Here is a 115,343-nt window from a genome sequence, read left to right as displayed (position 1 = left end):
GCGGAGTGCCGGGTTCATCAATGATCGGCGCACTCAACGCCAGTTGGTTATCGCCAGTAGCGGGAAAACCTTTAACGATTGCTGTAGTTGGTTTAATGGATGAATATGTTACATCTTCGTAGCATTAAATAAGCTTTAGCGTGATTTTACCGGGAAAATATAAGGCTGTGCGGGTGAACAGGTTTGCGATGCTGGCTTACCAATGCGGTAACTGTAAATACAAAGGAGGTTCACTGTGGGTTCAATTAGCATCCGAATTGATGATGATCTTAAGAGACGATCCTTTGCTGCGCTCAAAAAAATGGGTGTGACGCCCTCTGACGCGCTGCGCCTTATGCTTGCATATATTGCAGATAATGAACGTCTTCCCTTTAAGCAGACATCACTCAGTGACGAAGATGCGGCGTTAGTAGACATAGTGAAAGAACGCCTGCGAAATCCTGAACCTGTCAGGATCACGCTGGACAAGCTTTAATGCCCTGGCAGCTTGAGTGTGATCAGAGGGCACTGAAAGAGTGGCGCAAGCTGGGCCCGACAGTACGTGAACAGCTTAAAAAGAAGCTGGCTGAGTGTCTTGAGTCACCCAGAATTGAGGCGAACAAACTCAGCAGGATGCCTGACTGCTATAAGATCAAGCTAAAGTCATCCGGTTATCGACTTGCATACCAGGTTATTGATGACCGGGTGGTCGTTTTTGTGGTGGCTGTCGGGAAAAGAGAGCGCTCAGAAATCTGTTCTGCCGCTTCCAGGCGTCTCTCTTAAACAGGCGACTTCACCGCTAACAAACAAAGCGGCGCTATTCCTGTTTACCTGTCACTCTGCTGGTTCCAGTGCTGTTCGCAGCGCTCCCGAGCTTCGGCAGGCAGGTCGCGTAAATCTGGCAGCGTGTCGCCGGAACCGTAGCCCATTGATTCCCTCGCTTCCTGCTGTTCATCCTGCGCGGCGAACGTGATTTTCTCATCCAGCTGCTGCCAGCTATCGCCCTGCTGCCGGTAGATCACAGCAAAAGTGGGCGTCTGTGCATCATCGCCGTAAATTTCATATTTCTGTTTCTGCTCGTCAGAACCCAGCTCAAGCGTGTCGATTAAGGTCGCATTACTCATAGCACTCTCCTTTTTCGTCAGGTCTGTAAGCGTAGTTCATCACCCACGGCCCTGCCGACACTATCCCCTTTCGAAAAATTAAAATCAGTCTTACCAATAATTTAATTCTGTGCATTTGCATAAACGAAGCGGACGACTATGCTTGCAGATGTGACTAGCTAGTCCTTTTTATCTAATGGAACATTGATATGAGGTCTTCCTATGACACAACAGAAATACAGAGGTGGTGCCGGCAATTTTGCCAACGATCCAGAACGGGCGAGTGAAGCTGGCAGTGCAGGAGGCAAGGCCAGTGGGGGCAATTTCAAAAACGATCCTGAAAAAGCCAGGGAAGCCGGTCGGAAAGGAGGCAAAATTAGTCGCCGTCCTTCTAAGTAATTCTGAATAAAGCGCTTTAGGACGTATTACGCCATGGAATGGCATCTATCCCAATAAGGTTCATCATGCCCCCTCTTTTAGCCTTAATGCCTCTCTGACCAGGGTAAAAGCGGGTGAATGTTGCTTGCGGCTGGGATAGTAGAGGTAATAGCCGGGAAACGGCTCGCACCAGCGCTCCAGCACGCGGATCAAGGTGCCCTGCTCCAGCCCTTCTGCGACTTCCTGCTCAGGCAGGAAAGCGATCCCCAGCCCTGCGAGAGCCGCTTCTGCAATGTGTGCCGAAGTGTTGAACGTCAGTTGTCCATCTACCCGCACATTTAACGGTCCCTCTTCACCGTCAAACTCCCAGACGTACAACCCACCCGCTGTCGCCTGCCGCATGTTAATGCAGTTGTGATGCAGCAAATCCTGCGGAACCTGCGGCGCAGCATGACGACGAAAGTAGTCGGGCGTGGCCACCGCAGCCATCCGTAATTGCGGGCTTATCGGCATCGCCACCATGTCTTTATCAATGGTGTCTCCCATCCTGACCCCTGCATCAAATCGATCGGCCACGATATTGCGTAAGCCATGATTAGCATCGAACTCAAGCCGGATATCAGGATAAGCCGCCAGCAATGGCGTCAGCTTTGGCATCAGGAGTGAGCTCAGAATATGCGGCCCGCAGGTGATCCGTACCGTGCCGGCTGGCTTGTCCCGCATCGCGGTCAGCATATCCAGTTCCGCCTCAATTTCATCGAACCGGTTGCCAATCGCCTGGATTAACCGTTCACCCGCTGCGGTCGGTGAGACGTTACGGGTCGTGCGGGTAAGCAGCCGAATCTCCATCCGGTTTTCCAGCGCGGTAATGGTCTGACTTAACGCGGGTTGCGTCACGCCCAGCAGCGCTGCCGCGCGGGTAAAGCTGCCCTCACGCGCCACGGTAATAAAAGCCTGCAGGTCATTCATGTTGCGCTTCATACTGCACTTCCGCCGATAGATTTATAAGTTCTGGTTATAACCCCATTAAGGATTCATTAGCTAGTCAATATAAAGCGAAACAGTAAAATTTCCTGAGTTCATCGGCACCGCAAACAATGAAACAGGAAACAACATGACTTCCACGGAAACAACTGACTGTTCCCCCCGGCATAAAGAAGCGCACTGGGGTGGTGTCTGGGCAATGACGCTGTGTGTATTCGCGCTTATCGCCTCTGAATTCATGCCGGTCAGCCTGTTATCGCCGTTATCACAAGATCTGGCGGTCAGCGAAGGTCTGGTCGGACAGGGCATCGCTATCTCCGGTGCACTGGCAGTGATCACCAGCCTCTCAATAACCCGCATCGCAGGGAACCTCGACCGCAAAATTCTGTTGCTGGCGCTCACGCTGGTAATGGCACTATCCGGATTGATGGTGGCGATGGCACCCAACTATCTGACTTACATGACTGGCCGGGCATTGATTGGCGTGGTGATTGGCGGTTTCTGGTCGATGTCAGCGGCGGTCGCTATCCGGCTGGTACCCACCGGGCAGGTGCCGCGCGCGCTGGCCATTTTCAACAGCGGCAATGCGCTGGCGACGGTTATCGCTGCACCGCTGGGCAGCTATCTCGGTTCTGTCATCGGCTGGCGCGGGGCTTTTTTCAGCCTGGTGCCGGTAGCCTTGATCGCACTGCTCTGGCAGGCGTTAACGCTGCCATCGATGCCAGTCGATTCGGCCCGGCAGCGCAGCGGAAAAATCCTGCAGCTGCTGCGTTCGCCGCTGGTTACGGTGGGTCTGACCGCCTGCGGCCTGCTCTTTATGGGCCAGTTCACCCTGTTTACCTATCTCCGCCCGTTTCTGGAAACCGTGACGCAGGTTGACGTTTCTGCGCTGTCGCTGGTGCTGCTGACTATTGGCGTCGCCGGCTTTATCGGCACGCTGATTATCGGCGCTGTTTTGCAGCGCGGCTTCTATCTGACCCTGATGATCATCCCGTTGATTATGGCGCTGGTTGCGGTGCTGCTCATGGTGTTCGGTCATCACCTGTGGCTGGTGGCGCCACTGCTTGGCATCTGGGGACTGGTGGCAACAGCGGCACCAACCGGATGGTGGGCCTGGATCGCCAGAACCTTTCCGGATAATGCCGAGACCGGTGGCGGATTAATGGTGGCCATCGTACAGCTGTCGATTGCTTTGGGGTCGACGCTGGGTGGCCTGGCCTTTGACCATGCAGGCTGGCAGACCACCTTTGCCATCAGCGCCACATTACTGGTCACTGCCGCCGGACTGGCGATGATCACCGCCCGTAAGGAAAGCGCTGCCTGATAGCAGATGCGTTGTTTAACCGGGCAACCCGTTGCCCTCATGTCGTCAACCCCGATAAGGATCTTCTTATGAGAGCATTAACCCTGATGTTTGGACTGTTGCTCAGTTCATTTGCGGCCAGCGCTGCCGATATGTCACGCGGCGCCGATAACTTTTATCAAAGCGAGAAAGTCACCCGCGAGAAAGTCACCTTTAAAAACCAGTATCAGATGGGCGTGACCGGCACGCTGTACAGACCAAAAGAGGCCGGTAAAACGGCGCGCCTTCCGGCGATTGTGGTAGGTCATCCGATGGGCGCAGTCAAAGAGCAGAGCGCCAGGCTCTATGCGCAGAAAATGGCTGAGCAGGGATTTGTTACCCTGGCAATTGATCTTTCATTCTGGGGCGAAAGTGAAGGCCAGCCGCGCAACGCGGTCTCTCCGGATATCTATGCCGAAGACTTCAGCGCCGCCGTGGATTACCTGGGTACTCGCGAATTTGTCGATCGCGCCAGGATTGGTGTGCTGGGCATCTGTGGCAGTGGCAGTTTTGTCATCAGCGCAGCGAAGATTGATCCCCGCATGAAAGCCATTGCTACCGTCAGCATGTATGACATGGGGTCAGCCAACCGTAATGCGCTGAATAAAAGCCAGACACTGGCGCAGCGCAAGCAAATCATTGAAGCGGCGGCACAGCAACGCTATGTAGAGTTCACCGGGGGTAAAACTGAGTACACCAGTGGTACACCACATAAAATCGATGCTGATTCGCCTCCGATAGCCAAAGAGTTCTATGATTTTTACCGAACGCCTCGCGGTGAGTTCACCCCGAAAAACAGTTCAGCTGCGCTGACCACGCACCCGACGCTCACCAGCAACGTGAAGTTCATGAACTTCTATCCGTTTAATGACATTGAGACCATCTCACCGCGCCCGATGCTCTTCATCACGGGTGATAAAGCGCATTCACGCGAGTTCAGCGAAGATGCGTTCCAGCGTGCGGCACAGCCAAAAGAGCTCTATATCGTGCCTGATGCAGGCCATGTGGACCTTTATGATCGCACTGACCTGATCCCGTTTGCGAAGCTGACCGCCTTCTTTAAACAGCATTTGTAATCTTCCGCTAATTATTGATCCCAGCCCGTCTGCAGCCGCCTGCAGACGGGCTTTCTGCGTTATTGGCCTTTGCGATGGCGGGTCAGGTAGTGCTTCACCAGCACAAAGAACAGCGGAACAAAGAACAGCGCCAGTACCGTGCCTGCCAGCGTACCGCCGATGATACCGGTGCCGATGGCGATGCGGCTGTTAGCACCGGCACCCGTCGCCACCGCCAGCGGGATCACCCCGGCGATAAAGGCCAGCGACGTCATCATTATCGGCCGCAGACGGGTTCGTGCTGCCTGCAACGCAGCCGCACTCAGCGAACTTCCCCGATGAACCGCATCCTCCGCAAATTCGATGATCAGTATCGCGTTTTTGGAGGTAAGTCCGACCGTGGTCAGCAACGCCACCTGGAAGTAGATATCATTGCTTAATCCGCGCAGTGCCACCGCAAGCACGGTACCCAGCACGCCGAGCGGCACCGCTAACAGCACGGAGAAAGGCACCGACCAGCTCTCATACAGCGCAGCAAGACAGAGGAAAACCACCAGAATCGAGATCGCATACAGCGTGGTTGACTGCCCGCCCGCCTGCTTCTCCTGCAGCGAAAGACCGCTCCATGCCCCTGTGGTCCCTGCCGGGAGTTCATTGGCCAGTCGCTCAATGGTGTTCATAGCATCGCCGGAGCTGAACCCTTCGGCGTTCTGACCCTGAATTTCGTAGGAGGCAGAGCCGTTATAGCGATTAAGGCTTTCGGGTCCCATGGTCCATCGGGTCGAGGCAAACGCCGAGAATGGCGTCATGGTGCCTTCACTGTTACGGATGTACCATTTATCCAGATCCGAAGGTGATGAACGATACTGACCGTCGCCCTGAACATAAACCCGCTTTACCCGACCCCGGTCGATGAAGTCATTGATATAGGCACCGCCCCAGGCGCTGGTCAGCGTATCGGTCACGTCATCCAGCTGCAGTCCCAGTGCCACCGCTTTGCTGGTATCAATATCGACCTGCAACTGCGGCGTTTGCGGCAGGATATTGGCCCGCACGCCAAGCAGTTCCGGGCTTTGCGCTGCGCTTTGTAGCAGCTGATCGCGCAAGTTGCCCAGTTGCTCACGCGTGGTGCCACCGCTGGCCAGCAGCTCATAGGTAAAGCCGTTGTTCTGTCCCAGACCCGGCACCGACGGCGGCGTCAGCGCAAAGATCTGCGCATCCCGAATCGATGCCAGCGCATAGGTGGCGCGCCCGGCAATCGCTTCGGCAGAGTTCTCACTACCCGGTCGCTGATCCCAGTTCTTAAGCTTGATAAACGCCATACCGGCATTCTGCGCAGCACCGCTGAAGTTAAAACCGTTGATGGTGAAGACCACATCAATATTCTGTTTCTCTTCGGTCAGGAACCAGTCAACTATCTGCTGATTGACTGCCTCTGTACGGCTGGCCGTAGCACCCGCTGGCAATGTCGCCTGAAGCATGATGCTGCCCTGATCTTCAGTCGGCAGGAAGCTACCCGGCAAGCGGGTAAACATCACAAACAGTACCACGCCCATTGCCGCATAAAGCGACACCATGATCAGCGGACGGCGCAGAGTGCTCACCACTTTGTGACGATACTGGCGCTCGGTGGCGGCATAAAAGCGGTTAAAACCGCCAAAGAAGCCTTTACGATGGGGTGAGGTCGGCCGTAGCAACATGCCACACAGTGCAGGCGTCAGGGTCAGTGCCACCACCACGGAGAAGGTCATGGCGGCGATGATGGTGATGGAGAACTGCCGGTAAATCACACCGGTCGACCCGGCGAAAAAGGCCATGGGCAGAAATACCGCGGAGAGCACCAGCGCGATAGCCACCAGCGCGCCGGAGATCTCTTTCATCGACTTTTCCGTTGCCTCACGCGCCGGCAGACCTTCGTCATGCATAATGCGTTCGACGTTTTCGACGACCACGATAGCATCATCCACCAGCAGCCCGATGGCCAGCACCATAGCAAACAGCGTCAGGGTATTGATGGTGTAGCCGCACAGCGCCAGTACGCCAAAGGTGCCAAGCAGTACCACCGGCACCGCCAGCGCCGGGATCAGCGTCGCACGGATATTCTGCAGGAACAGATACATCACCACCACTACCAGCGCGATCGCTTCGATCAGGGTGATCACCACATCCTCAACGGAGATTTTGATGAAGTCAGTGCTGTCGAGCGCATAGGCCACCTCATAACCTTCCGGCATTGAGTGGCGATACTCTTCAACTTTGTTTTTCACCAGCGTCGCGGTGGCCAGCGCATTTGCGCCCGGCGCCAGCATCACACCGACACCCGCCGCAGGATGCCCGTTGAGTCGGGTGGTCATGTCATAAGATTCGCCGCCCAGCTCCACCCGCGCCACATCACCCACGCGCACGATGGCACCGCTTTTGTCGCTTTTGACGATGATGTTTCGGAACTGCTCTGGCGTCTGCAGTCGCGACTGCGCTCTGACCGTGGCGGTGAGCTGCTGATTATCAGGCGATGGCAGGCCGCCGATTTTACCGGCTGAAACCTGAATGTTCTGCGAGCGTATTGCCGCCGACACATCGGAGGGCTGCAACGCAAAGGAGTTGAGTTTGAAGGGATCGAGCCAGATGCGCATCGCGTACTGACCGCCGAACACCTGGATGTCACCTACCCCTTCGGTCCTGGCCAGCGGCTCCTGCATATTACTGACCAGCCAGTCACCGATATCCGTGCTGTTACTTTTGCCCGTGGTGTCATACAACCCCATCACCAGCAGGAAGTTTGACTGCGATTTGGTCACGGTAACACCAAGCTGCTGCACTTCGCTGGGCAGACGGGAGAGCGCCTGCTGCACCTTGTTCTGCACCTGCACCTGAGCCGTGTCCGGATCGGTGCCCTGACTGAAGGTGACGGTAACCGACACATTCCCCTGTGAACTGCTGCTGGAGGTAAAATAGAGCAGATTATCCAGCCCGGTAAGCTGCTGCTCGATCACCTGCGTGACGCTGTTCTCCAGCGTCTCCGCAGAAGCACCGGTGTACGTTGCGCTGATATTCACCGAAGGCGGTGCAACATCGGGATATTGTTCAACCGGCAACAGGGTAATAGAGAGCGCGCCAAGCAGCATGATTAAAATGGCAACAACCCATGCGAAAACGGGACGATAAATAAAAAAACGAGAAAACATCAGCGGGATCTCTTCCTTTTGGGCGGGTGCAAAACCTGCATTCCTGCGGGCTAACAAACAGCGTTGATTATAGGGTGTAACCTCAGGCTGAACATCCTGACGTGTTCTTTTCTTAAAGCTGAGGGATCGTACCGTGACGCTGCATTTTCGATTTATCGCGGATTTAACTGTGCTGACATCCGATGTGGGCATCAAAGAGAAAGCCGATCCATAACGAATCTGATGATGCATTAAGCAAAATGGTGAGCCCTGACTATCCTCAAATAAAGGATATTGATCAGGAGAAAACCATGAAATTTTTCTACTTCGTTTCGCTTATCGCTTCTGCCCTCTATTTACTGGCCTTCCTGCCTAAACTCCGCACCCGTCGTGAACCCATAGCCTACTGGGGTTGCTGGACTTATCTGGGTGCCAACGCCATTTTCTGGGCCGTTTATGGTGTCATGCATTACATTTAATGTCATTTTTTAAGCAAAGCGGTAAACAGGGATGTTTAGGGCACTATCCTGCTGATTAATCGGGTGAGCGCGAGCGGGATCGTAGAGATTTATTATTTTTCAGATTTGATCACAGCGACAGGATTTTGTGCCTTCTTACAGGCCCGGCAGTTATACAGAACTGCGAGACGTGCTGGAAAAATCATATAAGGCGGCTACGCTGATTTTAAGCTAACCCTCTGGATTTTAAAGCCTCCCGTCCCGCGGAAAACGATGATTTCTTCTTCTGTTCCGTTATGGGATATATTGGCATCACTATCGTGAAATTTTCTCTGCATAACAGGTTATCCCGGCAATGGCTTTGATCCCTAAAAACTATACGCGGCTGGAAAGCGGCTACCGTGAGAAAGCACTTAAAATCTATCCGTGGGTGTGTGGACGCTGCTCACGCGAGTTTGTCTATTCAAACCTGCGTGAACTGACGGTTCACCATATCGATCACGACCACACCAACAACCCGGAAGATGGCAGTAACTGGGAGTTGTTGTGTCTCTATTGTCATGACCACGAGCACTCAAAGTACACCGAGGCTGACCAGTATGGCACCCGTGTAGTGGCTGGCGAGGACGCACAAAAAGATGTCGGTGAGGCTACCTACAATCCCTTTGCTGACCTGAAGTCGATGCTGAATAAGAAGAAGTAATGGCTGAACTGTCAGGCTGGCCGACCGGCCTGACAGTCTCGCTTCCCGAAGAGGCTCACAACGTCTGGCCGCGGCCAGAACGCAGTGTAGTCCGTCGTGCCAGATGCCACCCTGGCCAGACTCAGCGCGATATGAATCTTTTACCAGCCGGTTATTTCAGATTTTGATATCAGTCATGGCCGGGTGAACCGTACGTTAATCCCCCCTTCACCGACACTCTTTTTGAGGCTATCTGTCGACAGCACCTTTCCTATTGGCGTGTAGCTATAGGAGGTCTGGAATGTCTCGTAAAAAAGAACCAGCGTCTTATTGCCATACAGCATCACATCGCCCTGCTGGATCGTGCCGGGTTTGTGCGGATCGTTATTAAGAGCAGCAGGCAGGTCTGCAAACTTCTCATTGCCGTTCAGCTCCGCCATCGTCATGGTCAGCGGGAGTTGCTGTACAAATGCTTTCGCGGTGGCGTTATCCGCCAGCGCAATCTCATACGACTGATGGTTGATCGTCATAATAATCTTCATGGGATGCAGCTCTCCTGCCCGAACCGGGCCACTGGCTTTAGCGGGTATCAGACTATAGGTGGAAAGTAAAACCAGCAAAAGTAAGGCTCTTTTCATAAGGTTGCTCTCCGGATTATGGCGCATCTGTTCAGACATGGAGTGCGTTACTGCGATCGCCGTCCAGCCCTGAATAAACTGGCTCACGTACCTGCCGTTACCTGATGGTAAAGATTTATCCTTCACCCTTCACCTGCATCATCTCCCTGTCGGCGGAACTCACGCACCGCTTATTCTGCAACAGCCTGGATGCGCTGCGCTTCATCTGAGGTGCTGAACTGATTTGCGGCTTACGTTTCGGACTGTCGAAACATTTTGAGAAATATTTTCCCTGAATAACAGCCGGTTTCCACGTTGTTGCAACTATTTCTGTACCAGGCTTAATAAATAACAACAGAGACAATGTGGAGCATTATGAAAGAGCAAAATCGCACAAATGGCATCGCTCCTTATGGGGGCGCTGCCGGAGGCTGGGGCGCATTGAAGGCGGTTGCTGATGCTATCCGCGGCCAGATGTCTGTGAAACAGGATGTGATCGCCCTGTTTAAAGTCAACCAGCCGCAGGGCTTTGACTGTCCGGGCTGCGCCTGGCCCGACCCGCAACATGCCTCATCATTTGAGTTCTGCGAAAACGGCGCAAAAGCCGTCTCGTGGGAAGCGACCAGCAAACGCACCACACCGGAATTTTTTGCCGCTCATACCGTGACTGAGCTGTGGGAGCGCAGCGCACTGCATCTGGAGGGCGAAGGCCGCCTGACCCATCCGATGAAGTACGATGCCGCTACGGATACCTATCAGCCCATCGAATGGGAGACGGCGTTCCGGGAGATTGGAGAGCATCTGCGCAGTTACGACGATCCGGACAGCGTCGAGTTTTATACCTCGGGACGCGCCTCCAATGAAGCGGCGTTTCTGTGGCAACTTTTCGCCCGCGAATATGGCACCAATAACTTCCCTGACTGCTCAAACATGTGCCATGAACCGACCAGTGTCGGGCTTCCGGAGTCAATTGGCGTCGGCAAAGGTACGGTAGAGCTGGAAGATTTTGATCACTGCGACCTGGTCCTTTGTATCGGCCACAACCCAGGTACCAACCATCCGCGCATGCTGGGCACGCTACGGGAAGTGTCGAAACGCGGTGCCACTATTGTGGCGATCAACCCGCTGCGTGAACGTGGCCTGGAGCGTTTTACTTCGCCGCAGAGCCCGATTGAGATGCTGTCAATGAGCTCCACTGAGCTGGCGTCGACCTACTACAAGGTCAGGGTGGGCGGTGACGCAGCCATGCTGAAAGGGGTAATGAAGATCCTGCTCACTATGCACGAGGAGGCGCTCAGCAAAGGCGAACCCGGCGTCATTGATGAAGCATTCATTACTGAGCACACTGAAGGCTTTGACGCCCTGAAAGCCGACATGGAGAGCACGGACTGGGAGCATATTCTGAAAGTCTCGGGCATGGCCCGTGAGGAGATCCAGCATATCGCCCGGCTCTACGCCAGCGCTGAACGTACCATCATCTGTTATGGCATGGGCATTACCCAGCACCAGTACGGCACTCAGAACGTGCAGCAAATCGCTAACCTGCTGCTGATGCGCGGCAATATCGGCAAGCCGGGTGCAGGTATCTGTCCGTTACGCGGTCACTCCAATGTGCAGGGCGATCGCACAGTGGGCATTACTGAGATTCCACCGCAGTCGCTGCTTGATAGTCTGGAGAAGGTGTTTGGTTTCCGCCCGCCGCAGAAGCATGGTCACGGCGCCATTGAGGCAATAAAGGCGATGCGCGACGGCAAAGCCAAAGCGTTGCTGTGTCTGGGCGGCAACCTGGCGGAAGCGATTTCCGATCCACAAGTCACGTTCCCGGCGATGCGCAATCTTGATCTGGTGGTGCATATGGCGACCAAACTGAACCGCTCGCACCTGTTACTGGGTAAACATAATTATCTGCTGCCGGTGCTGGGCCGAACAGAGACCGATGTTCAGGCAACCGGCGCGCAGAGCGTCACCGTGGAAGATTCAATGTCGATGGTGCATGCCTCACGCGGTTCGCTGGATCCCGCCTCACCCCATCTTAAGTCTGAACCGGCGCTGGTCGCCTCACTGGCGAAGGCAACGCTGCCGGACAGCGTGGTTGACTGGTCGGCCATGGCAGCCGATTACAGCCGCATCCGCGATGCCATTGAAGCGGTGTTCCCGGCGTTTGAAAACTTCAATGAGAGGATTAAGCATCCGGGCGGATTCCGGCTCTATAATGCCGCCTCAGAGCGCGTCTGGCTCACACCATCTGGCCGTGCTCAGTTTAAAGTGATGCAGGGCATCAATGAAGATCCCCGCTCGCTGAAGTGCCATGATCTGGTGCTCACTACCCTGCGCAGTCACGATCAGTACAACACCACGCTTTACGGGCTGAATGACCGCTATCGTGGCGTGACAGGCCGCCGCGATGTGCTGTTTATCAATGCAGAAGAGGCGGAGAAGCGACAGTTACGGGTCGGTGACCGTGTCGATCTGATGGCGCTGGACCCGGATGGCAATCCCACCTCGCGCCAGATGAAAAACCTGACCATCGTGATTATTGATATGGCCCCAGGTTCGGTCGGCGCTTACTATCCCGAAGCCAATGTGATGGTTCCGCTTGACAGCCACGATACCAAAAGCGGCATTCCCGCCTATAAAAGTATTCCGATATCCATGAAACGTGTAACTGACGAGACCCAGACGACCTCAGGCATTTTACGCTAGTCAGCGTCTCAATACGTGAATGTTGCCAGCGTGGCCGGTGCTCCGGTCACGCTGTTTTCATTGTTGCGCCCTGAAGTTTTATCGCTCCTCTCTGCCTGCTTTACCGCCTGTAAAGCACCCGACGTGAAGCAAGCCTGACGGTAACATCATATACACTACAGTCCTGAAAACGGCTCTATAAACGATCGACTCTTTTTTGCCTGCGCAGATGTTCAGCGCCCTACCGGAAAAATGCCATGTTTCACCTGATTTTCAGCTTACCCAGCTGGTATGTTATTGCGCGCGTCATTATTCCCTTGTCCCTGCCACTGGCTATAAAGATCCTGCTCTCCGCTCTGGTGCTGCTGGCTTCACAATATCTGCTGGTGAGCCGTTTTACCTCGGGCGGGATCTTCTCTGCTGAAATGCCCCGCATTATCATCATTCTGTTTAACTGGGCGTACAGCACCGTGCTGCTGCTGGCGTTGCTTCAGATGCTGATGGATGCGGTCATGCTGATTGCCCTGCTGTTGCGTCATCCGCTGGAGCTGGTTCCCGGTGTTCGCTATCTGGCCGTTGTGCTGGCGATGGGGCTGGCTGCCTTTGGCGTTCAGCAGGCGATACGCGTGCCGCCAGTCAAAGAGGTGACCCTTGCGCTGCACAACCTGCCCGCTGAGTTCGATGGCTATCAGCTGCTGCAGCTGACCGACCTGCATATCACCCGGTTGTTTAATGCGGCCTGGACCGCCGCAATGGTTGAACGGGCAATGTCTCTCAAAGCCGATCTGATTGTGGTCACGGGCGATGTGATCGATGGCAGTCTGGCGCATCGACGACAGGACGTTGCGCCGCTGCGCGGGCTGGCAGCGCCTGACGGCGTATGGGCTATCACCGGCAATCATGAATATTTCTTCCATCAGGCAATCTGGACGGCGCATCTGGCCTCACTGGGTCTGCAACCTCTGCTCAACAGCCATACCGTTATCCAGCGCGGAACTGCAAAGCTGGTGATTGCTGGCCTGCCGGACGCCTCCGCACCCGGCAGAAACGCGGTCGGCCCGGATCTGGCCCGCGCGCTGGAACAGGCACCTGAAAACGCGCCGGTAATCCTGCTGGATCACCAGCCACGCAATGCACGCCAGAACGCAGCGCAGGGCGTGGATGTGCAGCTCTCAGGACATACGCATGGCGGACTGATTATCGGGCTGGACAGGCTATTTGCTAAACCCAACGCCGGATTTGTTTCCGGGCTTTATCAGGTCGGCGGAATGCAGCTCTATGTGAATAACGGCACTGCACTCTGGCCAGGCATGGCGGTGAGGCTGGGTCGTCCCTCAGAACTCACCCGGATTACCCTTCGCCGCCAGCCGTAGTTGCGTGAAGAAATAGCCTCAGGAAAGTGCGGTTTTCGCAGGTGTGCATAAGATTGAGTGAGACAAAGGAGATCACCATGACGATGTTATGTACCGCCTGCGGAACGGCTTATCCCGCTCATTCCACTCATCAGCAATGTAAAATCTGTGATGATGAACGCCAGTACGTTCCGGCCGCTGGTCAGCGCTGGATCGCGTTTGATGAACTGCGCGCCAGCCACGCCAATAAGTGGACGGCCCATAGCGATGCGCTGTTAAGTCTTAAAACCGTGCCTGAGTTTGCCATCAACCAGCGCGCTTTTCTGCTGCGCACGCCGCACGGCAACGTGCTGTGGGACTGCATTGCCAACCTTGATGATGCCACCTATACGCTGATCGCGGCGCTGGGCGGCATTGATGCTATCGCGATTTCACATCCGCACTACTACACCACCATGCAGGAGTGGGCTGAAGCGTTTAATGCGCCCATTCATCTGCACGCCCGCGATCGTCAATGGATTGTGCGGAAGAGTCCGCATATCCAGTTATGGCAGGGCGAGTCGCTGACGCTGATGCCCTCTGTGACGCTGTTACGGCTGGGCGGCCATTTTCCCGGCGGCAGCGTGCTGCACTGGAACGAAGACGAAGGGGTGATTCTGGCGGGTGATATTATCCAGGTTACGCCGGGTGCGCATGGCGTGTCGTTTATGTGGAGCTACCCGAATATGCTGCCGCTGTCAGCCGCTACGGTAGGCGACATACTGCATCGGCTCTCCGGCGTGACATTCGGGCAACTGTATGGCGCGTTTGAAGGGCAGGATATCCATCAGCAGGCAAAAGAGAAGGTGATGCGGTCGGGAGAGAAGTATCTGGCCTGTCTGCAGGATCATCAGGCGTAGCGCGGAATAAACGCTGAGAAGAGAACAGCCGCCCACAGGCGGCTGTTTAGCACCATTATGCGGTCTGGAACACCGCAACCATCGTACGTAACTGCCCTGCGCGCGCGGCGAGTTCATCAGCTGAGGAGGCCGACTCTTCTACCAGCACGGCGTTCTGCTGCGTCACCTGATCCATCTGGTTCACCGCAATATTGACCTGCGAGATGCCACTGCTCTGCTCTTCGGATGAAGAAGTGATGTCGCGCATCAGCTGAGAGGTCTGTTCAATGGCGCTGACGCTCTGTTTCACCTTATCGCCTGCGTTCTGCGCCATGGCGATCCCTTCCTGCGCGTGGCCGACCGACTGCTCAATCAGACCCTTGATCTCTTTAGCTGCACTGGCTGAACGTTGTGCCAGTGCCCGCACTTCCGATGCAACAACCGCAAAACCTTTACCCTGCTCACCGGCGCGTGCCGCTTCCACGGCCGCATTCAGTGCCAGAATGTTGGTCTGGAAGGCGATACTGTCAATCACCGAGGTAATCTCTTCAATTTTACCTGAGCTGCCACGAATTTTGTGCATGGTCTCCATCACCGAATCCATTGCTGCACCACTGGAGAGAGCAGCCTGTGTGGCAGATTCTGCACGGGCAGAGGCAAAGCGCGTGTTATCCGCGTTCTGCTGAATGATTGCCGCCAGCTGCTCCATACTGGCAGCCGTTTCAGCCAGTGAAGCCGCCTGTTGCTCAGTGCGTGACGACAGATCGCCATTGCCACGGGCAATCTCTTCTGAGGAGTTGGCGATGGTGGCCGCGTTACCTTTGATATCCGACACCAGCTGAGCAAGACGCTGCTGCATCCGCATCAGTGCATTCAGAAGCTCAGCCATCTCATTGCTGCCGGAAACGGTCAGCTGTGCCGTCAGATCACCTGCCGCGACACGGCTGGCAACTTCGACCGCTTCTTTAACCGGCCGGGTCACTGAACGGGTGATCATGACGGCCAGCAGAATGGCCAGCAGCGCGACGGCAAACAGACCTGCCAGTAACAGGTATTGCGCATAGCGGCGTTCCTGGATCTGCGTCTGCATCATTCCTTCCAGACGATGGCTGGTTTGTTCACCCAGCTCGCCGTAACGGTTAATCGCCTGGGTAAAGACCCGCACATAGTCAACCGGTGTCACGCTGGCATGACCGCTGACAAAGACACTATCAGCCAGATTCAGCGCACTCAGCGCCTGCTGGTTCGCATCCTGTGCCAGATTGCCAAAGGTGGTTTTAAGATCTGGCTCAATGGAAAATACTTTATCCATGTTGCCGCTAAACTGTCTCAGCGCCGTTTTGCCATAATCAAGCTGAAATTCCATGCGGCTGCGATCGGCATCCGACACATTCCCACCTGCGATCAGCGACGTGCCGCTAGCACGAATCTGTCCCAGCGTTTCAGTTAGCTGAGGCAGGCGACTAAAGATACTGACAATCAGCTGGTAGGTGTTCAGATCGGCATCCAGCGATAGCTGATAGAAATCAAGTACATCTTGGTTCGTATCGAGCAGCGCCTGAATCAGCTGAGCATGCCGCGTCAGGCTGGTTGCCAGGGTCAGTTTGCCCGCGTTAATATCATTCTGCAGCTGGCTCCACTCCTGATTAACCCGCTCCAGCCGTTTCAGCGGCTGCGCCTGCTCATTATTCTGACGTAATTCGTCAGCAATCGTCTGAGATAAGCGATTAACCTCACTGACCAACGCCATACGTGGCGCGTTATCTGGTTTGTTCAGCGAGATAGCGATCGCACTTTCCGCACGGTGCCGCTGCAGCAGGTTCAGCAACTTGAGCACCTTTCTTTCGACCGGTATACCGGTCAGTTCCACATTCTTTGTATCAATAAGCTGGTTGCCCGTCTGAATAAACAGAAAGGTGGGTAAAATAAACAGCACCAGCGCAAAGGATCCGAGTAACAGGAATTTCGCTGGCAAATTAATCCGGTCGAGTATTTTTTTCATTCTTTTCCGCTCTGATGTGTGAGACGTGCAGGTGTGTAGCGCACGAAATAGCTTTCGTAATATTATTTTTACCGTTTCTTTGACATAGCCAGAGATGACTCATGCAGCACAATGTCGCTATGAAGAAAGGAGTTTCGTATAAAAATCAGAAGTACATATAACACGGAAGGGAGTATAGATTGCGCTGCGTTATTTTACAGTGAATAAAATGACAATATTTACTTCAATATACACCTAAGTCAAACCTAAAAAATAAGCCTATAAATCATATCATTGAAATAAAAAAATCTGACAGAACACATTAATCAGCAAGCCTGACTTCAGCGTTATTGTTTTGAAAATAAAGAAATTCAAGTTACGTCACGAATAGCCGATAACTGACATCCTGCCTGTATCTGACTCATTACCACCAGACTGCCAAAACAAATATCCACGCCCGGCCAATTTCAATTTAAACCTTATAACCCTAAAGAGTTACCTGCGCTTTTATAATGAAATCGATTTCATATTATATTTATTTCAGGAAAAGCCGTTTTATTTATTCTGATTAATGATGAAAAAAAGCCCCCACATTGTGGAGGCCCTTAAGTTACTGCTCAACCATTAAAAACTTTCCCAGTTCGCCTTAGTCAGGTCGATGGTCTGGTGCTCAGGCTGCTTTGTGTGTAATACCGGACGCCGTACTGCAGCGGTCTGCTGCGACTGCACTGCACTGTGATTGCTTTCCAGCTTAAAGGTCGCCACCAGTCCCGACAGCGTTTCTGCCTGCTCCTGCAGCGACTTAGAGGCGGATGAGGCCTCTTCCACCAGCGAGGCGTTCTGTTGCGTCACTTCATCCATCTGACCGATAGCCTGATGAACCTGTTCAATGCCTTTGCTCTGCTCAGAGGTAGCCGCCGCAATCTCATTGACCAGATCGGCCACCTGCTGAATCGCCTGACGGACATTTTCACTATTAGATCCAACGCCGCTGGCCTGCTCTAAACCGTGCTCGACCTGTGAAACCGATGTTGAGATAAGATCCTTAATTTCACGGGCGGCAGAAGAGGAGCGCTGCGCCAGATTGCGCACTTCAGAGGCAACAACGGCGAAGCCGCGACCATGCTCGCCCGCACGCGCTGCCTCGACTGCCGCATTCAGCGCCAGAATATTGGTCTGAAACGCGATGCCTTCAATCAGCCCGGTAATTTCAGAGATTTTGGCAGAGCTGGCACGGATTTCATCCATGGTGCTGAGCATCTGCTTCACCGCCGTCCCATTCTGGATTGACATGTGATTCGCGTTATTTGCCAGGCTGCTGGCCTGATGCGCACCTTCTGAGTTCTGTCGCACCGTTTCGCTCAGTGTCGCCATGCTGGCTGAGGTTTGCTCCAGTGAAGCCGCCTGTTCTTCCGTGCGTGCAGAGAGATCTTCGTTGCCTGCGGCAATCTGCGTTGATCCGGTACTGACCGATTGCGCGGCATGATTGACAGAGAGCAGCGTGCCGGAGACGCGCGCCAGCAGCTGATTAAATGCCATCGCCGTTTTGCCGATCTCATCCTTACTGCGGACCTCCGCGGTATGAGTCAGGTCGAGGGTATGACTCACCTGCGTCATGGTATTGACCATGCCTGAGAGGCTCTTTTTAATGCCGAGAATCACCTTAGCGGAGAAACCGGCCAGTATCAGAATAAGCAGCAGCGATCCACCAGACATCGCCCACAGGGTCTGGCTATAAACGCGCTTGTTCTCCGCCCTGAGCTGTTCGCCAATATCGATATTCAGCTGAATCTGACGGGTGAAATCCGCTTCCATCTTACGGGATGCGGCACCAATACCGCCCTCACTCTGCAATAACGGCAGCGTGACCGCATCATTATGGGCGCGTGACGCAGCAAGAAATGCCGGCAATGCGCTGCGGACCGCATCCAGATTTTTATAGGCCTGTTCCGTCATCGCTTTGTCTTCATCGTTCGAGACATCGTTTGTCATGTAGTAATCATTGAGCGACTTAATTTGCGAAAGCAGATTCTCAATGCGCTCTTCCGCAGCAGGGAATTTTGCCGCATCGCTGGTGCTGTGGTGGCGATAAAGCGCAATACCTAACTGATTGGTGACACTGATCGATTTATTGAGATCGCGAATGCTGGGTATCGCGTTCATCTGTACATATTCAAAGCGGGATTGAAAGCCCGAAATCACTGATAAAGAGATAATCACCAGTGCAATCAGTGACATTGCAAGCAGTGAGAAAATCAATACCAGACGTTGTGTAATAGTCATACTTGCCCCCGGCAAAAAAGAATAATCTGGACATAATTCAAAGTTGGATCGTTCTTATCGGCTTTTGTCTGCAGGGCTTTAATTAAGCATGGCGAATATATTTTTATTTCTCCTTGCGAATGGCACAGAGTGAACTACACAGGAAACTATTCTGGCATTAGTTCATTTTTATTTTGACACGCCCTTTTACATCTCATCATCTGCGATAAATTTACCAGATGGGCTGTCAGAAGTTTTCCACTGCCGGATGGTCACAATGAAGCGGCAGCAGACATTCATTGGGATCTGATCATTAGCTCGCTAATTCAACAGTTCTGATGATGATAATTGTAAAGAGAAGGCAATAAATTTTGTGAGATGCCGTGACAGAAGCAGCAACGGCAAGGGTTGTAAAGCTGAAGAGCTGAAGGGTGAAAAAACAGCATGACAGTCTGTCATCAGATTTTCTGATAAGAGGGTGACTGGCTACCTGTCGGATAACAGGCGTCCATATCAGATTTTAGCCTTTTGTGTCAGGGCCAGATTAAATCAGTGAAATCGCTGGCAGAATGCTGAATCTGGTCTATGCTCACTGGCCCGACCAGGCTTTTGTCTGTTGGGTAGCAATAACGCTTAAAATAAAAAAAGGTAGTCGTCATGGATTTAGCCACATTTGAAACCAGAACCGGTCTTTGGCCACACATGCAGTTTACGGATGTTGAATATGAAGTGTGCAGCGCAGGTGTAGAGATCTATGCCATTGATGTCAGTCGTCAGACCAAGAGCAAGCTCTTTATCTGTCGTGTCACCAACGAGCAGCAGGCAGCGTCGCTAACGGCACAGTTCAAAGAGTGGTTGCCGAAGTTAAAGCTTAAAAAACGCAAAGTTGCATTGAATCTGGCGCGCATGGCGTGCGAGAAGAGCTACCCCGCGAATCCTAAATTCCAGGATCGTTCTGACATGCGTCGGAACACATCCAGGCTCTGATGCCTGCTTCAGCCTGAACCTGTTACAGCGGGCAGGCTGAAACGCTTTATTATCCTGTCTGCGCTGCGGCACGTTTTAATCACGCGCCGCAGGCACCTGGAACAGCCGACATTCCCCGGGCTCAATTGAGATATCACTGAAAGTCGTGATATGCATCTCTATCCACGTATTCGCGGCCCGAAGCGTGTGAGGTGAGTTGCGTTGTTCCAGTTCAGCCACAAAATCCCGGGTACTCACTGTGCACTGACCGGTATCATCCCGCCTCATCGCCTCTCTGAATGCTGACCAGACCTCATCATCCTGTGACATCTCAACCCCACACCTGCTTTCAACCGACAAAATACTGTATGCATGAACAGTACAATTATTCTTGTAAACGGTCAAGTCTGCTCTGTGTACCACTCTCAGATCGCTAAGCAATGGCTTAATTGTGGCCATTTATAGCAGAAGCAGCAGCCGAAACAGGACTTTAATCCTAATCTTAGAAATCGTTTTCATATCGGATTAAGGTGTTGATTTTTAGAGTCATTAAACATTATTAGCGTTTTAATTATTTGATATCTAACTAAAAAAAGAGTTAACCGTAGCGGCATAAACATGGTTTTTGCCCTATCTTTGAATGGCTCTGTGATGAAATCCACTTCTTTTACAGAGCGATCTGACTCCTACCCTTGCCCCCTTTACAGGGGGCACTTTTTTCAGATAACGCAGATACCCACATCTGATTGTCTCTGCAGACCGGCAACGTTCATGCGTTGCGGACTACTGTGCTGATGACGTTAAAGGCGTGTCTGGAAAAGTGGTTGATTTGTAAGCTGATAATTCATTGGCGGTACGGACATCAGCAGAAGCCTGAAACAGCGGATTGAATCTGAAAACAATTTTCCGGATTAGCAAATAAACGGATTTTTACCCGCTTAAAAACCTCGCCAGAATGACATGGTAAAGAGAGTAAAAAGTGCGTAATAATCTGGCAATATCAGATTGACCAGCGCCTCACCAGGGATGCTGTAACGTTATAATAATGCGCTATATCTGCTATTCGCTCCCGCTTTTGCGGGGGCTTTTCTTTTCCAGTCATTTCTATGCCCGGTTATTGCCGCACCGCCATCTGATGTCCTGATTGTCGAATCCTGTCGTACTACCTGAATCTACGATTAAATTAATGCTGCAAATATAACGGCATAATGGTCGCAGTTGTGCCCTTAACCGGCAATATTTCTGTGATATGTTTAATCAGTAACTTTTGCCACGTGAGTCTGATTATGCTCTCCACCCTTATTTACCGTAGCCAGCTTGCGGGTTCTGTCTCGCCAGAGAGATTGAAAGCGCTGGTGGAGCGCGCCAGTATCAAAAATGCCGAGGCTGAAGTCACCGGGATACTGCTCTATGACGGTCAACACTTTTTTCAGGTGCTGGAGGGTAGCGTCGACAACGTTCACACAGTTTTCCAGCGTATCAGTCAGGATGAGCGGCATTTTAACCTGATTGAGCTGATGCGGGATTACGCCCCTGCGCGTCGCTTCGGTCATGCCGGTATGGCCTTGTTTGATTTACGTGATTATCAGAAACACACCGTAGTGGATGCCCTGCTTAAGCGGGTCACCCTGAGTGATGAACGGATCAGAGATGACCGGGTGGTAAAGTTCCTGCGTTCTTTCGTCGAGGGGCGGGATAAAGAGACGTTTATCAAAATTGATCCTGCCAGTCAGTGGACGCTGACAACGCCAATCACCTCCGAAACTCAGCCAGCCTGGCAACCGGCACCGGGTCAGCGTTGTGAATTTGCTTTACAGCCTATCGTGGATACAGCGAATCGCCGGATTGTCTCCTGTGAAGCCTTAATACGTGGTCAGCACGGCGCATCACCCGCTGATTACTTTTCACAGTTGCCAGAAAGCGAGCGCTATCAGGGCGATCTGCACTCTAAAACCTACGCTTTCCAGCTGGCCAGGCATCTGGGGTTGCGCGAGCAGACACTCTCCGTCAACCTGCTGCCCATGTCGCTGGTGGTAATCGATAATGCTGTTGAACATCTTATCCAGCAGATCAGGCAGCAGGGATTGCGACCAGAGCAGGTGGTGGTTGAAGTGACCGAAGATGAGATCATCTCGCGCTTCGACGCATTCCAGTTTGCTGTCCAGCAGCTGAAAGCGGCCGGGATCAGCCTGGCGCTCGACGATTTTGGCGCCGGTTTCGCTGGCCTGTCGCTGTTAGCCGATTTCCAGCCCGACAAAGTTAAAATCGATCGCAAGCTAATCACCGATATCCACCGCAGTGGCCCGCGTCAGGCGATAGTGATGGCCATCATTAAATGCTGTCAGGCGCTGGAAATTACGGTCATTGCGGAAGGGGTTGAAAAAATTGAAGAGTGGCTCTGGCTGGAAGGTGCCGGGGTACGCTATTACCAAGGCTTTCTGTTTGCCCGTCCAGCCCTCAATGCCCTGCCTGCAGTAAGCTGGCCAGCACGACGCCCGGAATCGCCCTCGCCGTGATCATTCCCTTTCCTGCCCTTTTGCCCATAATTTGATGCGGCTCACACCGCTTCGCTGCAAAAGGCAAAAGCTGTGCCATGCTTGATTCATCTGACAGCCTTCAGGCAACACAGATATTCATCAGGTCACTGGACAACAACCGGAAATGGGAGAGTCATCATGAACGAAGATCGCATTGGCGGTAACTGGAAGCAGTTCAAAGGTAAAGTTAAGGAAAAATGGGGTGATCTTACGGATGATGATATGACCGTTGTAGAAGGGAAGCGCGATCAGCTGGTCGGTAAAATTCAGGAACGCTACGGCTACGAGAAAGATCGTGCCGAAAAAGAAGTGAAAGAGTGGGAAGATTCCAACAAGTACCACTGGTAACGCGTTCTTAATCGCCGGGCGTCCCTGCGTCCGGCACCTGCCCTGTAGCCCTGTTTAATCCCTCTCACCCACTGCCATCTCTGCACCCGATACACCGGCAGATTATGGAAATGATTGTTTCTTTATTTATTCCTGACGCGCATACTGCGTCATCTTCCCTGTTCATGGGATCTCAATGCCTTCCGGATATCAATTATGCCCCAGCACTCTACTGACACCGTATGTGGTCTCGTCGGTGTTCTTCCTGAAACTCTGCGCCGCTGGCGCCGTGCCGGGCTGTTAACGCCGCCTGGTCCTGCTGGCTACTCAGATAATCAGCTTACGCGTGCGCTCTGTGTGCGTGAAATGACCTCAGGGGGTCATACGCTCTTTGATATCCATACTGCGCTGAACTGGTCCAGCGTTACGCTGCCTGGCGGCTGGGCCTGTCGGGAAGAGGATATGTTGCATCTGCTGGCGCACAATACGGACGCAGATGTTGATCGCGAACTACAGATGATGAATACCGACTATTGTGGTGATGATTATGTTAATCGCTACCTGCGACCGCTCAACCTCTGGCTGCGCACTGACCTCAGCGAAGGTGCGGCGTGGCGACAGCAGCGTTTTCATTCAGCGGTAGTCAGTCAGTGGGAGCGCCTGGCGCTGGCCTCACAACGACGCAGCACCGTACCGCTGTTTCTTGAAGCAGTCAGCGTCACAGATGAAACCGAGATCTGGATGGAAGCGATACGGCTTAACGGACAGGGCTTTCGGGTTGAAGTTGCAGCAGATGCGTCAGGTATTCCCGCCGTGGCGCAACGCCGCTTTGAACATCATCTGATGTGGTGTGGTGATGGTATCAGCGCATCGATGAAGGCTGCATTTCACTCCAGTCTTGAGGCGGGTGAACCGATCATGCTGACCGGAACGAATACCGGCTTACCGTCGCAAATCAGCCTGATGGCTGCCAGCGCCTGAACTCTTTTGACTTTCTTACCTGCCAGCAATTAAAAAGGCGGAAACAGCCTGTGCCGTTTCCGCCCTGTTCATATTACTGATGTTCAAGGGTACGCTGACCGCCGATCGCAATCGGGATACGGCGCGGTTTCTCGCTCTCCGGTATTTCCTGGATCAGATCAATGCTAAGCAGACCTTCCGCCAGGCTGGCTCCGGTGACCTTCATGTGCTCTGGAATGGAAAAGCTCAGCTGGAAATCGTGTCGGGAAATACCGCGGTGGATCCAGCTGGTGTTCTCTTCCCGGCCCTCGCCAGACGCTTCCTGGGACGATTTCTCTCTGTGACCGGCCACTGAAAGCCGTCCGCCTCGTAACTCGATCTCCAGTTCATGCTCTTTCCAGCCAGGTACGCTGACGGTCAACGCATAGCGATTATCCTCTACCCGCTGCAGATCGTAAGCGGGAACCGACGTTACCGGGCTGTCGCCAGTAAGCTGACTGAACAATTTATCGATGCGGTTAAAGCGGTCTGAAAAGACAGAATCAGCCAGCGAAGGGAACACTGAAAATTGTTGTACTGACATGGTGATAATCTCCTGAACAGGTTCATCCAAAAGTTCATCTGATCGGGTTCATATTTCCGATCATCTCCATAAATAGGGATCAGTTGTCAGCTTTCAAGTCGGTAAATATAATTTTTTTACCGTTATCAGACAGCCGGTTACCACAGCAATAAATTTCAGGATATTAACGCAACCGTTACTTTTTGCTCTGAGGTGCAAGAGCAAAATGGGGATGACAGCCAGCCAGTAATAACAGCAACTCATATTCTCCCTGACTTAATAATGTCGGGTTACCTGCGGCTTCTTTGGTTTGCCAGACGCGCAGGCTAAGGTCAAAACGCTCAGCAGCGCTCTGCTGTGAGAGCCCGGCGGCAAGACGAAGTTCACGTACATTACTCTGGACGACCACAGGCGGCCTGGGGGGACGATTCACCAAACAAAGACTCCTTAAACATGATTAAACCGCAAAGGCACAGCGCTTTGCCATCAATAAAAGCGAAGCGACCTGAGAGCGGCCAGAACGAAAAGACCAGAGAATAATTGACTATTTTAAATAAATGTCAAATTTCAGAGTTAAAAATCATGCATGATTTTTTTATAAGCGAAGCGGTATATTTTGTCCTGACAGAGACTTTTCTATTTCCATAGAGTGCTTTATTCCTCCAGCCAGGAATTATCCTGTTATTTGCCTTAAGGGCCATTCAGGGATTAATCCGCTACCTCAATCTCCCTTTCTTCATCAGGATAGATGTATCGCCTGAGGGTCATGTTCAGGCAGCATCATTGAAAAAGAGGAGGATAATAAATGAAAAATCCTATCCAGCGTCGCTCGCCCGACGATCTGTCGCAGGTGGAAATTCGTGAACAGTGGCAAATCACCTACTGGACCCAGGAACTGAGGACGACACAGGAAAGGCTGACACGCGCGATCCGCGAGCGAGGGCCGCGGACCGAACAGGTACGTGACTGGCTGGAGCAAAACCCGCCGCCACGTCGTCCGACACAATTCACACACGGCATGAAAGGTTAAACTGATTACTGTCTGAAGCGACGCGTTACTGGCGGTCTTGCGGTAGATTGACCTATAGCAGTCAGGAGTACACTGACAGGTCATATCTGCCGGTCTTCATCTTTTCGGGCTTTTACCTTGAGTTTTAATAGGTTACCTCCCTTATCAACCAGCGGATAGCGATCCGTCTCTGGCTGCAGACCTGTTTCACTGTAAAACTGACTTAGAAATAACATTAACCACCCTGAATGCTTATTCATCTCCTGACGGAAAATAAACATTAACAACCGTAAAAACCCTCTCCTGGCTATATAAAATGAACAAATGTAAATAATCAGGCGCATCTTCGATTAAATTTTCGAATCGTAACAACCCCTTTAATGCGTTAAAGAAAATATTAAGAGACACCCGCTGCATAGTCCCTTATCATCCGGGTGAAAATAAAAATCACGCCATATTTCCTGCCGCCCGAATCACATTTCGCTCCGGACAGTTTTCTTTTTTCGCTCCGTAATCAGCCGGTGCGGGGGTTCTACACACATGTTAAACAATTTAAACGGCGACAATGAGCGCCGCAGCCGCGCCTTACAGGCGTTGCGCGACCCTGATGAAAGCCGCGATGAAGTTCTCCGGAAATTTGTCCGGTTAGTCAGTCAGGCCCTGGGTATCCCGGGCAGCTTTATATCGGTGCTGGATGACGAGTTCCAGACCGTTCGGGCATCACACAATTTTGATCTGCAACGCTCAAAGCGTGCGGATTCACTTTGTCGCCACGTGGTTGATAGCGACAGTGCGGTAATCGTCCCTGATACTTATTACGATGCGCGTTTTGTCACGCATCCCCTGATCACTGGCGCACCCTTTATCCGCTTTTATGTCGGTGTGCCACTGAAAACACGAGATGGCATTATTCTGGGCACACTATGTGTGACCGACACCGAGCCACATGCGTTTCCCAGTGACCAGGTGACGACATTAACGCTGCTCTCTACGCTGGTAATGTCCTTTCTTGAAGCCTGGCACTCGGCGGGTTTTACCGATCCGGTGACCGGACTGCCTAACCGTCAGCGCCTGATACGTGATTTGCAATATCTTGCCGTTGCCGGCGATACCACGCCACGCCGTCTGGTCCTGATTGATTGCATTGATATGTCGCGTGCTTATGAACTGGCCCGCACCATGGGAATGAGCCCGGTTGAGAGCCTGCTGAAAGATATGGCCACTCTGCTGCCGCTGCGTCTGCGCCCGGCGGTTGGGGAGATGATCTATACGGTGGCCACCGGCCGCTTTGCTATCCTGACCCGTGCGGATAGCCGACTCAGTGCAGCCTGGGTAGCCGGTCGTCTGGAAGGCATCAGTGCGGATATGGATGAAGGTCTGTCGGTCGCGCTGACTCCCCATACCGGTGAGGCTGACTTTGTCGCTGGCAGCATGCCAGCGTCTGAAATATTAGGCCGTGCGGTCAGTGCGCTGCATGAAGCGGTCGGCCGTGGGCTGCCCTCTCAGCGCTTTGACGCTGAGGCCGAAACGCAGCGTTCAGAAGATTTCCTGCTGATGACCGATCTTAAAACGGCGTTACGCGAGAACACCGGGCTATATATGGTCTATCAGCCGAAAATTTGCCTGCAAACTGGTAAACCCGTGGGTCTGGAAGCGCTTATCCGTTGGCAACATCCCAGCCGGGGCGAACTTTCTCCTGCTGCCTTTATCCCGTTGGCTGAGCAGACCGATCTGCTCTCTGTACTGACTGCCTGGATTATTGATCGGGCGGTTGAGCGCCTCAGCCGGCTGAGGAATAACTGCATCCAGCTGCCGCTAACGATAAACGTCAGCGTACGTGACTTTGCGCGCGAGGGGTTCGCTTCAGCGCTGGAAAGTAAGATGGTCAAATCTAAGCTCCCGACCTCTCTGCTGGGAATCGAATGTCTGGAAACCGAACGTATCCTTGAAAGCCCGACCGCCCTGCGCGGGCTGGAGATGCTCAGGGCACGAGGATTCACTATTTCACTCGATGATTTCGGTTCCGGCTACAGCAATATCAGTTATCTGCGTCGCATGCCGCTTGATGTGATTAAGCTGGATCGTTCCCTGATCAGTGAGCTTTCCTCTGACACGGCTTCACGCATCATTGCACGCAGCATCATCGCCATGCTTAAAGAGCTGGACTATACCGTGGTGGCAGAAGGGGTTGAGTGTCCGGATACAGTAACATCCCTGACCGAATATGGCTGCGATCAGGCTCAGGGCTATTTCTATTCGAAACCGTTGAACGAAGAAGCATTGGATCACTGGCTGCACTGGAAGCTGCGTGGCGAGTGTCATTAAAAATGGAGCAGGCGCAATCTGATATCAGATTGCGTTTTCAGCGAGCAGATCAAGCTCTGATATCCCCCTATGATTATTATTCAAAATATTTGATAAATATCAGCAAAAGTTAGCTGTATCAGTCTGGCGAGATCGCGCCTATCATTCATTACATCGAGGCAAAACGCCTCTCCCTGACTGAAATACGCTAAGGAATTGACCATGAAATCCATCAAAACTTTCGTTGCTGTTGCTGTATTCTCTCTGATTTCATTCGGTAGTTTTGCCCAGACTATTACCGCTACCGCTTCTACCCTGGATGCTGCTGAAGCGAAGGTCGCGGCACAGGCCAAAGATGCAGGTGCATCCTATAAAATTACCGGCGCACGCGTTGATAATCGTGCTTATGTCTCCGCTGAACTGATCAAATAACATTTACCCCTTCAATACGATGAGGCTGCCATTACGGCGGCCTTTTTTTATTATGCAGAAAGCATAAGTTCGTCTGCTCAGGTTCAGCATCTCTGATCCCATTACGATTGTTGAAACCGTGCTCCGTAATTTGCCGCTTCGCTTACTGCCACCTGCCGTGGTGCAGTCTGTGCGACAGTGAATAAGTAGAGATGAAACATTTTTTGAACAATGCTAGCGTGTGCGCAACAATCTTATAAAACGGAGCTGCACATGCTGACTACCATAATATACCGCAGCCATATTTCAGATGACTTTCCCATCAGAACTCTGCCCGCGATGGTCGACAACGCCAGCAAAATAAATTCGGCTCACGACGTGACCGGCATCTTATTATTTAACGGCACCCATTTTTTTCAATTACTTGAGGGTCCGGAAGCAGGCATTCAGGCAGTCTATCAGAGAATTTGTGCAGATCGACGGCACCACAATGTGGTGGAGCTGATGCGCGACTATGCGCCTTACCGCCGATTTGGTAATGCGGGCATGGCTCTCTTTGACCTGCATGAACACGATCGCTCGTCGCTCCTGCAGGCAGTGCTGGATAAAGGGACGTCCAAATATCGCCTCACCTATGATGATCGGGCACTGCAATTCCTGCGCACGTTTGTAGAGTCTCGCGAGAAAGAGAACTACTACGAGGTCCTCCCGCCGGGTTACTGGGAGTTTATTTCTGAGCACAATGATGTGCCGGATTCCCGTCCGGAGACAGAAGGCGTCAGCTTTCGCCCGGTGGTGGATCCCCTCGCTCGTCAGGTTACAGCGATTGAAGCGACCACCCTGCGGCCTGCTCCCGCCGATGAAACCTCAGGCGATCAGCTTTATGTTAACGATCTGGAAACCGTGAAAAAGACGTTTGCCCACGCTGGCCTGGTCTGCCCGGACGGTATGACACTGTACGTCAGCCTGCTGCCTATGACGCTGGTGGTGATACCCGATGCCGTCGATCATATTGTGACCGCTATTCAGCAGGCGGGACTGGTTCCTGAGCAGGTTGTAGTTGGCGTAAGTGAAACCGCAGTGATCTCGCAGCTGGAAGCGTTCTCTGATGCCGTACGCGCGCTAAAAGCAGTCGGAATCAGTCTGTCGATCGACAATTTTGGTGACGGCTCCGCGGGATTGTCCTTGCTGACTCACATTCAGCCCGACCGCATTCGTATTGATGCCGGTATCACCCGCGACGTTCATCGCAGTGGGCCAAAGCAGGCGGTGGTTCAGGCGATTATTAAATGCTGTTCAGCACTCGAAATTACCGTCATCGCGGCAGGGATCGTACAGGCAGAAGAGTGGATGTGGCTGGAGGCTGCAGGCGTGATCAACTTCCAGGGCACGCTGTTCGCAGCCGCGGGGCGCTATGAAGCACAATCCGTTGCCTGGCCGGAATACCGTGAGGCGATGTAACACTCTCTGTCCCGATGGTGATAAAGCGGTACGTCATTGCGAGGCCGCTTTCTTCACCGATGCCCTGCGCGGCAGTATCAGAGCCGCAGCGGTCCCATTAAACATCTCCCCTCCCCCGCGCCCCCATCGGACCCGTTCTTGCGACAGCAATAACAGCAGCACCTTACTGCAGGTTCCGGTCATACCTTAACCTCTGCACTCATTCTGGCTTAGCTCTATTGGGTAACCACTGTAGCGAGTAAAGTTACCTGTTTAACTCTTCCACTGAGCAAATCAGTGGCTGCGGATCCATTTTTAGGATCAAACTTCATCACCTATCCACTGTAGCGAGTAAAGTAACGATATTCAGGATTCGGAAACCACTGTAGCGAGTAAGCAGAGCAAGTAAATCGTCATCCGTCCTTCTGAATTGCAGCGCGAAGGCGCATTACCCTTTGTTTCAGGTACGCCAGGTACGGTTTCATTCAGTCATAACCACTATAGCGAGTAAAAAACCGATCTCTCTCTCAACAATGGATTTTGACCCTTGATTGCAAAATCTGCCCTGCATACGGCTGGCAGAAACACTTTGAGAAGAAAATTGAGCTCTGTGGCTGCAAAAACCTGAAGCACGCCACACTGTTTAACGGCTGTGGCGAGTAACCATCTATAGGTGTGGGCATTTGGCAATTTAACAGAAAGTCTTTTACTGACAATATATAGGTTGATAGTGAGTGCTTACTATATTTAAGATAATCACTATATCGGGCATAGGCCAGTGACAATAACAACCACTATAGCGAGTAAGCTCCCCATTTCTGCTCCCAATTAACAACCACTGTAGCGAGAATATCTCATTCCTCAGCGTCAATATCTGATCATTAACTGACCGCTTTAGCGATAAAACAACCTGATAACCACTGTAGCGTGTAGTTTACTCACCCTTATTGCACGAAGGGGAGCAGAAAAAGCGCAGTAACGGAGGAGATAACCACTATAGCGAGTAGAGTAATAACACCAATTTCACTGCACAGCCTGCGTGAATACTTCATGTCTGGCATGCATTATGTGCCGTGATCAGGTGGGTAACCACTATAGCGAGTAAAGATGGGATCATTCTGGCTGTTACGCTCTTTGAGACCGCTCTTCCGGGAGAGAATAACCACTATAGAGAGTAAACACAGCACCGGGCTCAATTCAGTCCCTGCCGATGGGGAGTGAGTAATAGCGCGATTAACCCTGTTCAGACAGGCGTTACGTATGTTGCTGACGGGCTGGCAACCACTATAGTGAGTAACGTTACTCGCTACAGTGGTTATTGCCTTTCAGCCCGGCGTTCCCGATAAGAGGTTGAAAGCGGAGTATATGTTTGCAGAAAGCGTGTCATTGCTTCTTCTGCTTCCTGATTTTGTTCAGCAGCTCTTTTTCCTCACGCGAGACCATCACCAGCTCACTGCTATCCTCTTCAATCACCGGTTCAGGCAGGGTGACGTCAATTACGTCGGAATCGATATCAAGATCGTCAAACTCATCCATCTCATCATCGATCAGGCCTGACTTACTGAGCGGCAGTTCGGCCGGACGCAGCTTAGGATGACGGTAATGAACCCAGAAGTAGACTGATGAACCACGTCGGGTTTCGGTATAGTCGAGATAACCGATCTCTTTCAACTGCTCCATGGCCTTTCTGACGGTGGCATTCTGCGTTATCACGCGCGAGGTCAGATTAAGTCTGGCGCGCAGGCGCGCCATAGATATCGGCGCAGGCTTTGGCGGAAGGCTTTCAATGAAGGTGTAGAGCGCCTGAGCAGACTCTTTGCGTGCCAGCTCATTTATGGCTTTAAGCTGCAGCAGAACCTTTCTGTCGAACTGATACAGCTCAAAGATCTTGGGATCGGCCTGCAGCGTTACCGTGTCCTTCTTGATGCTGTATTTCGCAGACTGCACCAGATGCGTCGTGTAGTTCTCTCCGCCCTTACTGGTAAAAGTCAGGGTGTTAGAGGCAATACGGGTCAGCGAAGCGTCCAGGCGGCTTCTGAGCTTCGAGGAGAGCCGCACTGAGGGTATGCCGCATAGTTTGGCAAATTCAACGAATGAGAGCGTTACCGTGTCTCCCAGACACTCATGCGTAGCGAAAGCACGAATGATCCCGACCCAGGTTTTGAAATCATTATCCATATCCAGGCGGGCACCCAGAATCTTGATGTTGTCATAGCCTTCTGACCTGACCAGGGATAACTGTTTAAGATCCTGGGTCACATCCATGGCGTTCATCTGGTTTTTCTGACTGCGTGCTGTGGATTTTAACGTCGGAACAAATAAACCGAGTCGCATCAATGCTACCGGCTGGACGGTGTTGTTACTGTTGGGGGTAAGAGTAACAACTTCACCTGTACGTTTATCTGTTTCACTAAACGCATCAGCTATGTTCAGGATATCTGGTTCTTTTCTTGGCATTAGGAAGATCCGTGATGTGAACAGGCGAGAGCCGCTGTTACTCGATACAGTGGATACTATCACTCACTACAGCGGTTAATCTACTTACCATAGTGGTTATTTCTCTCGATACAGTGGTTGTTTTACTCGTTATAGTGGTTATCTACCCGGCTTTAACGCAGTCATACCGTGGCCTGAGGCTATGCCGGGATCTTTAGGGAATTTAATAAGGATCTTAAATGGATCTGTTATTGGATCTATTCAGTGGATAACCTGAGAAAACTGACTGAAAAAGAGTCGAACCACCGCCCTCCCCCTTTCCTTGATCTCCCTCTTTCATCGCAAGCACTCTGGAAAAAGCCGTCATCTACACAGGAGCAGGGTTATGCACACCGATTCAGGCTATTTACTCGCTATAGTGGTTGTTGAGTACTCGCCAGCGCGGTTGCTTTTCTCGCTATAGTGGTTGTTATACTCATTATAGTGGTTATTCTTCTCGCTACAGTGGTTACTGTCCCCCTTCCAGGCCTTGTGTCACAAGGCTTCAGACGCTGCAGGGATCTGTTAAGGATCTCAATTTGATCTATTGAGGATCGACCAATTGGATCTGGCCTGTGGATAACGGGGATAAACACATCAAACAAAGAATTAGCTGAGAGTCACGGTCAGAAGTGATTCTTACCTTCAGTTCTGAACGTGTGGTTTACCAGAAGCCCGGTTGAGAAGATTTTTTACGGACAAAGCGATCTAACGCAGAGAACAGGTAAGACTGGAATGTTGCATACACCTATAACCATTAAATCTATAAGGTTACCAGGTTTGAATCAGGTCTCTGAAGCCGGCCAGTGAAAATACAGAGAACTCACCATGACATTAAACACCTATCTATTTGATAAATAATGAGTTATTAATTATTTTCATGATGAAAACACCAGGGGATGCTTACTTAGAGCAATATCTTTGTTTTGTCAGTGCTCAGAATCTGTCAGACATACTAAAAGAGAAATTAAAATGACGTTCCCGGAAGAAATTAATAAGTCGCCGGTGAAAGAACAACAGGAAGAACAAATACGTTCGGAAACTAACTAAAGTTTATAAACAGGCTTAGTGCGAAGGAAGCAATTTCAGGCATGTAAGAATGAGATGAAGATGAAGAGATAATATCCGGATCTGAATCCAGCACAGCAGAGCGTTAATTATGACTGTCCGGTATGTTACATTATGGTGAATTATCCTAATTAAGATTGCTGTAAGCCTTGCCGCTTTAATCCTGTCCCCTGCTCCTGCTCTTAAATCGGCAGTCTTACTCTTTCATTATTTTGGTTCGTGACATCATAAAATGTTAAGCGAATTAAACCCTCATCTTTTCAGGACTAAGCCCCGCACTAAAAAGTCTTATGCGGAAAAAATGCCTGACATTATGTGTACAAGCAGCGAGACAGATTATGACCGCTACATAATGACAGGGCATCAAAGGGCGTAGATTTGAAAGCAGTGATCATAAGTTAGCACTGATAGAAGTAACGATTACTAGCGCACTTTACCGTTATGCCTACTCCTTCAGGTTCAAAAACACTGTAATAGCTTCTGAGTAAAACTCTCCGCCAGTAGTAAGTACTGAGTGAAAGTACATTAGTTCTGGAAATTTTTCACCAGGCCATTTCACCCGTAATTACATGATTTATAGTAACTTTTATTGAATTTTCATGCTGAAAACACCATTGAAAATACATGAAAACGGTTTACGAGTAATCAGCAGACCGGCAGATGATTTATCAGAATTGGAATACGTCGATCTGAATCCTTAGTCGTTAAGATATTCGTTTCCTGTCGCCATTTTAAGTTCTCTGTCTCCACAAACCTGTAAGACACAAAAAAGCAGAGCGATTCACTTTCCAGGATTTACAATAACACTCTGCTTGCATCTCACCATCACGAACAAAAAATCCAAGTTTTTGGCATTTTTCTAAAAAATTGGCAGATATGTGCTTTTTGTGTAGTATGCAAAAAACATTAACGCAGAGGGGCTTATGAAGCGTGATTATGGTGGAGTGCTGGAAATGGCCACACGTGCCAATTCCATGTTACACGGACTGAGTAACCACATTGAGCAGCAGCGTCAGGAATTTAACCAGACCGGTTTTTACCAGACCTTCTCACGTAATGCTGTCGCCAACATGCCATTGCTGAGTAAACATGCTGTTGTCGCCGCAATTGGTGATATGGAAGCAGCAGGTTATCAGTTTGGTAAAAAGCAGACCGGCAGCACCTCACAATACGCCCTGACTATCCAGAATGTAGTCGACATCTATCAGCATCGTAAAGTACCGAAATATCGCGACCGGCACGATGGCCCCTTTGTCGTATTCGTTGTCAGCCTTAAAGGCGGTGTCTCGAAAACAGTCAGCACCGTCACGCTGGCCCACGGTATGCGTGCACATCCTTCTATGCTGCACAATGACCTGCGTATTCTGGTTATAGACCTGGATCCACAGGCATCAAGTACGATGTTCCTGAGTCATACCAACAGTGTCGGTTCAGTTCTGGAGACGGCAGCGCAGGCGATGCTGAACGATCTTGATGCAGACCAGCTTCGTAAACAATTTATTAAACCTACCGTCATGCCAGGCGTTGATGTGATCCCTGCCTCTATCGACGATGGTTTTGTTGCAAGCGACTGGGAAGAGCTGGTTGCTGAGCATCTGCCTGGCGTTGCGCCTTCGGAAGTATTGCGCCGCAACGTGATTGATCGTCTGGCAGGTGACTACGATTTCATCTTCCTTGATACCGGACCTCACCTTGATTCATTCATGCTGAATGCAATTGCAGCCAGTGATGTTCTGCTGACGCCGACGCCCCCGGCACAGGTCGATTTCCACTCCACCATGAAGTATCTGACGCGTCTGCCGGAAATGCTGGAGCGTATTGAGTCTGAAGGCATTGAACCCCGGCTTAAAGCCAATATCGGCTTTATGTCCAAAATGACTTCTAAACACGATCACCTGACTTCGCAAAGCTATGCCCGGGAAGTGTTTACCAAATCGATGCTGGACTGCAGCCTGCCGCGACTGGATGGATTTGAGCGCTGCGGTGAATCCTTTGATACGGTGATCAGTGCCAATCCCTCCTCTTATCCGGGAAGTGCGGACGCTCTGCGCAAAGCTAAATATGAAGCCGAGCAGTTCTCAAGGGCTGTGTTTGACCGCATTGAATATATCAGGAGTACCCTGTGAGCAAACCTATACAGCGCATCGGGCGAAAGTTTGGTGATTCTGCTATCGCAAACATGATCGACAGCAGCAGCCAGTCGCGCACATTTACGCTGAAGTCGGGCGCGAAGGCCACCTTTGTGCGCCAGCTAATCCTGCATGATGATATTGAAACCAGAACCAGCGTTGACCCAAAAATCAACGGACGTGACCAGAGCACGCTGACGCCGGAATCGCTTCAGGAGATCACCCGCACCATTACGCTGCAGCAATTTTTTCCGGCTATTGGTCGTGTCAACGGTGACCGGATTGAAATCATGGATGGTTCGCGCCGCCGCGCCGCATGTATTCTTTCCGGTGCCAGTCTGGAAGTACTGGTCACCGCTGATGAACTGAGCCTCAGTGATGCGCGTCAGCTGGCAGCTGATATTCAGACAGCAAAAGAGCATAACCTGCGTGAATTAGGCCTGCGCTTTATGCTGATGAACGAAAATGGCATGAGCAAAACAGAGATTGCTAAAGCAGAAGGCATCTCAAACGCCAAGGTCTCACGTGCGTTCCAGGCCGCAGCCGTACCCGCTGAATTTATCGAACTCTTTCCGGTCGTATCTGAGCTGACACTTCAGGATTACCAGTTGCTGCTCGATGTCTGGGAAGAGGCGAAAGCGGAAGCGGTTGATGCTTCCGCGCTGGTAAGCGATATTAAGCAAACGCTAAAAGCTAATGATTCCCTGCTAAGCGCCAATGCGGATGAGAAGAAGAGCGCGATTCTTAACGGCTTTAAAAGCGCCCGTCGTCAGTTAAAAAAACCTGCACCCGTCAGCAAGACGGTGACGGAAAAGCTGGCTACCTTTACCACGGCTAACACCTACGCGCGTCGTAAAACTAATGATGAGAAGCGCACCGTGCAGTATGAATTCAGCCGTCTGCCAAAAGAGATTGCTGAACAGATCGACGCGTCGATCAGACAGATACTCTCCACGTTAAAATAATCCTCTTTTCGTTTTGGATACCAGAACCGGCCCCTGTGCCGGTTTTTTAATTCTTCCCTCCACCGGCCTCCCGATTGTGCAATCCGTATCTTATCGCTTCGCCTGATCACGACTTCTGTTAGTCACACATCATTTCCGATGGGTAACGCTTGAACTCAGCACGGTTTATCGTTATAGCTAAAACGGTTTAGCTGTCAGGATTAATCAGAGGAGTTTTTTATGTCTGTACGCGTATGGTGCCTCGGGGATGCCGTGGTGGATTTGCTTCCCGAAATGCCGGGTCGCCTGATGCAGTGTCCGGGCGGGGCGCCTGCCAATGTCGCCGTTGGAATTGCCCGTCTGCAGGGAAACAGCGGTTTTATCGGACGAGTAGGGGATGATCCCTTTGGTGAGTTTATGCGGCAGACGCTCATTGAAGAGAAGGTTGATACCCGCTACATGATTGCCGATACCCAGCACCGCACTTCAACCGTAGTGGTCGGACTGGATGACCATGGCGAACGGTCCTTTACCTTTATGGTGAGGCCGAGTGCTGACCTGTTTCTTGAGGCGCAAGACCTGCCCGTATTCCGGCACGGGGAGTGGCTGCATTGCTGTTCTATTGCCTTATCAGCTGAACCGTCACGCACGGCGACCCTGACCGCCATGAAGCAGATCCGGGCAGCAGGCGGCCATGTCAGTTTCGATTTAAATCTGCGTCATGACCTCTGGCCCGATCCGCAACTGCTGCATGCGGTGGTGAACGAGGTGCTGAGCCATGCGGACGTGGTTAAACTGTCCGACGAGGAACTCGATTTTCTCTGTCCGGATCAGGAATCCACTGTCAGCATGCCGAAGCTGGCGGCGCGATTCAGCATAAAACTATTGCTGGTCACGCGGGGCAGGGAAGGGGTGATCGCCTGCTATCAGGGCCAGCTATACCACTATGCTACTTCACCCGTGGTCAGCATCGACACTACAGGCGCAGGTGATGCCTTCGTGGCCGGATTACTCTGGGGGCTGGCGAAGTCGGGTCTGCCTGCCGATGAATCGCAGCTGGCCATCTGCCTTACCAGCGCACAACGCTGCGGTGCACTGGCAACCACGGCTAAAGGAGCCATGACAGCACTTCCGCGGCTCCACCAGCTGAACGACCTGCCAGACTGATTATCATTATTCCCCCTGTTTTGGGAGCTATCTCACAATCACTAAACCGGTTTAGCTATTTTCATTGCGCAGGGAAATTACCCGTGGCTATGATTTGCGCCTAAACCGGTTTAGCAAAAAATCCGGTGGTGATAGCCTCTCTTCAGGGACATAAAAAATGAAAAAAAGCGCGTTAGCAGTGAGTCTCTCAACGATATTACTTTCCACATCAGTCTGGGCCGACTCCAGTATGAGCAGCATTGAGGCACGCCTTGCGGCCATGGAGCAGCGACTGCAGGCAGCCGAGCAGCGAGCGAATGCAGCGGAAACCCGCGCACAGGTCGCTGAGAAACAGGCACAGATGGCTGAGAAGCAGGCACAGCAGCTGGCTGCCGTGCAGCAACAGACCCAAAACTCCACCGCTGAGGTCGCGCAGCGCACCGCGAAACTGGAACAGAAATCAACCGATGAAGGTGGCTTCGAGTTCCACGGTTATGCCCGTTCAGGATTGCTGATGAACAGCTCGGCCGCCAAAACTCAGGGTGGCCCGACTGTGACCCCTGCCGGGGAAACCGGCGGCCACGTTGGTCGCCTTGGCAATGAGCCGGATACCTACGTTGAGCTCAACCTTGAACATAAGCAGACGCTGGACAACGGCACCACCACCCGTTTCAAAGCGATGCTGGCCGATGGACAGCGCACCTACAACGACTGGACAGCCGCCAGCAGCGATCTCAACCTGCGTCAGGCGTTTGTTGAGCTCGGGCAGCTTCCCACCTTCAGCGGCGCATTCGATAACGCCACGGTCTGGGCCGGTAAACGTTTTGATCGCGATAACTTTGATATTCACTGGATCGACTCCGATGTGGTGTTTCTTGCCGGTACCGGTGCCGGTATTTACGACATGAAATGGAGCGATCAGGCGCGCAGTAACATTTCCCTTTATGGTCGTACCTTTGGCGACATCGAAAACAATGAAAACACTGCGCAGAACTACATCCTGTCGCTGAATAACTTTGTCGGGCCGGTGCAGCTGATGGTCAGCGGTATGCGTGCGAAAGATAACGATGACCGACGGGATATCGACGGCCTCAGAGTCAAAAGCGATGCGGCAGAAACCGGCGTACATGCGCTGCTTGGCCTGCATAACGACAGCTTTTATGGGCTGACAGAGGGCACCTCGAAAACTGCACTGCTCTATGGTCATGGACTGGGCGCAGAGGTGAAGTCGATTGGTTCTGATGGCGCACTGTTGCCGGAAGCGAACACCTGGCGTCTGGCGAGTTACGGTATTACCCCGCTGGGCGGTGGCTGGCACATTGCACCTGCTTTACTGGCTCAGCATAGTGACGATCGTTATGTCAAAGGTGACAGCTATGACTGGGCGACAGTCAACCTGCGGCTGATTCAGGAAATCACCCAGAACTTTGAGATGCAGTATGAAGGCTCTTATCAGTACATGGATCTGCGTCCCGAAGGCTACAACAACCGTAATGCGGTCAGCGGCAGCTTTACCAAACTCACCGTTGCGCCAACCCTGAAAGCCGGTGATGTCGGTGACTTCCTCAAACGTCCGGAAATTCGTCTCTTTGCAACCTGGATGAACTGGGATCACCGGCTGGATAACTATGCCAGTGACGACGCTTTCGGCAGTAAAGGATTCGATGCCGGTGGCGAATGGAACTTCGGCGTACAGATGGAAACCTGGTTCTGACCGGGCGGCCCCGGATGCCGGGGCCAGAGATCAGGATGGATAAAAACATAACAAGATTGAGGTGTGTATGGACTATGTAAAAATATCGCGGGCATTGCTGCCCCTGCTGGGTGGTAAAGAGAACATCGCCAGCGCTGCTCACTGTGCCACCCGGCTGCGGCTGGTGCTGGCGGATGATGAAAAAGCGGATACCACCGCGATTGGCCGGATTGAGGGAGTTAAAGGCTGCTTTCGCAATGCGGGCCAGCTTCAGGTTATCTTCGGCACCGGCGTGGTGAACAAGGTCTATGCTGCCTTTATCGCCGAGGCAGGCATCAGTGAATCGAGCAAATCCGAGGCCGCTGATATAGCCGCACGTAAGCTCAACCCTTTCCAGCGCATCGCCCGCCTGTTGTCGAACATCTTTGTGCCGATCATTCCGGCGATTGTGGCATCAGGTCTGCTGATGGGCCTGCTGGGGATGGTCAAAACTTACGGCTGGGTCAATCCGGAAAATGCGCTCTATATCATGCTGGATATGTGCAGCTCGGCGGCCTTTATTATCCTGCCGATCCTGATTGGCTTTACGGCTGCCCGCGAGTTTGGTGGTAACCCGTTTCTTGGTGCGACACTGGGCGGCATTCTCACTCATCCGGCGCTGACCAACGCCTGGGGCGTCGCCGCCGGTTTCCACACCATGAACTTCTTCGGCATCGAAGTGGCGATGATTGGCTATCAGGGCACGGTGTTCCCGGTGCTGCTGGCGGTGTGGTTTATGAGCATGCTGGAAAAGCAGCTGCGCCGGGTTATCCCGGATGCGCTGGATCTGATCCTGACCCCGTTCCTGACGGTGATTATCTCTGGCTTTATTGCGTTGCTGATTATCGGACCGGCGGGTCGTATGCTGGGGGATGGCATCTCCTTTATTCTCAGTACGCTGATTGCGCACGCCGGCTGGCTGGCGGGACTGGTGTTTGGTGGACTCTATTCGGTGATTGTGATTACCGGCGTCCATCACAGTTTTCACGCTATCGAAGCCGGACTGCTGGGCAATCCTTCCATCGGCGTGAACTTCCTGCTGCCTATCTGGGCGATGGCGAACGTGGCTCAGGGCGGTGCCTGTCTGGCCGTATGGTTTAAAACACGCGATGCGAAGATCAAAGCGATTTCGCTGCCTTCAGCGTTTTCCGCGCTGCTGGGGATTACCGAGGCGGCTATCTTTGGTATTAACCTGCGCTTTATGAAACCCTTTATAGCGGGTCTGGTGGGCGGCGCGCTCGGTGGTGCCTGGGTGGTGTCGGTCCATGTTTATATGACTGCGGTCGGACTGACCGGTTTGCCGGGCATGGCGATTGTCCAGGCTGGCTCTCTGCTCAACTATGTCATCGGCATCGCCATCGCGTTCACCACTGCGTTTGTGATCTCTTACCTGCTTAAATACAAAACGGATTCTGAATAATGGCCTCATCAACACGTCTTGCCGCCATTCTGCAGGCGGTGATGCAGGGTATGCCAAAGGCGCTCAGCGACAGCCATTACCCTGGCTGGCATCTGGCACCGGTAACCGGCCTGCTAAACGATCCCAATGGCTTTATCCATTTCGACGGTGAATATCATCTCTTCTATCAGTGGAACGCGCTGGAGTGCGCGCATCAGCAAAAATGCTGGGGACACTGGCGCTCAGCCGATCTGCTGCACTGGCAGCATCAGCCCATCGCCCTGATGCCAGACGAGGAGTATGACCGCAGCGGTTGTTACTCGGGCAGTGCGGTAGACGATAACGGTGTACTGACGCTGATCTACACCGGCAATGTGAAGTTTGATGATGGCTCGCGCACCGCGTGGCAGTGTCTGGCGCAGCAGAACAGCACCGGCGGTTTTGACAAACTCGGTCCGGTTATCGCCGTGCCGGAGGGCTACACCGGCCACGTTCGCGATCCCAAAGTGTGGCGTCATGAAGATTACTGGTACATGGTGCTGGCCGCGCAGAATACCCAGCTGCAGGGCAGGGTACTGCTTTTGCGTTCTGATAATCTGCGCGAGTGGCAGAACCTCGGCGAGATTGCGGGCAGCAAACTGGGCGGGCTGGACGCCGCTGGCTACATGTGGGAGTGCCCGGATATGTTCACGCTCGGCGACAGCACCTATCTGATCTGCTGTCCGCAGGGTGTTATGCCTGAAGAGAAACGCTACCTGAACAGTCACGCCTGCGCCTGGCTGAGTGGCTCGCTGGATTATCAGCAGGCTGCATACCTGCACGGCCCGCTGAACGAAATGGATGCCGGGTTTGAATTCTATGCACCACAAACCACGCTGACCGCTGACGGCCGGCGTCTGCTGGTGGGCTGGATGGGAACGCCAGACGGTGAAGAGATGGCCCAGCCAACCGTGGCGCATCACTGGATCCATCAGATGACCTGTCTGCGCGAGCTGAGCTCCCGCAATGGCCGGCTATGCCAGCAGCCGATTGCAGAACTGCAGGCGCTGCGGGAGAGGGAGCAGCACTATCAGGGCCGCGCCGATGACGCGCCGCCAATCGCCGCGCAGCGGCTGGAGCTTGCGCTGGAGAGCCTGGGCGATATAGAACTCAATTTCGCCGATACGCTAATCCTGACGTGGCAGCAGAATGAACTGCGGCTTGCCCGTCGCAGCCTGGTATCGGGTCAATGGACCTATCGTTACTGGACAGGGGCTGCGCGCCGGTTGCAGATCCTGTGTGATCACTCCAGCGTTGAGATCTTTATCAACGACGGGGAAGGGGTGATGAGCAGCCGTTATTTTCCGGACCATCCGGCGATGCTAACCCTGCGCGGTCGCGCAGAACTGCAGGCCCGCTACTGGTCGTTACGCCGCTGCATGGTAGAATAAGTCCTTGTTTCACTAACCGATGCCTTGCCGTGAGAAAAACAAAACGCGTTACCATCAGTGACATCGCCGGACTGGCTGGGGTTTCTAAAGCCACTGCCAGCCTGGTGCTCAACGGCCGTGGCGAAGAGTTACGGGTGGCGAAGGAGACGCGTGAGCGGGTTCTGACACTGGCCCGGGAACACCATTATCAGCCCAGCATCCACGCCCGGATGCTGCATGACGCCCGCAGTCATACGCTGGGGCTGGTGGTGCCGGAAATCACCAACCACGGCTTTGCGGCCTTTTCCCATGCGCTGGAAAATCTCTGTCGCGCGGCCGGTCTGCAACTGTTGATCTCCTGCACCGATGAAAATGCCGGTCAGGAGATGGCCGTGGTCAATAACCTGGTGGCGCGTCAGGTCGACGGGCTGATTGTCGCCTCCAGTATGCTGAGCGACAGCGACTATGTCAGCCTCAGCGAACAGCTGCCGGTGCTGCTGTTTGACCGCCACATGAACAATACCAGGCTGCCCTGGGTCATCACCGACTCTGTGACGCCCACCGCTGAGCTGGTCGAAAAGCTGGCGCGCACCTGTCCGGAGGAGATCTATTTTCTTGGCGGACAGTCTGAACTCTCCCCGACCCAGGATCGTCTGACGGGATTCAAAGAGGGACTGATGCGGGCGGGTGTGACGCTGCGGCCGGAGTGGATAATTCAGGGTAACTACCATCCCGGCAGTGGCTATGAGATGTTTGCCGCGCTCTGTCGCCGGCTGGGACGCCCCCCTAAAGCGATGTTCACCGCCGCCTGCGGTCTGCTGGAGGGAGTACTGCGCTACATGAGCGAGCATAACCTGCTGAACAGCGACATCCGCATTGCCAGTTTCGACGATCACTATCTCTATGATTCACTCTCCATTCCGATCGACACGGTTGAGCAGAATGTCCCGGCACTGGCGCAGGCCTGCTTTTCAATGCTGACCACCATGATCGCTGGAGAGGATCCCGCTGACAGTCAGCTTATCCTGCCCGCCACGCTGCGGCTGCGCGGTTAACCGCCGGGCGCTTCAGGGCAGGGAGCTGCAGTGCTTTACCATTCGACCGGCAGGGCGGTGACGCCGCGCAGATTGGCTCTGTGGTTGCGGCGAACGCCAGCGGCCACGGGCCGCATCTCTGGCAATCGCGTCAGTAATACTTCCAGCGCCACCTCCATTTCTGCCAGTGCCAGCCGGTAGCCCATACAGTGATGTATACCGCCACCGAATGCCAGACAGCGCCCCTCATGCCGCCGGATATTCAGCCGTTCCGGAGAGGTAAATACCAGCGGGTCGTGGTTGGCTGCACCAAGGCTAATGAAGAAGCGGGTTCCGGGCGGGATGAGCTCGCCTGCCAACTCAATCTCTTCCAGAGTCGTGCGGTAAAGCATCTGGACCGAACTGTCGTAGCGCAGACATTCCTCTATGGCATCGGGTATCAGCGCATGATTCTGTTTCAGGCTCGCAAGTTCCTGCGGATGAGCATGCAGGGCCAGAATGGTGTTGCACAGCATATTTGACGTTGTCTCATGACCGGCAAGAAACAGCAGTATCACATTGGCGATGATCTCATCGTGATCCAGCTGGTCCCCGTCACTGTCGCTGCGCAGAAAAAGTGACACCAGATCGCTGGCGGTGCTGTCACGACGGGAGACGATCACGGCACTGAAGTAATTTTCCAGCACGGCAAAAGCTTCAGCGGCTTTCAGCAAATCCGACTGGCTGATTTGAGGATCGAAAACCCTGACCAGCGCAGAGGTAAGGCGACCCAGTTCTGGTGCATCAGATTCTGAGACATCCAGCATCCGGCAGATAATGCGCACCGGTAGCGGAAAAGCGAATGCCTGAGCCAGATCGCAGGCACGACGGCCTTCCAGTGCATCAACCAGTTCGTTGGCTATCGTCATCGCCATCTCCCGGAGGGATTTAATCTCCCGGGCGCTGAACGCCTTCATAACCAGTCCTCTTAACCGGTTATGATCGGGTGGATTCAGCACCAGAAACATTCTGCTGATACCCTGAAACAGCGGCAGTCTGGCTGCATCATCACCAAATCTAACTCTGACACTTTCCATATAATTTTTACCGACCCGCCGATCGTTCAGCAGGGCGTCCACCACGGCGTGACTGCCGCTGATGATGATCTTCTCTCCGGCAGGGATAAGCGGTCCCTGCTGATGCAGTTTTCGATAAAGGGGAAAGGGATTGTCAGAGTAGTCGGGGTTCATGAGTTCATGAAGCTGCATAGCATACTCCGCTGATTGAGGGTTAGTGCTGGCGCTGAATGCGGGAGAGGGAAGCGAACAGGCTGTTTTTATCACTTTCACTGAGGTGAGGTGCCGTGAGTTGTGACATCAGAAATTCTTTGTCCTCCTGCGAGAAGGCGCCAGCCATCAGGCGCTGGCTGATCGCCGTCAGGAGCTGGGTATCCAGCTGTTGTATCTGCTGTCTGGTCTCGGTCAGATCCCTGACAGGAACAGCGCTGTCTGGTGCTGAGAGCCAGTCAGCCCGATAGCGATACTGGATCGCCTTGCTGGCGTTCATCAAAGCGTGAACAAACGGCTCCACGGAGTGGGGTTCAAGCCCGGCCTGTTGTGCGTTTTGCAGCATGTTATCCAGCACCACCTGTTCCCGTGGCAGATCCTCAATAGGTAAATGATGCAGTGCTTTATAACCCGCCACCGCTTTCATCACCTGCATCCGTTCATTGAGCGCAGAAGAGAGTGATCCAAGAGAAACAGATGAAACCGAACCTGCAAAAACGTTACTGCACATAAACAGTGAAGAGAAAAAAATTGCCACAAAGTGCGTCATTTGCCTGCTCCATAAATGAAAACTGGCACTAATTTAGGCATGAAAAAATAACTATGTGTGATTATTTTGTTTTCAAAATGTGAACAGAGGCCTGTGCCAGCCTGATACTGGCATGTTGTTAATTTAAAGCCGGTTTTTCGCTTTTAATTCATGAAAGCTTCATATTGGTATGTCATTGTGCCCGGTTGATTTCAGCCCGGTCAGGCCGTTACCGGCTGTCATAATTCGATTAAGAGCGTCCGGCGTCTGATGGGATCATCTGCGAAGATAAGCTGAGGTTTAGCAGGGCGGCACAGCCGCCCGGATCGGGTTTTGCGGAGTCAGGACAGACCTGTTATCAGGGAACGAACACGGCACGAACGCAGCCATCTTCTTTATGTTTAAACATTTCATAGCCCCGCGGCGCCTCTTCCAGCGGAAAACGATGCGTCGCCATGAAAGCCGGGTTCAGTTCGTTTCGGGCAACATGTTCAAGCAGACGGTGCATGTAGCGTTGCCCATGCTGCTGGGCGGTACGAATGGTCAGGCTCTTATTGATCATCAGCCCTAGCGGAAACTTATCCATGACGCCGTACACCCCCAGAATGGCGATGTTGCCGCCTTTACGGCAGACATACATCGCCTGCCGCAATGCTGCGCCCACATCAGTTTCAAGATGCAGCATCTGTTTGGTCTTGTCGTATACCTGACTTAATCCCTCGCCACGTGCTTCCATACCAACAGCATCAATGCAGCTGTCCGGGCCGCGTCCGCCGGTTAACTCCAGCAGTGCTTCGTTGATATCGACCTCCGTGTAATCCAGCGTGATGCTGCCGGCGTAGTCGCGCGCCATCGCCAGTCGCTCCGGATAGCGATCGATACCGATGACCTGATGAGCTCCCATCAACCATGCGCTTTGCTGTGCCATCAGGCCGACGCCGCCACAGCCCCAGACCACCACCGTGTCACCCGGATGAATATTACAGAAATCGGCGCCCATGTAGCCGGTGGGAGTCGCATCGGAGAGGAACAGCGCCTGCTCATCGGTTACGCCCTCAGGTACGACGAAGCAATCATTGTCCGCAAAAGGCACGCGAACATATTCTGCGTGTGAGCCTGCATAGCCACCAAACGCGTGACTGTAAGCGTATATGCCACCGGTCGCGTGACCCAGCACCGTCTCTCCTTTCTCCCACTGCGGATGGGTATTGTCACAACAGGAGGGCAACTGATGCTGGCAATACCAGCAGGAACCACATGAGATAAAGGAGGGTACCACCACCCGATCACCGCGTCGGATATTGTTGACCGCGCTGCCGACCTCCACCACTTCTCCCATGAATTCATGCCCCAGGATGTCGCCTTCCCGCATACCCGGAATCAGGCCATCAATGACGTGCAAATCGGAACCGCAGGTGGTAGTGAGCCTGACGCGAATAATGGCATCATGAGGATTGAGCAGACCAGGATCGGCCACGGTTTCAACGCTTAAATCGTTAACGCCATTCCAGCAGAGTGCGCGCATTTATTTCTCCTTATCCTGATGTCCGGCATGACGACCCGCAGGCTGCCCCTGCAGCGTGGGGATCTCACCGGTCTCTGCCAGACTCTTAAAGCGATGTAACGCTTTGCTGGCCACCTCTTTCGGTAACAGATCAAATAACGTCGTCACCTTTTTTCCCAGTGCGCCACCCGGTGGGGTGAAGTGCAACGTCAGAGCCAGTTCAGTACCCCATTCACCCGGGGCAGGGCGCAGACGTAATTCACCTTCGTTAGGAATGTCAGCACCTTCCAGCGAGCGCCAGACAATAATTTCGCCTGGCTGCGCTTCAACAATGCGGGTTTCCCAGCGGTAGTGCTTACCTAATGGCCCTTCAATCTGCCAGTGCGCATCGCTTTTATTAACCGGTTTCACGCTGGCAAAGTGGCTCATAATGCGTGGCAGGGTATCGGGCTCAAGCCACAAGGCAAAAAGTTCAGTGGCGGGCAAACCGACGGTAATCCAGCGCCGCAGTGTCAGGGTATTATCACTGGCGGTTGTCTGAGATGTTGTTGTCAAAACGTCCTCCGGTAGCTCTCTCAGTGGAACGAAAATCATTCAATCTGAGTTAAGAACAGCTAGCGGAATTTTGCGAGCGAAGCCGTGCCCTTCCGCGAAGATCAGCGATGCCAGAAAGGATGCCGGGTCGTGCGCACAGGAAAGCGCCATGCCGGTCTGGGTTCAGGTATAATGTGATTCGCGAGTGTGGCGGTTTTTTAGCAGCAACAAGAGGTAGATATGTCTGAATCTGAAGCGACTACCGGTGGTAAAAGTGTCGCGGCGTTAGTTGAGAGCCTGGAAAATCAGGCGGCAAAACGTTCAGACGCGAACTGGCACGAAGGTCTGAAAAGCAGCACCAAAATCGCACTGGAAAAAATTAATGGTGCGTTTGAGGCAAAATGGATCAGCGCAGACGAGAGCCTGAGCCTTAAGCAGCGCGTTTACAGCGTGCAGGATAAGTTGATTGAGCTGGCTTTGTGGTGATTTAAATTGCCCGTTGGCCCGCACGTAAATCGTCAGGGGTAAAAAAATGATATTTCAGCACGCAGCGTCGCCCGGCATTTTGTGCGCTGCGCAGTGAAGGAGTATTACCGGGCAGAATGGTACCGGTGAGCAGCGCCTTCTCACCATATTGATGATGAAGCTGCTGCTGCAAACGCTGCTGAGCGCGCGCGGCGAGTCCACGGCCCTGATAAGCGGGCATTATCACTTCATCCATAATCTGAAACCCCTCAATAAAGGTCAGTCGCCGGGGGACACAAATCATCAGCCCTGCCACTATGCCCTGCCAGATAATCAGAAACACATGTCCCGCGGCGATATCCTCCCGTAACTCCTGCCTGCTGGTTGCCAGTAGCTGATCGCGCAGATGCGGCAGCGTGTGCCAGCTGGCACGATAGGCGCGGTTAATCGCCGTGATACAGGCGGGATAATCTTTCCGGCAGGCTGTCACCAGTGAAATATCTTCGTCGACAGGAACAGAGAGTGAAGCCAGGTCGCTGAGGAAAAGCAGTTGATCGGTTATACCGATGTCAGGATAAGTCGCAGGCAACAGGATGCGCAGCTTCAGAGGTTTCAGCGGCTGCCATGCCTGCATAATGACGCTAGCGACCCTGTAATCGATGATGCCGTCACGCGCAACAACCTCAATAAAGGGCTGTGCAGGATCGCCACCCAGATAGCGCGGTCCGGTGAGATAACGCTGGCCATTTATCGTCAGTTCACGCTGCAAAAAGGCGTGCTGGGGCAGACCGGTTTCACGCCATGGAAAGGCGGCAGAAAAATGGTGATCGTGGCATCGTGTCTGCTGCTGCGCCAGCCAGCTGGCAAGCCAGTCGCTGAGACGTTCAGATGAGACAGGAACAGTACGGTAGAGCGACACCATATAATCCAGCATAAGATTCCTTATTGCCCGCCGTCAGTGATCTCCTGCCTCTCTCCGCGATAAATCTGTACCGTTGCCGGCTTGCAGATGAGGCTGATGAGAGTGTAAACGATGTGCTCTGTTTATGACCATCTCAACCTCTCAGCAAGCACCATTAGATCCCCTCTGCATGACGGCTCCGGACCTGCCAGACGGTTCAATGCTGACAATATGAGCAGATGTCCGTCATCTTGTGTGATCGCTTATCGCTCCGACCCTCTGAGCTGAATTAAACATGGGTAACGATCTCTTCGGGTCTGGCTGGATTTCGTATACATGGTCAAATTAATTGATGAAATAAGGCAGGGTTGCCCAAAAATTTAAACGGGTAATAGAGGTGAAATTTTTAATTAAATATTACTGAATCAGATAATCGGCAGCCGATAAATGGATTATGATAACGAGGCTGTTCAATAATTATAAAATTTCCGTTCTTTTTAACACCCGGGGGTTACATGGTTCATATTGATTTATGCACCCAGGAGGGCGTGATGAAAGCTTATGCTTTTCAGACGCCGATGCAGGCAATGACTCTGCTGGAAAAAATTAAAGATGATGAATTTCAGTGGTTTAACCTTGAATGGGAAGGGCGTCGCTTTACCTGTCCGCATCATTTTATTAAAAGGCTCAGCAGCCGCTCTTATATTAAATCCTTTTGGCGTTAAATTCGCTTAAAAGATAAGGCTGATGCACAATTAATTATTGTTGATGCAGGTTTTATTTAACTGTTCTACGCATATTTTTAACACAATAAATAACGGGGCAGAGCCTGCCCCGTTATTTTCAGCAACCGGATGGCGTTGTTATCACGGTCAGCGATAATAATAGCGCGTCATCTGCACAGATTCCGGTCTGCTCAGTATCATTATTACTGCTTAATCATTTTCTGCTGTTGCTTATCAGGGCTATCGAAACGCTAAACAATCCTTTCCTTTATGCAGGACTGGACGGTTGTGGGCTGCGCCCGCCAATGCGCCGTGATCCTGTGTAAATCATCTTCTGTTCTGCCCTTGACGAGAAACGTCTACTGTTACACTCAGATGACACTTAATCCGGATCCCGACTGCAATGCCCTATGAAAAAATGCGCCTTCGCTCGCTGCTGACTTTGCTTTCCATCGGGGGCGTCATTCTGACCTCCGGTCTGCTGCTGAGTGCGCTGCTGCTGTTTCAGAAGGCCAACATCGAAGACAGTCTGCTTGAAGGAAACATTGCCTATGCCCGCAAGCTGGCTGATACCACCGATCGTTACCTGGCGACAGCGCAACGTGAACTGGCCTGGAGTGCGTCGCAGATCAAGGGGCTCAGTGATATCAAACGACTGGAAGCAGAGAGCGATCGCCTGCGAATGCAGTCGGGCTTTTTCAACTCGGTGGTGGTGGTCAATCATGATGCCATTATTGCAGCAACGTCACCCGATAGTCTGAATCTCATTGGCGTGAAGCTACACTCGGCGGCCAGCCTGCAGGCCATAGCGACCCAAAAGCCTTTTATCTCAGCTCCTTTTACCTCTGCTGCCGGTAACTATGTGGTGTTTTTATCACAACCTCTGTTCAGCGAAGATGGCCGCTATCTGGGCTACATTGGCGGGACTATTTATCTCAAGAAACAGAGCATGCTGAGCGAGATCCTGAGCCAGCATTTTTATACCAATGGGTCAACGGTCAGCGTGGTCAGCAATGAAGGGCTGATTATTTTCAGTCATGACGCGGCGCGCGTCGGAACAAAGATGCTGCTGAGTCTGGCACTGCAGAAACGGCTCGCCACGACAGAAAGTGGGCATTTCACGCTGGAGAGTGATGGACAGCACTATCTGACCGGCTATGGCACACTGCATAAAACCGGCTGGAACGTGTTTATTACCGGCACTTCTGAAACGGTCAGGCAAATTCTGATGCGCACAGCAGAAAGCGCTGTCTGGTTCGTTCTGGGCATTATTGCCGTGACGGCGGCTATTATTGCCTTTATGGCCGGTCGGATCGCCTCTCCACTGGAAAAGCTGGCTGACAGAGTGCGCGATGGCGGCAGCGAAGCGCAGGCGGAATCTCTCGCCACGGTAAAAACCTGGTATTACGAGGCTGACCGGCTCAAAGAAGCCGTGCAGGCGCATCGCCACGCCGTTGCAGGTCACCTTGCCGCGCTAAACGATGAGGCGATGACCGATCCGCTGACCGGGCTCTGTAACCGACGCGGATTTTCGGCGCTGGCGGCGCAGGCAGACAGCGAGCATGAACAGTGTGCCATCGCCATTGATATTGACCATTTTAAGAAGATAAACGACTGGTACGGGCATGACGCGGGTGATGCGGTTCTGGTGAGCCTGGCAGCATTGCTGCGTCAGGCCTGTCGCACCGGCGATATCGTCAGCCGGTTTGGTGGCGAGGAGTTTATTCTGCTGCTGCCGCATACCACGCTGGCTGATGCCGTCCGCACCGCGGAGCGCATCCGTGAGACCGTCAGCGCCACCACCTTTCCGTTTGCCGGAACGATGACGATATCAGCCGGGGTGGCTTCACGGAGTGCTCAGGATAGCGATCGCGACTCTCTGCTGCGGCGTGCCGATGAAGCGCTTTACGAAGCAAAAGCCGCCGGGCGTAATACCGTCATTATTGCCGGAGCTGAGGGGTTCAGCGCGTCTGATTCGGTCGGGTAAGATTCCAGGGTGGGACAGACTCAGCACTTACTGCGCAATCGCCAGCCGAGCCACTCATCCAGTGCCGCTTCAGGCAGCGGCCTGGAGTAGAAAAAGCCCTGTGCCTGGTCGCAGCCGAACTCGGTCAGCGCCGTATCGGTTTCCGCATTCTCCACGCCCTCAGCCAGCACCATATAATCGAGATCTTTAAGCATCGCTATAATACTGCGGGCGATGACGCGCGATGCGGTGTCAGATGAAATTTCGCTGATCAGTGAACGGTCCAGCTTGATCACATCCAGCGGTATGCGCCGCAGATAACTGATATTGCTGTAGCCGGTTCCAAAGTCATCCAGTGAAATACCGAATCCACGAAGTTTCAGCATCTCAAGCCCCCGCATTGCGGTTGCGCTCTCCAGAATCCGTTCCGTCTCCAGACACTCAATGCCCAGCAGCGAAACCGGGAGCTTCGCCCTGATCATCTGCTCTTCCAGCTCGTCAGCAAACCCGTCACGGGAAAAATCGCTGCTGCTGACGTTAATGGTGATGGGCAGCTGAATATAGCTGTTGCGCAGCCGGGAGAGCCGGGCGATGGCGTGCTCTGTCACCCAGGTGGTCAGTTCGCTGAGCAGCTCGGTTTGCACGGCAAAGGGTAAAAACTGTGCAGGAGACAGTTCGCCGCGCTGCGGATGCTGCCAGCGGATCAGGGCCTCAAGGCCAATTGGCTTGCCGCTGTGCAGACAGATTTTAGGCTGATACGCCAGCCACAATCCCTTATCCTGGCGTATCGCGATGGCCAGATCATGCATCAGGGTGAAGTCCTGCGTATGGCGCGTATCAGTAGCCTCGCTAAAAGGCATCGAGGCGACGTCGCGTGTGATGGCCTCGTGCAACGCGCTGACGGCACGCCGCAGGATCTCCTGGGCAGGCATCTCCCCGGTATTGAAACTCGCCTCACCGGTGTGGGTCATCAGTGCAACCGACAGCCCATCGCCGAGATCCGCGCTGATCCCGGCCAGCTTGTTTGCCACCCAGTTGGCAGTGAGTCTGCTCTCCTGACGTGTCAGCAGGGCAAAGCGTCCGGTGGCCACGGTGTAGAGCATCTCTCCTGGCGCAGGCCTCAGGCGCAGCGGCAGCAGTGTCGCCACATCTTTCAATAGGCTTTCAACCGGCCCCATGCCCATTGAGCGCGCAAGCTCGTAGGCGCGCGGCATATCGATACAGTCAATCAGCACCAGCCGCCGTGGCGTGGCGTCACCGGAGGCGGCAAGAAACTGCAGGTCGCGAATCAGACGCTGGCGGTTGGGCAGAGCGGTTACCGGGTCGGCAAAGCCAGCCGAGTACCAGGCCTCAAGAAATGACATCACCAGTGCCGCCAGCATCTTCAGCATGGCGACCTGATCCGCATTAAAGGGATGAGGTGCGGTGTCAGTCACGCACAGCGTACCCAGTATCAGACCTGTGCTGCTTTTAAGCGGTACGCCGGCATAAAAGCGGATAAAAGGCGCGCCAACAATCAGCGGATGCTCAGCAAAGCGGGTATCCAGCAACGTATCGGGTACTACCACGGTGCTGTCACTGTCCACTGCATGCCGGCAGAGCGAGTCCTGCCGGGAGGATTGAGTGAGTGTGAAATTTTGCGCGGCCTTTACATGCTGCATCTCATCATCCAGTACGGAGATAAAGCTGCCGGGTATACCGAGTGCCTGGCTGGCCAGCCGGACGAACTGTCGCAACACATCGTCACGACTTTCGTCGTTACTGCGCAGCGCTTGCAGGGTTCGCGTACGGCAATCGTCGCCGTCGCTGAGACTCATAAGCATGGATTCCTCCGCACCGGCTGATTACGGCGCGAAATTAAACAGAAAAATTGAAGGGTATGACGTCATGACTACAGGCAAATTCTGCAAAAAGAAAGAGTCATGACCATTTATTTTTTATCACACTGCACGCCACTACTGGTCAGAATAGCAAATCCCTTTTCTTTAACGAAATATTTTAGTAATTACGATTCTATTATTTTGTCGTTAAAAACTTTTAATTTCTTAAATATCCTGCCAGTATATAGAGCATAAACATAGTGCACTATATAATAACGCACTAAAGTAGATGACATAACTTATTTTTGCTTAATTTTAACCACACCAATGACAACATCGGGGAAACCTCATGAATTCACTCAGGCATTTCACTATCCGCCGCGTTGTGCTGTGGATGATGATCGTCTCACTGGGCATCGTCGTGCTGGCAGGCGGCTACAGCAGCCAGGTAGTGCGCGATATCTTTCGTCAAACCGATCGTTCGGCCGTTCTGACGCAGCAGCTGAGCTTTCTGGCGCACAGCGCTATCGTCATGCAGAGCGGTACGCCAGCCGATAAAAACGCGCTCGTCGCCTCCACCCCGGCCGATGCTGACTGGGATAGCTTCCGCGCGGCACTCACGACAACCCCCTCAGAATACGCAACGGTTGCCCGTGCGCAGCTGGACAAGGTGACGCAGCAGCTGGCCTGGAATCAGGCCCCGCTGAAGGCTGACCGACATCGGCTTGAGGGCGTCTTGCTGGCAGCACTGCTGGCGGCAGTAGCGTTACTGCTGTTTTGCGACCGCTATCTGGTCGTTCATCTGGTGCGTCCGGTAGGTAAAATTCGCGGTCATTTAAAAATTATTGCCGATGGCGATCTGACGCGCGAGCCGGAAGATCTGGGGCGCAACTGTGTCGGACAACTGGTGCCGCTGGTCAAAGAGATGCAGCACAGTCTGTTGCAGACGGTCAGCGCTATCCGAGACAACGCCGCCATTCTTCATCGTGAAGCGGGCGACATTGCTGCGGGTAATGCCGATCTCTCCGACCGGACATCCACTCAGGCTGCTGCGCTGGAGCAGACCGCAGCCAGTATGGAGGAGATTACCGTCACCGTGCGTCACAATGCACAGAATGCCCGGGAGGCACGTGAACTGGCTGCCAGCACCACGGATACGACTCAGCAGGGCGTAGAACTGGTTCAGTTGGTATCGGCAGCCATCACCAGCATCGCTCAGGGATCAGAAAAAATCCGGCAGTTCACCACCACTATCAATGGCATTGCGTTTCAGACCAACATTCTGGCGTTAAACGCCGCTGTAGAAGCTGCCCGTGCGGGTGAGCAGGGCCGCGGCTTCGCGGTGGTCGCCAGTGAGGTACGTTCACTGGCACAGCGAAGTGCTGCTGCCTCTAAAGAGATCGAAGAGCTGATTGCCGATACCGTGGCACGCGTTGACGATGGACGGCGGGCGGCTGAGAGCGCAGGAACCACCATGGAGGCCGTGCTGCGCGGCGTCGGCGGCGTGAATGAACTGATCGGACAGATTGCGCTGGCTTCGGATGAACAGAGCAAAGGGATTGCTCAGGTCACGGTCGCCGTTGCAGAACTTGATCGCGTAACGCAGCAGAATGCGACGCTGGTTCAGCAGGTTTCGGCGACGGCAGGCAGTCTCAGTGGACAGACTGAAACGCTGGGCAGCGTGATTACGCGCTTTACCCTGCCGCATCCTCCTCTAGTCGTAGAGACTAAACGCGTCACGCCTGCTGAAAAAGGTGGCTGGGCAAAGTTTGCGCGGGCATAGCCTGAACGTATTTTTTCTGAACTGTAGATAATGTCTGTCCGGGACGGGATAACGATTAACGCTCACTCTTTTTAAAAGAGGAATGAAACGGTCATTTTTTGTGACTGTGATTGACGTTGATCATCATTGGATCAACGCCACCATTCAGAATGACAATTACTCTTCTCAGCGGTACAAAAATTATCCGGGCAGCGATTTAAATATAATTCAGGTTATTTTCTCTGTTTTTACTGGTGCGCTACGCTTTCCTGATAAGTGTAAAATGCCGGGCTTTTAAAACTTAACTCAAATTTATGTTTTGGCCGCAGGCGTGTTCTTCCGCCCGGCCATCTCGCCGGGGCACCGTTATGCGGAGTATTTATATGGGAAATCAGATTTTACAACGGCCTGTCGCCGTCCAGCCCAACGTACGTGAACTACGCCTTGCGGCCGGTCTCTCTCAGGAGATTGCAGCCGAGCGTTTCGATCTTAGTCAGCGTGTCTGGCAGACCAAAGAAGCAGCGAAAAATCCTGCGCTGCTCAGCCAGGGAGAATATGAACTGCTGATGTTGCTCGCTGGAGAGCATCCGCACTATCAACTGGTACCGAAGCTCAAAAAGTAAGGCATTCAGCCCCTGTTTTCTCTTAAGTAAAGTCATGTCGGGCCGATATAGAGAGTTAAGCGAAGCGTGTTTACCGCTCGTCTGTTCTGCTCTGGCCAGATAATGTTGGGCGTTCGTCGCACCCTCTCTGCCAGGCATAACGTATTAACTGATGCCTTTATGTTTGCGGCGTCAGCTTTATCGGGCTCAGCGCGGCAACCTGTTGCTGCCGGGTTCACTGACGGGCCTTTCTTCTGGCAGCGGGTCGGCAGTGAACTCTGCGCGTTCTGTCTGATTGAACGTGTCCTCTTTATGCTGTGGCTGGCCTGCCACAGCAGATAACATCAGAGGAGAGTTACGCTGAAACGTCCAGTTTATCATGATGCCGAGGCGGCTCGCCTCGACGCACTTAAGCAGTATCATCTGATGGATTCACCGCCGACCGATGCGCTGGATCGCCTTACTACGCTTGCCGCGCGGCTGTTTCGGGTGCCGGTCGCTTTTGTCTCGCTTATCGACGAAAAGCGACAGTTCTTCGCCTCCCGTTACGGTTTAAATATTGCAGGTACGGCGCGCAACGTTGCCTTCTGCCACCATACGCTGGCGCAGGGCGATATCCTCTGCGTGCCCGATACGCTGAAAGATCCGCGCTTCCGCGATAGCCCACTGGTTCACGGTTACCCCTTTATCCGCTTTTACGCGGGGATCCCGCTTTCGACCCCGGATGGGCATCACATTGGCACGGTCTGCCTGACCGACAGCCATCCGCGTGAGCCGCTGACCGCAGAGGACCAGAAGCATCTGATTGATATTGCTGCACTGGTGATGGATCGCATGGAGATGCATCGTCTGGAGTTATTGCGCTACACCAGCCAGCAGCGACTCGAGGCGATCTCATCCACTTCGCCTGACGCCATTGTCTGCACCGACCTTCGGCGTGGCATAACCTTCTGGAACCCGGCCGCCACCGCGCTGTTCGGCTACAGCGCAGAGGAGATGCGCGGCCAGTATATCAGCGAGCTGATCCCGGCTCGCTGCCAGACTGACTACCGTAATGAACTGGTCCGGATTACCTCTGACGAAGCGGCTATCTCGCACCCTCGCTCTTTGCAGATATGGGGTGTCACGCGTGAAGGTCGTGAATTTCCGGCAGAGGTCTCTTTTTCGGGCTGGCGTGAAGAGGGCGAGCGGCTGGTGGGCATGATCATCCGCGATGTCACGGCCCGCTATGAGAGTGAGGCGCGACTCTGTGAGCTGGCCTCACTGGATATGCTGACACGTCTCGCCAGCCGGAGCGCGTTTATGGATCAGGTGGGCCAGCTGACCCGGGCGGGCGTCCCCTATACGTTACTGATGACCGATCTCGATGGTTTTAAAGAGGTTAACGATACGCTGGGACATGCGGCAGGCGATGCGTTGTTGTGTCACGTTGCCGAACAGATTCGTGCGGTGTGCGCCAGTGCTGTGACGGCTGCGCGCCTGGGCGGTGATGAATTTGTGATCCTGTTAGCGGGCGGCAGTGCTGAGGCAGCGATCACTGCGGAGAAACTGATTGCGGCCGTTCAGACGCCGTTCCGCTATCACGACTCGCCGGTGGTGGTCGGTGCCAGCACCGGCATCGCCTCCTATCCGGAGCACGGAAGGGATCCCTCTTCGGTGATGTCCGCCGCTGATCTGGCGCTCTACCGCGCCAAAGCGTCGGGTAAAGGCTGCAGCATGCTGTTTATGCCCGCGTTTCGTGAGGCGGAGCAGCAGCGCCGCCGCTTTGAGCGCGAACTGGAAACGGCGGTGCGGCAGCAGCAGTTCACTCTTTACTATCAGCCCCGCTACGACGTTGAAAGCGGAAAGCTTATTGGCTGTGAGACGCTGGTGCGCTGGCAGCATCCGACGCGCGGGCTGCTGTTGCCGGTTGAATTTATAGGCATGCTGGTTAAAAGCCCGCTTTCAGTCACGCTGGGTGAATGGATCATCCGCAGTGCTCTGGCACAGGTCCGGCAGTGGCAGGTTCGCTCTCCTCAGCTTCGCGTCAGCATCAACCTGTTTCCGCGCCAGCTGGCAGGGAACAGCCTGGAGACGGTGATACGTGAGAGTGCCGGAGGCGATGCCGGTTTTGTCGAACTGGAAGTGGATGAGCCACTGCTGGCCGTGCTGATGCAGGATATGCCGGTTCAGGTTGACGCCGTACGCCGAACGGGAGCCTCGTTCGTTATCGATCATTACGGGCGTACGCTGGGGGCGATTAACCTGCTGCGCTACAGCGTTGTGACGGGTTTTAAAATCGATAAGTCGATGACGCACGAGCTGGGTTCCAGCATGCGGGTGCGTATGATGTTCCGGGCAATTACCGCGCTCGGCAAAAGCCTGGGTATCCGGGTGGCCGCCGAAGGGGTGGAAGACAAAGAGCAGATCGCCTTTGTTACCGCCGCCGGATGCGACATTATGCAGGGCAATGGTCTGTGCCAGCCACTGACGCCGGCGGACTTCGAGGCGATGCTGTGCGGAGAGGAGCACTATCCACCCGCTGTCGCCAGTGGTTCCGACGTTACGCCACGCGAATCGGTCTGATGGTGACGAGCGGAGAGGAGAATGCCCGACGCCTGATAGTCTGCGCCTCAGGGTGAGTGTGCGGGCCGGTATTCCTGTTTCAGCAAGCCGAAGATCCAGTCATCCTGCCACTGGCCGTTGAGAAAGAAGTTCTGCCGCAACGTCCCCTCCTGCACAAAGCCCGCTGAGATCAGGGTCCGGCGTGAGGCCGCATTGCCTGCTGTCACCGTCGCGATCAGTTTGCGGTAATCCTGTTGCTCAAAGCAGAAGGTGATAATGGCATGCAGAGACTCGCTGCCGTAGCCTTTGCCCTGCGCATCTGCGGCCAGAATAAAGCCAAACTCCGCAATACCCTCTCCGCGATCGATAAACCCGCAAAAGCCAGCCGGAGAACCGGATGTTTTTTCTCCGATAACCAGACAGAGCCAGTGCCTGCAGCCCTTGTACCAGGCGGGCAGGCGGACATCAAATGAGTGGGTTCTGATCTCTTCAGCGCTGCGCGGATCGCTGATGTACTGCATCACCGATCTATCCTGACTGACTGCCAGATAGAAGGGCCAGTCTTCCTGCCGAAGTGGCCGATAAGTCAGGCGTGGCGAGGTGACTTTCAGCGGTATTTCAGACGGTACTTTAGCTGGCCCTTCAGTTGTCATCGTGCAACTCCCTGTGGATCGGATCTCTGTGGCGATGGCGCAAAAATAACACAGAGTGGCTGACTGGCGGGACGTGCTTTCGCCGCTCTGCGAGGTATCCCGCAATCCCGACGCTATCTCAACAGCGCCTGCTCTCGTGTATTGTCCAGATCCCGCTGGCCACATTTGCTCTTATCGCTGCGCTGTCAGGCCTTCTTCCCACTTCATTGCTACGCTTTTAGCCAGATGGCTGAAAATTGACCCTGATGAGAGTAATCCCCATGGAATTGAAAACGTTTGAAACTGGAGCCTGGGCTGCACTGCAGGAATCTGCGCCCGATCCACAGGGCGGATTTCGTTATCTGATGCTCTGTACGGTCGATGCTCTGTTGCAACCTCAGGCGCGCACCGTGGTTCTGCGCCAGTGTGTCGACGACCGCCGGATGCTGACATTTCATACGGATGTTCGCAGCCCGAAGTGGCAGGAGATGGCGGCGAATCCGCAGGTTACCGTGCTGGGATATTGCCATCAGCGTCGCCTGCAGCTGCGGCTGGCAGGGCGGGTTGAGTGTTATGCGGCGGGAAGTGATGTTGCCCGGGCAGCCTGGCGTGCGTTACCGCAGCACACGCGGCAGACTTACACCGGCGGACCTCCGGGGGAAGCGCGGACAACGGCTAACGAAACGCCTGACGCGACGGCAGCGGAAACCGGGGAGTCCCGTTTTGGCGTGGTGATTTTTCAGGCCAGTATGCTGGACGCCTATCAGCTTCAGCGAAACGAAAATCAGCGCGCCCTGTTTCGCTATTCGGCTAACGGCGAGTTGCAGGAAAGCGAATGGCTCAACCCCTGACCCGATATGCCTGATTCACTTCAGGTCGGGTTAACGCCTGATTGATCCTGTTTTCGCGCACGCGATAAAAGAGATTTCACTGTCTGCCGCTTCGTTATCTGTTTTTTATCTGCCGCACCGCTTAATCGATTTTAGCACCACGTTATCTTCATATAATGGCGTTTTTCTGCTTTTTACTATCTTTTGTCATTGTTTGTGCCAGGCTTTAACTAACCGAAAAGCAGTGACTTATGCTCAAGGTAAAGAAAAGAACAAATGATCGCTCTGTATCACAGGCAGGTTAAACATGAACAATCAACCTCCTGAAAAACCAGGGTCAGAGGGTAGCGACCAGGTGATAAGCCTGGCGGAGGAAACCGTTGAGGTCTCGAAACAGCGGGTCATCGACGGTCATGTCAGGGTTACCCGACAGGTCACTGAGCATCAGCAGAAGATTGCGCTGATGCTCCGGCACCAGACGGCGGAAATAGAACGCATTCCTAAATCGGAACGCCTGGCTGAGATGCCGGAGATCCGTGAAGAAAATGGTGTTCTGATCATTCCTGTCGTTGAAGAGGAAATCGAGATCGTTCGTCATCTGGTGCTGAAAGAGGAGTGGCATATCCGCAAAGTTGTCAGTGAGGAAGCGACAGAACAGGTTGTCTCCCTGCGAAAACAGCACGCTCACCTGACCCGAATACCCTATTCAGAGCCGTCCGAATCTATCACCGAGGAGCACAACATGGCGCGTGAAACAATCGTAACAATGTTCAGCAATATCTCATTGGCAGAGGGTGCAAAGCGTAACCTGATCAAGGCCGGGTTCCTGGATGATGACATTGATATCATCTCCGGTGATCGTTTGCGTACCGAAGGTCAGGAGGCCCGTCACCCTGGCTTCTGGCAACGCCTGTTCGGCAATACGCTGGAGGAGGATCAGGCCGAAGTGTATGAAGACGCGATGCGAACCGGCGGAGTAGTGCTGTCGCTGCGGGCCGATGAAGATGAATTACCTCGCGCCCTGGGCATCCTTGATGCACATGAAGAGCTTACCGAGCGCAGTGCGGCGCTGCCCGATGATTACGCGCCCGGTTACGCGACCAGTGATGGTCTGACTGCACCTGCCAGTGGAACGCTTCAGGATAATGCCGCCGTCGATCCGCTTTCTACCGCTCCTGCCCATCGTGGCGCTGCCCGTACTGCCCTGACCGGTGACGAAAGTGACGAGGATGTACTGCGTCTGGCAGAGGAGCGACTGGAAGTGGGTAAACGTCTGGTCAGCGAAGGGTCAACCCGCGTTCGCCGCTACACTGTCACCGATCAGGTGTCAGAAAATGTATCGCTGCATGAGCAGCACGCCGCAATCTTCCGTCGTCCGGTGAATGAATCAGGTTCACCCACTCATGTTGACTGGTCTGAAAAAACTGTCGAAGTGGAAGAGACGCATGAGCAGCCCGTCATTAATAAGACCGCGGAGATCATTGAAGAGGTGGTGTTACGTAAAGAGACAAGCGATCGGGTTGAAACCATCAACGATTCGGTACGTCGTCAGGAAGTGGATATTGACCATGCCAGTACAGATCCTCTCGGCGCAGACCGGCTGACCGGGAATCGTACTGTGGCCGATCCGTTACTTGAAAGCACGCGTCAGGCCCGCGCTGACCACGACTCCCGTCCGGTAACGCCAGGCAGCGAGCCAGCGCATAAAGAGGGTTTCGCGGAGAAGGCCGGTGATAAAATCGCGGAAGCGAAAGAGAAGGTTGAAGACAAGTTTAAAAAGCCGTAATGCCGGAGCGGTAATTGTCGCATTTCATGCCTGAAAAACCCGTCGCAGACGGGTTTTTTCATAAATCACACTGAAATTCCGTAGGCAATTTAATGGCATCACTTAGACCAGACACCCGTTGATGGTGAATGGCCACATTGAAAGTTGTATAGAGCTCTCGTCTTAAGTGTATGTACGTTATTAGTGACCTGCCGCCAGTATTAGATAAAACGATCAGTTAGTAATGTCGGTTTTTTTACCTTCTGATTTTCCATTTCTCCAGCCTGCTGCAAATTCAGACGGCGTCTGGTAATTCAGCGATGAATGAGGTCTGGACTCGTTATAGTCCTGCCGCCAGTCATTAATGATTTTCCGGGCATGAACAATATCGCTGAACCAGTGTTCATTCAGGCATTCATCGCGAAAGCGTCCGTTAAAACTCTCAATAAATCCGTTCTGTGTCGGTTTACCGGGCTGAATAAGCCGCAGCTCCACGCAATGCTCAAAGGCCCACTGGTCAGGTGCTCTGTAGGTAAACTCTGGTCCCTCAGTTCTTATCGTAGCCGGATATCCGCGAAACAGCGCAATACTGTCCAGAATATGCGTGACCTGCACGCCTGAAATCCCAAAGGCAACAGTGACAGTCAGGCATTCCTTCGTGAAATCATCCACGCATGTCAGGCACTTGATCCTGCGACCGGTGGCCAGTGCATCCATGACGAAATCCATTGACCAGGTCAGATTAGGCGCATCCGGGCGAAGCAGCGGAAGCCGCTCAGTCGCCAGACCCTTACGACGTCGTCTGCGCTTCACACTCAGGCCGTTAAGGTGATAAATGCGGTATACCCGCTTGTGGTTGACGCAAAGGCCCTCCCGGCGCAATAACTGCCAGATGCGCCGGTAACCAAAGCGGCGGCGTTCAGGCGCCAGCTCTGTGATGCGCAGAGACAGCTGCGCGTCAGCAGCCGGACGCTGAGCTGAATAACGGCAGGTTGAAAGAGACAGACCTGCCAGCCTGTTGGCACGACGTTGCGACAGACCGGCGACCTGACACATGACTTCCACGGCTTCCCGCTTCTGGTATGTCGTCAGAACTTTCCACCAGGAGCCACCTGGAGCGCCTCCTTATCCAGCAAAGCTTTAGCAAGCAGTTTCCTGAGTCGGGCGTTCTCTTCTTCAGGTGACTTGAGCCGCTTTACTTCGGGGACTTCCATGCCGCCGAACTTCTTGCGCAAGGTATAGAAGGTAGCGTCTGAAAATAGCATGCTTGCGGCAGAGTTCCCGTGCAGAAACCCCGGCTTCGGCCTCGCGGAGGATACTGATGATCTGTTCGTCGGAAAACGCTTCTTCATGGGGATGCCCTCATGTGGCTTATGAAGACATTACTAACATCGGGGTGTAATAATCAACGGGGAGCAGGTCATATCAGTCATAGCACCATCGCCTGGCACGGGCTGACTCGATTACCATCCCGATAGTAAGAGGGATGGCCTCGCGCGGGTTTTTTGGATAGTAGAGGCTGAAAGCCACCAGATCAGAATCCATTCCAAACGCATCGAAGACGTTCTGAAGGCATTCCGCAGCGTCCTCCGGGTCAAGCTTCATGTCCTGATTAAGCGACATCTCTGGCGTGAGTGTTTTTTTCCGGAACGTAAGCAGCGATCGGCCGTTCCACGGCTCAATGAGTGCCATTACGCGTGCCTGTGTGTCATCTACCATAACTTATCCTCCCCGCGAGCGATGGCATTGTACAGTCTGACCGCATTGAAACTGATGTCGGCAACGTCTCTTGCCAGAATCACCCAGCCCACGACGGGTATCGCCCGACCGACAAAGGTGCTGAGCTTATGCGTAAAAAGGATACGCGCGGTCCGGGGCGGGTATCCCCCTACGATGGTGGGGAGCTGTATGCCGAAAGGAAACTTGGCGTTAGGGAATACTCTGCGTGCTGCCCGTGAGGCATAGGAGGTACCCTTGAGAGCATCGCGCGGTTTGGTGCGGGTAGTCAGGACATTACGTCCAGACAGGATGGCCACGATCGCTCCGAAGTCATCAATGCCCAGCTGTTCAGCGACTTCTTCACAGAAAATCATGAAAAAGAGCTCACCAGCGGTGAGGTTCGGTCTGCCCGCGTAGAAATAGGTGTTATTGAGTTCTTCAGTCGTATCCACTGCCAGCTCCCACAAGTTCACTTCATTCATCATCCTGATGCTTTTTAAACAATACCTCGCGCGTTCATGCTTGACAACCTGACGGTCTGCGACAGGATAATAAAAAACGGTAATTTCACCTCATCTCCCTGCAGGCACTCGCGGCATCATTTCAGAAATGGGCATGGTTTCGCTATGCTTATGTCTTAAATGATTTTTTATGCCGTCAGCACGCTGAATAACGGGAGCGGGACGGCACCAGGCACTCTGGAGTGCATACCTGGCCATAGAGAGATAAAGGTTATAGAAAGGTTCGTGGGGTATTAAACATTTCCCATTGTTTATATCCATACCTTACATAGACCTGCATTTATCGATACCACAGGAATCTACATTAGAGTCACATAAGCGATTTGCTAGTGACGGCTTTGCCTTATTTAAGTTTTCTCCAGGGTTTTCTTAAGAGATAAAAAGGCTTTCTGTACATGCTGGTTACCAGTCTGTGCTGCCACGAAGCGATGAACCCCCCTCGCGTTGTGCAGACCGCGATCCCTGACTACCCTTGCTGTTGTTTCTATCCCAAAACGGGCCGGATAGCCTGAACGCCGGATTAGCATCTGCAATTTTTAGTCATTAACGGCAGGCGATCGTAAATCTGCCGTGCATTATCAATCAGGGAAATCATGACAGAACAACGCAACGCCGATCATTACCGCGCTGATGAGCACATTGATCCTTATATCTCGGTTCAGGGTGCAAGAACACATAATCTCAAAGATGTTTCACTGCGATTTCCCCGCAACGCCATGGTGGTGTTCACCGGGGTTTCAGGCTCCGGTAAATCGTCCCTCGCCTTTGATACCCTCTATGCGGAAGCCCAGCGCCGGTTTATCGAGTCGGTGTCGCCACATGCGCGTCGTCTGATCGATCAGGCTGCTGCGCCGGATGTGGATAATATTGACGGACTTCCACCCGCGGTGGCGCTTCAGCAGAGCCGGGCTGGCGCGCAGGAGCGTTCAACGGTGGGTAGCCTCACCCGAATTTCTGTCACGCTGCGCCTGCTGTTTTCCCGGGCGGGCGTAAGGCCTGAAGGCGTTCCCTTTATGACCGCCGATTTTTTCTCGCCTAACAATCCTGAAGGTGCCTGCCCCCATTGCCAGGGACTGGGAAGAGTGCACACCGTTAAAACCGAGTCGATGGTGCCGGATGTCTCACTGAGCATCCGCCAGGGAGCTATCGCTTCCTGGCCCAGAGGCTGGCATAACAAAAATCTGCGCAGCATCCTTGAGACACTCGGCTACGATGTCGATGCGCCCTGGCATACGCTTTCAGCCCGGGATCAGCAGTGGATACTGCTGACTGACGAACTGCCCTCGGTGCCGATTTTTGTCGGTCTGAACGCTGAGCAGCGTGAAAAAGCGCTGGCGGCGGGCGAAGAGCCGGCTTATACCGGCACGTACACCAGTGCAGCAAAAATCGTGCTGCAGAGTTATTCGGGTGGCAGCGAGACGACAAAGAAACGACTGGCACGCTTTGTGACAGTCACTCCCTGTTCTGAATGCCACGGTAAAAGGCTAAACCGGGATGCGCTGTCCGTGACCTTTGCCGGGCATGACATTGCCAGCCTGAGTGAGCTGTCGGTCTCCGAGCTTGCTGAACTGCTCAAGCCTTATGCGCGTGGCGCATCACCGGACCTGCCGGCAGAGGCGGCACTGCGTGAGGCGGTTATCCGGATGGCGTCGGATATCTGTATGCGGCTTGAGCAGCTGGAAACGCTGGGTCTGGGTCATCTGGCGCCGGGACGCCGTACCACCGTACTCTCATCCGGCGAGCTGCAGCGCGTGCGTCTGGCCACCCAGCTGATATCGCGGCTATTTGGCGTGCTTTATGTGCTGGATGAGCCGTCAGCCGGGCTGCATCCCGATGATGTCAAATCGCTGCTCGCATCTCTGAAGAACCTGGTGCGTGCCGGTAATTCGCTGGTGGTCGTCGAACATAATATTGACCTCATCGCCGAGGCGGACTGGCTCATTGAGGTCGGCCCAGGCCCGGGAAATAACGGCGGTGAGATTGTCTATAACGGCGAACCAGCAGGGCTTGAAGAAGTCAGTGCGTCACCCACCTCGGGCTATCTTTTCTCACGAAGCTATACCGGGCTGCGCCAGCGCCGGCCCGCAGAGAGCTGGCTCAGCTTTGAACAGGTCTATTGCAACAATATTGCCGGAGTGGATATCGCCATCCCACTGGGGAGAATGACGGCCGTCACCGGCGTGTCCGGCTCCGGAAAATCGACGCTGCTGAATCGCGTGCTTCCGGAAATGCTCGGACGTTTTGACAAAACCCCTGACATCGAGGAGGGCGAGGAAGAGGATCTGGTGCCGGACGTTAAGGGTCAGGTTGTCAGCGGAAGTGACGCCATCGGCCGTCTGGTCCGAATCGATCAGCGTCCTATCGGACGGACACCACGCTCAAATCTGGCCACTTACACCGGATTTTTCGACATTGTCCGCAGGCTGTTTGCAGACACCGACGCGGCGAAAGCCAAAGGCTTCAGCGCCAGCCGGTTTTCCTTCAATCTGCCAGCCGGACGCTGTCCTGCCTGTGAAGGGCAGGGACAGATTTCGATTGAGCTGCTCTTCATGCCGAGCGCTACCGCAACCTGTTCCGTCTGCGCGGGAAGCCGTTATAACCCCGAAACGCTGGAGGTGAAGTGGAACAACCTGACGATAGCGGATGTGCTTGATCTGACCGTGGACGACGCCACTGAGGTGTTTCATGGACATGACGGGATCCAGCGTTCGCTGAAGGCATTGACGTCGCTGGGGCTGGGATATCTGACGCTGGGTCAGCCCGCCACTGAACTGTCGGGCGGCGAGTGCCAGCGTATCAAGCTCGCCTGGGAGCTGCAGCGGGTCCAGCGTACCTCCACACTTTATCTGCTTGATGAACCGTCGACAGGCCTGCATCCATCAGACATGGATAAGCTGCTGGTAGTGCTGGATGAACTGGTGAAGCGTGGTCACACCGTGATCATGGCGGAACACAACATGCGCATAGTGGCAGAGGCGGACTGGGTGATTGATCTGGGTCCCGGCTCGGGTCTTAAAGGAGGAAGAGTTGTCTCCTCCGGCTCACCGGAAGAGGTCAGCGCATCTGCAGAGAGTCTGACTGCGCCCTGGCTTTCCGCACAGCTGAAAAAGAGGGCGGGCGATCCGGAGTAATCGGGCGGTAGAGATATCTTCCGCTGAAGGTGATGTAGTCTGAGGGCTCAGGGGCAATATGGAGGCTCCTGAACCCGCAAGCTCTTATTATTACCAGAGGAGAAGCCTTCTGGTCAGGAATGATATCGGTATTCTGCCAGTAGAAATGACCTTGCCGGCTTGTAAGGACTTTACTCAATAATATCCCTGTCACTCCCGTTACCGCTTTGCAGGTTTTCGATGGAATGTATCAACCTGCGGGCATTCTTAGGCGATCGCAGCAGCCAGGCCGTCTCTTCCAGTGAGTTATATTCTTCAAGCGACATCAGCACGCAGGATTCACCGTTCTGGCGGGTGATCAATACTGGCGATTTATCTTCAACGGTCTGAGCCATAATGTCACACAGATTCTGTCGGGCTTCGCTGTAACTGATTGCTCTCATGGAACCTCCTTAGTGGGTATTACAGCTCATTTTACAATGACGACTGCTGGCAGGGGAGTTTAGGTGAGAATTCTGGAGATGAAATCTCGAAAGTGTTTCCTTTTGCGAAACAGATGATGTAGTGTTTCTTATGGCGAAACAGCGAGTCTGATCGTGATTAAAAGCTGGAAGCACAAGGGATTACAAAAGCTTTATGAGAAAGGCGACACAAGCTGCGTGCAGTCTCAGGACGCAGAACGTATCAGGCTGCGCCTGCTTGTAATTGATGAAGCCGTATCAACGGATGAATTCAGAAACTATCCGGGCTTTCGCTTTCACCCACTGAAGGGTGAAAGAAAGAACCTCTATTCAATTACGGTCAGAGCAAACTGGCACATCACGTTCGAATTTACAGACGGCGACGCATTCATTCTCAACCTTGAGGATTATCACTGATGGCAATGTTTAATCCGCCACACCCTGGTGGCCTGATAGCGGAATATCTCGAAGATAACGACATCAGCTTGCGCAGTCTGGCTAAACAGCTGGGCGTTTCCGCAGCTTCGCTGAGCAAAGTGGCTAGCGGTAAAGCCTCCGTCAGCCCGGAAATGGCTGTACGGTTGGAGGCGGGCCTGGGTATTGCGGCACGGCTCTGGTTATCCATGCAGGCCGCATGTGATCTGCATAAGGCGCGAGAAACTACAGATGTTTCCGGCGTTCCTCTGCATCCTGGGATCGTAGCATCATCATTGCGGGACGAGACGGTATAGTCCTCGCCCCGTAGCGGCTTTCCTCATCGCCAAAACAAACCTTTTATCTCATCAGCGCAGCGGCGTATTAACCTGTAACGCATCCAGCTCACGGGCGTCGTGACTGCAAAAAAAGGTGATTTCGCCGCCGCGCTGGCAGGAGAGCTCACGCAGTCGCTGCTGATTGTGCCGTCTCGCCACGTTATCCATGCCCATCATCCACTGGTAAAAGCGCAGTCCTGGCGTGCAGTGCCGCGTCTGCTGCCGCATTTCGCCGCGGTAAAACCAGGCATCGCCGCCGTGCAGTAGCCAGCCGTCGGGTTGCTGAATCGCGATACCCGCGTGACCCGGTGTATGACCCGCCAGCGGTACCAGCAAGAGCTCCGGCGGTAAGTCACGCAGGCGATTAACCGCCTCAAAACCAAACCACTTTTCACCCTGCGGCTGATAGGTCTCCCAGTTGCTGATCCCACCCCATTGTCCGGGCCGGTAACGTTCCCGTGACAGCCAGCTATGGCGCTGATGCGCGGTATCAACCTCCTGCTGCAACAGATGGATTCGCGCCTGCGGAAAATCGGTCAGTCCGCCAGCATGATCAAAGTCGAGATGGGTCAGAATAATATGCCGCACATCCTCAGCCCGGAAACCCAGTGACGTAACCTGCGACAGTGCGGTCAGTTCATCGCGGCGCTGAATATTGTTTAATGCGCGGAAAAAGCCGGACAGGCGGCTGCCGGGCGCATGGATATCCTGGCGACCAAAGCCGGTATCCACCAGCACCAGCCCGTCGCGATCCGTCTCAATCAACAGACAGTGACAGACCAGATGTGCTTTCAGGCCTTTACTGAATCCATCATAGAACGCGCCGCCCAGCGGGCACATACAGCCACAGTTAAGGTGGTGAATTTTCATCGGGCCTCCATAGGGTAAATGGGGATATCTCTGAGAAGCTACGGCATGTCCGGCGCGCAGCACATCAGCCTGGCTATAGAGTGTAGAGAGGGATGGCGCAGTAGGCGGAGCGGTGAAGCGGATAACCGGGCAAAATTGCCGGTTATCCGCCAGAAAGCAGAGGATTATCAGGTGTGGAACAGCGGGAAAGCACCGGTCAGCAGACCGCCCGCCATCAGCACCAGACTGACCAGAATCCCCCACTTGATGGCAAAGCGCTGGTGGTCGCCGATGTCGACTTTCGCCAGACCCACCAGCAGGTAGACTGACGGCACCAGCGGGCTCAGCAGGTGGAACGGCTGGCCAACAATAGACGCGCGGGCAATCTCTTCCGCGGTGATGCCGTAGCTGGCTGCCGTCTGGGCGATAACCGGCAGGATGCCGAAATAAAACGCATCATTCGACATAAAGAAGGTAAACGGCAGACTGACCAGCGCGGTAAACACCGCAAGGTAAGGCCCGAAGCTATGTGGAATTACCGCCAGCAGACTCTTCGCCATGGCATCAACCATGCCGGTGCCGGAAAGGATGCCGGTGAAAATACCGGCGGCAAAAATCAGCGAGGTGACGGCCAGGACGTTACCGGCATGGGAGCCAATGCGCGCTTTCTGCTCCTCCAGCGTCGGATAGTTGAGCATCACCGCAATCGCAAACGCCAGCATAAACAGGATCTGAATCGGCAGTAAACCAATCACCAGCAGCACCAGCAGCACGGTGGTCAGGATGAAGTTAGGCCAGAACATCTTCGGACGGCGGTTAGCTGCGCACTCTTCAGCATCGCCCAGTCCCAGCTCAATGTTGTCGATATGGTGATCTTTCAGGGTCATTACGCCAAGACGCTTACGCTCACGCAGGCCAAACAGCACCGCCATCGCCACCAGGCTGGCGCAGGCCAGCAACATGGCGGGCAGCATCGGAATAAAGATGTCGAGGGCGTCGATGCGCAGTGCCGCTGCAGCACGGGCCGTCGGGCCACCCCAGGGGGAGAGGTTCATGATGCCGCTGGCAAGGTTGACCAGACAGGTCATCATCAGCACGTTCATACCCAGCCGGTGATAGAGCGGCAGGAATGCGGCAATGGCAATCATGTAAGTGGTAGAGCTGTCACCATCCAGCGAGACCATTAGCGTCAGCACCGCCGTTCCGACCAGCACTTTCAGGGGATCCCCGCGCACCAGCCGGAGAATGAAGCGTACCAGCGGGTCAAACAGTCCGGCATCGATCATCAGACCAAAATAGAGAATGGAGAAGGTCAGCATCACGCCGGTAGGGGCCAGCGTTTTGACGCCATCCAGCATCATGGTACCCAGGCCCTGGTAAAACCCGCCAATCAGCGCAAATAGGGTGGGTATCAGGATCAGCGCAATCAAGGCTGACATGCGTTTGGTCATGATCAGATACATGAAGCAAACAACCATGGAAAAACCCAGTATCGTCAGCAAATTAACAGCCCTCGCAATGGCGTAAAAGTAATGAAAAAGTTACATGTCGGCAGGAAAATTCAGGTAAGTACTTAGCGTGATAATGATTAACCTGTTGTTTTAATTAACCCTGCCCAGAAAGATGATATTAAATCGCTGTCAGGATTTAGCATTTATTTAACAAAAAAGAGTGATCACGATCATCTTTAAACGAATCTTAAACGAGTTTGTGTGACTGGGATCAAAGGGGGCCACGTGCAACCATGCATTTCGGGCCAGCTGGAAATGGAATCAGAGGTGCTGGGTACAGGAGAAACAGGGGGAACGGCTGAGTCAGGTTGCTCAGCCGGTCGGAGGGATTAGTTACTTAACAGCTGGAGAATCATCTCAGGAGTCTTGTTCGCCATCTTGCTGACGGCCGTCTGACCCTGCTGAATAATCTGGCTGCGTGCCAGCTGGCTTGCTTCTTCAGCATAGTCCGCATCCTGTATGCGGCTGCGAGCCGTTGACGTATCCACGCCCTGCTGCGCCAGCACATTACGGTTCGATTCGTAACGATTTATCTTCGCGCCATAGGTCGACTGATAGCCGCTGATCTTCTCCAGCGCGCTATCGAGCGCCTTCATGGTGGTGGAGATGTCATCACTGTTCAGCAGTGTGGTGTTGTTCAGCCCCAGCGTTTTGGTATCTGACGGCGTAGCGGGGATGCTATCCGACTGCACTGGCTGACCATAATCGGCGCTGGTGACCACTTCCAGAGGGCGACTCTCATGTGGCGGCGTTGCAGGCACGCCTTTGGGTTCCGGCAGCTTTCCCCAGGTCAGATTGCCGGTGAAGGAGCCATTGCCCACCACCACCACAATCAAATCCTCGCTGACGGTATCCAGCGTGATGCGCTCAAGCCGGTTACTGGTGATGGTGCCGTTGTTGAAATCGCCGCTGGCGACATCCTCATAGCGATCGCCGTCACCGCTGTAAGTGATGTTCATGCCGTTGTAGGTGCTGCTGTTACTGCCCGCCAGCGTCCAGCTCGGGCCGCCCTCCAGCAACTGAGAACTGTCATAAGTCGCACCGCTGGCAAATCCGTTACTGCTGGTCAGCAGGCGACTATCCGCAGTAGCCGCATTAGTGATGCTTTTGCTGGCCCAGGTGTAATCAGGCGCACTGCCGTCCAGTGGTGTACCGACCAGGTGCTTACCGCCGCGGGTAAAGAGCTGGAGATCGTCATCCATACCCAGCGAATCAATCGTGATGCTTATCGCCGTCGAGCCTGCCGGGATATAGGCCAGCGGGATCACGCCCGAGGTAAAGGAGTAATTCTTGCCCGGCACCGGAAACTTCGTGTTGATAGGGTCAACGTTACCCAGTTTCGCAGGAGGCAGATCGGGATTATTAGTCGCCAGCGGATAACGCCCGAAAATCTCGGTGTGGTCAGCGACTTCGTTGATGCCTGCCAGAATCTGCTGATACTGGCTGTTGACGCTCTGCCGATCCGCGTCTGACAGCGTGCCGTTGGCTGCCTGGACCGACAGGGTACGCGCCTGGACCAGCAGATCGACGATGCTGCCAAGGCCGCCACTGGCAGTCTGGGAATAGCTGATGGCGTCATTGAGGCCACGCGCTACCACCGCATCGGCATTGATATTGGCCGTCATGCGGTTGGCAATCGCCTGACCTGCCGCGTCATCTCTGGCACTGTTAATTCTCATCCCTGATGATAACCGTTCAACCGTTCGTCCCAGAACAGAGTCAGTGTTGTACCGCGTTTTGTTCGTAATCGCGGCGGTTTCGTTATGGTTGATCGTTAACATGGTCGCTTCGAACAGGGAGAGGAGTCTCTGTTTTATCGGCAGGGTGATAAGCAGCTTTAATCTCTGTGGCGACAAAAAGGCAGGGAATACGGGGCCGGACGGTCAACAGTCTGATGGCTAACCGCTTTTCAGATAAAAAAAATTAACGGTTCAAGGATGGCAGGAAACACGCCTGCTACGCGATGACGCAGCAGGCGAACGAAGATCAGTTAAAAACCATGCCGCCATCAATCAACAGCGACTGACCGGTCATGTAATCGGAATCGGGACTGGCGAGGTAGGCGACACAGGCTGCCACATCTTCCGGCTCAGAAAGGCGTCCCAGCGTAATGCGTTTCGCAAATTCCTCGGTGCCGTAACCGGCAGGCTTGCCGGCTGCTTCAGAGATCTGCCGGTCGATCTCTTCCCACATCGGTGTTCTGACAATGCCAGGGCAGAAGGCGTTGACCGTGATGCCGGCAGGTGCCAGATCGCGCGCGGCGGTCTGCGTCAGGCCGCGCACGGCAAACTTACTGGAACTGTAAACCGCCAGCTCCGGATTACCGACATGACCCGCCTGAGAACAGGCGTTGATGATTTTGCCGCCGTGACCTTCTGCAGCAAACGCTTTAATCGCGGCCTGCATACCCCAGATCACCCCTTTGACATTGACGTTGTAGACCTTGTCGACCACCGCTTCGGTGATCTCAGCAATCGGCGTGGAGGGCGCAATACCGGCATTATTGACGATGACGTCAAAGCCGCCCAGCGTGCGGCGCGCCTCTTCTACCGCTTCCATCACCTGATCACGCTGCGAGACATCGACTTTCAGCGCAATCGCTTTGCCGCCCTGCTTATTGATCTTCTCCGCGACCTGGCGTGCGGTCTCCTGATTAAAATCGGCTACCGCAACCGCCAGTCCATCTTTCGCCAGACGCAGGGCTATCGCTTCACCAATGCCCTGGCCTGCGCCGGTCACAAATGCCACTCTGTTTTTCATCATGATTTCCTTTTTGAGAAATTAAAGAAGCTGGCTCAGATGCAGCTGACCCATCAGCAGCGGGTTGTCGGTGTAATCGACCGGCACAGCCACCACGGCGGGTCCCTGAACATCCATCGCTTTACGCAGCGTCGGCTCCAGCTCTGCCGCGCTGGTCACCGCAAAGCCCGCTGCCCCAAACGCTTCGGCGTAGGCTTTGAAATCGACCGGCCCAAAATTGACGCCCGAGACGCGGTGATATTTTTTCTCTTCCTGCATCGCCACCATGTTGTAGGCGTTATCGACCCAGACGATGTGCAGAATGTTGGCTTTTAAGCGGACGGCAGTTTCCAGTTCCATGCTGGATTGCAGGAAGCCGCCATCACCGGAAACTGAAACCACTTTGCGCTGCGGCTCGACCAGCCAGGCACCAATCGCCCACGGCAGGGCCACGCCCATCGTCTGCTGACCGTTGGAGATCATGATCTGCCGGGCGCGGAAGCTGTAGAGATAGCGGGCGATCCAGATGTGGAAGCTGCCCATATCGACGGTAAGGCTGACGTCACTGTTAATGATGTCCTGCATGGCGCGCACAATGCGCAGCGGATGCAGAGCAAACTGATTGAGGCTGGCACCCTGCATCGCCAGCAATTTGCGCTGCTGCTGACGATCCTCAAGGATGGTGGCGGCTTCCGGGGTCAGCTGGAGTGGGGCGGTGATGCGCGCGGCGAGTTTACGCACCGTGGCGGCGATATCACCCACCAGTTCTGCGTCCGGCAGATAGCGGTTATCGGTCTCAGCGGGTATTACGTCGATATGAATCAGGGTGGCGTTACCGCTGTTCCACATCGCCGGTTCATATTCCACCGGGCTGTAGCCGATGGTGACGATCAGGTCAGCCTGTTGCAGCAGCCTGTCGCCCGCCTGGTTGTTAAACAGCCCGACGCGCCCGGCGAAGCGTGAGAAGTGATCCTGTCTGACCGCTCCCGCTGCCTGATAGGTGCTGGTGACCGGAATGTGACTGCGTGTCAGCAACTCATGAATCGCTTCGCTGTTCTCTGTCTGGCTCGCCATTAATCCCAGCAGGATGACCGGATTTTTAGCCCCGGCGATGGCCTCGCTGACGGCGTCGATCATTGAGTCAGGTGCGGCGCCCAGTACCGGGCGGCCTTTGCTGCTCAACGCTTTGCCGGTAACCGGCTGATCGACAATATCCTGTGGCAGGCTGATAAAGGCACCGCCGCCCCGGCCATGTTCGGCGTGGCGAAACGCATTCGACAGGCATTCAGAAAGCGCAGCGGGGTCGGTGACCTCAACTGCATATTTAGTGATTGGGCGAAACATTGAAACCGTGTCCATGCTCTGATGAACCTGCTTGGCACTGTCGGAGCGCTTCACCTGACCGCCGATAGCCACCACCGGATCGCCTTCGCTGGTGGCGGTGGCCATGCCGGTGATCAGGTTGGAGCAGCCCGGCCCGGAGGTGACCAGCGCCACGCCCGCATTGCCGGTAAGGCGTCCCACTGCGGCGGCCATAAAGGCGGCGTTTGCTTCGTGGCGAACCGGGATGGTCTGGATGGAGGAATCCAGCAGTGAGTCGAAGACTTTATCAATTTTTGCGCCAGGAATGCCAAAGACGTGGCGGACGCCCTGTGCCTCAAGTTGCGCCACCACCAGGTCAGCGCCACAGGTCCAGAGTGTGTTATCGGTTGGAGTTTTCATCGTCATTCCTCTGATTAGCTTTCTACCGCACGAATCGCGGCGTCAAGATTGGCGGGGTTGAGGTCGGCATTGAGAAAATCGCTGTCCTGCGGCAAATCCACGACCAGCTTGCTGATGGCACCAAAGGTCAGGGTGCCCTGTTCCAGCGCATAATCGAGAATGTGGCCGCCGCCTTCGCGGTCGTCGGTAATAAAATGTTCGTGATAGCCCGCAACGTTAATGCCCTGCATATATTGCGGCGTACGGAATCCGATCAGTTCGCCCGCACGCTGGCTGAAGGCAAAGGTCGGCTGATCGCCCAGCACTTCCGGCATTGAGCGATAGGGACGGCACTGGCATGGCACGGTGCGGGTCTCGACGCGACTGAAACGACCGCTGATGCGCAGTGCGCAGAACTGGTTATCGGAGGTGATTTCGTTGTCGATCACCTGATGGATCGCCTCACGCGACATCGGCCGGTCAAATTCATACAGATGCTGCGGTTTAAAAAAGGTCATCACAGCAAACGGGGTTTTCTGCGCCGGATCGGCCGGGTGCGCGCTGCCGTCGGCGTGCAGCTGATAGACCTTGCTGTCAAACGCGATCATCTCGCCATCCAGCCGGTTAAAGGTACCCAGGCCAAAATCTCCTTTACGCAACAGATCGGCAATACACACATTGCCGTCGTAAACGCCACTCAGCAGCGCACTCATTAAAGAGGTCTGATAGATAACGCTTTCTGGTGCATCCTGGGAAAGCGTTAAGATAGTATTTTTTAGTTGATCCTCACAGGAACAATCAGTTACACAATTGCTCATTTGATGCCTCGTCGATTAACCGTTAAGCCGTGTTAACCTAATGGTGAACCGATTCAGTCGGTGGGTCCAATAGCGAAACCTGTTAACTTTGAGACGTTTTTGATATGGAACTTCGCCACCTGCGTTATTTTGTTGCCGTCGCCGAGACGCTTCACTTCACCCGGGCCGCTGAAATGCTGGGGATTTCGCAGCCGCCGCTGAGTCAGCAGATACTGCGACTGGAGCAGGAAATTGGCACACCGTTGCTGAAACGCCTGACGCGTGGAGTGGAACTCACCGAAGCGGGCGAAGCGTTTCTGGCGGATGCCAGGCAGATAGTGCAACTGGCCGATCAGGCACTGGAGAACGCACGCGGTATTGCGCGCGGGATCAGTGGTCAGCTGTCGCTGGGCTTTGCCAGCTCGGTGGCGTTTAATCCACGCATCTTCACCCTGATCCGCCAGTTTAAAGAACGTTATCCGGCGATGGAGCTGCTGACCCGCGAAGAGAATATGTCTTTGCTGATGCAGGATTTACAGGAAGGATTGCTGGATGCCGCTTTTATCCGGCTGCCGTGTGAAAGCAGCAAAGCATTTAATCTGCGCGTCATCTCCACCGAAAAGATGCTGATTGCGCTGCCGCGCTGCCATCCCCTCAGCGGCACACCCACCGTGGCGCTATCCGCGCTGGCGGGGGAAACCCTGGTGATCTTCCCGCGCGACGTCTCGCCCAGCCTGTATGAGTTGATTGTCACTGCCTGTCTGCGGGCGGGCTTTTCGCGCCACACTTTTCAGCAGGCTCCGCAGATCACTACGTCGCTGGGCATGGTGGCGGCGGGCTGCGGGATTGCGCTGGTGCCGGAGTCGATGCGCTGCGTCGATAACCCCGGGGTCAGCTTCTGCGATATCGAAAACAACACGCTGTTTACTGATGTTGCCTTTGCCTGGCGTCGGCTTCATCCGTCAAAAGCGGTGCTGCATCTGCTGGCGCTGCTGGCAGAACAGCCTGCGGCACCAGGCGAAGCGGGTTGATAAGCGCCAGCTATTGAACTGAAAACAATAACCAACTGGCGGCCAGGGACCGGGATGCCAATAATCGGTGCATGACTACATACCGCGTAAGAGTCGGGTTTCACAACCCGTCAGCCCTGACATTCAGGCAACTGGATGAAATTCTGGAGCCGCAGCGATTCTGGAGAACAGATTCGGCGGGCGGCCAGTTCCGCTATTTCATGGAGTATGAGTACCAGTCTGACGTGCGCGATCTCTGTTCGGTCTGCTCGCTGGCCTACAGTCAGGCCTGCAAAGTCAGAAAGTGCCCGCTGATTCTGGTCGAGGTGATGAACTGATCCTTTCCGGCGATCCCGCAGTTCTCAGCACGGGATCGCCGGGTATTGTTTTAACGTGAACCGCGCTGCATCAACAGACTTAACGCGGCGGGCAGCACCGTGAGCGTCACCAGCGTACCGCTGACCAGACCGCCAATAATCGCCAGTGCCATTGGCCCCCAGAAAACCTGATGGGCGATGGGGATCATGCCGAGTATTGCCGCACAGGCGGTCAGCAGAATGGGACGCGCACGGTGATGGGCAGCCTGCCGGATTGCCTCACCCGCGGGCAGTCCGGCCCGGCTATTCGCATCGACTTCACTGATCATGATTACCGCGTTGCGGATGATGATCCCCGCCAGGGCAATAATCCCCAGCAGCGCCACGAACCCCAGCGGTGTGCCAGCCGGTAGCATCGCAGATACGATGCCGGGCAGGCCAAAGGGTGCCATGCTCAGCGCCAGCAGCATGCCGGAGAAGCGTTGCAGCTGAATCATCAGCAAGACCAGCATGACGCAGATCGTCACCGGCAGCAGAGCAAACACTGAACCGTTGCCTTTATCCGATTCGGCTGCCACGCCACCTTCTTCAATACCGTATCCGGCAGGCAGCGAGGCGCGCAGGGCGGCGACGGTTGGTGCGAGCTGCTGCGAGACCTGTTCAGCCCGCTGACCGGGCGCAATATCGGTCTGTACGGTGATGTAAGCCAGCCTCTGACGTCGCCATATTACCGGGTCATCCACTCCCCAGTTCAGCGTTGCTACCTGTCGCAGTGGGATTTTCTGTCCGCTGGCATTGGTGATCATCAATCCTGCCAGTGTGTCAGTGTCCTGCCGCTCCGGGTCATTGCTGCGCAGCACGACATCGATCAGGCGGTTACGATCGCGCAGGGTGGTCACCACGCTGCCGGACATCAGAGTATTCAGCGCGGTGGCTATCGTTTCGGAAGAGAGTCCGGCTGCGCGAGCTGCGGTCTGGTTCACCGCCAGCGTCATGACCCGTTCTGGCTCTCCGGCGGTAAGATTGACCTCGCGTGTCAGCGGTGAGCGGGCGATCAGCGCCGCCAGCCGATCGGCCGCCTGCCGCACCCTGGCATTATCCGGGCCGGTGATACGATATTTCAGCGGCCAGCCGACCGGTGGACCCAGCTCAAGCGGCGATACCCGGGTGGTGATATCACTGAAATCCACCGCCAGCTTCTGCTCCAGCCTGCTGCGCAGCCGATCGCGTGCCGCCAGATCTTTCGCCACCACCACCAGCTGCGCGATGTTTTCATTATCCAGCAGCACATCCATCGGCAGATAAAAGCGTATTGCGCCCGAGCCAACGTAGCTGGTGAAGTTCGCCACATCCCGATCGTTGCGTAGCATCTGTTCCAGCTGTGCGGTCCGGCGGGTGGTTTCAGCCTGCGCTGCACTGGCGGGAAGCGTCAGGCTGACCAGCAGCTCGGGGCGATCCGACGCAGGGAAAAATTCACCCTGCATAAAAGTGGTGGCGTAAAGGCTGACCAGCAGCACCGCCATCGCTGTGCCAATCGTCACCAGCCGGTTGCGCAGAATCACCTCCAGCAGCCGATGGTAGCTCCGCGTCAGCACGCCCGGCGGCTTATCGGCCTTGATGTGCCTGGCCGACAGCAGCCAGCAGCCGGTGAGCGGAGAGAAGATGACAGCGACGACCCACGAGCAGAGCAGCGCCAGGGCGATCACCACAAACAGCGAGTAGCAATATTCTCCGGCACTGGAGGCGGCGAACCCGACCGGAATGAAACCGGCGATCATCACCAGCGTACCGGTCAGCATCGGAAAGGCGGTGGTTTTAAACGCATAAGTCGCGGCTTGCCACTTGCTGTCGCCCGCCTCGAGTCGCGCCACCATCGCCTCGACAGTAATCATGGCATCATCCACCAGCAGCCCCAGCGCGATAATCAGCGCGCCAAGCGAGATGCGCTGGAGTCCGATGCCAGCCATTAACATGCCGGTAAAGGTCATTGCCAGTACCAGCGGGATCGCCGCCGCAACGACCAGACCGGCACGCAGTCCCAGCGAAACAAAGGAGACGGCTAACACGATGACGACCGCTTCGCCCAGTATCCGGACGAAGCCGCTGACCGCGTTTTTCACCACCGAAGACTGGTCGGCCACACGGGTCATAGTAATACCGTGTGGTAACTGACCGGCCAGCATCTGCATGCGCTGACTGAGCTGCTGACCGAAATCGAGCATGTTGCCGCTGCCGGCCATGGAGATCGCCAGCCCGATAGCCGGAACGCCGTTAACCCGGAACGTCGGGGCTGGTGGTTCGGCAGGTTGCAGGCTGATGGTGGCCAGATCGGTCAGCGGAATAAAACGCTCACCGATATGCAGGGTAATCGCCCGCAGATTTTCAACCGAAGTCAGGGTGCCGCTGACCCGCAGCGCAATATTCTCGCGGTCGGTACGCAGGCTGCCCGCCGGGACGACATCGTTCTGGGCTTTAATGGCGTCGCTGACCTGCTGTAAATCGAGACCCATGCCGTTCAGCTTGCGCGGCGAAAAGGCGATAACCACCTGCTGCTCCTGTACACCTAACAGGCTGGTTTTACCGATGTCGGGCAGACTGGCCAGGTTGCGACGCAGGTTATCAACCCGGTCGCGCAGCTCTCTGGCGGTAAAACCATCCGCCGTGAAGCCATAAATGGTGCCGAAGGTATCATCAAACTCGTCGTTAACGGCCGGACCCTGCACGCCCTGCGGCAGTGAAGGGGTAACGTCCTGCATCTTTTTACGCAGCTGGTACCAGATGCCGGCCACCTGAGAGGGCGGCGTGTCATCGCGCAGGTTGACATAGATGACGGTTTGTCCGGCGCGGGTTTCGCTCTCAACCGCATCCAGAGACGGGATCTCCTGCACCTTCTGTTCCAGTACGTCTGTGAGCAGTTGCACAGTGGTGTTCACATCAGCGCCTGGCCATTGGGCTGAGATTACGGCAGTTTTGATAGTAAACGCCGGGTCTTCGTTGCGTGACAGATTTTCATAGCTCAGCACACCCGCCGCCATGACCAGCAGCATGAAAAAGATCACCAGTTGCTGATGCGCCAGCGCCCAGCCGGAGAGGTTAAAGCCAGACGATTTTTTCATGGAGCCTCCTGGGAAAGCGCCACTTTTTCGCCAGGCTGCAGGGTGCTGACCCCGGCGGTGACGACGCGCTCCCCCGGCCGGATCCCGGCAGTAACGAAGATTTGTTGCGCGTTAAAGCGGGCCAGCACTACCGGACGAAGCTGCAGGCGTGACGCCGCATCAACGACCAGCAGCGCGGGTTTGTCTGCGGAGCGGGTCAGGGCGCTGGCGGGCAGGACGATGACCGGCGGCTGCGCATCGGGAAGGCTGACAATGACCGTGGCACCGGGAGCCATCGCCTCAGGCGGCTGATTTAGCGAGATGCGCAGCCGCCATGTGCGGGTCTGCGGATCGGCCTGCGGGCTGATGTCACGCACTGTGCCACTGGCCTGCACGCCGGGATCGGCGAGCAGCGTTACTTTTAGCGGTGTCCGGTCATCAGGGCGCAGCAGCGCAGGCGTTGTCAGGTCAAACACCGCATCGCGTGCATCTCCTGCTGCCAGCGTCATCACATTTTGTCCGGCGCTGACCACCTGACCTGGCTGAACCGTGATGGCGGTGATCCGACCTGCTGCAGGCGCAGTCAGCTGAGTCCAGCTGAGGTTATCCTGGGCATTTTTCAGTGCCGCTTCGCTGCTGAGACGGCGGGACTGCGCGCTCTGCCAGTCCGCCTGGGCGCTGTCCAGCTGGCTGCGGGCGATGGCCCCACCGGGCATCAGCAGCCGCATCCGATGCAGGTTAAGCGCGGCGACCCGTTCGGCGGCGCGTGCGCTGTCGAGATCGGCCCGCGCGCTGCTTAGCTGATTGCGTGACTGATCATTTTCCAGCGCTGCCAGCGATTGCCCGGCGCTGACGCGATCGCCCAGCTCAACCGCACGGCTCACCACCCGGCCATCCAGCCTGAATGCCAGCGCAACCTCTTCATGAGCACGGATTTCGCCAGTCAGCACCAGCGACGCATCACTGCTGAGCGTTGGGGCAATCACTGATTTAACCGGGCGGAGCGGGGCGGCAGGCGGAGCAGAACTATTGTCCCGGCAGCCGGTCATGATGAATACCCCGAGCAGCACGAAGATGATCGGTGCAAAGATGTGAATACCAAAGAGATGACGCCACACCTGGCGGGCAGCATCCGATAAGAAGTCTGTCATAACCGGGTTCCTTTAATGAGTTGTGCTCATTAAACCCGGCTTGTGTCCAGAAACGTTTTATGAACCATCAAGAAATGGTCAAGCCAGAACAATTTATCTCGCTGGCAGCGTTATCCCGATCAACAGACCGCCGTCGGCGGGCAGCGTGGCGTGAAGCGACCCGCCATGCGCCTCGACGATCGCTTTGGCGATCGACAGTCCCAGACCGCTGCCGCCGGAGTGGCGGGCGCGTGAGGAGTCAGCCCGGGTAAAGCGGTCAAACAGCTGCGGCAGGAAGTCCGGTTCCACACCCTGACCGTAATCACGGAAGGTCATTGTGATCGCCTGATCGCTCTGGCTGGCGGTGATCAGCAATGCGCCACCGTCGGCAGCATAGCGCAGCGCATTTTCACAAATGATGGTCACCACCTGGCCCAGCCGGAAGGTATCGGCATACAGTCGCAGCTCCTCCGGTGCTATGACGCTGATATTCACACCCGCCTGTTCTGCCTGCGGCATCAGCCAGCCGGAGCGCTCGCGCAGTAATTCGCAGAGATTAAACCACTCGCGGTTCAGGGTAAGCTGCCCGGCATCCGCCAGCGACAAGAGATGCAGTTCGTCTGTCAGGCGACTGAGCTGCGTCAGTTGCTTCATGATCATCGCCAGCTGTTGCGGTTCGGCAGGAAAGACGCCATCCAGAATCCCCTGCAGGCGACCCATCGCCGCCGTCAGCGGCGAGCGAAGTTCATGCGCCATCGCCACATGCGAGGTGCGCAGCTCACGCTCGTAACGCGCCAGCTGCTGCGTCATCTGATTGAAGTCTTCAGTAAAACGTACCAGCTCCTGTGGGGCTTCTTTTACGATTACTGCCGATCGGCCAAATTCCCCTTTCGACACCGCTCGCGCTGCGGTAGCCAGCTGGCTGAACTGCGCCGACAGCGGACGGGCGAAACGCAGCGCCATCAGCACCATAAACGGAATCATGACTACGACCAGCACGATCACGGTAAGCCAGTCCGACGAGGCCAGCGACGGATCGGAGAAGTTGATGCCCCACCACTGGTCGATAATCTGATGAAAGCGTGCCGGATCGCTGGCAGGGTGTTGGCGCAACCGGGTGAACTCATCCAGCAGCGCGGGCGGCATCCGGTAATAGACCCAGTACGCCTGCACGGCAAAGCGCAGCCACATACAGATGGCGATGAGCACCACGCTGCCGATCGCCAGAAACAGCACCCGGATGCAGATCCAGCGCCACAGTGAGGTATGCGTATCGTTCTTCATGGCTGTCTGAACCGGTAACCGACGCTGCGCACTGCCGGTAAGACATCAGAGATGCCCGCGGCTTCCAGTTTGCGACGCAGGTTATAGACGTGGGTATCGACCACCCGCTCAAGCGCATCGCTTTCCGGCAGACAGTGCTCCAGCAGAAACAGGCGGGTAAACGGACGTGTCGGGGCACGCATCAGGGTGACCAGCAGGGAAAATTCGGTCGGTGTCAGATCGAGGCGGCGCGGTGAAGCACCGTCACTATCGACCACTGCGGTAAGTGCCACCGGGTCCACCACTAAACCCGCCCAGCGCAGGGTTTCTGCCGCGGGAACCTGACTCTGCTGGCTGCGGCGCAGTACTGCCTGAACGCGCGCCACCACTTCGCCCGGATGATAGGGTTTGACCACGTAGTCATCCGCGCCATAGCGCAGTGCGCCGATGCGGTCCGGCGCATCACCCATCGCGGTCACCATGATTACCGGCGTATCGTCACGACGTCGCAGCGCTGCCAGCACTTCAGTACCGTTCATGCCGGGCAGCATGATATCCAGCAGGATCAGATCGGGCTGCCAGCGTCTGGCGGCATCCAGCCCGCCTGGCCCGTCACCGGCAATCATGACCTCATAATTTTCACGTTTCAGGTAGGCCTCAAGTACGCCCGCCGCATCAGCATCATCTTCAATAATCAGTACACGTTTTGACTGCATTTTCGGATCACCTTGATTGTTTCTTCATAAATCCCTGGTCGTTCATTGACACTCGCCTCGCATACTCCGGCCATTGACGCGGCTCTGAACCCCTCAGCTCCGCACCTGATGTGATAATGAGGAAACGTGATGATAACCGGAAAAATAACGCTGCACATGGTCTGTTTTTCGCTGGCATTAAGTGCCGCTGCGGCCATGGCTGATGAGAGTACCACGCCACCGCCCAGCCTGACGCTGGGCATTGCAGGTATCAATGCACCACGCTACAGCGGCGCCGATAAGCAGCACTGGCAACTGATGCCGGTGATCCAGGCGCGCGATGGGGCCTTCTTTTTAGACTCGCAGAAAGGGATTGGCTACGACCTGCAGGCAGATAACGGGCTTTATCTTGAACATACGCTGGGCTACGGGCTGGGCCGATCTGACCGGAATTCATCCTGGCGTGACGGGGATGACCGGCTCAGGGGCATGGGGAATATCGACGCAACGATGAACACCGCGCTGGCGCTGGGATGGTCGGTAACGCCGTGGCTGGTGCTGGAGGGCAAAGCGACGCTGCCATTAAGTGATAGTCAGGGTGTGCAGTACCGGACTTCCGTAACCCTGATCCCCTGGCAGACCAGTGACGATACCGTGGCACTGCAGGTGGCAGGTCTGTTTGGCGACGGGCGTTATATGAATACCTGGTATGGCGTTAACAGCAAGCAAAGTGCGCGCAGCGGATTTGAACGGTACGACGCCGCGGGTGGATTTTATGGCACCGATACCAGCCTGACCTGGAGCCATCAGTTCACGCCTGCCTGGGCCGCCAGTGTGATAGGTGACTACAGCTGGCTGGATAAGCATGCTTCAGATAGCCCTATCGTTGCACGGCACAACGGCGCATCGGCCACCCTGGCATTGAGCTACACCTTCTGAATGGCACCATGAAGAAAAGTGAGATGCGCAGCCACCGCCTTTTGCTTGCGGCACTGATTCTGTTGTATGTAGTGGTCTATACACTGACAGGCGTGGCGCTTAGTCTGTTGGATGCGCCGGGACGGGGGTAGCGCACTGCTGCAGTTGTTCGTCGCTTTAAGGCGCAGAGTGACTGCGCCAGGCATGTTCATTTTCTGCTACAGATGTCAGGCACGCTGGTCTCGCTGGTAAAGATGAATAATCTCTTCAGAGAGTTCGCGAGCCAGCATCGAGGTCATCAGGTGATCCTGCGCATGAACCATAATTAATGTCATGGGTTGACGGCCTTCGCCTGCATCCTGTTCAATCAGCCGTGTTTGCATTTTATGCGCCTGTCGGGTGAAGGTATCCGCCTCGTGCAGCAGAACCCGGGCCTGTTCGATTTCACCCTGACGCGCCGCCCGTAACGCCTCAAAGCAAAGGCTGCGCGACTGCCCGGCATTAACAATAATTTCCATTACCGCCTCTTCCTGATCGATCATGCTAAATTCTCCGGATGGTTAAAACCGTTACGGGCAGCAGTTGCAGCAAACCATTCCCCGCTTTTTTTCACCGTGCGTTTCTGAGTGGTGATATCAAGCTCGACAAAACCGTAACGGTTTTTATAGCCGTTACACCATGACCAGTTATCAATAAAGGTCCACATATGGTAACCGAGGCACTGACTGCCCTCGTCGATCGCCCGGTGAACCCATTTAAGATGTTCAGCAACAAAGTCGATTCGATATTGATCGTCTATTTGCCCGGCCTGAACAAAACGTTGTTCATCTTCGACACCCATTCCATTTTCTGAAATAAAACAGCGTGGATTCCCATAATTCAGCCGCAGATTAGTGAGAATGTCATAGATGCCTGGTTCGTAAATTTCCCAGCCACGGTATGGATTCATTTTTCGGCCCGGCATCTCATAACTTTCAAAAAACCATTCAGGCATAAACGGAGCGGCAGGATTAATAGCGCTATCGCGGCATTTGACCCGCCGCGGCTGATAGTAATTGACCCCCAGCAGGTCAATGATGCCGTCAGCGATCAGCGCCTTGTCCTCAGCCTGCGTTAACGGTAACTGGTCGTACTGTCTGAGCAGCGCGACCAGATCCGCCGGAAATTCACCCCGTAAAACCGGGTCGAGAAAACTGCGATTAAACAGCAGGTCTGCATGATGAGCGGCCATGAGATCCGCAGGGTGCTGTGACCGTGGATAAGAAGGCGTGAGATTAAGCACAATGCCGATCTCTCCCGCTGAGCGGCTGGTCCTGAAAGCCCGGACCGCTGAGGCATGAGCCAGTACGGTGTGGTAAGCCACCGTAGCTGCCCGGCGGAAATCCACCACGTTAGGATAATGGAAGTCATACAGATACCCGCCTTCCACTGGCACAATCGGCTCGTTAAAAGTGAACCAGTGCAGCACTCGATCACCGAATAGCTCAAAGCAGAGGCTAGCGTAGCGAGTAAAAGCTGCAACGACCTGGCGATTTTCCCAGCCTCCCTGATCCTGCATCGACATCGGCATGTCAAAGTGAAACAGCGTAATAAATGGGGTAATGCCCTGTGCCAGGAGCTCATCAATCACCCGATTATAGAATGCCACTGCCTCTTGATTGACGTCGCCGGTGCCATCAGGGATCAACCGCGACCAACTGATGGATGTGCGGAAACTGTTGTGATTCAGTTGCTTCAGCAGAGCGATATCCTGATGCCAGTGCTGGTAAAAAGTGGACGTCTCACCTGGGCCAACCTGCTGATGAAAGCGGGATGGCTGCTGCGAATACCAGTAATCCCAAATGGTGGCGCTTTTGCCACCGTTCAGGCTATCGCCCTCGGTCTGCAAAGCGGAACTGGCGCTGCCCCACCAGAACGTATCAGGAAATATATAGTGCATAATGCCTCTCTTCAGAAGAATCAGGGGGTACCGGCGGTTTTTGCCAGCGGAGCAGGTGACTGCGACTTTTCCGGCTCATTTTTCATCAGCGATCGCTCGTAGGCTCGCAGGAACGGCAGGTAACACAGCGCTGAAAACGCCATGCAGACCAGGCACATGACTACAGGACTGATCGCCCAGTTAGCTGCCCACGAGGCGCCAATCGGCGCTGGCGTCGTCCATGGCGTGAGAGAAACCACCTGAGCCAGCCAGCCCAGCCGGGTTGCGGTATAAGCCAGTACTGCGTTAAGCATCGGCACGCAGACAAAGGGGATAAACATCAGAGGATTCATGATGATCGGCGCGCCAAACAGGATCGGCTCGTTGATATTAAAAAAACTTGGCACAATGCCCATCCTGCCGATGGTTCGCAGATGGGTAGCGCGGCTGCGCAGTAACAGGAAAGCGAGAGGCAAAGTAGAGCCGACACCCCCAATCAGCAGATAGTGATCCCAGAAGCCCTGGAGATAGATATGCGGCAACACCGTGCCTGCCGCCAGGGCAGCCTGATTAGCAGAGAGATTAGCCATCCAGAACGGATTCATAATGCCGGTCACAATCAGTGCTCCGTGAATGCCGGCGAACCAGAAGATCTGACATAGCAGCACCGACAGCAGAATGGCAGGTAAAGAGTCAGACGCGGAGACCAGCGGTGCCAGCAGATGCATGATGGCCTGTGGAATGATCATTCCGGTCCGGGCTTCAATAAAAAGGTTCAGCGGGTGAAGAGTGCCGATAATCACTATCACCGGAATCAGGATCTCGAACGATCGTGCGACACCGGTCGGTACCTCTTTTGGCAGACGGATAGTGATGTTGTTGTGCTTCAGCCAGGCGTAAACGCGGGTAGCGTAAATGGCAGTAATCAACGCGGTGAAAATCCCCTGACCGGAAAGATATTCGGTTGAAATAGTGTGATTTGAGTAGGGTGCTGCCACCAGTAAAAAGGCCATAAAGGCCAGCAGACCAGACATCACCGGATCCAGTGCGAATTGTCGTCCCAGACTCGCCCCGATACCCACTGATATAAAGAAAGTCATGACTCCCATGCTGAGATTAAACGGCAACATCAGCTGGTCACGGTAGGTGGCGGAAAAATCGAGCCAGGCACGGGCCAGGCTGTTGGTGCTGGTGGCGGAAAAGGGAGGAAAGATAAATACCAGCATAAACGAGCCAATAATCATAAACGGCAGGGCCGCAGTAAAGCCGTCACGGATGGCTATCACATATTTCTGCTGACCCAGCCGACCAGCAAGTGGCGTAATTGATTGCTCGATCACCGTAATCATCGATTGATAGAGGGAACTCATAAGGCCGCCTTGTCATGTGCTGCTGCGATCAGTGACAGGGCAAAATGCAGCACCTTGTCCCCCCGCTGCATGCCGTAATCCATCATATCGATCGGTTGTATCGGAATATTTTGGCCAGCTGTTTTTTCCGTCAGGCTTTGCAGCATGTACTTCACCTGTGGCCCAAGCAGAACCACCTGATAGTGGGTAAATTGCTCATCAAACTCCGCCACGCCAAATGCCTTGATCTCAACGGATAACCCTTGCTGAGCGGCCGCTTCCTCCATTTTTCGCACCAGCATGCTGGTAGACATACCTGCTGAACAACACAACATGATTTTGTACATGGTCACTGTTCCTCACCCTTTACACTCAAGTGAGGCTGATTGGATAACATATGGAAACCGGTTTCCATTGCGATCAATAAGAAGTGTGATGACTGTCAGAAACCCTTATCTACAGGTTTTTTTAATTAGATAACGATCACAAAAATGACTGAAAAGCCAGGGTAATACCTGTATATGGGAAAACGGTTTCCACAGCATAGTGAAAAAGTTATACTTTGAGCTGCGAATTAATGTACAGCAGGACAGGGTTGGCTTTTTTTGGCTTAGCGCCATTTTCAGGGGAGAACGATGTCTACTATCAACGATGTATCGCGGCTGGCTGGGGTCTCCAAAGCCACAGTTTCCCGGGTGTTGAGCGGCTCACGTGGCGTGAAGGAAGCCAGTCGTCTGGCGGTACTCAAAGCCGCTGAAGAGCTGAATTACCGGCCTAATGTTATAGCCCAGTCATTATTCAGTCAGACAACCCACTGTATTGGCGTAATCTGTGCGCAGGAAAATGTTAACCAGATTACCGCCTGGCTTTTCGCGCTGGAAAAACAACTGCGCCAGCATCAAAAACATCTGTTGTTACGCTTTGCGCGCAGTAAAAGTGAAATCCTCACCGCACTCGATGAGCTGAGTTGTGGCCTGTGCGATGATGTGCTGATCATTGGTGCGCACTTACCGCTTAACATTGATGATGAACATGTCATTCTGGTCGACTGTGCTGAAGCAGAAGGGCCAAACAGTATTCAGTTCGATCACGCCTTTGCCGCTGAGACAGCCTGCAATTTCCTGATTAACCAGGGCCGGCGTCAAATTGCATTAATCCAGCCAGAGAATGGCAGTACGGCCGGGCAGGTGTTAGATGGCTATAAACTGGCGCTGGAAAATAATGTTTTACCCTTTAACCGCAATCTGGTCATCACTGATGCGGTCTCATCATCGGTGGCTATTCAGATGCTGTTGAATAACGCCAGTAGTCGTATTTTTAATGCATTACTGGTGGCTAATGAGCAGGAAGCACAGCGCGTAATGACGCAGTTACAGGCGTTCAATAAAGCGGTGCCTGACGACGTAATGGTCTTTAGCCTGGCGGGTTCAGTTAATTTACCAGGTTTACCTGCTATACCGGCGATTGAATATTCCCTTGATGCGCTTGCATCCCGTATCGTCAGTTGGTTAACCGCCACTACCCAGCAGATGCTGGGTAGCTCGGTATTACGGGGTGATTTGATTATTCCCGACTGGCGGCAGCGCTAATTAAGCCAGTGGTTAAGCGATATTGCTCTGCTGGCGCTGCAGGAAGTTCCAGGTTGCGCCCAGTATGCCGGAGTCGTTGCCGTAGGTCGCGGTATCAATGCGGATATCAAGATCATATTTTGCCAGCTGCTCTGCCAGTTCGTCGAGGAACGGCTCCCGCTCGGTAATTCCCCCACCGATAAATATCATCTGCGGATCGAACACGCTGAACAGGTTATATAAGCAGGCTGCAAGATCCTGGTAGAATTTATTCACCACCCGCTGCGCGGCATCTTCTTTGCGATCGTATGCGTCAAAGACATCTTTACCGGTAACGTCGTCGGAAGACTTTTCGATGAGCTGGCTGTAATTCTCCCGAAGCGCCGTCATGGTACAACTCTGGCTCATGGTATGGCGTTCAATATTGCTGCTGTCAGGGCGCGAAGTCAGCAGGCAGCCAAATTCGCCCGCGCGATTACGACCGCCCCGAATCAGCGCGCCGTTGCAGAAGGCCGCTCCGCCTAATCCCGTGCCGATGGTTAACATCAGAAAATCACTGAGCTTTTTTGCTTTACCCAGCCACTGTTCAGCCAGTAAGGCGCAGTGTGCATCATTTTCGACCGTGGCAGGCAGTGAGGTTTTTTCCGTAAGCCACTGGCTCAGATGAAACTGGTCGAAGTCCCGAATGGTACCGCCCATGGCGATATATCCGGCTTCTGCATCAATATAACCGGGCGTGCTGACGGCGATGCCAGCACAGCCGGGATTTTTCTCCAGCCATGCCAGGATTTCATCAAGTATTTTGTCGCGTGAATTATGGGAAATATCAGCACTGTCACTGGTCAGAATATTTCCCTGCTCATCAATCACGCCCATTTTTAAAGAGGTACCACCAATATCGAAAGCTGCAATCTTCATTAACGTTCTCTGAGGTTGTTTTCATCCGATTAATTGTAGTGCTGAAAGAAAAAGGGCAGGGGGTCTGTCGGAGGCAATTTTGTCAGGAAAGGTACAGATTTATATGACGGGTGTGGCAGAGAGGGCGTTTTGATAACCCCGACACACAGGGAAGAACTGAGTAAGTTCTTTCAGGATGGCTGATGTATCACCCGCGCTGAGAGGGTGCCTGGCAGCGCGGGCTTAATAGTTGCTATGCCGTCATGACCACTTACGCAACAGGAGACTGGCGTTGACGCCGCCAAAACCAAAACCGTTCGACATGGCATAAGTCAGCGCGGCGGGACGTGCATTGAGCGCCACCAGGTCCAGATTACCTGCGGCTTCATCGGGATGATGGAGGTTCAGCGTCGGCGGAATAAGCTGCTGTTGCAGCGCCATCAGGGTGAATATCGCCTCAACGCCGCCTGCTGCACCCAGCAGATGGCCGGTGGCGGATTTCGTTGAAGCGATCGCGACCTGCGAATCATCGCCAAACACTGCGCGAATAGCCGCCAGCTCACCGTGATCGCCAACCTGAGTTGAGGTAGCGTGTGCGTTGATATGCTGGACGTCGTCCGGGCTGATGCCCGCCTGGCGCAGGGCGGTCCTCATCGCCCGCGCAGCCCCGCTGCCATCCTCCGGACCCGCGGTTAAGTGGTATGCATCGGCGCTGGTGCCATAGCCGACTATCTCCGCCAGCGGCGTCGCGCCGCGTGCTTCGGCATGGGCCAGCGACTCAATCACCAGCAGGCCGGCACCTTCGGCCATCACAAAGCCGTTTCTGTCGCGATCAAACGGACGTGAGGCATGGTGCGGCTGATCTTCATAGCCCACACATAGCGCACGTGCAGCCGCGAAACAGCCCAGCGTGACGCGATCCAGCGCCGCTTCTGTGCCGCCACAAATAGCAATGTCCGCTTCACCGCTTCTTATTAACCTTGCGGCGTCACCAATCGCCTGAACCCCCGCTGCACAGGCAGTAACGGGCGCGCCCAGCGGACCGGTGAAGCCGTGTTTGATCGAGACATGACCCGCAGCCATGTTGGCCAGAAACGAAGGTGCTGTAAAGGGTGAGAGCCTGCGCGGGCCGCGTGCATCGGTAGTGCGCACCGCGTCGGCAATGGCACCAAAGCCGCCGACACCTGAAGCAATAATCGTCGCGGTGCGTTCACGCGCTGCCTCATCTTCAGGACGCCAGCCCGCCTGATTCAGCGCTTCTTCTGCTGCCAGCAGCGCGAATTCTATAAAGCGCGACATCTTTTTACGCTCTTTCGGCGCAATGAACGCCTCCGGATCGTAACCTGCCAGCGGATCTTCATCGATGCCGGGCACGCGGCCACCCACTGAAATACCGGTGCCAGTAGTAAGCGTGTCGGGCAGGGTACGTATACCTGATTCCCCTGCCGTTAATCGCCGCCAGACGGTTTCAACGCCACAACCGAGTGGCGAGACGATGCCCGCGCCGGTAATGACAATGCGTTGTGATGAGGCTAAGTGACTCATAATTTTGCTCCCTTAGACAGTCCGGACAGTGAGTGAAATGCTGCTGCGGAGAATAGATACACGCCTTGAGGGCGAAAGGTGAGGCCCTGCGAAGGGTGGTGCGATAGATGAACGCAGGGATGGAATACAGCAGACAGAGTTAAGCTTAGCAGCATCAGAATCCTGAGCGATAACCAGACAGAGTGCTATCGTTGATCTTGTGACTAAATAAGTCAATAGTCACATCATGCGTAATGCTCAGGGCGCAAGGCTACGTAACACCAGCGCTGCCAGTTGTGCAGAGGCTTCTTCAGCATCATCAAGGCTGTACTGCAGCAGTACCGGACTGGCGTAGGGTTTGATCACCCGATAGATTGCCTCCGCCGCTTCGTCTGCCGGGGTTTTACGTTCAAACTCACCGGATTCACGACCGCATCGCAGGATCTGCTGGATCAGATTCAGTAGTCGCACTTCGTGTGCCATTGCTGACGGCCAGCGGTCACGCGACGCGACGGCAGCAATGTCATACAGTTTACGTTCGTGAAAAAAGAGTTCAGTGCCGGTGACGGAAAGCGTGCGAAACAGTCGCCGCAGTTGCTCCGATGCTCCAGACGCATCGGCGATTGCGGCTTCGACGCGCTGCATAATCATCGCCAATCGCGTGGAGCAGATCACTTCGCCAATCGCCTGTTTCGATTCAAAAAATTTGTAGATATAGGCTTTGGAAAAGCCGATAGCACGGGCGAGATCGGAGACGGTGGTTTTTTCGTAACCATAATGCGCGAAGTGCTGCATGGCAGCATCGACAATCTGGTCACGCACATTGTGCCCGGCCGGGCCGCGTGTGCCATTTTCCATTACGGATTGAGTCATTGTCAGAACCTGGCAGATCAAAGGTGGGTGAAAAAATTCAGTGACCACTGTTAAGGGTGGTCACATTTTAGGCCCTGATGCGATTAAAATCCATGGTTCGCAACGAATTAAGAGAGTTGACGCCACTTAACCCGCACAGATGGCAAGCTGGCGAGGTCGAGACTGATATTGTCTTTGCTGGTTAGCATTAAGGTGATTGTAAAGTCTGCAATTTTCCGGGGAGTTTGTCTTTAAGACCGGTTATAAAGCCTGAAACAGGATAAAAGAGTCTACGTTCTCTTGCGTGCCGAATTTGAATGTCAACTTAACATCACTTGAGTGAGTTGACAGATTCATGGCTCTTTAGTGCTTCTTTAAATAAGCTGAATTATACTGTCGGAAATGGGCGCAAATTCAGTGATTTCTTAATGATTTACATTATCGATGATCAGGTTACCTACAATTCAGATGACTGTACGCTGAGTCATATTCCTACCCAGGAAACGCTGAGTCTGAGTATTTCATCGGGTCGGCTGTTTGAGCAGTTGCTGAATTCCCAGGGAGAAATACTGGCACGTGAAACCCTGCTGACCGAAGTCTGGGATAAATATGGCCTGCGCGGATCAAACAGTAATCTGAATCAGTATCTGAGTATTCTGCGCAGAGCGCTCGCGGCTTATGGTTGTGAAAATCTGATTATCACCATTCCGAAAATCGGCATCCGACTCAATACTGACATCAAAATTGAACGTGAATCTTCCCCGGCTTTTGTTGTGACAGAGGTTCAGAGTGATGAAGAGCCTGCGGAGAGTCCTGTTTCCAGCCAGGATAGCCCGGCGATACGCCCCGATCCTGTTATGGCGGATAAGGTTGTCAAAAAATCTGGCCTCAGCGTCAGGCAGGGCATATTTGTCCTCATGCTAATGTTGCTGGGAAGCGCTTTCTGGTACTTCATTATAAGTGAGCCTGCTGAAAAGAATTCCTCTATGAGTACTATCAAGCTGCAAGGCGGCTGTGAGGCGGTGATTGTTCAGGGACTGGATGTGTTTGAGCAAAAGTCACTGGATAAGCAAATTCTTGAAATTCTCAAAGAGAATAATCAATCCTGTGTGCCGGGACGACGCATCTATTTCGATAAAAATACTCCATTCACAACAACGGATTATGGCAGGACTATTCTCTCCGCATGTAACCTTAACAGCAGTGGCCATATCGTTTCCTGCGACAGCTTCTATTATCTTGACTGGAGAACGTTTTGAAACGCAACGCCACATTAATGCTGACGCTAACACTCGCTGCGCTGCTGCTGGTGCTTTTTGCCGGAATTAATTATTTTAAGCCCCGGCCTGACGATTTTCCTTTCCGCTGCTCAGCGTTCAGCCGCTATGATCTTAGCCGAAATGATGATGAAAAGATTAAGTTTGCTGTTTCCCAGGATCTTCGCTTTATTGATTCTAAACTGGGCTATCTCTTGCTGAACGGGCAGGTAACTTTTGGTGATAAAGAAACAACGCTTAATCGACGCATTGCGCTGAGCGCAGGGAATAAAATTGATAGGGACACTTATCGCTATAAAATAAGAACGGTCATTACCGCAACAAACGATACGACGCCAGATGCCGTGTTTGATCTGCTGCTGGCGGAGATCACGCTCGATCCTGGCTATCTGCAGCTGGATACGACTCAGGTCGATAAAAAGACCTATCTGATCGGTGGGCCGCTCGCCTATCTCTTTACCTGCCAGCGTTATTAAATGAAGAGACTTTCAGCTGAAATATAAACCGGAAGAGCAAATGCTCTTCCGGTTTGCTTTTAAATGCGCATTGCAGACAGCGTGTCTGTTACGCAGTACGGAAGCTTTCCAGGGTATCTGAGAAAATCTGAAGATCTGCAGCGCTAATGGGACTCGCCTTCGACAGAGAGAAAATCAATAGGTCGTCCATGTTAAGTGTGAATACCGCTTGTTTCTGGTAAAGACGAAGATTATCTGGCCGAAGGAAATCATAGGTAATCATGATGCCTGTAGTGAGATTATTACCCAGCACCACTGGCTGATGGACTTCCTGTTGCCAGTCTTTCATCTGCTTTTGCAGAATAGCGAGCTGGCTAAGAATATACTCTTCCGGATTATTATGGTCGCCTAACTTATCGCGAGAGATGGTGATTGGCGGCAGAGTAGATCGCGTGCCTGCCAGCGTATTCAGCGTTCGCTCGCAGTAACCTTGCGGCAAAGTAATCATGCCTTCAGTGAAGCGGCAAATAGTCTTATCCATGGGTAATCTCCGTGTCATTGTGGGTTGCTGCCTGGCCAAATAACTGCTCTGCCGTGACTTCGCTGAGTGTGCCGTTATTTAACAGGACGATTTTATCGGCGCTTCGGATAGTTTCCGGACGATGTGCAATGATGATTCGGGTGATCTTCATCTGCTTAATGGCGTTGTTGATCTGCGCTTCGTTGTAGATATCAAGATGACTGGTGGCCTCATCCAGAACCAGAATTTGAGGTTCACGATACAGTGCGCGTGCCAGCAGAATACGTTGCAACTGACCACCCGATAAAAACGATCCCATATCGCCTACCAGGCTTTGATAATTCATCGGCATTTTCATGATATCGCCATGAATCTGAGCCAGGCGGGCCACGCGGGTAATTTTTGCGTGGTCGGGTTCGTTATCAAAGAAGCAGATGTTCTCGCTGATTGAGCCTGAAAAGAGAATATCATCCTGCATAACGCAGCCGATCCGATTACGATGGTGTTCAAGCCCGGTCTGGGTGATATCCATACCGCCCACAGTGATCGTGCCACCTTCCGGGTGCAACAGGCCAAGAATGATTTTGGCCATCGTGGTTTTTCCCTGGCCGGATGGCCCTACAATTGCGAGGCTCTCACCCGCTTTGATCTCCAGATTCGCACCATCAACCACCCAGGGTTCCGTCGGCGCATAGCGAAAACGAATATCGATCAGTTTGATATCCTGCGGGGCTTCTGTCTCCTGGTCAGTTGCTTTACTCACCAGGCCTGGATTGGCCTCAGAGCTGGCTTCTGTTTCTGATAGCACAATATCGGCCAGACGTTCGCCATGCATTCGCAGCATACGGAAATCGATAATAGCGTTGATCAAGCCGGCACCCCGACTCATAAATTGATCGGAAAAGCTGATAAAGGCGGTCAGCATACCGGCAGAGAAGTTGCCATCCAGTACCTGCAGCGCAGCCAGCCAGACCAGAACCACCCGGCCCACTGAGGTTAGTAATCCCTGAGCCGAACCAAACAGGATATTGAGCTTCTGTATCACAATACCTTTATTGGTGGTGTCTACCAGAAAGTTCATGTAAGCCGAGAGTCGCGGCACCTGTTTATTATTCGTTTTGACCGCCTGGATCCCGCGCAGCGTCTCAAGCAGAGAAGACTGGGTGCGTGCCGAGCTGATGATTTGTTCCTCATTGGCGCGGCGAACCGGATCGTAGGCCATGAAGCGCAATAGTGCATAGGCGAGAAAAAGACCAATGACCAGCCATGCCAGTTGCGCGTTGTAGATGAAAAGCATCACTACTGTGACGATTGACATAACTCCATCCAGCACGGTGCTGATGAAGCGGGAAGTCAGCGTGCTCTGAATAGTATTAAGCGAACCGTAACGAGAGAGAATGTCACCGACATGGCGTGATTCGAACCATTCCAGCGGCAGTTTTAACATGTGATGGCAGACGTTTATGGTCCACTGCACACTAAGCTGGCTGGAGAACCAGCTCATTACCCATGAGCGCAGGGCTGTGACAATTGTCTGAAACAGCGCGATCATGATAAAGCCCACACCGAGCAACGACAGCAAAGAATAGTCAGCAGAAACCAGCACCATATCCATAACCCACTGCATAAAGAAGGGGCCGAGGACGCCGAAAAATTCCAGAGCGATTGAGAGGATGAGCACCTGAGCAAAGGCAGACTTAACCCCGGTCACGCTGCCCACCAGCTTCATCATAGAGATGCTTTCTTTCTCTTCTTTCACTTCAAAGGTAGAAGAGGGAACCAGTTCCAGTGCGACACCGGTGAAGGCACTCGACGCTTCTTTAAATGTAAGTTCGCGAATGCCACGCGCGGGATCGTGAACGGTGATCCTATTGCCGCGGACTTTCTTCAATACCACAAAATGGTTCAGTTCCCAGTGCAGAATGCAGGGCATGCGCAGTTTAGACAGCTCTTCCATTTCCACACGCAGTGCGCGGGAAGTCATGTTGAGTTGTTGTGCCATCGCGATGACATCAGCCAGTGTGGCGCCTTTGAGTGATGTGGCGAACTGGCGACGCAACGTGATCATGTCGATCTCGTGGCCGTGATAGTTAGCTACCATGCCAAGACAAGCCAGCCCGCACTCCGCTGCCTGCGACTGTCGAATCATTGGTAAGCGGTTAAACCATTTAAAATTGAGTTTCTCTAATAACAACACAGAACAGACCTTCTAAATCAGAGAGAAATTTTGTGTCCCAGCGCGAAAATCGGCTCCAGTACCCATTCATAGAGACGACGTTTGTCGACAATAAAGTCGGCATCCAGCGCCATACCTGGCTTCAGTTTTTCATTCTGCGAATAAGCAGTAATGGTTTGTTTATCCAGAGAGACCAGTACCCGGTACTGCTGTTCCTGAACATTGTTTTTACCGGTTAAGGTGGTGACTTCCTGAGGAGAGAGGGCGGTTCGCGAGACCTCGATCACCTTGCCATATTGCTGACCAAATTTTTGGTAAGGGAAGGCTTTGTAGCGCAGCACGACACGCTGACCCGGCTGGATAAAGCCGATGGATTGCGTGTTCACCATGATGCGGGCAACAAGATCGGTATTGTTGGGCAAAATCGCGATTGCCGACTGGCCGGCATTCAGCATCTGACCATTTTTAACCATGATCATGCCTACATAGCCGCTTTTTGGTGCGCGAAGCTCAATGGATCGGCGTGCTTCGTTCTCTGCCATTGACTGACGGTTATCTGCCAGTTGACGTTCGATATCGTTGCGTTTTTTCTCATCATCCAGTGGCTTTTCATGCAGTTGCTGCTCTGCCTGAACAATTTTTTGCGACGTATCCAGCAGTTGACGCTGGTACTCCTGATAGCGTGCCTGGCTGTCGAGCAGATTGGATTCCTGCTCTTCCAGTTGACGGCTTGAGGCGTACCCCTCCTGGTGCATAGCGTTGAGTTTATCCAGTTGCAGTTTCGCTAACGCCACCTGTTTGCGACGGTGTGTCAGCTGTAGTCTCAGCTGTTCCTGCTGGAGTTTCAGACTGGCGATGGTGTCGGATAATCCTTTCATTTCGACATCATGCAATTTGGCCAGCGTCTGCAGATCCTGCTGAAGTCGTTCACGCTGACCCACCAGATTTTCGGCGATGACCTGACGCGTCTGTCCCATTTGTGTTGAGACTTCCGATGACAACACCATGAGAACGTCATCTTTTTTGACCAGCTGTCCCTCTTTAACCGGGATATCCACGACTGTTGCGCTCACCGGAGGAGGGACAATCAACATGCCCTTTTCAGGCAGCAGTTCGCCGGTAGAGGATTCATATTTCGTATAGCTGCCAAAAATGAAAAAGAGGGCTGTGACGGCAGTAATAAAAATCACCACAGAAATAACAAGCCAGCGATAGGGCGGACAATAAAGTGCCACGATGCCCAGGTTACCCCGGTTAGCGGCATCAAGCGCCTCCTGGCGAAAAAGTGACTGTTCCATTTATAGATTCATCATGATTAAGGGATTAACGGCACTGAAAAAATTTCAGCATGTCGAGTGATAACGAGCCGGTACTTTGCGCCAGATTGATTAAGGCGTTGAGGTAACTCAAGCGGGCTTCAGCCTGGTCTTTGAGCGCGGTGTAATATTTCTGCTGGGCATCAAGTTCATCATTAACGGTGCGGAAGCCCATTTCACGGCCATACTGGACCGACACAACTTTTTCACGTGCTGAGTCGACAGCGTTCTTTTGAGCACTGATTAAGGCTTTACCATTGGTCAGGCTAAGCCAGGCCGAGCGCGTATCGGTTGCCGCTTTGCGTTGAGCTTCCATCGTGGAATACTTTGCCGCCTGACGACGATAGGCCGCTTCAAAAGATTGTGAAACCTGACTGCCACCAGCAAATAACGGGACAGAAACGTTTACGCCATACTGCAGGTTATTACTCTTCGAGTTCGTCCCGAAAATTGCGTCATAAAGGATATTGTCGTCATTGTCGTTACGGCTCCAGTTTTTGCCGTATCGGGCATAGAGTGAGACGACCGGCATATGCGCGCCATCAGCCGCCAGAACATCTGCGTCTGCCTGATCATTCTGAAACAGAGCAATCTTAATCTCCGTGTTGCGTTGCTGGCTGGCATTAATCGCATCGGTGAGTGAAGAATAAGGCGAAGCTTTAAGGCACTGGAAATTCACTGGTTCAACGGTGTCAGGGCTGATACCGGATAAACGACGAAATGCTTCGCCTGCCAGCAACAACTGATTGCCTGCCTCTATTTCTTTAGCCTGTGCCAGAGCGTAATTAGCTTTTGCTTCATCCAGCTCCGTGCGGGTATTCTGGCCATTGACTAATCCGGTCTGAAGCTTCTGCTGTTGCTGTTTAAAATTATGGCTGGCGGCTTTTGCCGCCTGCAAAACTTCCTGCTGATAAAGCACAGTAAAATAAGCGTTACTTATAGCGTTTAATAATTTTTCTTCAGCCTGCTTTGCCTGCGCCTCAGCTGTATTTGCAATAGCAACACCTTTACGCCATCCGGCATATTTACTCATATCAAACAGAGGTTGCCTGACGCTAACATCATAACTATGGTTCGTTACCCCACTCTGATATTTTTTATCAGGTTGCTCCTGACGATCCCAGTTTCCTTCAAGTGTTAATGTTGGCAGCATTCCGGCCATGCCTTGCCAATATTTCTGTTTATCTGCTGCACTGGTCATCTGACTGGATTGTAATGCTGAGTCATAGATTAATGCGGCCTGAGCAGCTTGCTCCAGGCTGGTTGCAGATGTGCAAAATGGAGCACAAATTAGTGCCAGTAGTGCAATATTAAAATTATGGGGTTTCATGATTTTCGCTGTATATAAAAAATAAATACTAAGTGGTTAAACAAGTTCCTGTGCAAAAACATACTTAATCAAATCTGTATTAGATTGAAGCTGAAGCTTACGCATAGCATTATATTTTTGTGTTGCAACCGTGCTTATGCTGCGTTTACGCACTCTGGCTATCTCCATTAAGCTATAGCCAATGGCGAACAACCGGATAACTTCTATTTCTGAGGGGGATAGCAGTGTTTGTGCCGTATCTGCTGGTGCAGATAGCACTAAGTTTTTCATCTGTTCTGAGTAGTATATTCCTGAATTAGATGAGCAAACCCAATTGAATGCCCTGACCAAATCACGAATGTCATCGCGTTTATGTACGATAGCATTGACCGGGACTTGTAATATACTTTTCAAAATAGCCTGACTTTTCTGTGCAGTGAAGATAATAATTTTTAAATTCGGATTTTGCTTGTGTATCTGTTCGAGTTTTTTCACGCCATTTGAATCGTTACGTTCAAAGGTAAAGCAAAAATCTGTGATCAATATATCTGGCATCTCCTCCCTGATTATTGACAGTAAACCTTCTGCTTCAACCGGGTAAGCATTGATGTTCAGATTTGAGAACTCTTTTATAAGTATGGTCTGGACGGAATAAAGAATAAATGGACTTTCATCAGAAATACCAATGCTAAGCCTCCTTTTTCCCTGGGATATATTCACAGATGATCCTTTTCTGTAGATAAAATCTGAAGCGGGGCTCCGCAGAGCCCTGCTGACTACTGGTAACTAAGCGTGTACGTTGCGACGGCATTTGCCGTACCAGGATTTATTTTTGCAGCCGTCTGATAATAACGTGCATAAAGTGGCACCGAAATTAAGGCAGAAGAGAGCGGATAACTCGCAATGTTAAAGGGTGTAGCGAGTGCTATCGGCTGTTGGTTTCCATTAAGGATTTGCACGCCGACACCACTGGCACCACTGGCCGTTGAGGCGGAGTTAAGCGCCACCACACCCACATCGGAGAGCCCGCTGGGCGCGTCTCCATCGAACTGCATCATCACGTCAAATGTGCCTGAGAGTAAGGCCTCACAGTTAAACTGGATGTTAAATGCTGTGGCCGCACTGGTCTGGCCTATGCCTGCTCCTAAGCCACTAGTAGGGTTCGTGGTATAACTACCCAGTGGTACATTCTGATTAACATCTCCTGCCACTGAGCAGGTCTGATCTTTTACGGTGATACCTGTTTTAATATTGGTAAAGTTAAATGTCTCATCCTTCCCTGTGACTAACGAGCCGACATCAAATGGGTTTACATAACTTTTAAGGTAAGATGACGGTGTCATAGAGTTAGATGTTTTGACGATCTGATAAGGCACGCTCAGAGAAACATCCGTATAAGCGCCCACAGTTCCGCCGCTGGTTAAAGCATATGTGCTGATCATTATACCTGTTGGAATATTTGCCACTTCGGTACCCATCTCCCCGCCATAGCCAGTATATAACGTCAATCCATAGCCAAGAGCATCCGCTTCAATAGCCTTGCGTTTAAAATAGACTTCGCCGATCAATCCATCTACGTACTGCTGCAAATTATCCAGCGCACATTTAAAGTTAGCCGTGGCTGTGCCACTATAAACGATCGTACCTACCGGTACGGCTGCTGAAATATTGATGCCTAATGACTTTATGTCGACCAATGACCGGGTAGAGGTCATTTTACACGTTAATGTCACATCGGTTGATGAGCCTGCGGCATTAACGTTAAAAATAGCCATCAGCATCAGACTGAATGTTAATGATACTGAGCCAATGAGGCGCAATATTTCCTTTCCTGAAATTAAGAGCATGATGTCACCTCATTAACCCTGGTTATCTTTATTTTCGTTATTAGAAGCGTAACGTACCGGCTGCATTTGATCATTGCTGCATGTTGTCGTCAGTCTCGCCAGCGTCTGATTGTCACTGGACTGAACTACACCCGACTCAAGATTAACCAGACAATTATCATTTTCTGCTTTTCCCCATGAAACATGCAGACGGCTGACATCTTTATTCAGCCTGACGTAAATCTGACCGCCCTGTGAAACAGTAGTAACAAGATTGCCATTTTCATCATTAACTGACGCGCCAAATGGCAAAGCATTTCCATCAGGCTGGTTTGCCCGTATCAAGAGTGGTTTGCCTTTACTGGTTTTATAATCCAGTCTGACAACAGCACCTTCAACAGGTATAACGCGTTGTTGGGTTGATTCCAGCTCAACATCAAGGGGGATGCCTTTTGGATCGATCGCCAGCTCATTTATCCTGTATGGATTAAGATTAGGAACTACCGCTCTGCCGCTTCCGTTTAACACGATATTTGGATAACCAAGCACCCGGGCACCTTCGGCATCAGCTGCTGTTACGACAGCATATGTTGTCGACTGATAAGCACTAAAGTTAATGCCATCAGGCAAAGCAACAACAGCGCCGCTTGCACCTCCGGAAGCTGAGTAATAATTCTCTCCCTTGGTATATGACGCTGTCAGCATGCTGTAAGGCGAACGATATTGTCCACTGACGGAACCTGATTTTTTATTATCGATATCGCGAGAAGCACCTACGTTATAACTGTATTGATCATTCTCACCCAGGACACCATTAACCGCAGTTTGCGCGGTCACCCCCTCTTTATTATGCGTGGCACTTCCGGTTACATAATTTTTACTTTCGCTACCAAGTGGTATTGAGAAGTCGAGTGAAAGCTGCGTGTCATGCCCACCGGTTGAATATAATAATCGGTTTGCTGATAATGTATAGGATACGCGACCAATTCTATTATTATAACCTAACTGAAATTGGGTGTTTGTACCGGTGCTGTTCCAGTAATTTTGAATGAAACCAGTAAGATAGATATTCCCATATGACTCTCCAAAATTTTGGCTGGCAGTCATTGAAAAACGTTGTTTAGGACGGGAAAGATAATTTATTCCGTCATTTTTGTTCTTTTTATAGTAGTTATTAATTTGCAATGCATTGTCATAGCTGTAATAGCCTGATGATGAAAATCGGTACGCTGCGAGGGTGAAGTTTGTGTCAGTCTGCGTAACTTTTTTACTGTACGTTGCGCGATAGCTCACACCCTGCTTTTTCTCATCGCCATATTTTGTCTGAGCACCGGTGATATCGAGTGAGATAGCGCCAATGGGTAAACCAAATGCTCCCCCCAACAGGGCTGAGATGTAGTTATCTGATCCCAGGATACCGGTATAGCCGGTCAGACTATTGGTAAAGCCATGCTGAATGGTGCCCTGATATACGGAGGGCGTGTAGGCCATATTGTCTTTACGCGATACACCGCCCGTCACAGAGTAGAACGTCATACCAGGACGCTTCAGCCTCGTCATGGCGGCGTATGGCACTGAAAAACGTGTTTCACTGCCGTCAGCTTCTTTTACAGTAACATCTAAATCACCACCGTAACCTGTAGGATAGAGGTCGGTAATATTGAAGGGACCTGGCGATACTGTTGTCTCATAAATTTTACTACCGTTTTGCGATACGGTTACCTGAGCACTGGTACGGGCAACACCACGAATTTCAGGCGCGTAACCTCGTTGTGAATCAGGCCACATTTGATCGACAGTTGATATCTGTGCACCGCGGAACGAAAGGGTATCGAACAGTTCGCCACTGGTATTTCCTTCACCTAGCAGTAAGCGTGACTTCAGTTGCGGAATATCACGCTGAACATAGGTGTTGATAGCATTGTAATGATGAGACTCATCACCCTGCTGTCGTCGCCAGCTCAGTGAGCCCTCATGGCGAAACATCCAGCCGCCAAGGTTGAAGCCTGCCAGCGCTCTGCCATAAAAAGAGTCATATTCACGCCCGTCGTTAACAGAGCGGTAATAGTTAGTGTCATAGTTGAGCGTAAATGCTGTTTCACCTTTATCCCAGAATTCGGGGGCGACATAGCCACGTGCTGAGCGCAGCAGATAAATCTGTGGAATTGAGATATCCATCTGCATATCAGCAGAGTTAATGGCGGCATGGCTTTCCTTAACCACATCTTCAAGGGCGATACATTGATTACCCGAGCGTAACTCTTCAGCTTGTTGAGAACTGAAAACGGTGTCTTTAATGGAGAGACTTTTTACCAGATCGTAGGAAAGACAGGCCTTAGTACCTGCTCCCTCACGAACAACCTGAACATTTTCACGGCTAATCTGACGGCCATTTAAAAAGATATCCAGCGTATAGATGCCGGGATCAATGGGATTACCTGTTGCATAGCGGGCAACATCAACTTTTACCCCTGGCAAATTTTTCACAAACGATTCATCAAAATCATAAGCTTTTTCAGCAAACGCGGTTTGAGTGGCTGCGGTCAGAAACAGAGCCATAAAAGAGCGATAAAAAATTCTGCCAGTTTTTTTATTTAAAGAGACCGTCCTTGCCATCATAATTCCCCTGGTTAAAGACCAAAATCTACTGGATTATTTTACTTTCAACCTTACGTGCGGCGCCAAAATCATCCAGATACTGATAATTAAATGTCGTTTTTATTTGATTATTACTCATGCCTTTCAGCGAAAATTCTTTTGTTTCGCCTGGTGCCAGCATCTCCCCTTTTTCACTGACTAATTTATGACCCGCATTGTCTTCTGCATTAATTTGTGAAACGTTAACGTAAAAAGACGAATTGTTAGTTGCAGACAGAGAGTTAGATTTTGAGCCATGACGCCACACAAGACCTGACGCAGCTTGATTGGCCTGCGCGTGATCGAACTGAGCCGGACGATAAAAAAGCTTGATACGACTTCGGATCGCCATTTGCAGTTGATTCTGGTTGGCCAGACTTTTGTCGCGAGGTGGTATATCCAGCACATTAAGCCAGAAAATAGATTCTTTGTTGGCAGGCAGATTCGCGCCAGTGAAGACAATACGTAACGTTTGCCCTTTATTAGCCTCCATCCGGAAAACCGGCGGTAATAAAACGAAGGGAACATTTATTTTATCTACGGCTTCATTAGGATTTCCGTTATCAATCCATGCCTGAACAAGCGCGGGCTGATCGCCCCGATTATCCAGCCGAACGGTAACTTCTTTCTCAGAAGCTGGGTAGATTACCCGCGTACCGATGATGGTTACGCTGGCAAATGCAGACGTGGTCATTGCATAGGTAAGCAGACAAGAGATTAGAAAGTTAAAACTTTTTTTTTTCATGATATTAACAGAAATGATGAAGAGGAAGAGTGGTGAGGGCGTAGCCCTCACCCTAATCAATTACAGGTAATTGATTGAATAATTTACTGTTGATGCAACAGTACCCGCTACTGCAGCGGCAGTTGCGTAGTACTCAGCAGAGTAAGACAGAGTACCTGCACCCGCTGTCAGAGCCACAGTTGCAGGAGCGGTAGACTGCTCGCTGCTGCCCGCATTGATAGCTTTGTTATTGTTGTCCAGCAGCTGCAGATCAACTCCTGTTGCAGTACCGGTGTTGGTCAGACGACCGTTGGCGTTCACACCCGCACCCTGCTCAAAGTAAGCGTAGACATCACCGGTTGTTGCAGAGCAATCGCTCAGCGCCAGAGTGAAGCGGGTGTTACCTGCTACGGCGCCTGCAGTGTTCAGCACGCCTGCTGCAACTTTTGGCAGGGTTACGGTTGCTGTGCTGCCCGCGCCGTTAACGCTGACAGTACAGGTCTGAGATGCAATGGTGCCGGTGAAGTTAATTGTGCCATCTGAAGCCTCTACTGCACTAACCTGAGCTGTAGCCAGCAGCAGACCCATAGCAACCATAGATACCTTTTTCATATACTTTCCTTTGTATAAAATAATTAAAGTTTTTAAATGATGAACTGTGCATTTTATTGCAGTCGTTCATTTTTCAGATAAGAGTTATACCCTTATCTGAAAATCAGACGATCAACATGCCGAACGCTACGGCGGCGACAATCCCTACGATGCCCATGCCAAAAGCGGTACCGCTGATTGGGTTTGCTGCTGGAATTGATTCCGGGCGAACCCATTCCGTTTTCTCTGTTGAAGTTGAGCTGGTTCCTAACCCCTTGAAAAAATCCAGAATTAAAGATGTGAGTGAGCCACCGCTAACCCCTTCGATCTCTTTGTTATTTAATTCGCGCATATTATTTCCTTAAGCTGTAATTACAGGTGCAGTCGGATCAAAAGTATTTTCTACAATTTCGTTGAACCAACCCGCAGTTGTATCCCAGCCATTCATCGCACCATAAAGCGCACCATCTACCAATCCGACGACAGCACCGATAACCAGTCCACCTGCTCCTGAAACCAAGCCGACGCCTAGTACGCCTCCGGCACTACCGCCGCTCATTGCCCATTTCACACCAAATGCTGTGATGCCGGCAGCGGCCCCTACAACGACTGAACCAATAAAATCAAAAAAACCTGCGCCTGAAACATTTTGCATTTCAACAGGTGTTAACTCTCTCATTTACATCTCCAATATTAATCAGTTATTCAATTGTTCAGTATTGAATTTTTTAAAATGCCGCCTCAAGCGAACGGCGCTATTAGATTCGGAGACCATAAAAAATAAAATAGTAAAATATCCATAATTAATATTACGTGCTATTGGCCTTAATAACTTAAGGCCTGTTTCATTTACAATGCGTTTACATTCATCGTAATTTAGAATGTCAGCGTGAATGCATTCGTATCGTTATATTTTGCTCGGCTATTGATGAGTTTATTTAATTTTTAGTGTTACCAGTTTTTTAAAATGATGAGAAAGGTACGCATTCTGTGTTGAAAAAGCTTCAGCGGGACGGAGTGCAGTCTGGTTAAAAGACCCGAGAATGAGAAATCGGTCCTCATATGCAATCTAAAGTGAAAGTTGCAGGAATGAAATGGATGTATTTTTTTAGGTTTTATGTCTGCATTAAACATAAAAATCAGCATATAAATCTATATATAAAGGGTTTTGTTATTTAAATATCTGTTTTGGGAGTGCTGTGGTTTAATTTATGCCATCAAATGCTGTCATGTTTTTTTATTTTTAGAGAGGAATTAACAATGGTTCCATAATGATTAAAGGTTTATCAATTATGCCGCATATTTAAACTTGTAGCGCCTTTTTGTGTACTTAATATAGCGGGGTTATAACATCAATGTTCATATGATTATGATTGATTCCTTTTTTAAGAAAAAAGTTATAACACTATCAGTAAGTCTCTACTTGTTAGTTTGATATACTGATTAATTGGCTTTTGAGCGGTGAAATATCTGGTTGTGACGTCGAATAGTGGCGTGATGCTCTTCCTTTTTGCGCGTTTATGGTGTTGAATTTTATCGGTATGGTTTTACTATAGTGAAACCAGTAGCAACCTTTCTATGGCTCATATTTGGGGGAGAGTCAAAGATCATCAATACACCAGGCGAAAAAAAGAGACTATAACAAACGGATTTTTGCTAATTTTTCTACTAATCACTAACCTTGTGTTAGTTAGATTGAGTTAATTATTATGTATAGAGTGACTGAAAATCATGAGCGGATCATCGATGCGCTAGCCGGGTATACCCAGGTTGCTAATCCAGATGAGATTTCGCGAGGCAAGCGTCGTTATCATCTCACTAAAGATAATGTGCGCCGGGTTATGTTCATTCTTGATGGTGATTTCTTACTCAAATTAAAGAGCGAAAATAAGGTATTAAATATCTTATCGGCGCCTTTTGTTGTCGGTGTCACTCCGGCACTCGATGAACCACCTGTCTATCTGGAAAGAATTGATTATGGAAAGGTCAGTTTCATTGATTATGATGTGTTCTGGCGCCTGGTGTTTGAGAAAGACCTTTTCAATGATGCCATGTCCATTCTATCTGGCCAGTACTCTGACCTGATGAACTACATTCAGCTACCTAAAAATAACTCATATGATGAAGTGATTTCGTTGATTGGCCGCTGGGGGAAACTGCCACCGCACCTTAAGAAGAGATTTTCGGCACTTTATCTGATTGAAAACAGTTCTCATCTTTCAAAAAGCTCCATTTGCAGAGTGCTGAAAGAATTAAAAGAGAAAGGTGAACTTACCCTGGTTAATGGCAAGTTTACCTGATGATTTTTGTCTAAACTTTGAGATGCTTAAGGGAAAAATGGATTTTAAAGTCATTTGTACAAATGAAAACTACTTCTTTCGGCTGGGCATCTCAAAAATTATTGAGCAAGCACTGTTATGTGACACGCCAGTAGAATTTTTACCCGCTTATGACGCACAAAATTTATATCAGGCGGATTTCATACTAATCAGTGTTGCACAGTGGCGCCTTTATATGTGTCAACCTGTCTACCGGGAACGGAAGCCCGGTAGCATTTTAATAGTGTTTGTTGATGAGGTTGCAGACATCGTTACGGAACAACTGCCTCTCTGCTATCGTTCTTTAATTACTATCTCGCGCAGCGATTCTGTCCGTATTATTTCTGAAAAAATCGTCCATTTCTGGCTGGAAAATCAGGAAAGCGTCAAAGGATTTGTACCCTCGGATTGCTCACATTGTTATTTTGCGCGTATCACGGTTGTCCAGCTGCAGGTGCTAAGCTTTTTAAAGAAAGGGTACAGCGTGGGGCAGACAGCTAAACGTCTGAATCTTTCGGCCAAAACGATCTACGCACATAAGTATAATGTGATGAAGAAGTTTTCGCTAAGTGGTGATAAGCAGTTTAACGCTTTCATTAATGATGTCACCCTGCTGGAACTTTATAAAGGCGTTATTGAATCTGCAAAATTTTAGCTATTTACTCAGTCCATATTGGAGTGGTTTCTGAAGTTATTAGTCATTTCTGATGAACTGCTTCCCTGTGATGCACAGACTGCCTTTCGTGTTCAGGGTGTAAAGAGGTTTTTGTGAAGAAAGAGCCACTAAACAAAGATAAATCTTTGGCCATTACTTTTAAAATGGTGACAGCAATCATGTTAGGTATGATTATTCTGCTATCTGTTTATATTTACAGTAACTATGTCGTTGCTGCACCCGTACTTCATCTTCCGGATACGTTTCAGTCAGGCGTGGATAGCCGTAATCTCTCTCAGTCTGTGCCAGCACTCAACTCTTCGCACGAAAGTCAGCAGGAACAAGCCCGACATAATCGGGAATTATCAACCGGGCTTCTTTTCAGCATCTGAAGTGGCAGTATTAAAAGTCACTTGTTGTATCAGCCATCGCCAGTACCGGAGTGCGAAGTTGTATGCCACTTATCTTTTCGTCGGTGAGTTGCCCGAAGTTACATGAACCGTCTGATAGGCTGATGAACTTAAAAGCCAGCGTCATCGCTGGCTTTTTGTGTTTTTGTAGAGGATTATTTCAGGATAAAAATTCGATCTACATTGATTTCGCTATAGCCATCATCGCGGTCGATTTCACCGGTAACCCGGACCTTTTTGCCAATCAGATAACGATCGTCATCATCATCGTCGTCATCATCTATATCGACACGAATACGGCCAGTCGAATCTTTTAACCAGTAGTGATCATCATCGGCCCTGCCACTGATAGTCCCTGTGAGCGTAACCTGTCGATCGTCGTGCATCGTTTTCGCCTCTGCAACGGTGACCTCCTGACGAGCATACGCCGAGCCGGGCTGAGCAAGGTCAGTATCATCCATAATATTTTCTTCATTCTCGTCTCCTTTAACACGCATCTTTTACTGCGTTTATTTTTTAAAAACTAAAGCGGTAGCCGGCGTTCACCTGGCGCTGGTTGAAGCGATTTCCATCAACCATATCGGCCTCGATAAAAAGGGTATGGCTGCTGATTTGCGCGCTGACACCGACACCGTTATTCCAGCCATTGCCTTTAAACGAGAGACGCTCATCTGAGCCATTCAGAGCATACGCAGCGTTACCTTCAAACTCGCGTAAAACACCTTTTTTGAGATAAGTGTTGAGTTTGTAATTGCTCTGATTGACTTCATAACCTGCCAGTACACTTGCTCGTCCCATCATCGATTTATAACTTGAGAGAGTAATATTGAGGCCATTTGACGCCCGTACAGAGGATCCATCCTGATGACCTGCGGTCAGTTGAAGCTGCGGTTCCAGATAAAAACCCGTGAGATCGTCAGAGAAGCTGAATTTTTTCCCTGCTTCGAGTGACCCACTCAGACCCGATGAGACACCATTGCCGGATATGCGGTTATTCTGTGTATCGCTGACATCAAACTGATTCCTCTGACGGTTGAATTTCACTACACCGTCCATATAGAAGCCGGCGTCATTCAACCATGTGCCGTAAATACCAAAATGTTCAGATTTGGTGGTGCCCTCGCCAGCCCGATAATGAGGTGAGCCTTCTGTTGCACCCATGAACAAGCCCAGATAGATCGGCATCTCATCTGACAGACGTTTATCTACCCCAAACTGATAGCCTGTGTAGTTCATGCTGAAGTGACTCAGCTTACCATTGGCAAAACCGCTGAATCGGCCATCCATCCCACGCAGCCATACATTTCCGGCCGTTTTCCCCTGACGCACATCTCCCATACGCTGCATCAGCGTCTGCATTTCGGCATAATTCATCAGATAGCCGACATTGAGAAAGTTAGCGCCGGCATTCGCGGTGCTGGTGATGGTTGAATTATTACTTTGTTCTGCTGAGGGGATAGGTATCCCGGCATCCTCAGTTGAAGCAGGCTGGAGAGCGTCACTATCCGCAGGTGTTACGGACTGTTCATCCGCCGGGGGCGTTTCAGGTGCTTTCGGCGATGAGAGCACCCAGTTGTTGCCCTGCTTATTGACCGAATAAACATAGCCGCCCAGTTCAACGTCGGTGTTGCCCCTGAAAGTCGCAATGCCATCGGCAGTTTCAACAACGGTCAGTACTTCATTACCTGTGGTGACGGCACTGCCACGGTTCAGAATGTTCAGACCGTAATTACCTGCGCTGCTTCCCGTCACTACAATCTTGTCACCAATGTTGTTCACACCTTCGCCATCGCCAGCCAGACTGGTACGCAGGGAAAAGTTACCACTACCACTGAGGTTTGCGATGGTGAGAGTGGAGTAGGTTGTATTGTCGGTGGCGGCAGAAAGGTCTACCAGTGAGTTATTTAATGTCAGGTTATCGAGATTAGAAGTTTGACCAACGTTCCATGTGCTGTCGGTAAGGCTAACGTTTAAATGGCCGCCATTTACATTATCGCTGGCGGCGCTACCGGACCAGAGTGAACCCGGCGCTAAGTTAAGATCAATTAGTCCGCCCATCGACATGACACTGCCGGTGATCTCCGCTTTACCTTCGGAAGTGATAACGCCCGGCGCAAAACCTGCGCTGTAAAGGGTGGCGATGGCTACGCCAGCCGGAGAATCCATTTTGATAGAGAGATCGCCTGTCAGGCTGATCTGGCCACCATCCCAGGCTAAAGCACCTGCTGCTGTATCAGGGCCTGTAACGCTGATTCCTTCGCCATTGATCATGCCGCCCTGCAGAGACCAGAGGCCCCTGCCAACTATGTTTGAGTTTTTAATCACAACATCTGTGTTTGCCAGGTTGATGACTGCACCTGCCGACTGGGCGGATGCACCATAGCCTACTGACTGAATAGTGTTGCGTTCCTCTTCAGTGCCTGAAAAGTTGACGGTGACGTTATCATCCATCGCAACAATACCGCCCGTCTGTGCTGAAGAGATTACGCTACCTGCGCCGATATTGATCAGGCTATTTTCCCGGGCTGAAATGCCGGGTGACGTCGCGCCGGAGGTACTGATAGTCAGATGATCGGCGACCAGTTTACCCCAGCTCCAGATGCCTGCAGAAATGTCACCGGTGGTGATAATGGTTGAATTGCTGCCCAGATCAACTGAGCCGTTATCCTGAATGTTGATGCCCTGAGAAGCTCTGCCAAGCGTATTAATGGTCAGCGCATCTGCTTTTAGCGTTGCGTCGCCATTACCGGAATCACCGGTCAGCGTATCCACCTGCACAGCATGACTGTTGATACCATTGGTCTGTATATTGCTGCCATTGCCTAAATCAACGTTCGAGCCGTAACCGCTGACACGCAATGCTATACCGTTGGTGCCCTGAGTACTGATTTGTAATGCGTCGGCCTGCAGTGAGGACTGATTGCTCACAACCACCCCTTCTGCGTAAGCAATACCTGACGCAATCGATGTGACAGAGCTGCCCGATCCTAAATTGGCAGAAACCTGTTTTCCGCTCAACTCAAAAGCGACTGCGGTTATCCCTGAAGCATTGAGCACTAATTTATCAGCAGTAAAGTGACTGCCCGCAGACTGGATGAAAATGCCTTTAGCATAGTGCTCAGCATCTTTCACGGTAACCGTACTGCCTGTACCGGCAGTGATTTCAGCGGCAGTTGCACCTGTTACCAGGATCCCATAATAACCATCGCCAGTTGACTGATCGGCGATCAATGTAGTGCCATCAGCCAGAGTAACATCTCCCCCTCTCTGGCTTCCGACAACAGCAGCAGAACTGACCAGCGGCAACATACCCATTCCGCCAGCCAGCATCATCGCTTTTACGCGTTTATTTCTATCAGGATTTTTATTCATATCAGTAACTCTTCCTTAAGGTTTTATTAAAGGGCTAATAGCCTATGAATAGCGCTAAATAGGCTTGCTACCTCTCACTTCATAATTTGTCTTAGCCCGATACGAATTAAGTGTATTGTTTATTAAATCCATTAATAACAGCATGTTTACTAAAGGTGGCAGGATTATGCAGCGTGGAAGTGAATTGTGTAAAGAGAGTGAAAGTGTGTATCTTTTGGCTATAGGTTAAAAGGTATGCGGCATTCTGCGGGAATTTTCATTGAAAATTAAGCTTATGAGTTAGCTGTAACTCGGGAGGGTTTGTTATTTATTATTACAGTCATTCTCATTTGAGAGTTATTTATTCTCTTCTGTCCGGAAGTTATCAGATTATCAGAAGCAATACGGCTTGTTCAGAGAGAGTTTAGCGAGTTATTGCTATCATTATTGCACGCTCAGATACACAGCCCGGTTTCAGAAGTGAACTGGCCTAAAAGCTTTTCTGACAAACGTGTGGTTAAGAGCCCATTAATTAAGACAATGATCGTTATTGCGCGCTGAGTCATAGCCTGGTGAACATGAGAAACGTAGTCTCACCGACCTGAAGTTAATGTTGAGAGAGGGTTAAATGAAAATAGTAAACCGAATAACGGTCTGTTCCCTGATGCTGGCTACTCTGCAAATGAGTGCCTGCACGCCCCATAGTGCTGAATCACCGCGCCTTACAATGCGTAATCCCGCAAGCGAATGGTGTGCTCAGCGTGGCGGACAGCAGGTAGAGGAGGCATCATCGAACGGAAATACACTCTATTGCCTGTTACCATCCGGAGAAAAGATTGAGCAGTGGGCATTGTTTCATCGCGATCACACGAAATAATCTTCTTGCGATTCGCCAGCCAGCAGGCGGGATGTGAGTGAAGTCTATGAAATTGAAGGTCATTGTTAACTATCACTTTTTTCGTCCAATCCCGTCCGGGTACTGATAAAAACCTCATTCTTTTATTACAGTCTTTTTTCTGTACGCCCTCGGCTTTGTGGCCTCATTCCTGCCCCGGAAAATAAGGCTTAGCCTTGCTATTTCTTATCAGCAGATCTTAAATTGTTTAATCGCATGAATGATTTTGACTGTTATTTAATAAGAGCAATCACAGGTGTGTTTAAGTAAATGCAAATGCAAGATGTACGAAAAGATTTTCAATCCGAATTAATAAGTTATTTTTTATCAATGTGTGTGCTTGCCAATTTATTTTGATCTCATTTGGCAATAAACCTGATTTTGCTTTTGAGGTTCTTTAAATAATAAATGTTCAATCCATTTTGGCAATGGTTTTTTATTATCTTATAATACATATAGTTATCACGGTTTTTGCGCTAACCTCCCTCCTTTTTTTGATCTGAGTCAATTTATATAAAAAAATCAGATTCTGTTACCGATTGTCATAATGATACTATTTAATTAATTAAGGTATTTTCTTAAATAATAAAAGTATCATGAGGGCAATCCATTGAAATATTTTGGAAGCGCAGCGCTATGTTGCACCTTCTTTATTTGCACCAAATCTTATGCGGGCATCATGCTTAACGACATTGATGTTCAGGATTATCGCGATTTTGCAGAAAATCTGGGTAGTTATAATGTGGGTAGAATCAATGCCCCAGTTTATAGAAAAGATGGATCGCAATCTGACTATCTTGATTTTCCCATGCCTGATTTTGGCGGCGTATCTTCTATGGGCTACGCAACGCTTATCTCACCTTCGTATATTGTCAGTGTAAAACACAACTCCGGTTATAAAACGGTGGCATTTGGCAATGGTGCTCAATATGCCACAACCTACAATCTTATCAATCGTAACGAACTCAGCACACAAGATTTCCATGCGCCGCGGTTAAATAAGGTGGTTACTGAGGCTTCGCCTTACAATTACGTGACCAAATCAGACTTTATCGCTAATTATAAATCCCGCTATTCATGGTATACCCGAGTAGGTACCGGTACGCAGGAGCAAATCAATGATGACCAGACTGAGCGTGTCCGGCTGACGGGTGCTTATGACTGGAAGACTGGCGGTACTATCAGCGCAACTAACGTACAAGACATATCTTATAATACCTATCTGCGTTATTACAATTTGGGTCCTGATGATGCTAATACCACGCCTCTTTCAATCGGTGCTAACGCCGGAGATAGCGGCAGCCCGGTATTTGCCTGGGATGACATTGAGCAGCAATGGAAACTCGTCGCGGTTCATGTTGGTTACGACCAGGACAGCGGTCTTTACAAAAAACGTGCAATTGCAGGCTATATCCCGGGTGATTTCATTGCTTCGGTGCAGGCTGCCAATACTTCAGCTGACGTCGTTGATATGGCAGGCAACGGCACGATTTTCTGGGACGATAGTGCAATCACGCAGTACGGCTCCTCCTGGTCATGGGCTGGTCTGGGTTCGGCTTACGCCTCAGTCGCACCCTCTACAGCCACTAATGCAGAACTTGATGCCACCAAAGATCTCAGTTTTAACGGGGCTGGCGGACTAATCACGCTGAATGCACCTATCAATATGGGCGCAGGCAAACTTCAGTTTTCTAACAACTATACCGTGGCTTCAGCCGAGGGTGTGAATGCGACCTGGGCAGGTGGCGGCATCGAAGTTGACGCAGATAAAGAAGTCCTGTGGCAGGTTAATGGATTGGCCAGCGATGCCATGCATAAAATCGGCGCGGGAACACTGCATATCAATGCAACTGGCAAAAACCCGGGTTCACTGAATGTGGGAGAGGGTACGGTTATCCTCGATCAGCAGGCTGATGCTTCAGGCAATAAACAGGCGTTTTCTTCAGTCACTTTAGTGAGTGGCCGGCCAACCGTAGTACTGAATGATGCCACTCAGGTGAGTACAGACCAGATCTTCTTTGGCTATCGTGGTGGCCGATTAGATTTGAATGGCAATGCGCTCAGCTTCAGGAAAATTAATCATACCGACAGTGGCGCTACGCTGGTCAACCACAGTGATACCGCGGCAACGCTGAATATTACAGGCTACACTGCCGCTGACGTTCCCTTTAATACTTTCCAGGGTAGCAATCCCAAAGGCACTCCGGGTTCAATCTATGTCTATAACAACCCTTATACGAAAGATACCGAGTACTTTCAGTTAAATACCTCGTCATACTGGTATTTCCCCACGGATAAATCCTCGACGTCCACCTGGACTTACCTGGGTACTGATGCCGATAAAGCCATTAATCATCGGCTGACGCAGCTAAACATTCAGGTGTTCCGCGGTTTTCTGGGTGAAACGCTGGAGAATGCGCTGAACGGCGTCATGAACGTTAATATTTTGCCGCGCAACGCCACGGCTATTACCGCACTCACCGGTGGTATGAATCTGAATGGTAATCTGGATGTTGCCAGCGGTACTGTAGTCCTTTCTGGGCAGCCAGTTCCACATGCAGGTGGCGTTGTCGTTGATGACGACTGGAACACCTCACTGTTCAAAGCCGATCAGATCAATGTTGGCACCGGTGCGCATTTCCAGGTGGGAGAATACGCGGGTGTGAAAGCGAATATTGTCGCCGCTGAATCTGCAACCCTCTCTCTGGGCTATAACGACAGCACTCAGGCAGGGGAGAAGAGCTGGCGCTGCTATTCTGCGATCTATTCTGATGATGTTTCCTGCAGTCAGCCGGTGCGCAACGCGGATGATCTCGCGCTGTTACCCGCCAGCGAAGTGGAAGGGGACGTTCAGCTTGCAAACAACGCCTCACTTTATCTGGGCAAGGTTAATTATCAGGGTGCGGTGACTTCTACCGGTAGCAGCCTGATGACGCTGGATGCTAATGCGAACTGGACCATGACTGGCAACAGTAATGTCACCTCAATACTGGCGCAACGTGGATCAACACTTTCGATGGTTCCTTCAGGCAGCTGGAGCGCTAAAACGCTGAGCGTTGATTCACTGGATGCGACCGGATTGAATCTGATGTTAGGCGTCAAACCATCAACGCTGGAGAGCGACAAACTGATTGTAAAAAACTCGGTGCGTGGTGGCGATAACCTGCTGGATGTAAGCCTGTTAGTGAGCAGCGAAGAGCAGGTTGCGCTAACCCAGGATCTGGTGATGGTTGATGCACCAGTCGGCACGTCGCACAGCTATTTCTCTTTTGCAGACAGCTATAGCGGATTCAGTGTTTACACGCCAAATTATCAGGTGAAAGAAGATAACGACCGCGTGCTGTGGGTGCTCGAAAGTAATAAATCGGCTGAACCAGAACCCGCACCGGAAGTGACGCCTGAGCCAGAACCAACGCCCGCTCCGGAAGTGACGCCTGAACCAGAACCGACGCCCGCGCCGGAAGTGACGCCTGAGCCAGAACCAACGCCCGCACCGGAAGTGACGCCTGAGCCAGAACCGACACCCGCGCCGGAAGTGACGCCTGAGCCAGAACCGACGCCCGCACCGGAAGTG

Annotated in this window: 97 protein-coding genes and 1 pseudogene; 47 read left to right on the top strand and 51 right to left on the bottom strand. The window is 52.5% G+C overall.

All coding sequences use genetic code 11. The annotated features are described in order from the left end of the window. Nucleotides 1-235: 235 nt before the first annotated feature. Nucleotides 236-475, top strand: a complete 240-nt coding sequence (locus EPG66_RS20705) for a type II toxin-antitoxin system RelB/DinJ family antitoxin (protein ID WP_083070603.1) — start codon at nucleotides 236-238, stop codon at nucleotides 473-475. Continuing rightward, nucleotides 475-762, top strand: a complete 288-nt coding sequence (locus EPG66_RS20700) for a type II toxin-antitoxin system RelE family toxin (RefSeq protein ID WP_069027133.1) — start codon at nucleotides 475-477, stop codon at nucleotides 760-762. Before EPG66_RS20705 ends, EPG66_RS20700 begins: the two co-directional genes overlap by 1 nt. A gap of 44 nt (nucleotides 763-806) precedes the next feature. On the opposite strand, the gene EPG66_RS20695 is transcribed toward EPG66_RS20700, so the two are convergent. Further along, complete coding sequence (locus EPG66_RS20695) at nucleotides 807-1,103, bottom strand: hypothetical protein (RefSeq protein WP_039387382.1); 297 nt, start codon at nucleotides 1,101-1,103, stop codon at nucleotides 807-809. Between the two features lie 201 nt (nucleotides 1,104-1,304). Between EPG66_RS20695 and EPG66_RS20690 the strand changes: the two genes are divergently transcribed. Further along, nucleotides 1,305-1,481 (top strand): con-10 family general stress protein, encoded by a 177-nt coding sequence (locus EPG66_RS20690; protein WP_010257023.1) that lies wholly within the window; start codon nucleotides 1,305-1,307, stop codon nucleotides 1,479-1,481. 63 nt (nucleotides 1,482-1,544) lie between these two features. Here EPG66_RS20690 and EPG66_RS20685 read toward each other — a convergent pair whose 3' ends face one another. Further along, entirely contained in the window at nucleotides 1,545-2,441 is an 897-nt protein-coding gene (locus tag EPG66_RS20685; RefSeq protein ID WP_069027134.1) for a LysR family transcriptional regulator, read from the bottom strand. Nucleotides 2,442-2,574: 133 nt separating this feature from the next. Between EPG66_RS20685 and EPG66_RS20680 the strand changes: the two genes are divergently transcribed. Next, complete coding sequence (locus EPG66_RS20680) at nucleotides 2,575-3,768, top strand: MFS transporter (RefSeq protein ID WP_182687978.1); 1,194 nt, start codon at nucleotides 2,575-2,577, stop codon at nucleotides 3,766-3,768. A 68-nt stretch (nucleotides 3,769-3,836) separates the two neighbouring features. Further along, nucleotides 3,837-4,862 carry an alpha/beta hydrolase gene (locus EPG66_RS20675; RefSeq protein ID WP_182687976.1) on the top strand — a complete coding sequence of 342 codons (1,026 nt, stop codon included), beginning with the start codon at nucleotides 3,837-3,839 and terminating at the stop codon, nucleotides 4,860-4,862. Nucleotides 4,863-4,921: 59 nt separating this feature from the next. On the opposite strand, the gene EPG66_RS20670 is transcribed toward EPG66_RS20675, so the two are convergent. Beyond that, nucleotides 4,922-8,026: an efflux RND transporter permease subunit gene (locus EPG66_RS20670; protein ID WP_182687974.1), complete on the bottom strand. Its 3,105-nt coding sequence runs from the start codon at nucleotides 8,024-8,026 to the stop codon at nucleotides 4,922-4,924. Between the two features lie 290 nt (nucleotides 8,027-8,316). On the opposite strand from EPG66_RS20670, the gene EPG66_RS20665 reads away from it, so the two are divergent. Both EPG66_RS20665 and yajD read left to right on the top strand, forming a co-directional pair. Further along, a complete protein-coding gene (locus tag EPG66_RS20665; protein ID WP_009093121.1) occupies nucleotides 8,317-8,484 on the top strand; it encodes a hypothetical protein in 168 nt (55 codons plus the stop codon). A 334-nt stretch (nucleotides 8,485-8,818) separates the two neighbouring features. After that, nucleotides 8,819-9,166 (top strand): HNH nuclease YajD, encoded by a 348-nt coding sequence (gene yajD / locus EPG66_RS20660; RefSeq protein WP_003850685.1) that lies wholly within the window; start codon nucleotides 8,819-8,821, stop codon nucleotides 9,164-9,166. A 173-nt stretch (nucleotides 9,167-9,339) separates the two neighbouring features. On the opposite strand, the gene EPG66_RS20655 is transcribed toward yajD, so the two are convergent. Next, nucleotides 9,340-9,909 carry a cyclophilin-like fold protein gene (locus tag EPG66_RS20655; protein ID WP_373995261.1) on the bottom strand — a complete coding sequence of 190 codons (570 nt, stop codon included), beginning with the start codon at nucleotides 9,907-9,909 and terminating at the stop codon, nucleotides 9,340-9,342. 228 nt (nucleotides 9,910-10,137) lie between these two features. On the opposite strand from EPG66_RS20655, the gene EPG66_RS20650 reads away from it, so the two are divergent. The 3 genes from EPG66_RS20650 (at nucleotide 10,138) to EPG66_RS20640 (ending at nucleotide 14,695) form a co-directional block, all read left to right on the top strand. Next, nucleotides 10,138-12,465: an FdhF/YdeP family oxidoreductase gene (locus tag EPG66_RS20650; protein WP_182687972.1), complete on the top strand. Its 2,328-nt coding sequence runs from the start codon at nucleotides 10,138-10,140 to the stop codon at nucleotides 12,463-12,465. A gap of 236 nt (nucleotides 12,466-12,701) precedes the next feature. Beyond that, the gene (locus EPG66_RS20645; RefSeq protein ID WP_115758455.1) at nucleotides 12,702-13,817 is read left to right on the top strand and encodes a metallophosphoesterase; all 1,116 of its coding nucleotides are present in this window, start codon (nucleotides 12,702-12,704) and stop codon (nucleotides 13,815-13,817) included. A 77-nt stretch (nucleotides 13,818-13,894) separates the two neighbouring features. Further along, nucleotides 13,895-14,695 carry an MBL fold metallo-hydrolase gene (locus EPG66_RS20640; protein ID WP_115758454.1) on the top strand — a complete coding sequence of 267 codons (801 nt, stop codon included), beginning with the start codon at nucleotides 13,895-13,897 and terminating at the stop codon, nucleotides 14,693-14,695. Between the two features lie 55 nt (nucleotides 14,696-14,750). Here the strand turns inward: EPG66_RS20640 and EPG66_RS20635 are convergent, their stop codons facing one another. Together EPG66_RS20635 and EPG66_RS20630 are read right to left on the bottom strand one after the other, a co-directional pair. After that, nucleotides 14,751-16,676, bottom strand: coding sequence for a methyl-accepting chemotaxis protein (locus EPG66_RS20635; RefSeq protein WP_182687970.1), 1,926 nt, complete (start codon nucleotides 16,674-16,676; stop codon nucleotides 14,751-14,753). 603 nt (nucleotides 16,677-17,279) lie between these two features. Then, nucleotides 17,280-18,938 carry a methyl-accepting chemotaxis protein gene (locus EPG66_RS20630; RefSeq protein ID WP_115758453.1) on the bottom strand — a complete coding sequence of 553 codons (1,659 nt, stop codon included), beginning with the start codon at nucleotides 18,936-18,938 and terminating at the stop codon, nucleotides 17,280-17,282. A gap of 636 nt (nucleotides 18,939-19,574) precedes the next feature. Here EPG66_RS20630 and EPG66_RS20625 point away from each other — a divergent pair. Beyond that, a complete protein-coding gene (locus EPG66_RS20625) occupies nucleotides 19,575-19,904 on the top strand; it encodes a hypothetical protein (protein ID WP_031593089.1) in 330 nt (109 codons plus the stop codon). 75 nt (nucleotides 19,905-19,979) lie between these two features. On the opposite strand, the gene EPG66_RS23115 is transcribed toward EPG66_RS20625, so the two are convergent. Next, nucleotides 19,980-20,213, bottom strand: coding sequence for a hypothetical protein (locus tag EPG66_RS23115; RefSeq protein ID WP_060678836.1), 234 nt, complete (start codon nucleotides 20,211-20,213; stop codon nucleotides 19,980-19,982). 956 nt (nucleotides 20,214-21,169) lie between these two features. Here EPG66_RS23115 and EPG66_RS20620 point away from each other — a divergent pair. The 3 genes from EPG66_RS20620 (at nucleotide 21,170) to EPG66_RS20610 (ending at nucleotide 23,728) form a co-directional block, all read left to right on the top strand. Beyond that, nucleotides 21,170-22,399 carry a diguanylate phosphodiesterase gene (locus EPG66_RS20620; protein WP_182687967.1) on the top strand — a complete coding sequence of 410 codons (1,230 nt, stop codon included), beginning with the start codon at nucleotides 21,170-21,172 and terminating at the stop codon, nucleotides 22,397-22,399. A gap of 159 nt (nucleotides 22,400-22,558) precedes the next feature. Beyond that, the gene (locus EPG66_RS20615; protein WP_010256969.1) at nucleotides 22,559-22,768 is read left to right on the top strand and encodes a CsbD family protein; all 210 of its coding nucleotides are present in this window, start codon (nucleotides 22,559-22,561) and stop codon (nucleotides 22,766-22,768) included. Nucleotides 22,769-22,963: 195 nt separating this feature from the next. Continuing rightward, nucleotides 22,964-23,728 carry a MerR family transcriptional regulator gene (locus EPG66_RS20610; protein WP_031593092.1) on the top strand — a complete coding sequence of 255 codons (765 nt, stop codon included), beginning with the start codon at nucleotides 22,964-22,966 and terminating at the stop codon, nucleotides 23,726-23,728. Nucleotides 23,729-23,801: 73 nt separating this feature from the next. On the opposite strand, the gene EPG66_RS20605 is transcribed toward EPG66_RS20610, so the two are convergent. Together EPG66_RS20605 and EPG66_RS20600 are read right to left on the bottom strand one after the other, a co-directional pair. Next, nucleotides 23,802-24,290 (bottom strand): Hsp20 family protein, encoded by a 489-nt coding sequence (locus tag EPG66_RS20605; protein WP_039387365.1) that lies wholly within the window; start codon nucleotides 24,288-24,290, stop codon nucleotides 23,802-23,804. Nucleotides 24,291-24,465: 175 nt separating this feature from the next. Further along, on the bottom strand, nucleotides 24,466-24,705 hold the full coding sequence (locus EPG66_RS20600) for a hypothetical protein (protein WP_022624236.1): 240 nt from the start codon (nucleotides 24,703-24,705) through the stop codon (nucleotides 24,466-24,468). A 369-nt stretch (nucleotides 24,706-25,074) separates the two neighbouring features. Here EPG66_RS20600 and EPG66_RS20595 point away from each other — a divergent pair, with 369 nt between their 5' ends. From EPG66_RS20595 to EPG66_RS20580, 4 genes are all read left to right on the top strand, one after another. Next, entirely contained in the window at nucleotides 25,075-25,299 is a 225-nt protein-coding gene (locus EPG66_RS20595) for a DUF3606 domain-containing protein (protein WP_010256955.1), read from the top strand. Nucleotides 25,300-25,818: 519 nt separating this feature from the next. Beyond that, the gene (locus EPG66_RS20590; RefSeq protein ID WP_182687965.1) at nucleotides 25,819-27,603 is read left to right on the top strand and encodes a sensor domain-containing diguanylate cyclase; all 1,785 of its coding nucleotides are present in this window, start codon (nucleotides 25,819-25,821) and stop codon (nucleotides 27,601-27,603) included. Between the two features lie 201 nt (nucleotides 27,604-27,804). After that, nucleotides 27,805-28,014 carry a YdgH/BhsA/McbA-like domain containing protein gene (locus tag EPG66_RS20585; RefSeq protein WP_069027144.1) on the top strand — a complete coding sequence of 70 codons (210 nt, stop codon included), beginning with the start codon at nucleotides 27,805-27,807 and terminating at the stop codon, nucleotides 28,012-28,014. A 252-nt stretch (nucleotides 28,015-28,266) separates the two neighbouring features. Beyond that, nucleotides 28,267-29,454 carry a diguanylate phosphodiesterase gene (locus EPG66_RS20580; protein ID WP_182687963.1) on the top strand — a complete coding sequence of 396 codons (1,188 nt, stop codon included), beginning with the start codon at nucleotides 28,267-28,269 and terminating at the stop codon, nucleotides 29,452-29,454. 1,362 nt (nucleotides 29,455-30,816) lie between these two features. Here EPG66_RS20580 and EPG66_RS20575 read toward each other — a convergent pair. Further along, entirely contained in the window at nucleotides 30,817-31,890 is a 1,074-nt protein-coding gene (locus EPG66_RS20575) for a RepB family plasmid replication initiator protein (protein WP_031593098.1), read from the bottom strand. Between the two features lie 2,009 nt (nucleotides 31,891-33,899). On the opposite strand from EPG66_RS20575, the gene EPG66_RS20570 reads away from it, so the two are divergent. The 7 genes from EPG66_RS20570 (at nucleotide 33,900) to EPG66_RS20540 (ending at nucleotide 42,790) form a co-directional block, all read left to right on the top strand. Then, nucleotides 33,900-35,102, top strand: a complete 1,203-nt coding sequence (locus EPG66_RS20570) for an AAA family ATPase (RefSeq protein WP_010256940.1) — start codon at nucleotides 33,900-33,902, stop codon at nucleotides 35,100-35,102. Then, nucleotides 35,099-36,070: a ParB family protein gene (locus EPG66_RS20565; protein ID WP_069027146.1), complete on the top strand. Its 972-nt coding sequence runs from the start codon at nucleotides 35,099-35,101 to the stop codon at nucleotides 36,068-36,070. Before EPG66_RS20570 ends, EPG66_RS20565 begins: the two co-directional genes overlap by 4 nt. A gap of 219 nt (nucleotides 36,071-36,289) precedes the next feature. Beyond that, entirely contained in the window at nucleotides 36,290-37,216 is a 927-nt protein-coding gene (locus EPG66_RS20560) for an aminoimidazole riboside kinase (protein ID WP_069027147.1), read from the top strand. 157 nt (nucleotides 37,217-37,373) lie between these two features. Then, nucleotides 37,374-38,909: a carbohydrate porin gene (locus EPG66_RS20555; RefSeq protein ID WP_182687961.1), complete on the top strand. Its 1,536-nt coding sequence runs from the start codon at nucleotides 37,374-37,376 to the stop codon at nucleotides 38,907-38,909. A gap of 67 nt (nucleotides 38,910-38,976) precedes the next feature. Further along, nucleotides 38,977-40,347 carry a sucrose-specific PTS transporter subunit IIBC gene (locus EPG66_RS20550; RefSeq protein WP_010256928.1) on the top strand — a complete coding sequence of 457 codons (1,371 nt, stop codon included), beginning with the start codon at nucleotides 38,977-38,979 and terminating at the stop codon, nucleotides 40,345-40,347. Further along, nucleotides 40,347-41,756, top strand: a complete 1,410-nt coding sequence (locus EPG66_RS20545) for a sucrose-6-phosphate hydrolase (RefSeq protein WP_182687959.1) — start codon at nucleotides 40,347-40,349, stop codon at nucleotides 41,754-41,756. The genes EPG66_RS20550 and EPG66_RS20545 overlap by 1 nt, the downstream gene beginning before the upstream one ends. A 29-nt stretch (nucleotides 41,757-41,785) precedes the next feature. Beyond that, nucleotides 41,786-42,790 carry a substrate-binding domain-containing protein gene (locus EPG66_RS20540; protein WP_182687957.1) on the top strand — a complete coding sequence of 335 codons (1,005 nt, stop codon included), beginning with the start codon at nucleotides 41,786-41,788 and terminating at the stop codon, nucleotides 42,788-42,790. Nucleotides 42,791-42,825: 35 nt separating this feature from the next. Here EPG66_RS20540 and EPG66_RS20535 read toward each other — a convergent pair whose 3' ends face one another. The 4 genes from EPG66_RS20535 to EPG66_RS20520 all read right to left on the bottom strand — a co-directional run bounded on the left by EPG66_RS20535 (nucleotide 42,826) and on the right by EPG66_RS20520 (nucleotide 46,622). Beyond that, complete coding sequence (locus EPG66_RS20535; RefSeq protein ID WP_182687955.1) at nucleotides 42,826-44,016, bottom strand: cytochrome P450; 1,191 nt, start codon at nucleotides 44,014-44,016, stop codon at nucleotides 42,826-42,828. 22 nt (nucleotides 44,017-44,038) lie between these two features. After that, complete coding sequence (locus tag EPG66_RS20530) at nucleotides 44,039-44,584, bottom strand: chorismate mutase (RefSeq protein WP_031593108.1); 546 nt, start codon at nucleotides 44,582-44,584, stop codon at nucleotides 44,039-44,041. 337 nt (nucleotides 44,585-44,921) lie between these two features. Beyond that, nucleotides 44,922-46,088, bottom strand: coding sequence for a zinc-dependent alcohol dehydrogenase (locus EPG66_RS20525; RefSeq protein WP_031593109.1), 1,167 nt, complete (start codon nucleotides 46,086-46,088; stop codon nucleotides 44,922-44,924). After that, on the bottom strand, nucleotides 46,089-46,622 hold the full coding sequence (locus EPG66_RS20520; protein ID WP_064703105.1) for an SRPBCC family protein: 534 nt from the start codon (nucleotides 46,620-46,622) through the stop codon (nucleotides 46,089-46,091). It abuts the gene before it with no gap. Nucleotides 46,623-46,841: 219 nt separating this feature from the next. Here EPG66_RS20520 and EPG66_RS20515 point away from each other — a divergent pair, with 219 nt between their 5' ends. Next, the gene (locus EPG66_RS20515; RefSeq protein ID WP_031593111.1) at nucleotides 46,842-47,087 is read left to right on the top strand and encodes a hypothetical protein; all 246 of its coding nucleotides are present in this window, start codon (nucleotides 46,842-46,844) and stop codon (nucleotides 47,085-47,087) included. 1 nt (nucleotide 47,088) lies between these two features. Here EPG66_RS20515 and EPG66_RS20510 read toward each other — a convergent pair whose 3' ends face one another. Next, on the bottom strand, nucleotides 47,089-48,000 hold the full coding sequence (locus EPG66_RS20510; RefSeq protein ID WP_083070590.1) for an N-acetyltransferase: 912 nt from the start codon (nucleotides 47,998-48,000) through the stop codon (nucleotides 47,089-47,091). 482 nt (nucleotides 48,001-48,482) lie between these two features. On the opposite strand from EPG66_RS20510, the gene EPG66_RS20505 reads away from it, so the two are divergent. Beyond that, nucleotides 48,483-48,692 carry a hypothetical protein gene (locus tag EPG66_RS20505; RefSeq protein WP_064703104.1) on the top strand — a complete coding sequence of 70 codons (210 nt, stop codon included), beginning with the start codon at nucleotides 48,483-48,485 and terminating at the stop codon, nucleotides 48,690-48,692. 403 nt (nucleotides 48,693-49,095) lie between these two features. Continuing rightward, nucleotides 49,096-50,679: a sensor domain-containing diguanylate cyclase gene (locus EPG66_RS20500; RefSeq protein ID WP_182687954.1), complete on the top strand. Its 1,584-nt coding sequence runs from the start codon at nucleotides 49,096-49,098 to the stop codon at nucleotides 50,677-50,679. 20 nt (nucleotides 50,680-50,699) lie between these two features. On the opposite strand, the gene EPG66_RS20495 is transcribed toward EPG66_RS20500, so the two are convergent. Continuing rightward, nucleotides 50,700-52,481: a sensor domain-containing diguanylate cyclase gene (locus EPG66_RS20495; RefSeq protein WP_182687953.1), complete on the bottom strand. Its 1,782-nt coding sequence runs from the start codon at nucleotides 52,479-52,481 to the stop codon at nucleotides 50,700-50,702. A 346-nt stretch (nucleotides 52,482-52,827) separates the two neighbouring features. On the opposite strand from EPG66_RS20495, the gene EPG66_RS20490 reads away from it, so the two are divergent. The 3 genes from EPG66_RS20490 to EPG66_RS20480 all read left to right on the top strand — a co-directional run bounded on the left by EPG66_RS20490 (nucleotide 52,828) and on the right by EPG66_RS20480 (nucleotide 57,407). Further along, nucleotides 52,828-54,261: a methyl-accepting chemotaxis protein gene (locus EPG66_RS20490; protein ID WP_083070587.1), complete on the top strand. Its 1,434-nt coding sequence runs from the start codon at nucleotides 52,828-52,830 to the stop codon at nucleotides 54,259-54,261. A gap of 362 nt (nucleotides 54,262-54,623) precedes the next feature. Then, nucleotides 54,624-54,863, top strand: coding sequence for a transcriptional regulator (locus EPG66_RS20485; RefSeq protein WP_069027155.1), 240 nt, complete (start codon nucleotides 54,624-54,626; stop codon nucleotides 54,861-54,863). Between the two features lie 405 nt (nucleotides 54,864-55,268). Continuing rightward, nucleotides 55,269-57,407, top strand: coding sequence for a putative bifunctional diguanylate cyclase/phosphodiesterase (locus EPG66_RS20480; RefSeq protein WP_182687952.1), 2,139 nt, complete (start codon nucleotides 55,269-55,271; stop codon nucleotides 57,405-57,407). 47 nt (nucleotides 57,408-57,454) lie between these two features. Here EPG66_RS20480 and EPG66_RS20475 read toward each other — a convergent pair whose 3' ends face one another. Next, nucleotides 57,455-58,039 (bottom strand): GNAT family N-acetyltransferase, encoded by a 585-nt coding sequence (locus EPG66_RS20475; protein ID WP_072036856.1) that lies wholly within the window; start codon nucleotides 58,037-58,039, stop codon nucleotides 57,455-57,457. Between the two features lie 260 nt (nucleotides 58,040-58,299). On the opposite strand from EPG66_RS20475, the gene EPG66_RS20470 reads away from it, so the two are divergent. Continuing rightward, the gene (locus EPG66_RS20470) at nucleotides 58,300-58,869 is read left to right on the top strand and encodes a pyridoxamine 5'-phosphate oxidase family protein (protein ID WP_069027158.1); all 570 of its coding nucleotides are present in this window, start codon (nucleotides 58,300-58,302) and stop codon (nucleotides 58,867-58,869) included. Between the two features lie 286 nt (nucleotides 58,870-59,155). Continuing rightward, complete coding sequence (locus EPG66_RS20465; protein WP_039387314.1) at nucleotides 59,156-60,634, top strand: YsnF/AvaK domain-containing protein; 1,479 nt, start codon at nucleotides 59,156-59,158, stop codon at nucleotides 60,632-60,634. Nucleotides 60,635-60,847: 213 nt separating this feature from the next. Here EPG66_RS20465 and EPG66_RS20460 read toward each other — a convergent pair. The 3 genes and pseudogenes from EPG66_RS20460 to EPG66_RS20450 form a co-directional block, all read right to left on the bottom strand. Then, nucleotides 60,848-61,939: pseudogene (locus EPG66_RS20460) on the bottom strand (IS3 family transposase). 99 nt (nucleotides 61,940-62,038) lie between these two features. Next, nucleotides 62,039-62,332, bottom strand: a complete 294-nt coding sequence (locus tag EPG66_RS20455; protein WP_083070583.1) for a DUF1493 family protein — start codon at nucleotides 62,330-62,332, stop codon at nucleotides 62,039-62,041. Next, on the bottom strand, nucleotides 62,326-62,784 hold the full coding sequence (locus EPG66_RS20450) for an STM2901 family protein (RefSeq protein ID WP_083070647.1): 459 nt from the start codon (nucleotides 62,782-62,784) through the stop codon (nucleotides 62,326-62,328). Before EPG66_RS20450 ends, EPG66_RS20455 begins: the two co-directional genes overlap by 7 nt. Before the next feature lie 662 nt (nucleotides 62,785-63,446). Between EPG66_RS20450 and EPG66_RS20445 the strand changes: the two genes are divergently transcribed. Continuing rightward, nucleotides 63,447-65,984, top strand: coding sequence for an excinuclease ABC subunit UvrA (locus EPG66_RS20445; RefSeq protein WP_182687951.1), 2,538 nt, complete (start codon nucleotides 63,447-63,449; stop codon nucleotides 65,982-65,984). Nucleotides 65,985-66,154: 170 nt separating this feature from the next. Here EPG66_RS20445 and yefM read toward each other — a convergent pair whose 3' ends face one another. Beyond that, on the bottom strand, nucleotides 66,155-66,406 hold the full coding sequence (gene yefM / locus EPG66_RS20440; protein ID WP_137229137.1) for a YoeB-YefM toxin-antitoxin system antitoxin YefM: 252 nt from the start codon (nucleotides 66,404-66,406) through the stop codon (nucleotides 66,155-66,157). 153 nt (nucleotides 66,407-66,559) lie between these two features. Here yefM and EPG66_RS20435 point away from each other — a divergent pair, with 153 nt between their 5' ends. Both EPG66_RS20435 and EPG66_RS20430 read left to right on the top strand, forming a co-directional pair. After that, the gene (locus EPG66_RS20435) at nucleotides 66,560-66,841 is read left to right on the top strand and encodes a type II toxin-antitoxin system RelE/ParE family toxin (RefSeq protein WP_182687950.1); all 282 of its coding nucleotides are present in this window, start codon (nucleotides 66,560-66,562) and stop codon (nucleotides 66,839-66,841) included. Then, nucleotides 66,841-67,155, top strand: a complete 315-nt coding sequence (locus tag EPG66_RS20430; RefSeq protein WP_039387307.1) for a HigA family addiction module antitoxin — start codon at nucleotides 66,841-66,843, stop codon at nucleotides 67,153-67,155. The genes EPG66_RS20435 and EPG66_RS20430 overlap by 1 nt, the downstream gene beginning before the upstream one ends. A gap of 51 nt (nucleotides 67,156-67,206) precedes the next feature. Here the strand turns inward: EPG66_RS20430 and EPG66_RS20425 are convergent, their stop codons facing one another. The 6 genes from EPG66_RS20425 to budA form a co-directional block, all read right to left on the bottom strand. Further along, entirely contained in the window at nucleotides 67,207-68,046 is an 840-nt protein-coding gene (locus EPG66_RS20425) for an MBL fold metallo-hydrolase (RefSeq protein WP_182687949.1), read from the bottom strand. 167 nt (nucleotides 68,047-68,213) lie between these two features. Beyond that, a complete protein-coding gene (locus EPG66_RS20420; RefSeq protein WP_031593743.1) occupies nucleotides 68,214-69,527 on the bottom strand; it encodes a CitMHS family transporter in 1,314 nt (437 codons plus the stop codon). 338 nt (nucleotides 69,528-69,865) lie between these two features. Next, complete coding sequence (locus EPG66_RS20415) at nucleotides 69,866-71,317, bottom strand: flagellin N-terminal helical domain-containing protein (protein ID WP_182687948.1); 1,452 nt, start codon at nucleotides 71,315-71,317, stop codon at nucleotides 69,866-69,868. Between the two features lie 205 nt (nucleotides 71,318-71,522). Beyond that, nucleotides 71,523-72,296: a (S)-acetoin forming diacetyl reductase gene (locus EPG66_RS20410; protein WP_064703086.1), complete on the bottom strand. Its 774-nt coding sequence runs from the start codon at nucleotides 72,294-72,296 to the stop codon at nucleotides 71,523-71,525. Nucleotides 72,297-72,317: 21 nt separating this feature from the next. Further along, nucleotides 72,318-73,997, bottom strand: coding sequence for an acetolactate synthase AlsS (gene alsS / locus EPG66_RS20405; protein ID WP_083070580.1), 1,680 nt, complete (start codon nucleotides 73,995-73,997; stop codon nucleotides 72,318-72,320). 14 nt (nucleotides 73,998-74,011) lie between these two features. Continuing rightward, the gene (gene budA, locus EPG66_RS20400) at nucleotides 74,012-74,794 is read right to left on the bottom strand and encodes an acetolactate decarboxylase (RefSeq protein ID WP_182687947.1); all 783 of its coding nucleotides are present in this window, start codon (nucleotides 74,792-74,794) and stop codon (nucleotides 74,012-74,014) included. Between the two features lie 104 nt (nucleotides 74,795-74,898). On the opposite strand from budA, the gene EPG66_RS20395 reads away from it, so the two are divergent. Beyond that, on the top strand, nucleotides 74,899-75,804 hold the full coding sequence (locus EPG66_RS20395) for a LysR family transcriptional regulator (protein ID WP_069027166.1): 906 nt from the start codon (nucleotides 74,899-74,901) through the stop codon (nucleotides 75,802-75,804). A gap of 71 nt (nucleotides 75,805-75,875) precedes the next feature. After that, complete coding sequence (locus tag EPG66_RS20390; RefSeq protein ID WP_010256845.1) at nucleotides 75,876-76,121, top strand: hypothetical protein; 246 nt, start codon at nucleotides 75,876-75,878, stop codon at nucleotides 76,119-76,121. A gap of 50 nt (nucleotides 76,122-76,171) precedes the next feature. Here EPG66_RS20390 and EPG66_RS20385 read toward each other — a convergent pair whose 3' ends face one another. The 4 genes from EPG66_RS20385 to EPG66_RS20370 form a co-directional block, all read right to left on the bottom strand. Further along, on the bottom strand, nucleotides 76,172-79,216 hold the full coding sequence (locus EPG66_RS20385; RefSeq protein WP_182687946.1) for an efflux RND transporter permease subunit: 3,045 nt from the start codon (nucleotides 79,214-79,216) through the stop codon (nucleotides 76,172-76,174). Next, a complete protein-coding gene (locus EPG66_RS20380) occupies nucleotides 79,213-80,346 on the bottom strand; it encodes an efflux RND transporter periplasmic adaptor subunit (RefSeq protein ID WP_182687945.1) in 1,134 nt (377 codons plus the stop codon). Before EPG66_RS20380 ends, EPG66_RS20385 begins: the two co-directional genes overlap by 4 nt. A gap of 93 nt (nucleotides 80,347-80,439) precedes the next feature. Then, the gene (locus tag EPG66_RS20375) at nucleotides 80,440-81,609 is read right to left on the bottom strand and encodes a sensor histidine kinase (RefSeq protein ID WP_031594551.1); all 1,170 of its coding nucleotides are present in this window, start codon (nucleotides 81,607-81,609) and stop codon (nucleotides 80,440-80,442) included. Further along, nucleotides 81,606-82,304 (bottom strand): response regulator, encoded by a 699-nt coding sequence (locus tag EPG66_RS20370; RefSeq protein WP_083070645.1) that lies wholly within the window; start codon nucleotides 82,302-82,304, stop codon nucleotides 81,606-81,608. The genes EPG66_RS20375 and EPG66_RS20370 overlap by 4 nt, the downstream gene beginning before the upstream one ends. Before the next feature lie 129 nt (nucleotides 82,305-82,433). On the opposite strand from EPG66_RS20370, the gene EPG66_RS20365 reads away from it, so the two are divergent. Continuing rightward, nucleotides 82,434-83,222 carry a MipA/OmpV family protein gene (locus tag EPG66_RS20365; RefSeq protein ID WP_031594549.1) on the top strand — a complete coding sequence of 263 codons (789 nt, stop codon included), beginning with the start codon at nucleotides 82,434-82,436 and terminating at the stop codon, nucleotides 83,220-83,222. A 206-nt stretch (nucleotides 83,223-83,428) separates the two neighbouring features. On the opposite strand, the gene EPG66_RS20360 is transcribed toward EPG66_RS20365, so the two are convergent. The 4 genes from EPG66_RS20360 to EPG66_RS20345 are packed head-to-tail and all read right to left on the bottom strand — an operon-like array spanning nucleotide 83,429 to nucleotide 86,815. Then, entirely contained in the window at nucleotides 83,429-83,743 is a 315-nt protein-coding gene (locus EPG66_RS20360; RefSeq protein WP_039387287.1) for a PTS lactose/cellobiose transporter subunit IIA, read from the bottom strand. Beyond that, nucleotides 83,740-85,140 (bottom strand): glycoside hydrolase family 1 protein, encoded by a 1,401-nt coding sequence (locus tag EPG66_RS20355; RefSeq protein WP_069027172.1) that lies wholly within the window; start codon nucleotides 85,138-85,140, stop codon nucleotides 83,740-83,742. Before EPG66_RS20355 ends, EPG66_RS20360 begins: the two co-directional genes overlap by 4 nt. A 20-nt stretch (nucleotides 85,141-85,160) precedes the next feature. Further along, nucleotides 85,161-86,489 (bottom strand): PTS sugar transporter subunit IIC, encoded by a 1,329-nt coding sequence (locus tag EPG66_RS20350; protein ID WP_031594545.1) that lies wholly within the window; start codon nucleotides 86,487-86,489, stop codon nucleotides 85,161-85,163. Then, nucleotides 86,486-86,815 (bottom strand): PTS sugar transporter subunit IIB, encoded by a 330-nt coding sequence (locus EPG66_RS20345; RefSeq protein ID WP_182687943.1) that lies wholly within the window; start codon nucleotides 86,813-86,815, stop codon nucleotides 86,486-86,488. The genes EPG66_RS20350 and EPG66_RS20345 overlap by 4 nt, the downstream gene beginning before the upstream one ends. 288 nt (nucleotides 86,816-87,103) lie before the next feature. Between EPG66_RS20345 and EPG66_RS20340 the strand changes: the two genes are divergently transcribed. After that, nucleotides 87,104-88,057, top strand: a complete 954-nt coding sequence (locus EPG66_RS20340; RefSeq protein ID WP_069027173.1) for a LacI family DNA-binding transcriptional regulator — start codon at nucleotides 87,104-87,106, stop codon at nucleotides 88,055-88,057. A 12-nt stretch (nucleotides 88,058-88,069) separates the two neighbouring features. Here the strand turns inward: EPG66_RS20340 and EPG66_RS20335 are convergent, their stop codons facing one another. The 3 genes from EPG66_RS20335 to EPG66_RS20325 form a co-directional block, all read right to left on the bottom strand. Continuing rightward, nucleotides 88,070-88,954, bottom strand: coding sequence for an ROK family protein (locus EPG66_RS20335; protein WP_182687941.1), 885 nt, complete (start codon nucleotides 88,952-88,954; stop codon nucleotides 88,070-88,072). 240 nt (nucleotides 88,955-89,194) lie between these two features. Beyond that, nucleotides 89,195-90,478 carry a beta-ketoacyl-ACP synthase II gene (gene fabF, locus EPG66_RS20330; protein ID WP_182687939.1) on the bottom strand — a complete coding sequence of 428 codons (1,284 nt, stop codon included), beginning with the start codon at nucleotides 90,476-90,478 and terminating at the stop codon, nucleotides 89,195-89,197. 237 nt (nucleotides 90,479-90,715) lie between these two features. After that, the gene (locus EPG66_RS20325; RefSeq protein WP_069027176.1) at nucleotides 90,716-91,330 is read right to left on the bottom strand and encodes a TetR/AcrR family transcriptional regulator; all 615 of its coding nucleotides are present in this window, start codon (nucleotides 91,328-91,330) and stop codon (nucleotides 90,716-90,718) included. 407 nt (nucleotides 91,331-91,737) lie between these two features. Between EPG66_RS20325 and EPG66_RS20320 the strand changes: the two genes are divergently transcribed. Then, entirely contained in the window at nucleotides 91,738-92,568 is an 831-nt protein-coding gene (locus tag EPG66_RS20320; RefSeq protein WP_069027177.1) for a winged helix-turn-helix domain-containing protein, read from the top strand. Further along, nucleotides 92,565-93,062 carry a FidL-like protein gene (locus EPG66_RS20315; RefSeq protein ID WP_064703077.1) on the top strand — a complete coding sequence of 166 codons (498 nt, stop codon included), beginning with the start codon at nucleotides 92,565-92,567 and terminating at the stop codon, nucleotides 93,060-93,062. Before EPG66_RS20320 ends, EPG66_RS20315 begins: the two co-directional genes overlap by 4 nt. An 88-nt stretch (nucleotides 93,063-93,150) precedes the next feature. Here the strand turns inward: EPG66_RS20315 and EPG66_RS20310 are convergent, their stop codons facing one another. The 11 genes from EPG66_RS20310 to EPG66_RS20260 form a co-directional block, all read right to left on the bottom strand. After that, nucleotides 93,151-93,582, bottom strand: coding sequence for a DcrB-related protein (locus EPG66_RS20310; RefSeq protein WP_064703076.1), 432 nt, complete (start codon nucleotides 93,580-93,582; stop codon nucleotides 93,151-93,153). Continuing rightward, nucleotides 93,575-95,758 carry an ABC transporter transmembrane domain-containing protein gene (locus EPG66_RS20305; RefSeq protein ID WP_182687937.1) on the bottom strand — a complete coding sequence of 728 codons (2,184 nt, stop codon included), beginning with the start codon at nucleotides 95,756-95,758 and terminating at the stop codon, nucleotides 93,575-93,577. Before EPG66_RS20305 ends, EPG66_RS20310 begins: the two co-directional genes overlap by 8 nt. Nucleotides 95,759-95,775: 17 nt before the next feature. Next, nucleotides 95,776-97,035, bottom strand: coding sequence for an HlyD family secretion protein (locus EPG66_RS20300; RefSeq protein WP_064703074.1), 1,260 nt, complete (start codon nucleotides 97,033-97,035; stop codon nucleotides 95,776-95,778). A gap of 25 nt (nucleotides 97,036-97,060) precedes the next feature. Then, nucleotides 97,061-98,383, bottom strand: a complete 1,323-nt coding sequence (locus EPG66_RS20295) for a TolC family outer membrane protein (protein ID WP_182687935.1) — start codon at nucleotides 98,381-98,383, stop codon at nucleotides 97,061-97,063. 36 nt (nucleotides 98,384-98,419) lie between these two features. Then, on the bottom strand, nucleotides 98,420-99,082 hold the full coding sequence (locus tag EPG66_RS23105; RefSeq protein WP_069027182.1) for a response regulator: 663 nt from the start codon (nucleotides 99,080-99,082) through the stop codon (nucleotides 98,420-98,422). 56 nt (nucleotides 99,083-99,138) lie between these two features. Further along, nucleotides 99,139-100,209, bottom strand: coding sequence for a fimbrial protein (locus EPG66_RS20285; RefSeq protein WP_182687933.1), 1,071 nt, complete (start codon nucleotides 100,207-100,209; stop codon nucleotides 99,139-99,141). Nucleotides 100,210-100,221: 12 nt separating this feature from the next. Continuing rightward, nucleotides 100,222-102,807, bottom strand: coding sequence for a fimbria/pilus outer membrane usher protein (locus EPG66_RS20280; RefSeq protein WP_083070638.1), 2,586 nt, complete (start codon nucleotides 102,805-102,807; stop codon nucleotides 100,222-100,224). A gap of 25 nt (nucleotides 102,808-102,832) precedes the next feature. Next, entirely contained in the window at nucleotides 102,833-103,570 is a 738-nt protein-coding gene (locus tag EPG66_RS20275) for a fimbrial biogenesis chaperone (protein ID WP_071941196.1), read from the bottom strand. A gap of 60 nt (nucleotides 103,571-103,630) precedes the next feature. Further along, nucleotides 103,631-104,161, bottom strand: a complete 531-nt coding sequence (locus tag EPG66_RS20270; protein ID WP_069027186.1) for a fimbrial protein — start codon at nucleotides 104,159-104,161, stop codon at nucleotides 103,631-103,633. Between the two features lie 103 nt (nucleotides 104,162-104,264). Continuing rightward, on the bottom strand, nucleotides 104,265-104,492 hold the full coding sequence (locus tag EPG66_RS20265) for a hypothetical protein (RefSeq protein ID WP_083070637.1): 228 nt from the start codon (nucleotides 104,490-104,492) through the stop codon (nucleotides 104,265-104,267). A 9-nt stretch (nucleotides 104,493-104,501) separates the two neighbouring features. Further along, entirely contained in the window at nucleotides 104,502-104,819 is a 318-nt protein-coding gene (locus tag EPG66_RS20260; RefSeq protein WP_069027187.1) for a hypothetical protein, read from the bottom strand. A gap of 1,030 nt (nucleotides 104,820-105,849) precedes the next feature. Here EPG66_RS20260 and EPG66_RS20255 point away from each other — a divergent pair. From EPG66_RS20255 to EPG66_RS20245, 3 genes are all read left to right on the top strand, one after another. Further along, complete coding sequence (locus tag EPG66_RS20255) at nucleotides 105,850-106,440, top strand: helix-turn-helix domain-containing protein (protein WP_031594259.1); 591 nt, start codon at nucleotides 105,850-105,852, stop codon at nucleotides 106,438-106,440. Next, nucleotides 106,406-107,113 (top strand): helix-turn-helix transcriptional regulator, encoded by a 708-nt coding sequence (locus tag EPG66_RS20250; RefSeq protein ID WP_343055322.1) that lies wholly within the window; start codon nucleotides 106,406-106,408, stop codon nucleotides 107,111-107,113. The genes EPG66_RS20255 and EPG66_RS20250 overlap by 35 nt, the downstream gene beginning before the upstream one ends. 113 nt (nucleotides 107,114-107,226) lie before the next feature. Next, on the top strand, nucleotides 107,227-107,505 hold the full coding sequence (locus EPG66_RS20245; protein ID WP_133248919.1) for a hypothetical protein: 279 nt from the start codon (nucleotides 107,227-107,229) through the stop codon (nucleotides 107,503-107,505). A gap of 173 nt (nucleotides 107,506-107,678) precedes the next feature. Here the strand turns inward: EPG66_RS20245 and EPG66_RS20240 are convergent, their stop codons facing one another. Beyond that, nucleotides 107,679-107,984: a NirD/YgiW/YdeI family stress tolerance protein gene (locus tag EPG66_RS20240; RefSeq protein ID WP_246379524.1), complete on the bottom strand. Its 306-nt coding sequence runs from the start codon at nucleotides 107,982-107,984 to the stop codon at nucleotides 107,679-107,681. A 55-nt stretch (nucleotides 107,985-108,039) separates the two neighbouring features. Further along, nucleotides 108,040-110,895, bottom strand: coding sequence for an autotransporter outer membrane beta-barrel domain-containing protein (locus EPG66_RS20235; protein ID WP_182687931.1), 2,856 nt, complete (start codon nucleotides 110,893-110,895; stop codon nucleotides 108,040-108,042). Nucleotides 110,896-111,502: 607 nt separating this feature from the next. Here EPG66_RS20235 and EPG66_RS23205 point away from each other — a divergent pair. Together EPG66_RS23205 and EPG66_RS20225 are read left to right on the top strand one after the other, a co-directional pair. Then, nucleotides 111,503-111,751, top strand: coding sequence for a putative hemolysin (locus EPG66_RS23205; protein WP_071941198.1), 249 nt, complete (start codon nucleotides 111,503-111,505; stop codon nucleotides 111,749-111,751). A gap of 697 nt (nucleotides 111,752-112,448) precedes the next feature. After that, nucleotides 112,449-115,343: S6 family peptidase (locus tag EPG66_RS20225; RefSeq protein ID WP_182687929.1), on the top strand; the 2,895-nt coding region annotated here is incomplete at its 3' end.

The sequence above is a fragment of the Pantoea pleuroti genome (assembly GCF_014156615.1).
Classification (GTDB): domain Bacteria; phylum Pseudomonadota; class Gammaproteobacteria; order Enterobacterales; family Enterobacteriaceae; genus Pantoea; species Pantoea agglomerans.
The sequence above is the reverse complement of the archived record's forward strand: the minus strand, read 5'-3'. Positions and strand labels throughout refer to the sequence as shown.

Bases quoted from the DNA above. Each gene is read 5' to 3' on its own strand.
- EPG66_RS20285 (WP_182687933.1), bottom strand. From the start codon at position 100,209: ATGCTCTTAATTTCAGGAAAGGAAATATTGCGCCTCATTGGCTCAGTA.
- EPG66_RS20615 (WP_010256969.1), top strand. From the start codon at position 22,559: ATGAACGAAGATCGCATTGGCGGTAACTGGAAGCAGTTCAAAGGTAAA.
- EPG66_RS20690 (WP_010257023.1), top strand. From the start codon at position 1,305: ATGACACAACAGAAATACAGAGGTGGTGCCGGCAATTTTGCCAACGAT.
- EPG66_RS20355 (WP_069027172.1), bottom strand. From the start codon at position 85,140: ATGCACTATATATTTCCTGATACGTTCTGGTGGGGCAGCGCCAGTTCC.
- EPG66_RS20680 (WP_182687978.1), top strand. From the start codon at position 2,575: ATGACTTCCACGGAAACAACTGACTGTTCCCCCCGGCATAAAGAAGCG.
- EPG66_RS20525 (WP_031593109.1), bottom strand. From the start codon at position 46,088: ATGCGCGCACTCTGCTGGAATGGCGTTAACGATTTAAGCGTTGAAACC.
- EPG66_RS20485 (WP_069027155.1), top strand. From the start codon at position 54,624: ATGGGAAATCAGATTTTACAACGGCCTGTCGCCGTCCAGCCCAACGTA.
- EPG66_RS20605 (WP_039387365.1), bottom strand. From the start codon at position 24,290: ATGTCAGTACAACAATTTTCAGTGTTCCCTTCGCTGGCTGATTCTGTC.
- EPG66_RS20340 (WP_069027173.1), top strand. From the start codon at position 87,104: ATGTCTACTATCAACGATGTATCGCGGCTGGCTGGGGTCTCCAAAGCC.
- EPG66_RS20510 (WP_083070590.1), bottom strand. From the start codon at position 48,000: ATGCTGGATTATATGGTGTCGCTCTACCGTACTGTTCCTGTCTCATCT.
- EPG66_RS20620 (WP_182687967.1), top strand. From the start codon at position 21,170: ATGCTCTCCACCCTTATTTACCGTAGCCAGCTTGCGGGTTCTGTCTCG.
- EPG66_RS20365 (WP_031594549.1), top strand. From the start codon at position 82,434: ATGATAACCGGAAAAATAACGCTGCACATGGTCTGTTTTTCGCTGGCA.
- EPG66_RS20695 (WP_039387382.1), bottom strand. From the start codon at position 1,103: ATGAGTAATGCGACCTTAATCGACACGCTTGAGCTGGGTTCTGACGAG.
- EPG66_RS20490 (WP_083070587.1), top strand. From the start codon at position 52,828: ATGAATTCACTCAGGCATTTCACTATCCGCCGCGTTGTGCTGTGGATG.
- EPG66_RS20410 (WP_064703086.1), bottom strand. From the start codon at position 72,296: ATGAAAAACAGAGTGGCATTTGTGACCGGCGCAGGCCAGGGCATTGGT.
- EPG66_RS20275 (WP_071941196.1), bottom strand. From the start codon at position 103,570: ATGAAAAAAAAAAGTTTTAACTTTCTAATCTCTTGTCTGCTTACCTAT.
- budA (WP_182687947.1), bottom strand. From the start codon at position 74,794: ATGAGCAATTGTGTAACTGATTGTTCCTGTGAGGATCAACTAAAAAAT.
- EPG66_RS20585 (WP_069027144.1), top strand. From the start codon at position 27,805: ATGAAATCCATCAAAACTTTCGTTGCTGTTGCTGTATTCTCTCTGATT.
- EPG66_RS20375 (WP_031594551.1), bottom strand. From the start codon at position 81,609: ATGAAGAACGATACGCATACCTCACTGTGGCGCTGGATCTGCATCCGG.
- EPG66_RS20265 (WP_083070637.1), bottom strand. From the start codon at position 104,492: ATGCGCGAATTAAATAACAAAGAGATCGAAGGGGTTAGCGGTGGCTCA.
- EPG66_RS20470 (WP_069027158.1), top strand. From the start codon at position 58,300: ATGGAATTGAAAACGTTTGAAACTGGAGCCTGGGCTGCACTGCAGGAA.
- EPG66_RS20255 (WP_031594259.1), top strand. From the start codon at position 105,850: ATGTATAGAGTGACTGAAAATCATGAGCGGATCATCGATGCGCTAGCC.
- EPG66_RS20700 (WP_069027133.1), top strand. From the start codon at position 475: ATGCCCTGGCAGCTTGAGTGTGATCAGAGGGCACTGAAAGAGTGGCGC.
- EPG66_RS20570 (WP_010256940.1), top strand. From the start codon at position 33,900: ATGAAGCGTGATTATGGTGGAGTGCTGGAAATGGCCACACGTGCCAAT.
- EPG66_RS20380 (WP_182687945.1), bottom strand. From the start codon at position 80,346: ATGACAGACTTCTTATCGGATGCTGCCCGCCAGGTGTGGCGTCATCTC.
- EPG66_RS20430 (WP_039387307.1), top strand. From the start codon at position 66,841: ATGGCAATGTTTAATCCGCCACACCCTGGTGGCCTGATAGCGGAATAT.
- EPG66_RS20385 (WP_182687946.1), bottom strand. From the start codon at position 79,216: ATGAAAAAATCGTCTGGCTTTAACCTCTCCGGCTGGGCGCTGGCGCAT.
- EPG66_RS20345 (WP_182687943.1), bottom strand. From the start codon at position 86,815: ATGTACAAAATCATGTTGTGTTGTTCAGCAGGTATGTCTACCAGCATG.
- EPG66_RS20495 (WP_182687953.1), bottom strand. From the start codon at position 52,481: ATGCTTATGAGTCTCAGCGACGGCGACGATTGCCGTACGCGAACCCTG.
- EPG66_RS20325 (WP_069027176.1), bottom strand. From the start codon at position 91,330: ATGACTCAATCCGTAATGGAAAATGGCACACGCGGCCCGGCCGGGCAC.
- EPG66_RS20580 (WP_182687963.1), top strand. From the start codon at position 28,267: ATGCTGACTACCATAATATACCGCAGCCATATTTCAGATGACTTTCCC.
- EPG66_RS20480 (WP_182687952.1), top strand. From the start codon at position 55,269: ATGGATTCACCGCCGACCGATGCGCTGGATCGCCTTACTACGCTTGCC.
- EPG66_RS20445 (WP_182687951.1), top strand. From the start codon at position 63,447: ATGACAGAACAACGCAACGCCGATCATTACCGCGCTGATGAGCACATT.
- EPG66_RS20395 (WP_069027166.1), top strand. From the start codon at position 74,899: ATGGAACTTCGCCACCTGCGTTATTTTGTTGCCGTCGCCGAGACGCTT.
- EPG66_RS20610 (WP_031593092.1), top strand. From the start codon at position 22,964: ATGCCCCAGCACTCTACTGACACCGTATGTGGTCTCGTCGGTGTTCTT.
- EPG66_RS20595 (WP_010256955.1), top strand. From the start codon at position 25,075: ATGAAAAATCCTATCCAGCGTCGCTCGCCCGACGATCTGTCGCAGGTG.
- EPG66_RS20415 (WP_182687948.1), bottom strand. From the start codon at position 71,317: ATGTTAACGATCAACCATAACGAAACCGCCGCGATTACGAACAAAACG.
- EPG66_RS20455 (WP_083070583.1), bottom strand. From the start codon at position 62,332: ATGGTAGATGACACACAGGCACGCGTAATGGCACTCATTGAGCCGTGG.
- fabF (WP_182687939.1), bottom strand. From the start codon at position 90,478: ATGAGTCACTTAGCCTCATCACAACGCATTGTCATTACCGGCGCGGGC.
- yefM (WP_137229137.1), bottom strand. From the start codon at position 66,406: ATGAGAGCAATCAGTTACAGCGAAGCCCGACAGAATCTGTGTGACATT.
- EPG66_RS20515 (WP_031593111.1), top strand. From the start codon at position 46,842: ATGTCTGAATCTGAAGCGACTACCGGTGGTAAAAGTGTCGCGGCGTTA.
- EPG66_RS20270 (WP_069027186.1), bottom strand. From the start codon at position 104,161: ATGAAAAAGGTATCTATGGTTGCTATGGGTCTGCTGCTGGCTACAGCT.
- EPG66_RS20475 (WP_072036856.1), bottom strand. From the start codon at position 58,039: ATGACAACTGAAGGGCCAGCTAAAGTACCGTCTGAAATACCGCTGAAA.
- EPG66_RS20545 (WP_182687959.1), top strand. From the start codon at position 40,347: ATGGCCTCATCAACACGTCTTGCCGCCATTCTGCAGGCGGTGATGCAG.
- EPG66_RS20360 (WP_039387287.1), bottom strand. From the start codon at position 83,743: ATGATCGATCAGGAAGAGGCGGTAATGGAAATTATTGTTAATGCCGGG.
- EPG66_RS20650 (WP_182687972.1), top strand. From the start codon at position 10,138: ATGAAAGAGCAAAATCGCACAAATGGCATCGCTCCTTATGGGGGCGCT.
- EPG66_RS20350 (WP_031594545.1), bottom strand. From the start codon at position 86,489: ATGAGTTCCCTCTATCAATCGATGATTACGGTGATCGAGCAATCAATT.
- EPG66_RS20590 (WP_182687965.1), top strand. From the start codon at position 25,819: ATGTTAAACAATTTAAACGGCGACAATGAGCGCCGCAGCCGCGCCTTA.
- EPG66_RS20240 (WP_246379524.1), bottom strand. From the start codon at position 107,984: ATGGATGATACTGACCTTGCTCAGCCCGGCTCGGCGTATGCTCGTCAG.
- EPG66_RS23205 (WP_071941198.1), top strand. From the start codon at position 111,503: ATGAAAATAGTAAACCGAATAACGGTCTGTTCCCTGATGCTGGCTACT.
- EPG66_RS20390 (WP_010256845.1), top strand. From the start codon at position 75,876: ATGACTACATACCGCGTAAGAGTCGGGTTTCACAACCCGTCAGCCCTG.
- EPG66_RS20320 (WP_069027177.1), top strand. From the start codon at position 91,738: ATGATTTACATTATCGATGATCAGGTTACCTACAATTCAGATGACTGT.
- EPG66_RS20260 (WP_069027187.1), bottom strand. From the start codon at position 104,819: ATGAGAGAGTTAACACCTGTTGAAATGCAAAATGTTTCAGGCGCAGGT.
- EPG66_RS23115 (WP_060678836.1), bottom strand. From the start codon at position 20,213: ATGTCACAGGATGATGAGGTCTGGTCAGCATTCAGAGAGGCGATGAGG.
- EPG66_RS20550 (WP_010256928.1), top strand. From the start codon at position 38,977: ATGGACTATGTAAAAATATCGCGGGCATTGCTGCCCCTGCTGGGTGGT.
- EPG66_RS20500 (WP_182687954.1), top strand. From the start codon at position 49,096: ATGCCCTATGAAAAAATGCGCCTTCGCTCGCTGCTGACTTTGCTTTCC.
- EPG66_RS20645 (WP_115758455.1), top strand. From the start codon at position 12,702: ATGTTTCACCTGATTTTCAGCTTACCCAGCTGGTATGTTATTGCGCGC.
- EPG66_RS20535 (WP_182687955.1), bottom strand. From the start codon at position 44,016: ATGCAGCTTCATGAACTCATGAACCCCGACTACTCTGACAATCCCTTT.
- EPG66_RS20665 (WP_009093121.1), top strand. From the start codon at position 8,317: ATGAAATTTTTCTACTTCGTTTCGCTTATCGCTTCTGCCCTCTATTTA.
- EPG66_RS20295 (WP_182687935.1), bottom strand. From the start codon at position 98,383: ATGAAACCCCATAATTTTAATATTGCACTACTGGCACTAATTTGTGCT.
- EPG66_RS20370 (WP_083070645.1), bottom strand. From the start codon at position 82,304: ATGCAGTCAAAACGTGTACTGATTATTGAAGATGATGCTGATGCGGCG.
- EPG66_RS20635 (WP_182687970.1), bottom strand. From the start codon at position 16,676: ATGAAAAAAATACTCGACCGGATTAATTTGCCAGCGAAATTCCTGTTA.
- EPG66_RS20670 (WP_182687974.1), bottom strand. From the start codon at position 8,026: ATGTTTTCTCGTTTTTTTATTTATCGTCCCGTTTTCGCATGGGTTGTT.
- EPG66_RS20640 (WP_115758454.1), top strand. From the start codon at position 13,895: ATGACGATGTTATGTACCGCCTGCGGAACGGCTTATCCCGCTCATTCC.
- EPG66_RS20555 (WP_182687961.1), top strand. From the start codon at position 37,374: ATGAAAAAAAGCGCGTTAGCAGTGAGTCTCTCAACGATATTACTTTCC.
- EPG66_RS20465 (WP_039387314.1), top strand. From the start codon at position 59,156: ATGAACAATCAACCTCCTGAAAAACCAGGGTCAGAGGGTAGCGACCAG.
- EPG66_RS20685 (WP_069027134.1), bottom strand. From the start codon at position 2,441: ATGAAGCGCAACATGAATGACCTGCAGGCTTTTATTACCGTGGCGCGT.
- EPG66_RS20625 (WP_031593089.1), top strand. From the start codon at position 19,575: ATGGATTTAGCCACATTTGAAACCAGAACCGGTCTTTGGCCACACATG.
- EPG66_RS20335 (WP_182687941.1), bottom strand. From the start codon at position 88,954: ATGAAGATTGCAGCTTTCGATATTGGTGGTACCTCTTTAAAAATGGGC.
- EPG66_RS20235 (WP_182687931.1), bottom strand. From the start codon at position 110,895: ATGAATAAAAATCCTGATAGAAATAAACGCGTAAAAGCGATGATGCTG.
- EPG66_RS20560 (WP_069027147.1), top strand. From the start codon at position 36,290: ATGTCTGTACGCGTATGGTGCCTCGGGGATGCCGTGGTGGATTTGCTT.
- EPG66_RS20505 (WP_064703104.1), top strand. From the start codon at position 48,483: ATGGTTCATATTGATTTATGCACCCAGGAGGGCGTGATGAAAGCTTAT.
- EPG66_RS20630 (WP_115758453.1), bottom strand. From the start codon at position 18,938: ATGACTATTACACAACGTCTGGTATTGATTTTCTCACTGCTTGCAATG.
- EPG66_RS20675 (WP_182687976.1), top strand. From the start codon at position 3,837: ATGAGAGCATTAACCCTGATGTTTGGACTGTTGCTCAGTTCATTTGCG.
- EPG66_RS20300 (WP_064703074.1), bottom strand. From the start codon at position 97,035: ATGGAACAGTCACTTTTTCGCCAGGAGGCGCTTGATGCCGCTAACCGG.
- EPG66_RS20310 (WP_064703076.1), bottom strand. From the start codon at position 93,582: ATGGATAAGACTATTTGCCGCTTCACTGAAGGCATGATTACTTTGCCG.
- EPG66_RS20280 (WP_083070638.1), bottom strand. From the start codon at position 102,807: ATGATGGCAAGGACGGTCTCTTTAAATAAAAAAACTGGCAGAATTTTT.
- yajD (WP_003850685.1), top strand. From the start codon at position 8,819: ATGGCTTTGATCCCTAAAAACTATACGCGGCTGGAAAGCGGCTACCGT.
- EPG66_RS20530 (WP_031593108.1), bottom strand. From the start codon at position 44,584: ATGACGCACTTTGTGGCAATTTTTTTCTCTTCACTGTTTATGTGCAGT.
- EPG66_RS20575 (WP_031593098.1), bottom strand. From the start codon at position 31,890: ATGCCAAGAAAAGAACCAGATATCCTGAACATAGCTGATGCGTTTAGT.
- EPG66_RS20425 (WP_182687949.1), bottom strand. From the start codon at position 68,046: ATGAAAATTCACCACCTTAACTGTGGCTGTATGTGCCCGCTGGGCGGC.
- alsS (WP_083070580.1), bottom strand. From the start codon at position 73,997: ATGAAAACTCCAACCGATAACACACTCTGGACCTGTGGCGCTGACCTG.